At 65.3% G+C, this 113,740-nt stretch carries 101 protein-coding genes and 2 pseudogenes (1 of these 103 cut by a window edge); 39 read left to right on the top strand and 64 right to left on the bottom strand.

The annotated features are described in order from the left end of the window. Together ACP96_RS02455 and ACP96_RS02450 are read right to left on the bottom strand one after the other, a co-directional pair. Positions 1-871 carry the 5' portion of a glycosyltransferase family 4 protein gene (locus ACP96_RS02455; protein ID WP_050032001.1) on the bottom strand. The gene continues 296 nt to the left of window position 1, outside the view, so only the first 871 of its 1,167 coding nucleotides appear in the window; it begins with the start codon at positions 869-871; its stop codon lies beyond the left edge, outside the window. Further along, complete coding sequence (locus tag ACP96_RS02450; protein ID WP_050032000.1) at positions 868-2,049, bottom strand: glycosyltransferase family 4 protein; 1,182 nt, start codon at positions 2,047-2,049, stop codon at positions 868-870. The genes ACP96_RS02455 and ACP96_RS02450 overlap by 4 nt, the downstream gene beginning before the upstream one ends. A 216-nt stretch (positions 2,050-2,265) precedes the next feature. On the opposite strand from ACP96_RS02450, the gene ACP96_RS02445 reads away from it, so the two are divergent. Together ACP96_RS02445 and ACP96_RS02440 are read left to right on the top strand one after the other, a co-directional pair. Next, positions 2,266-2,847 carry a low molecular weight protein-tyrosine-phosphatase gene (locus ACP96_RS02445; RefSeq protein ID WP_050031999.1) on the top strand — a complete coding sequence of 194 codons (582 nt, stop codon included), beginning with the start codon at positions 2,266-2,268 and terminating at the stop codon, positions 2,845-2,847. Continuing rightward, positions 2,844-4,043: a carboxylate--amine ligase gene (locus ACP96_RS02440; RefSeq protein WP_050031998.1), complete on the top strand. Its 1,200-nt coding sequence runs from the start codon at positions 2,844-2,846 to the stop codon at positions 4,041-4,043. The genes ACP96_RS02445 and ACP96_RS02440 overlap by 4 nt, the downstream gene beginning before the upstream one ends. 35 nt (positions 4,044-4,078) lie before the next feature. On the opposite strand, the gene ACP96_RS02435 is transcribed toward ACP96_RS02440, so the two are convergent. The 8 genes from ACP96_RS02435 to ACP96_RS02400 all read right to left on the bottom strand — a co-directional run bounded on the left by ACP96_RS02435 (position 4,079) and on the right by ACP96_RS02400 (position 15,909). Further along, the gene (locus ACP96_RS02435; protein WP_050031997.1) at positions 4,079-5,158 is read right to left on the bottom strand and encodes a glucosamine inositolphosphorylceramide transferase family protein; all 1,080 of its coding nucleotides are present in this window, start codon (positions 5,156-5,158) and stop codon (positions 4,079-4,081) included. 48 nt (positions 5,159-5,206) lie between these two features. Continuing rightward, entirely contained in the window at positions 5,207-7,273 is a 2,067-nt protein-coding gene (locus ACP96_RS02430; RefSeq protein ID WP_050032035.1) for a prenyltransferase/squalene oxidase repeat-containing protein, read from the bottom strand. A gap of 118 nt (positions 7,274-7,391) precedes the next feature. Then, entirely contained in the window at positions 7,392-8,177 is a 786-nt protein-coding gene (locus ACP96_RS02425) for a hypothetical protein (protein WP_050031996.1), read from the bottom strand. A gap of 342 nt (positions 8,178-8,519) precedes the next feature. Further along, positions 8,520-9,458, bottom strand: coding sequence for a hypothetical protein (locus tag ACP96_RS02420; protein WP_050031995.1), 939 nt, complete (start codon positions 9,456-9,458; stop codon positions 8,520-8,522). Between the two features lie 166 nt (positions 9,459-9,624). Next, a complete protein-coding gene (locus ACP96_RS02415; protein WP_050031994.1) occupies positions 9,625-10,962 on the bottom strand; it encodes a glycosyl hydrolase family 28-related protein in 1,338 nt (445 codons plus the stop codon). A 95-nt stretch (positions 10,963-11,057) separates the two neighbouring features. Further along, the gene (locus ACP96_RS02410; RefSeq protein ID WP_050031992.1) at positions 11,058-13,523 is read right to left on the bottom strand and encodes a glycosyl hydrolase family 28-related protein; all 2,466 of its coding nucleotides are present in this window, start codon (positions 13,521-13,523) and stop codon (positions 11,058-11,060) included. Further along, positions 13,520-13,738, bottom strand: coding sequence for a hypothetical protein (locus ACP96_RS02405; protein WP_050023391.1), 219 nt, complete (start codon positions 13,736-13,738; stop codon positions 13,520-13,522). The genes ACP96_RS02410 and ACP96_RS02405 overlap by 4 nt, the downstream gene beginning before the upstream one ends. Positions 13,739-13,929: 191 nt before the next feature. Next, positions 13,930-15,909: a hypothetical protein gene (locus ACP96_RS02400; protein ID WP_082222437.1), complete on the bottom strand. Its 1,980-nt coding sequence runs from the start codon at positions 15,907-15,909 to the stop codon at positions 13,930-13,932. 328 nt (positions 15,910-16,237) lie between these two features. Here ACP96_RS02400 and ACP96_RS02395 point away from each other — a divergent pair, with 328 nt between their 5' ends. Continuing rightward, positions 16,238-16,498, top strand: a complete 261-nt coding sequence (locus ACP96_RS02395; RefSeq protein ID WP_050023395.1) for a hypothetical protein — start codon at positions 16,238-16,240, stop codon at positions 16,496-16,498. A 35-nt stretch (positions 16,499-16,533) separates the two neighbouring features. Here ACP96_RS02395 and ACP96_RS02390 read toward each other — a convergent pair whose 3' ends face one another. Together ACP96_RS02390 and ACP96_RS02385 are read right to left on the bottom strand one after the other, a co-directional pair. After that, positions 16,534-16,896, bottom strand: a complete 363-nt coding sequence (locus ACP96_RS02390) for a HalOD1 output domain-containing protein (protein ID WP_050031991.1) — start codon at positions 16,894-16,896, stop codon at positions 16,534-16,536. Positions 16,897-17,043: 147 nt separating this feature from the next. Next, positions 17,044-17,835, bottom strand: a complete 792-nt coding sequence (locus ACP96_RS02385) for a TrmB family transcriptional regulator (protein ID WP_050023397.1) — start codon at positions 17,833-17,835, stop codon at positions 17,044-17,046. 378 nt (positions 17,836-18,213) lie between these two features. Between ACP96_RS02385 and ACP96_RS02380 the strand changes: the two genes are divergently transcribed. The 3 genes from ACP96_RS02380 (at position 18,214) to ACP96_RS02370 (ending at position 21,441) form a co-directional block, all read left to right on the top strand. Further along, the gene (locus ACP96_RS02380) at positions 18,214-19,029 is read left to right on the top strand and encodes a TrmB family transcriptional regulator (RefSeq protein WP_202593900.1); all 816 of its coding nucleotides are present in this window, start codon (positions 18,214-18,216) and stop codon (positions 19,027-19,029) included. 129 nt (positions 19,030-19,158) lie between these two features. Then, positions 19,159-19,932: a UTP--glucose-1-phosphate uridylyltransferase AglF gene (gene aglF / locus ACP96_RS02375; RefSeq protein ID WP_050031989.1), complete on the top strand. Its 774-nt coding sequence runs from the start codon at positions 19,159-19,161 to the stop codon at positions 19,930-19,932. Positions 19,933-20,244: 312 nt separating this feature from the next. Further along, the gene (locus tag ACP96_RS02370) at positions 20,245-21,441 is read left to right on the top strand and encodes an orc1/cdc6 family replication initiation protein (RefSeq protein ID WP_050031988.1); all 1,197 of its coding nucleotides are present in this window, start codon (positions 20,245-20,247) and stop codon (positions 21,439-21,441) included. A 137-nt stretch (positions 21,442-21,578) separates the two neighbouring features. Here ACP96_RS02370 and ACP96_RS02365 read toward each other — a convergent pair whose 3' ends face one another. Continuing rightward, entirely contained in the window at positions 21,579-23,420 is a 1,842-nt protein-coding gene (locus tag ACP96_RS02365; RefSeq protein ID WP_050031987.1) for an SLC13 family permease, read from the bottom strand. Between the two features lie 102 nt (positions 23,421-23,522). Between ACP96_RS02365 and ACP96_RS02360 the strand changes: the two genes are divergently transcribed. Further along, positions 23,523-24,440, top strand: coding sequence for an NAD-dependent epimerase/dehydratase family protein (locus ACP96_RS02360; protein WP_050031986.1), 918 nt, complete (start codon positions 23,523-23,525; stop codon positions 24,438-24,440). A gap of 34 nt (positions 24,441-24,474) precedes the next feature. Here ACP96_RS02360 and ACP96_RS02355 read toward each other — a convergent pair whose 3' ends face one another. The 4 genes from ACP96_RS02355 to ACP96_RS02340 all read right to left on the bottom strand — a co-directional run bounded on the left by ACP96_RS02355 (position 24,475) and on the right by ACP96_RS02340 (position 26,698). Beyond that, the gene (locus tag ACP96_RS02355; protein WP_050023399.1) at positions 24,475-24,888 is read right to left on the bottom strand and encodes a type II toxin-antitoxin system VapC family toxin; all 414 of its coding nucleotides are present in this window, start codon (positions 24,886-24,888) and stop codon (positions 24,475-24,477) included. Next, positions 24,885-25,133: an antitoxin VapB family protein gene (locus ACP96_RS02350; protein WP_050031985.1), complete on the bottom strand. Its 249-nt coding sequence runs from the start codon at positions 25,131-25,133 to the stop codon at positions 24,885-24,887. Before ACP96_RS02350 ends, ACP96_RS02355 begins: the two co-directional genes overlap by 4 nt. A gap of 74 nt (positions 25,134-25,207) precedes the next feature. Next, positions 25,208-25,669 (bottom strand): IS1096 element passenger TnpR family protein, encoded by a 462-nt coding sequence (locus ACP96_RS02345; protein ID WP_050031984.1) that lies wholly within the window; start codon positions 25,667-25,669, stop codon positions 25,208-25,210. A 57-nt stretch (positions 25,670-25,726) separates the two neighbouring features. Beyond that, on the bottom strand, positions 25,727-26,698 hold the full coding sequence (locus ACP96_RS02340) for a phosphoadenosine phosphosulfate reductase family protein (RefSeq protein WP_050031983.1): 972 nt from the start codon (positions 26,696-26,698) through the stop codon (positions 25,727-25,729). Between the two features lie 182 nt (positions 26,699-26,880). On the opposite strand from ACP96_RS02340, the gene ACP96_RS02335 reads away from it, so the two are divergent. After that, positions 26,881-28,227 (top strand): alkaline phosphatase family protein, encoded by a 1,347-nt coding sequence (locus ACP96_RS02335; RefSeq protein ID WP_050031981.1) that lies wholly within the window; start codon positions 26,881-26,883, stop codon positions 28,225-28,227. Positions 28,228-28,404: 177 nt separating this feature from the next. Here ACP96_RS02335 and ACP96_RS02330 read toward each other — a convergent pair whose 3' ends face one another. Beyond that, positions 28,405-29,292, bottom strand: coding sequence for a DUF7847 domain-containing protein (locus ACP96_RS02330; RefSeq protein ID WP_050031980.1), 888 nt, complete (start codon positions 29,290-29,292; stop codon positions 28,405-28,407). A gap of 62 nt (positions 29,293-29,354) precedes the next feature. Then, positions 29,355-30,680 carry a UDP-glucose 6-dehydrogenase AglM gene (gene aglM / locus ACP96_RS02325; RefSeq protein ID WP_050031979.1) on the bottom strand — a complete coding sequence of 442 codons (1,326 nt, stop codon included), beginning with the start codon at positions 30,678-30,680 and terminating at the stop codon, positions 29,355-29,357. Between the two features lie 98 nt (positions 30,681-30,778). Between aglM and ACP96_RS02320 the strand changes: the two genes are divergently transcribed. The 3 genes from ACP96_RS02320 to ACP96_RS02310 all read left to right on the top strand — a co-directional run bounded on the left by ACP96_RS02320 (position 30,779) and on the right by ACP96_RS02310 (position 32,599). Next, positions 30,779-31,357: a TIGR04206 family protein gene (locus ACP96_RS02320; RefSeq protein WP_050031978.1), complete on the top strand. Its 579-nt coding sequence runs from the start codon at positions 30,779-30,781 to the stop codon at positions 31,355-31,357. A gap of 72 nt (positions 31,358-31,429) precedes the next feature. After that, the gene (locus ACP96_RS02315; protein ID WP_050031976.1) at positions 31,430-32,338 is read left to right on the top strand and encodes a ZIP family metal transporter; all 909 of its coding nucleotides are present in this window, start codon (positions 31,430-31,432) and stop codon (positions 32,336-32,338) included. A gap of 51 nt (positions 32,339-32,389) precedes the next feature. Next, positions 32,390-32,599, top strand: a complete 210-nt coding sequence (locus ACP96_RS02310) for a hypothetical protein (RefSeq protein ID WP_050031975.1) — start codon at positions 32,390-32,392, stop codon at positions 32,597-32,599. Between the two features lie 37 nt (positions 32,600-32,636). On the opposite strand, the gene ACP96_RS02305 is transcribed toward ACP96_RS02310, so the two are convergent. From ACP96_RS02305 to aroC, 3 genes are all read right to left on the bottom strand, one after another. Next, a complete protein-coding gene (locus tag ACP96_RS02305; protein ID WP_050023419.1) occupies positions 32,637-32,966 on the bottom strand; it encodes a hypothetical protein in 330 nt (109 codons plus the stop codon). Next, the gene (locus ACP96_RS02300) at positions 32,963-33,286 is read right to left on the bottom strand and encodes a MarR family transcriptional regulator (protein WP_050023420.1); all 324 of its coding nucleotides are present in this window, start codon (positions 33,284-33,286) and stop codon (positions 32,963-32,965) included. Before ACP96_RS02300 ends, ACP96_RS02305 begins: the two co-directional genes overlap by 4 nt. A gap of 109 nt (positions 33,287-33,395) precedes the next feature. Beyond that, positions 33,396-34,583, bottom strand: a complete 1,188-nt coding sequence (aroC, locus tag ACP96_RS02295; protein ID WP_050031974.1) for a chorismate synthase — start codon at positions 34,581-34,583, stop codon at positions 33,396-33,398. Between the two features lie 130 nt (positions 34,584-34,713). Here aroC and ACP96_RS02290 point away from each other — a divergent pair, with 130 nt between their 5' ends. The 3 genes from ACP96_RS02290 to hpt all read left to right on the top strand — a co-directional run bounded on the left by ACP96_RS02290 (position 34,714) and on the right by hpt (position 36,735). Beyond that, complete coding sequence (locus ACP96_RS02290; RefSeq protein ID WP_050031973.1) at positions 34,714-34,935, top strand: hypothetical protein; 222 nt, start codon at positions 34,714-34,716, stop codon at positions 34,933-34,935. Positions 34,936-34,995: 60 nt separating this feature from the next. Then, positions 34,996-35,775, top strand: coding sequence for an enoyl-CoA hydratase/isomerase family protein (locus tag ACP96_RS02285; protein WP_050031972.1), 780 nt, complete (start codon positions 34,996-34,998; stop codon positions 35,773-35,775). A gap of 390 nt (positions 35,776-36,165) precedes the next feature. After that, positions 36,166-36,735 (top strand): hypoxanthine/guanine phosphoribosyltransferase, encoded by a 570-nt coding sequence (gene hpt / locus ACP96_RS02280; RefSeq protein WP_050031971.1) that lies wholly within the window; start codon positions 36,166-36,168, stop codon positions 36,733-36,735. Between the two features lie 230 nt (positions 36,736-36,965). Here hpt and ACP96_RS02275 read toward each other — a convergent pair whose 3' ends face one another. From ACP96_RS02275 to glpA, 4 genes are all read right to left on the bottom strand, one after another. Further along, entirely contained in the window at positions 36,966-38,030 is a 1,065-nt protein-coding gene (locus tag ACP96_RS02275; RefSeq protein WP_050031970.1) for a hypothetical protein, read from the bottom strand. 103 nt (positions 38,031-38,133) lie between these two features. Beyond that, positions 38,134-39,687 (bottom strand): anaerobic glycerol-3-phosphate dehydrogenase subunit C, encoded by a 1,554-nt coding sequence (locus ACP96_RS02270; protein WP_050031969.1) that lies wholly within the window; start codon positions 39,685-39,687, stop codon positions 38,134-38,136. After that, positions 39,684-41,063 (bottom strand): glycerol-3-phosphate dehydrogenase subunit GlpB, encoded by a 1,380-nt coding sequence (gene glpB, locus ACP96_RS02265; RefSeq protein WP_050031968.1) that lies wholly within the window; start codon positions 41,061-41,063, stop codon positions 39,684-39,686. The genes ACP96_RS02270 and glpB overlap by 4 nt, the downstream gene beginning before the upstream one ends. Beyond that, positions 41,063-42,838: an anaerobic glycerol-3-phosphate dehydrogenase subunit GlpA gene (gene glpA, locus ACP96_RS02260; RefSeq protein WP_050031967.1), complete on the bottom strand. Its 1,776-nt coding sequence runs from the start codon at positions 42,836-42,838 to the stop codon at positions 41,063-41,065. The genes glpB and glpA overlap by 1 nt, the downstream gene beginning before the upstream one ends. A 391-nt stretch (positions 42,839-43,229) precedes the next feature. Between glpA and glpK the strand changes: the two genes are divergently transcribed. The 4 genes from glpK to ACP96_RS02240 all read left to right on the top strand — a co-directional run bounded on the left by glpK (position 43,230) and on the right by ACP96_RS02240 (position 48,699). Next, a complete protein-coding gene (gene glpK / locus ACP96_RS02255; RefSeq protein WP_050023433.1) occupies positions 43,230-44,768 on the top strand; it encodes a glycerol kinase GlpK in 1,539 nt (512 codons plus the stop codon). Next, positions 44,769-45,863 carry a hypothetical protein gene (locus ACP96_RS02250; protein ID WP_050031966.1) on the top strand — a complete coding sequence of 365 codons (1,095 nt, stop codon included), beginning with the start codon at positions 44,769-44,771 and terminating at the stop codon, positions 45,861-45,863. It begins immediately after the preceding gene. 241 nt (positions 45,864-46,104) lie between these two features. Next, positions 46,105-47,277 (top strand): Cdc6/Cdc18 family protein, encoded by a 1,173-nt coding sequence (locus ACP96_RS02245; protein WP_050031964.1) that lies wholly within the window; start codon positions 46,105-46,107, stop codon positions 47,275-47,277. A 735-nt stretch (positions 47,278-48,012) separates the two neighbouring features. Next, positions 48,013-48,699 carry a phosphoglycolate phosphatase gene (locus ACP96_RS02240; RefSeq protein WP_050031962.1) on the top strand — a complete coding sequence of 229 codons (687 nt, stop codon included), beginning with the start codon at positions 48,013-48,015 and terminating at the stop codon, positions 48,697-48,699. Between the two features lie 95 nt (positions 48,700-48,794). Here the strand turns inward: ACP96_RS02240 and ACP96_RS02235 are convergent, their stop codons facing one another. Continuing rightward, the gene (locus ACP96_RS02235; RefSeq protein ID WP_050031960.1) at positions 48,795-49,940 is read right to left on the bottom strand and encodes an acyl-CoA dehydrogenase family protein; all 1,146 of its coding nucleotides are present in this window, start codon (positions 49,938-49,940) and stop codon (positions 48,795-48,797) included. A 104-nt stretch (positions 49,941-50,044) separates the two neighbouring features. On the opposite strand from ACP96_RS02235, the gene ACP96_RS02230 reads away from it, so the two are divergent. Beyond that, on the top strand, positions 50,045-50,842 hold the full coding sequence (locus ACP96_RS02230; protein ID WP_050031959.1) for an RIO1 family regulatory kinase/ATPase domain-containing protein: 798 nt from the start codon (positions 50,045-50,047) through the stop codon (positions 50,840-50,842). Positions 50,843-50,875: 33 nt separating this feature from the next. On the opposite strand, the gene ACP96_RS02225 is transcribed toward ACP96_RS02230, so the two are convergent. From ACP96_RS02225 to ACP96_RS02200, 6 genes are read right to left on the bottom strand one after another with little or no spacing between them, the layout of a single operon-like run. After that, the gene (locus ACP96_RS02225; RefSeq protein ID WP_050031958.1) at positions 50,876-51,811 is read right to left on the bottom strand and encodes a DMT family transporter; all 936 of its coding nucleotides are present in this window, start codon (positions 51,809-51,811) and stop codon (positions 50,876-50,878) included. 43 nt (positions 51,812-51,854) lie between these two features. Then, positions 51,855-52,604, bottom strand: coding sequence for an ABC transporter ATP-binding protein (locus ACP96_RS02220; protein WP_050031957.1), 750 nt, complete (start codon positions 52,602-52,604; stop codon positions 51,855-51,857). After that, on the bottom strand, positions 52,601-53,389 hold the full coding sequence (locus tag ACP96_RS02215) for an ABC transporter ATP-binding protein (RefSeq protein ID WP_050023453.1): 789 nt from the start codon (positions 53,387-53,389) through the stop codon (positions 52,601-52,603). The genes ACP96_RS02220 and ACP96_RS02215 overlap by 4 nt, the downstream gene beginning before the upstream one ends. Then, positions 53,382-54,566: a branched-chain amino acid ABC transporter permease gene (locus tag ACP96_RS02210; protein WP_050023446.1), complete on the bottom strand. Its 1,185-nt coding sequence runs from the start codon at positions 54,564-54,566 to the stop codon at positions 53,382-53,384. Before ACP96_RS02210 ends, ACP96_RS02215 begins: the two co-directional genes overlap by 8 nt. Further along, positions 54,563-55,531, bottom strand: a complete 969-nt coding sequence (locus ACP96_RS02205) for a branched-chain amino acid ABC transporter permease (RefSeq protein ID WP_050031956.1) — start codon at positions 55,529-55,531, stop codon at positions 54,563-54,565. Before ACP96_RS02205 ends, ACP96_RS02210 begins: the two co-directional genes overlap by 4 nt. Positions 55,532-55,540: 9 nt before the next feature. Continuing rightward, on the bottom strand, positions 55,541-56,872 hold the full coding sequence (locus tag ACP96_RS02200) for an ABC transporter substrate-binding protein (protein WP_050031955.1): 1,332 nt from the start codon (positions 56,870-56,872) through the stop codon (positions 55,541-55,543). 182 nt (positions 56,873-57,054) lie between these two features. On the opposite strand from ACP96_RS02200, the gene ACP96_RS02195 reads away from it, so the two are divergent. Beyond that, entirely contained in the window at positions 57,055-57,927 is an 873-nt protein-coding gene (locus ACP96_RS02195; protein ID WP_050031954.1) for a proline dehydrogenase family protein, read from the top strand. A gap of 691 nt (positions 57,928-58,618) precedes the next feature. Here ACP96_RS02195 and ACP96_RS02190 read toward each other — a convergent pair. The 3 genes from ACP96_RS02190 to ACP96_RS02180 all read right to left on the bottom strand — a co-directional run bounded on the left by ACP96_RS02190 (position 58,619) and on the right by ACP96_RS02180 (position 63,005). Next, entirely contained in the window at positions 58,619-60,649 is a 2,031-nt protein-coding gene (locus ACP96_RS02190; protein WP_050031953.1) for an alginate lyase family protein, read from the bottom strand. After that, the gene (locus tag ACP96_RS02185; protein ID WP_050031952.1) at positions 60,646-61,860 is read right to left on the bottom strand and encodes a glycosyltransferase family 4 protein; all 1,215 of its coding nucleotides are present in this window, start codon (positions 61,858-61,860) and stop codon (positions 60,646-60,648) included. Before ACP96_RS02185 ends, ACP96_RS02190 begins: the two co-directional genes overlap by 4 nt. A 245-nt stretch (positions 61,861-62,105) precedes the next feature. After that, on the bottom strand, positions 62,106-63,005 hold the full coding sequence (locus ACP96_RS02180) for an NAD-dependent epimerase/dehydratase family protein (RefSeq protein ID WP_050031951.1): 900 nt from the start codon (positions 63,003-63,005) through the stop codon (positions 62,106-62,108). 514 nt (positions 63,006-63,519) lie between these two features. Between ACP96_RS02180 and ACP96_RS02175 the strand changes: the two genes are divergently transcribed. Continuing rightward, on the top strand, positions 63,520-64,461 hold the full coding sequence (locus ACP96_RS02175; protein WP_050031950.1) for a carbohydrate kinase family protein: 942 nt from the start codon (positions 63,520-63,522) through the stop codon (positions 64,459-64,461). A 65-nt stretch (positions 64,462-64,526) separates the two neighbouring features. On the opposite strand, the gene ACP96_RS02170 is transcribed toward ACP96_RS02175, so the two are convergent. Continuing rightward, positions 64,527-65,255: a DUF726 domain-containing protein gene (locus ACP96_RS02170; RefSeq protein ID WP_050031949.1), complete on the bottom strand. Its 729-nt coding sequence runs from the start codon at positions 65,253-65,255 to the stop codon at positions 64,527-64,529. Positions 65,256-65,621: 366 nt separating this feature from the next. Here ACP96_RS02170 and ACP96_RS02165 point away from each other — a divergent pair, with 366 nt between their 5' ends. After that, complete coding sequence (locus ACP96_RS02165; protein ID WP_050023352.1) at positions 65,622-66,068, top strand: FKBP-type peptidyl-prolyl cis-trans isomerase; 447 nt, start codon at positions 65,622-65,624, stop codon at positions 66,066-66,068. Positions 66,069-66,106: 38 nt separating this feature from the next. Here the strand turns inward: ACP96_RS02165 and ACP96_RS02160 are convergent, their stop codons facing one another. The 9 genes from ACP96_RS02160 to ACP96_RS02120 all read right to left on the bottom strand — a co-directional run bounded on the left by ACP96_RS02160 (position 66,107) and on the right by ACP96_RS02120 (position 76,986). Continuing rightward, positions 66,107-67,276, bottom strand: a complete 1,170-nt coding sequence (locus ACP96_RS02160) for an ABC transporter ATP-binding protein (RefSeq protein WP_050023239.1) — start codon at positions 67,274-67,276, stop codon at positions 66,107-66,109. Positions 67,277-67,278: 2 nt separating this feature from the next. Beyond that, positions 67,279-68,163: a carbohydrate ABC transporter permease gene (locus tag ACP96_RS02155; protein WP_050031948.1), complete on the bottom strand. Its 885-nt coding sequence runs from the start codon at positions 68,161-68,163 to the stop codon at positions 67,279-67,281. Position 68,164: 1 nt separating this feature from the next. Beyond that, the gene (locus ACP96_RS02150; protein ID WP_050023243.1) at positions 68,165-69,049 is read right to left on the bottom strand and encodes a carbohydrate ABC transporter permease; all 885 of its coding nucleotides are present in this window, start codon (positions 69,047-69,049) and stop codon (positions 68,165-68,167) included. Positions 69,050-69,065: 16 nt separating this feature from the next. Continuing rightward, positions 69,066-70,253 (bottom strand): ABC transporter substrate-binding protein, encoded by a 1,188-nt coding sequence (locus ACP96_RS02145; protein WP_050023354.1) that lies wholly within the window; start codon positions 70,251-70,253, stop codon positions 69,066-69,068. A 311-nt stretch (positions 70,254-70,564) separates the two neighbouring features. Continuing rightward, positions 70,565-71,542, bottom strand: coding sequence for a glycerophosphodiester phosphodiesterase (locus tag ACP96_RS17455; RefSeq protein ID WP_394296537.1), 978 nt, complete (start codon positions 71,540-71,542; stop codon positions 70,565-70,567). 265 nt (positions 71,543-71,807) lie between these two features. Then, on the bottom strand, positions 71,808-73,619 hold the full coding sequence (gene glmS, locus ACP96_RS02135) for a glutamine--fructose-6-phosphate transaminase (isomerizing) (protein ID WP_050031947.1): 1,812 nt from the start codon (positions 73,617-73,619) through the stop codon (positions 71,808-71,810). Beyond that, the gene (locus ACP96_RS02130) at positions 73,619-74,797 is read right to left on the bottom strand and encodes a sugar phosphate nucleotidyltransferase (protein WP_050031946.1); all 1,179 of its coding nucleotides are present in this window, start codon (positions 74,795-74,797) and stop codon (positions 73,619-73,621) included. Before ACP96_RS02130 ends, glmS begins: the two co-directional genes overlap by 1 nt. Positions 74,798-75,041: 244 nt before the next feature. Beyond that, the gene (locus tag ACP96_RS02125; RefSeq protein ID WP_050023249.1) at positions 75,042-75,269 is read right to left on the bottom strand and encodes a HalOD1 output domain-containing protein; all 228 of its coding nucleotides are present in this window, start codon (positions 75,267-75,269) and stop codon (positions 75,042-75,044) included. Between the two features lie 538 nt (positions 75,270-75,807). Next, complete coding sequence (locus ACP96_RS02120; RefSeq protein ID WP_050031945.1) at positions 75,808-76,986, bottom strand: alpha-D-ribose 1-methylphosphonate 5-triphosphate diphosphatase; 1,179 nt, start codon at positions 76,984-76,986, stop codon at positions 75,808-75,810. Positions 76,987-77,450: 464 nt separating this feature from the next. Between ACP96_RS02120 and ACP96_RS19985 the strand changes: the two genes are divergently transcribed. Then, positions 77,451-77,618: a DUF7344 domain-containing protein gene (locus ACP96_RS19985; RefSeq protein ID WP_449272133.1), complete on the top strand. Its 168-nt coding sequence runs from the start codon at positions 77,451-77,453 to the stop codon at positions 77,616-77,618. Positions 77,619-78,227: 609 nt separating this feature from the next. Here the strand turns inward: ACP96_RS19985 and ACP96_RS02115 are convergent. The 3 genes from ACP96_RS02115 to ACP96_RS02105 all read right to left on the bottom strand — a co-directional run bounded on the left by ACP96_RS02115 (position 78,228) and on the right by ACP96_RS02105 (position 81,588). Then, the gene (locus tag ACP96_RS02115; protein ID WP_050031944.1) at positions 78,228-79,262 is read right to left on the bottom strand and encodes a DUF1616 domain-containing protein; all 1,035 of its coding nucleotides are present in this window, start codon (positions 79,260-79,262) and stop codon (positions 78,228-78,230) included. Positions 79,263-79,355: 93 nt separating this feature from the next. Further along, a complete protein-coding gene (locus tag ACP96_RS02110; RefSeq protein ID WP_082222435.1) occupies positions 79,356-80,369 on the bottom strand; it encodes a glycosyltransferase family 2 protein in 1,014 nt (337 codons plus the stop codon). 1 nt (position 80,370) lies between these two features. Continuing rightward, a complete protein-coding gene (locus ACP96_RS02105) occupies positions 80,371-81,588 on the bottom strand; it encodes an FG-GAP repeat domain-containing protein (protein WP_050031943.1) in 1,218 nt (405 codons plus the stop codon). Positions 81,589-81,746: 158 nt separating this feature from the next. Between ACP96_RS02105 and glmM the strand changes: the two genes are divergently transcribed. Next, a complete protein-coding gene (glmM, locus tag ACP96_RS02100; RefSeq protein WP_050031942.1) occupies positions 81,747-83,093 on the top strand; it encodes a phosphoglucosamine mutase in 1,347 nt (448 codons plus the stop codon). 68 nt (positions 83,094-83,161) lie between these two features. Continuing rightward, positions 83,162-84,343, top strand: coding sequence for a bifunctional sugar-1-phosphate nucleotidylyltransferase/acetyltransferase (glmU, locus tag ACP96_RS02095; RefSeq protein WP_050031941.1), 1,182 nt, complete (start codon positions 83,162-83,164; stop codon positions 84,341-84,343). Positions 84,344-84,474: 131 nt separating this feature from the next. Here the strand turns inward: glmU and ACP96_RS02090 are convergent, their stop codons facing one another. Both ACP96_RS02090 and ACP96_RS02085 read right to left on the bottom strand, forming a co-directional pair. Then, a complete protein-coding gene (locus ACP96_RS02090; protein WP_050031940.1) occupies positions 84,475-85,464 on the bottom strand; it encodes a phosphoribosyltransferase family protein in 990 nt (329 codons plus the stop codon). Between the two features lie 109 nt (positions 85,465-85,573). Then, positions 85,574-87,076 (bottom strand): lipopolysaccharide biosynthesis protein, encoded by a 1,503-nt coding sequence (locus tag ACP96_RS02085; protein WP_050031939.1) that lies wholly within the window; start codon positions 87,074-87,076, stop codon positions 85,574-85,576. Positions 87,077-87,556: 480 nt separating this feature from the next. Here ACP96_RS02085 and ACP96_RS02080 point away from each other — a divergent pair, with 480 nt between their 5' ends. Beyond that, a complete protein-coding gene (locus ACP96_RS02080) occupies positions 87,557-88,708 on the top strand; it encodes a glycosyltransferase family 4 protein (protein ID WP_237561591.1) in 1,152 nt (383 codons plus the stop codon). Positions 88,709-88,977: 269 nt separating this feature from the next. Next, positions 88,978-89,874: a sugar phosphate isomerase/epimerase family protein gene (locus ACP96_RS02075; protein WP_050031937.1), complete on the top strand. Its 897-nt coding sequence runs from the start codon at positions 88,978-88,980 to the stop codon at positions 89,872-89,874. 3 nt (positions 89,875-89,877) lie between these two features. Here ACP96_RS02075 and ACP96_RS02070 read toward each other — a convergent pair whose 3' ends face one another. The 3 genes from ACP96_RS02070 to ACP96_RS02060 form a co-directional block, all read right to left on the bottom strand. Beyond that, complete coding sequence (locus ACP96_RS02070; protein ID WP_050023264.1) at positions 89,878-90,468, bottom strand: metal-dependent hydrolase; 591 nt, start codon at positions 90,466-90,468, stop codon at positions 89,878-89,880. 137 nt (positions 90,469-90,605) lie between these two features. Continuing rightward, positions 90,606-91,040 (bottom strand): hypothetical protein, encoded by a 435-nt coding sequence (locus ACP96_RS02065; RefSeq protein WP_050031935.1) that lies wholly within the window; start codon positions 91,038-91,040, stop codon positions 90,606-90,608. Between the two features lie 132 nt (positions 91,041-91,172). Further along, entirely contained in the window at positions 91,173-92,321 is a 1,149-nt protein-coding gene (locus tag ACP96_RS02060) for a Gfo/Idh/MocA family protein (RefSeq protein ID WP_050031934.1), read from the bottom strand. Between the two features lie 248 nt (positions 92,322-92,569). Here ACP96_RS02060 and ACP96_RS02055 point away from each other — a divergent pair, with 248 nt between their 5' ends. After that, entirely contained in the window at positions 92,570-93,187 is a 618-nt protein-coding gene (locus ACP96_RS02055; RefSeq protein WP_050031932.1) for a DUF7344 domain-containing protein, read from the top strand. 54 nt (positions 93,188-93,241) lie between these two features. On the opposite strand, the gene ACP96_RS02050 is transcribed toward ACP96_RS02055, so the two are convergent. Then, positions 93,242-93,763 (bottom strand): DUF7344 domain-containing protein, encoded by a 522-nt coding sequence (locus ACP96_RS02050; RefSeq protein ID WP_050031931.1) that lies wholly within the window; start codon positions 93,761-93,763, stop codon positions 93,242-93,244. Between the two features lie 206 nt (positions 93,764-93,969). On the opposite strand from ACP96_RS02050, the gene ACP96_RS02045 reads away from it, so the two are divergent. From ACP96_RS02045 to ACP96_RS02030, 4 genes are all read left to right on the top strand, one after another. After that, a complete protein-coding gene (locus ACP96_RS02045) occupies positions 93,970-94,254 on the top strand; it encodes a PadR family transcriptional regulator (protein ID WP_050023272.1) in 285 nt (94 codons plus the stop codon). Positions 94,255-94,477: 223 nt separating this feature from the next. Continuing rightward, on the top strand, positions 94,478-95,596 hold the full coding sequence (locus ACP96_RS02040) for a glycosyltransferase family 2 protein (RefSeq protein WP_050031930.1): 1,119 nt from the start codon (positions 94,478-94,480) through the stop codon (positions 95,594-95,596). After that, complete coding sequence (gene wecB / locus ACP96_RS02035; protein ID WP_050031929.1) at positions 95,593-96,693, top strand: non-hydrolyzing UDP-N-acetylglucosamine 2-epimerase; 1,101 nt, start codon at positions 95,593-95,595, stop codon at positions 96,691-96,693. Before ACP96_RS02040 ends, wecB begins: the two co-directional genes overlap by 4 nt. Further along, positions 96,690-97,979, top strand: a complete 1,290-nt coding sequence (locus ACP96_RS02030; RefSeq protein ID WP_050031927.1) for a nucleotide sugar dehydrogenase — start codon at positions 96,690-96,692, stop codon at positions 97,977-97,979. The genes wecB and ACP96_RS02030 overlap by 4 nt, the downstream gene beginning before the upstream one ends. Positions 97,980-98,580: 601 nt before the next feature. Here ACP96_RS02030 and ACP96_RS02025 read toward each other — a convergent pair. From ACP96_RS02025 to ACP96_RS18390, 3 genes are all read right to left on the bottom strand, one after another. Then, positions 98,581-99,504 (bottom strand): NAD-dependent epimerase/dehydratase family protein, encoded by a 924-nt coding sequence (locus ACP96_RS02025; protein WP_050031926.1) that lies wholly within the window; start codon positions 99,502-99,504, stop codon positions 98,581-98,583. A gap of 170 nt (positions 99,505-99,674) precedes the next feature. Next, on the bottom strand, positions 99,675-100,469 hold the full coding sequence (locus tag ACP96_RS02020) for an HpcH/HpaI aldolase family protein (protein WP_050031925.1): 795 nt from the start codon (positions 100,467-100,469) through the stop codon (positions 99,675-99,677). Then, positions 100,466-100,636, bottom strand: a complete 171-nt coding sequence (locus tag ACP96_RS18390; protein ID WP_154020378.1) for a hypothetical protein — start codon at positions 100,634-100,636, stop codon at positions 100,466-100,468. Before ACP96_RS18390 ends, ACP96_RS02020 begins: the two co-directional genes overlap by 4 nt. 432 nt (positions 100,637-101,068) lie before the next feature. Between ACP96_RS18390 and ACP96_RS02015 the strand changes: the two genes are divergently transcribed. Both ACP96_RS02015 and ACP96_RS02010 read left to right on the top strand, forming a co-directional pair. Beyond that, a complete protein-coding gene (locus ACP96_RS02015) occupies positions 101,069-101,329 on the top strand; it encodes a HalOD1 output domain-containing protein (RefSeq protein ID WP_050031924.1) in 261 nt (86 codons plus the stop codon). A gap of 214 nt (positions 101,330-101,543) precedes the next feature. Further along, positions 101,544-102,317, top strand: coding sequence for a YihY/virulence factor BrkB family protein (locus ACP96_RS02010; RefSeq protein WP_050031923.1), 774 nt, complete (start codon positions 101,544-101,546; stop codon positions 102,315-102,317). A 42-nt stretch (positions 102,318-102,359) separates the two neighbouring features. On the opposite strand, the gene ACP96_RS02005 is transcribed toward ACP96_RS02010, so the two are convergent. The 5 genes and pseudogenes from ACP96_RS02005 to galU form a co-directional block, all read right to left on the bottom strand. Beyond that, positions 102,360-102,536: a DUF7511 domain-containing protein gene (locus ACP96_RS02005; protein WP_235271311.1), complete on the bottom strand. Its 177-nt coding sequence runs from the start codon at positions 102,534-102,536 to the stop codon at positions 102,360-102,362. Positions 102,537-102,790: 254 nt separating this feature from the next. Next, positions 102,791-103,564: a UTP--glucose-1-phosphate uridylyltransferase AglF gene (gene aglF / locus ACP96_RS02000; RefSeq protein WP_050031920.1), complete on the bottom strand. Its 774-nt coding sequence runs from the start codon at positions 103,562-103,564 to the stop codon at positions 102,791-102,793. A 186-nt stretch (positions 103,565-103,750) separates the two neighbouring features. Then, positions 103,751-104,017, bottom strand: a pseudogene (locus ACP96_RS19460) (NAD-dependent epimerase/dehydratase family protein); the annotation flags it as partial. 498 nt (positions 104,018-104,515) lie between these two features. Next, positions 104,516-105,448 (bottom strand): UDP-glucuronic acid decarboxylase family protein, encoded by a 933-nt coding sequence (locus ACP96_RS01990; protein ID WP_050031917.1) that lies wholly within the window; start codon positions 105,446-105,448, stop codon positions 104,516-104,518. After that, positions 105,445-106,311 carry a UTP--glucose-1-phosphate uridylyltransferase GalU gene (gene galU, locus ACP96_RS01985; RefSeq protein WP_050031916.1) on the bottom strand — a complete coding sequence of 289 codons (867 nt, stop codon included), beginning with the start codon at positions 106,309-106,311 and terminating at the stop codon, positions 105,445-105,447. The genes ACP96_RS01990 and galU overlap by 4 nt, the downstream gene beginning before the upstream one ends. Before the next feature lie 220 nt (positions 106,312-106,531). On the opposite strand from galU, the gene ACP96_RS17445 reads away from it, so the two are divergent. From ACP96_RS17445 to ACP96_RS18380, 5 genes and pseudogenes are all read left to right on the top strand, one after another. Then, positions 106,532-107,947 carry an oligosaccharide flippase family protein gene (locus tag ACP96_RS17445; RefSeq protein WP_082222434.1) on the top strand — a complete coding sequence of 472 codons (1,416 nt, stop codon included), beginning with the start codon at positions 106,532-106,534 and terminating at the stop codon, positions 107,945-107,947. Between the two features lie 135 nt (positions 107,948-108,082). Beyond that, positions 108,083-108,955: pseudogene (locus tag ACP96_RS01975) on the top strand (IS1595 family transposase). A gap of 309 nt (positions 108,956-109,264) precedes the next feature. Further along, positions 109,265-110,476 carry a glycosyltransferase family 4 protein gene (locus ACP96_RS17440; protein WP_082222433.1) on the top strand — a complete coding sequence of 404 codons (1,212 nt, stop codon included), beginning with the start codon at positions 109,265-109,267 and terminating at the stop codon, positions 110,474-110,476. Next, the gene (locus ACP96_RS17435) at positions 110,469-111,641 is read left to right on the top strand and encodes a glycosyltransferase (RefSeq protein WP_082222432.1); all 1,173 of its coding nucleotides are present in this window, start codon (positions 110,469-110,471) and stop codon (positions 111,639-111,641) included. The genes ACP96_RS17440 and ACP96_RS17435 overlap by 8 nt, the downstream gene beginning before the upstream one ends. A 52-nt stretch (positions 111,642-111,693) precedes the next feature. Then, entirely contained in the window at positions 111,694-112,683 is a 990-nt protein-coding gene (locus tag ACP96_RS18380; RefSeq protein ID WP_154020376.1) for a hypothetical protein, read from the top strand. On the opposite strand, the gene ACP96_RS17430 is transcribed toward ACP96_RS18380, so the two are convergent. Further along, entirely contained in the window at positions 112,674-113,501 is an 828-nt protein-coding gene (locus ACP96_RS17430) for a methyltransferase domain-containing protein (RefSeq protein ID WP_082222431.1), read from the bottom strand. The two genes, ACP96_RS18380 and ACP96_RS17430, sit on opposite strands and share 10 nt — an antisense overlap. Positions 113,502-113,740: the final 239 nt, after the last annotated feature.

Here is a 113,740-nt window from a genome sequence, read left to right as displayed (position 1 = left end):
ACGAGACGTAGACGAAGATGTCCGCCAGCGCGTAGAGGTCGGCCACGCCGTCGACGAACCCCAGCGCGTGGATCCGCCGCCGAACGTCCGGGTCGTCGACGCGCTCGTCGAGGGTCGCCCGGAGCTCCGCGGCGTACTCGCCGCCGCCGGCGACGACGTACGCGAGGTCCGGGTCGGCTTCGAGCAGGGGGAGGAGTTCCTCCAGCGCCGTCTCGACCCCGCGGAGCTTCGCCCGGTACTTCAGGTTCGTCACCGTCAGCAGGACGCGGTCCGCGTCGACGCCGAAGCGGTCGCCGCCGTCCGAGGGCGACGCTTCTCTCCCGCTCGGCGCCGGCACGGGTACCGTCCCGATACGCTCTGGAGGGCACCCGGTCCGCCGGTGGACGACCTCCCCGAGCTGGTCAGAGACGACCACGAACCCGCTCGCGCGCGAGAAGACGAACTCGTCGACCGCGAGGATCGCGCGGTACCCTGCGGCGCGCCCCCACTCGCCGTCGATCTTCGCCTCCCGGATCCCGTTCTCGAACCGCAGCCACGTGTCGCCCACGAGCCGGTCGACGACGGGGACACCGCGGCGGTCCGCCAGCAGCGTGACTAGCGCGCCCATCGCCTCGTAGCAGTCGAGCAGGACCGCGTCGGGGTCGTGCGCCGCGAGCGCGCGCCGCGTCCGCCGGACCGTGGTCACGGCCCGCGAGGGGAGCGATCCGCCGCCGTCGACGCTCACGACGGTCGCGTCGAGGTCCGTTTCGCGGAGGGGTTCGACGACCTCCTCGGGTCGGTGGGAGGTGAAGACGAGGACGGAGAGAGCGGTCGGTTCGCGGTCCGAGCCGATCGGGCCGCCCGACGCACGCCCGTCTCCCGAGTCAGTCATTCGATCGCCTCCCGATGGAGTCGCTGGACTCGCTTCGCGTGGGCCTCCCACGTCCATCCCTGATCGAGGAGCCTGTCGCGGCCAGCGCGCCCCATCGCTCGAGTTCGGGCCCGGTCCGCGAGCAGCGACCGGAGCCCGGCCTCCAGCCCGTCGACGTCGGTCGGCTCGACCAGCAGGCCGGTCTCGCCGTCGACCACCTGCTCCGGGACCCCGCCGACCGACGACGCCAACACAGCGGTCTCGCTCGCCATCGCCTCGTAGATGACGGTGGGCCGGCCCTCCGTGTGGCTCGGCAGCCACAGCGCGTCGGCGAGCGCGAACCACCGGCGGAGCGCGACCGGCGGGAGGCCGTCGAACACGAGCCGCGGCGACCGTCCCGTCTCCGCGAGCGCATCGCGCACCTCGTCGCCGAGGTCGCCGCCGTGGCCGACGAAGACGAAGGTCACATCCGGATCGTCGATCCGCCGGACGACCTCGATCGCCTCCTCGACGCCCTTCCGCTTCAGAAACTGCCCGACGAAGAGGACCACCGTCGCGTCGGGGTCGACGCCCAGCTCTCGGCGGAGCTCCTCGCGCCGGTCGACCGGGAACCGCTCCGGGTCGGCTCCGAGCGGCACCGTCGAGACCTTCGCCGGATCGGTCAGTTCGCGCGCCCGCTCGGCCAGCGCGTCGCTCACGCAGAGGACGCCGGTCGCCTCGTCGAGGGTCTCGCAGACGCGTTCGCGGACCCCGCGAGCGAGGTCGTCGTAGGAGTTGAGGATCGTCCCGTGGGCGACGACGAACAGCGGGAGGTCGTGCTCGCGGACGTACGGGAGGACCCCGTAGCCGTCGAGGTAGACGTGGCAGGCGTGGACCACGTCGGGCGTCTCGAACTCGCGGTCCGCGTACGGCGGGACCCGTCGAGCGAAGGAGTCGCCGGCCAGCCCGTAGAAGAACCGCTTGGGGAGCAGGTACCAGAACCGGGGGTGGTGCACGTCGTACGCCCCCCAGTCCTCGACGGTCGGGATCGACGCGTACTCGGCGTACGGGCCGACCGGCGGGGCGAACGGTCGGGGCGACACCACGCTCAGGTCGGTGCCGGCCTCCGCGAGCGAGCGGAGGATACGGTGGTTGAACAGGCCGTTGTAGCGCTCGATCGTGTCCGGGTGGTTGACGGCGCTCGCGAGGATGGAGTACATTCGGTACGGCTCAACCGCCCCTCCGCCCGGAGTCGGTAAAGGTATCCACCGGCTATCGGCGGGCGGATCGGCTCTTCGCCGATCGGCCCGACCCGTCGTCCGCGGATTAGCGTCTCGATAACGAAGCGTCTCGAGACGCTCTCCTTCGGTATCTACCGCCGCGCCCGACCGATCGCAGCCGGCAACACCCGCCTATCAGTCATCCGCTCGTACCCAATGATCCGCCCATACCTCTCGGCCGCACGGAACCACGCCGGTATCGAAACCCAACGTCTGCGCCTCGCGCTCGCTCGGGAGCCCACGGTCCTCGACGCCTCGCTGCCGGACGGCGCCGTGTCGGACGACCCGAACGTGTTGTTCCTCTGTTACGGGAACATCTGTCGAAGCCCCCTCGCGGAGCGATACCTCGAATCGGTCGCTGAAGACCGGGGGATCGACGGGCTCTCCGCCGACTCCGCCGGGCTGCGCACGACCGCCGGCCGCGCCAGCCCGGACGATGCGGTCCGAGTCGCCGACGATCTCGGCGTCGACCTCTCCGACCACCGCTCGAAGCCGGTGATGGCCGAGCACCTCGAACGGAGCGACCTCGTGGTGGTGATGGATCTGCTCAACTACTCCGACCTCCGTCGGGAGTTCGGCGACCGCGACGAGAAGACGCGGTTTCTCGGGGTTTTCTCCGGCGAGGGCTACGAGATCGACGACCCGTACGGTCAGGGGATCGACGGGTTCCAAGCGCTGTACGGTGACGTGGTCCGTGCGGTTGACGGGCTCGTCCGCGCGCTGGAGTCCGAGCGATGACCGCCGACCGGCCGGCGGCGGTCGTTCCGGCAATTAGCACGCAGAGCAGCGTCGTCGCGGTGCGGTCACTCGCCCGCGCGGGGGTTGCGCCCATCCTCGTGTCCGACGGTCAGCGGTCCCCGGCGCTCTCGTCGAAGCACCGCGCGGAAGTCGTCGATGTCCCCGACCCGACCGAGTCGATGCGCGGGTACGCGGACGCGCTGGTCGCGCTGGCCGCGCGCGACGAGGTGATAACCGTCCTCCCGCTTCGCGAGGCCGACGCGTACGCCCTCGCGTCGCGGCGCGAGGAGCTCTCGGAACACGTCGACCCCGTGTGGCCCGGCTTCGACGCGCTCCGGAGCGCGCAGGACCGCCGGACCCTCCTCTCGGTCGCCGAGGACCTCGACGTCCCGGTCCCGCGAACGCGGCTGCTCACCGACTGGCCCGACGACGACGGCTCGCTGGTCGTCAAGCCGCGGTACACCATCGTCGTGGACGAGGACGGGGAGGGCTCTCACGAGCCCGACGTTCGGCTCCTCGACCCCGGGGAGCGGCCGCCGGTCGACTCGGTCGTCGACGAGATGGGTCACGTGCCGGTCACGCAGGAGTTCGTCCCGAGCGACGGCGAGTACGGGTTCTTCGCGCTGATGGACCGCGGCGAGCCGGTCGCGACGTTCCAGCACAAGCGGATCCGGAGCTTCAGCTACTCCGGCGGTGCGAGCGTCTACCGGGAGGCGGTCGACGTCGAGGAGCTGCGCGAGCACGGTACCGCGCTCCTGTCGGCGCTGGACTGGCACGGCCCGGCGATGGTGGAGTTCCGACGCGACGCGCGCGACGGCTCCTTCAGGCTCATGGAGATCAACCCCCGATTTTGGGGGTCGCTGGCCCTGCCGGTTCACGCCGGCGTCGACTTCCCGGCCCGCTACGCCGCACTCGCCGCCGGGCAGCGTCCGAAGGGGGGTAGCCCCGACTACCGGGTCGGCGTCGGCTCGCACCTGCTCAGCGGGGAGTTCGCGTACCTCTACAACGTGCTTCGCGCCGACGGCCACGGCGACCCGCCGCCGCTCGGCCGCGAGGTCGTCGCGCTGGCGACCTCGCTGTACCGGAACCCGAACTTCGACCTGCTCTCGGCCGACGACCCGCTGCCGTTCGTCGCCGACGCGGCCGGTATGGCTGCGACGCTCGGGTCGCGGATCGCAGAGGCTGTTCGTCGGTGAGCGCCGCAGTCGGCCGCCGTCCCTGACCGCCGCCCTCAGTCGGCGCCGTACATCCCGAGCGCCCAGTGGCGACCGGTGAACACCGCGCTGTTGGCGACGTTGCCGTCGGCGACGCAGAGCCAGCGACCGTCGGCGTACCACGGGTCGACGTGGTGCATCCGGCCGGAGTTCCAGCCGACCCGGGCGCCCGTTCCTTCGAGAATCGGCGACTCCGTTCGCTCCTCGTCGGCATAGGTCTCCGGTCCCAGATCCGTGATCTCGAACGCGCGAACCGCCTCGCCGTACCGGTGCTCGCAGTCTTGGAAGAAGACGAGAACCCCGTTAGACCCGACGATCGGGCGTCCACCGGGGCGGAACGCGGCGGGGCGCCCGGTGACGACCGGGTTGTCAGCATGCGGTTCCCAGTCGTCGGCGACGAGCGAGTCGCTGTGGTAGGCCCGGAGCCCCGCGGCCTCGCCGTCACCGACGAGGAGCCACCAGCGGTCGCGCCACCTGAACAGGACCGTATCGTCGGTGCGGTGGTCCGCCGACACGAGCGTCGCGCGGGGCTCCCACTCGTGGGGGAAATCCGTCGCCCCGTAGAGCCGGATCGACCGCCCCGACGATCCGCCCTCCTCGGGCACCATGTACCGCCTCCCCTCCCACTCGAACACGTAGGGGAAGGAGAGGTGCTCGCCGGTGTTCAACACGGCGCGGTCGTACTCCCAGCGGAGCCCGTCGGGGCTGGTCGCGTGCCCGATCACGGCGTCCGGGTCGCGGGCGTAGTTGCACACCTCGAAGAAGAGGTGCCAGCGCTCCGGTCCGGGGAGCATGAAGGGGTCGGCGACGAAGTCGACCGACCCGAAGTCCGTCACGTCCTCCGCGGTGAACGCCGGGTTCCGCGCGGCCGCGATCTCCGCGGGAGTCAGCGGCAGATCCGCTTCGTCGCGCGCGCCCGGTCCGAGACAGGTCGCCGGGGCCGCGGCCGCGGGGTCGACCGCGGACCGGTCGAGCGCGTCGGGATCGGTGTCGGGACGCAGCAGGTCCGGAATCGTGTGGTTGACCAGCTTCCCCGCCGAGCGCGCGGCGGAGAGGACGAACGGGACCCGCCGCAGGGTCTCTACCCGGTCGCTCATCGTGACGCCTCCGGTCGGTCAATCATCGTGACGCCTCCGGTCGGTCAATCATCGGTAGCGCTTCTGCGCGTACGCTGCCAGTTCGCCCAGGTCCGGCGGGTGATACACCGGCCCGAGGTCGTCGACGAGCATCGGTTCCCGGTCCTCGTCTCGCACGGCCTCGATCGCCTCGGCCAGCTGGCCGGTCGACCCCTCGTACAGCGCGCGGCGGATCTCGGCGAGGGTGTCGCAGTCGCCGATGTCGACGTCGCGGTACGACCGGATCACCCCGGCGTCGAGGTCGTCGGTCAGCGACTGGACGATCGTGCCGGCGGTCTCCTCGCCGTGCATGTACTCCCAGAAGCCGGCGGGACCGCCCCGATAGGCCCGGGGGTCACCGTGGTGGTAGCTTAAGACGCCGTACTCGGTGGCCGAGAGCAGCGATCCGCGGACCAGGCCGAAGCCGCGACGGAACACCACGTCGGACCGCGCGCCGATCTCCGAGACCACCTCCTCGGGGAGTTCGTTCCAGAGCCCGGTGACGTTGGTCGGGTACGTCCGGAGCCACTCGGCGTCGTCGATTCCGGTGATCTCCGAGATGTGCACCGAGTCGTCGTACCGCTCCGACGCGGACCCCCGGGACCACAGCGCCGTGCCGATCCAGTAGGCCGCGTAGGCGGGGTACTTCAGCCCGCGTTTCACGTTCCCGCTCCCGAGCGGGCCGGCCTCCTCGTTGATCACGACGAGAGATATCTCGGCGTTCGTCTCCGCCAGCATCGTCTCGATCGCGTCCGCGACCCACCGCTCGGTGTGTTCGCCGTCGAACAGCAGACAGACTCGGAATGGATCGTGGTCGGCGGTCGCTGTGGTCTCGGCGGTCGCGGTCTCCCAAGCGGTCGCGGTCGTCTCGGCGGTCGCCTTCTCCCCGGTCGTCACGGTCGGTCCGGCAGTCTCGGTCCCCTCGTCTACCGCCTCGAGCGGCGGGACGTCCGCGAGCCCCGCGAGGAGGTCGGCGAAGAACTTCGTCGCCCAGTTCGGGTACCGCAGGTAAAGGTACCTCCCGACGTGCGGGTGAGACCCCGGGATCGCCCCGCGAACGGGGTCGGGGCCGTCGAGCGACTGGTGCCGCTTGAGGAACTCGGCGGCGGTCCGGGCCGCCATCGCGTACTCCGCCTCGCCCGTCAGTTCGTAGAGCCGGAGCCACACCAGCCCCATCTGGGCGTTGCCGGTGAGACAATGGTACCACGTCCCGTCCCAGTCGGCGTCGTAGGTCCCCGACAGGGGACCGGTCCGTCGCTGCAGCTCCAAGAGCACGTCAGCGGACCCCCTCGCGGCGTCGATCAGCTCCTCGTCGTCCAGCCCGACGCCGCCCTCCAGGAGCCCGCGAATCGTGTACGCGATCGTGTGGAGGTCCGGGTCGTCGCCGTCGACGAACGCCGCCTTCTCGAACCAGCCGTTCGACCGTCGGTTCTCCAGCGCCCAGTCGAGATTTCGCCTCGCCGCGTCGCGGTACGTCTCCGCTCGGTCGTCGAGTATCGACGCCCCCTCCAGCAGCGCCCACGCGATTCGGGTGGCGTACGCGTGTACCTCGCCCTCGTGGTCGTACCGCCGCCACGCGCCGTCGTCGGCCTGCACGACGACGAGCCAGTCGCAGGCGGCGCGGACCGCGTCGGCGTACGCCTCGTCGTCCGTCCGCCGGTAGGCTTCGACGAGCCCGAAGACGACCTGCCCGGTGTTGAACACGTTGGGGTCGCCAGTTTCGCCGGTTCCCTCGGGAAAGCCCCCGTCGGCGCGCTGGACCGACAGGAGCCACTCGGCCATCGCGGTCGCGCGGTCGGACGCGTCGCTCTCGGGATGGTCGTCGGCGTACGCGTAGAGGGTGGGGATGATGTACCCGGTCGTCTCCGGGTACGGCGCCTCCCACCCGAGCAGGAGGTTGTACGTGGCGGCCGACCCGCCGCCGCCGGTCGCGTCCTGACTTCGATACAGCCACTCGATCGCCGCGGACAGGTGCTCCTCGTCACTTCCGGTGTCCGCGAGCGCCGGGAGCTGTCGCCGCGCGGCGTGGGCGATAGATCGACCGCGTGAGACCCCAGCGGTGAGGCCGCGTGAAATTCTGGAGGTGCTGTCGAACATGCCGGTCACGCCGCCCGGTCGGCCCGCTCGTCGTTGTCGTTCGTCCGGGTTCGATCGCCGCGCCGTGGTGGTTCCATGTCTGTCCCCGTCGGAGCCTTCTGCTATGTATATACGTCCGCTAACCCAGCAGCGGCTCGATGTCGGGGTGTGAGCGATCGGTGTCGATGTCGGCCATTTCACCCGCGTACGCGCGCTCGCGGACCGCCTGCCACTCCGGGTGTCGGGCGAGCACCAGAACCGGAATCGCGTCAAGATCGAGGGCCTTGGCGATCATCAGCCGGTGGTAGCCGTCTCGGTGGTAGATCGTGCCGTCGGCCCCGATACAGACCAGGGGGTCGAAGTTGTGGTGGTAGCCGAGCCGGCGGATATCCATTCCCGGGAACTCGCTCATCCCGTTCTCGGACCGCACGTACCCGTCCTGGCGGATGCTTTCGTACAGATCGTCCACGTAACTACAGCGATGCTCGACGAACTCCGCTTCCGAGTCGTACCCCCAGATCGCTTCGCCCTTCGCGAAGTACTTTCGTCGCGGGTACTCGACGTACTCCGTCTCGTCCCAGTCGAGTTCGTCGACGAACCGCTGTTTCAGGCCCTGACACACCCACTTCTCGGAGAGCGGGAGCGAGTCCCGCTCCCAGTCGCCGCCCCGGACCGCACCGAGTCCGAGGGTCTTGGAGACACCCCACGTGAATCGCGTGATCTCCGACGGAGAGACGAAGAGCGGCTCGTACACGTTCGGCGGGGCGTCGTACCGCAGTCGGTGTCTGATCGCCCGCCCGCGGTTAAACAGCGGCCACAGCACCGGAGACCCGCGCCACGCGAGGTAGTTCACGCCCCGCTGGGCCATCGTCAGCGCGCCCTCCGAGCGTCTGACCTCCTCGGCCTTTCCGAGTAATCCGATCATATCCCTTCCTGACGTGTTCCAGACGAAATGTCTCGCTCCGTTTCGGACGTGTGCGTGACCGCCGCGGAAGGCTTACGCTCCGGGTAATCGGCCGATCGACACGAGTGGCCCGCCGCCGTCCGTTCTCCCATATCGGCTGTACCACCTCTACCTACATATATATAGAATCCGTAGAGAGGGGTAGTCCGCTATATGAATTCGGAGATTCGTTGAAATTATTAATCGATGAACGGGATTGGTTGCCGAATACAGAGTGCCTATTAGTCATCGACTCGGCGGATGAAGCGATCGGTTTATGATGCCGTTAGAGACACTTAACGAAGGGATTAACCGGTCGACTCGCTACGGAACGTACCCGAGTGCACGGAGGGTGTCCTCCACTGTCTCCTCGTCCACGTCGGGCATCTGCTCGGGCGGGTCGGCGCTGATCTCTCGTCTCGGACCCTCTTTCACGACCTGCCACGGCACATCGACGAGCTCCGGGACGTAGACGCCTTCCTTGTGACCGTACCACCGCACGGGGATCGGACGGAGGCGTTCACCGAGCAGCTCTCCGTGGTCGGCCGTGATCACCGTGCGCCCATCGAGGGAGTCCAGCGCCGACTCCACATGATCGAGAGTGATCTCTAGGGTATCTCGGTAGGCCTGACGGAGCGTGTCGATGTCGACGTCACCGCTGGCGGCCATCGTCGATCGAAGTCCGCCATCGTACGTGAACAGATCGCTGTTCGGCCCCAGATACGGCTTGTGGGGTTGCATGAGGTGGATGATGAGGCGTTTGTCGGGAAACTCTTCGGCCGCTTCGATCGCCGACTCTAACACCGTCTCCGGGTACGGAACGTATCCCACGTCGCTCTTGGAATCATCGAGGCGATCGACACGAAAATCACGCTCGACGTCCCGATACGCGTGGACTTCAGCGTTGAGAAACTCTCGGAGCTCCAAGAACCACCGGTTTCCTGAGACGTACACGACATCGTGAAGCGCACGATTCGCGAAGTTCCCAGTAATAAACTCCCGACTGGTGGATCCCCGCGACACCCGACGTTCGACGGGGCTGTCAAAGTCGGTCGACTCGGCGAAGTAGTCGAATCGACAGGCGTCGAGGATGATGAGGTTGTCCCACTCCTCCTCGAACACGTCGATCCCATTTCGGTTGTACTCCGGACCGGATCGCTTCGTGTGATAGAGACGATTCAGTTCGGCGAAGGCTGCCGGAACGTCTCGGATCCCTTTCAGCAAGAGACGCGGGTTCCGACGGATCCGGGTAGTGAGTCCCATATGGCAAACTGTTCGAGGGGTATATTTGTTATATCATCATTATGACTCCCCATAATATTGACACAAATCGCTCGATCGCCGTGCGGACGGAACCGGCTCGTTCGGCGGCGGCGACATCGCTCGTCGAGCTCGCTTCGCTCCGTAGCGATCCGGCCGTTTCTCCGCGTCAGTCGCCCGTTCCGGCGCCGACTTCGTCGGCGTTCGGCACCGGGCCGGTCGCGATCGAGTCGACGATGTCGTTCGGCACGTCGACGTCGATGGCCTGCACGACGAGCTTCTCGATCTCCCCGTGGAACGGACCGTCTCGGTTCCCGAAGTTCACGTACCGCGAGATCGTGGACGACTCGGTGCTCCAGTAGTGGATGCCGGCGCCGACCTCGGCGTTGAACGAGCGGACCTCGTCGGCGGTTACGGTCGCGTTATCCATGATCGAGATGTTTCCACTTCCGTCCCCAGTGGCGTTATTCCCGAGCGCGGTGATGGTCCCGATTATGAACTCGGTGTCGCGCCCGAGGCGGAATCCCTGACCGCTGTTCGAGTGGCACACCACGTGGTCGAGCTGCACCCGCGCGGTCTCACCGGTTTCCGTCGGCGTGTCGTTCCGCATATATCCGACCTTATCGTTGTTCGCCAGCCGAACCCGGCGGAACGTGGCCTCGAACACCTGGCCGGTCGTCTTCGTTCCCCAGCCGTTGTTCTCGAGCACGCAGTCCTCGACGAGCGTCGTCCCCCCGGAGCAGTCGATCCCGTAGATGTCGCAGTCATACGCGTGGGAGTTCCGGACGACGACCGGGGGCAGGACCGGGCCGACGTTGTCGTACGTGTCGATCCCGAACCCGTGTTTCCCGGCGCCGCTGGCGGTGCATCGATCCGCGACGCAGCCGCCCTGAAGGAAGGTGAAACACTCGGTGTTGGCGTCGACGCTCCACACGTCGCGGAACGTGATGTCGACGGTCGCGTCGTCGTTGCCGGCCTCGCTCACGCCGAGGTTCAGGCCGTTATCGCTGTTCTCGGGGTCGGCGGGCTGCTCGTGTCGGTTGCCGTCGACCGTGAGGTCGCGGACGACGTGTCCGGAAATTCCGTCCTCTGGCTTCCAGGAGAACAGCCCGTGGTTATCCTCGTGGCCGCCGGCGAGCTTGACCACGGACTCCTCGCCGTCGCCGCGGAAGGTCACGTCGTCCGGGAAGTCGTTGCCGCGAACCTCGATCGCCTTCGCCCCTTCCGCCGTCTTGTCATCTGCGGACACGAGCGTCGTCCCCGGTGGGAAGTAGACGGTGCCGCCCGTTTCGACAGCGTCGATCGCGTCTCGGACAGCCTGTGTGTCGTCAGTGGTCCCGTCGACGGCGGCCCCGAAGTCGCGGACGTCCAAGACGGTGTCGTCGGACGCGTCGGGGCCATCCGCGTCCGGATCGTCGTCATCCGGATCGTCGTCTATCTCGTTACAGCCCGCGAGCGCCGCGGCTGAGAGAGAGAAGAGGGCGAGTGCACGGCGGCGAGATACCATTAATCCCCCTTTGGGCCGCCGAGGCATAGTTAGCAGGAGCCAAACGCCCGTACTGCGGGTTCAACGCCGCGGAGCGCTGAACGCTGACCGCCGGTTCAGATCTCGTACTCTCGCGTCGCCGTCGCGTTCGACGTGTCGTTCACGCAGAGGCGGACGGTGTCGACCTTCCCGCGAACGCGGAGCAGGTGGGTGTAGCTCGCCCCGTCGCCCGACACGGTCGTGCTGTCCGCGGCGACCGTTCGGCCGTTGCGCTCCAGCGTCGAGACGACCGCGTCGAGGTCGCCGTCGCCGTCGGCCACTTTCCAGTTGACGTCGAACCGGTTCCACTTGTTGGTGCTCCGGTCGGTGACCTCGAACTGTTCGATCGTCGGCGCGGCGTTCTCGTCCGCGTCGTCGAGCGTCGCGAACGAGACGATCTCCCCGGCAACGGTCGCATCGGTTCCGTCGGCGACGGCGCGGAACTCGTACGCGGCGGCCGCGTCGAGCCCCGAGACGATGTGCGTGAACTCCGACGGCGAGCCCAGCGTCTCGCCGCCCACGGCGGTCCAGGCGTCCGTGGCCGCGGTGCGCAGTTCGAAGCGCACGCGGACCTCGTCTGCCCCACCGAGGTCTCGGAGGTCGCCGGCGAGCGTCGCGGCGTCCGCCGTCAGATTCCGGGCCTCGAGCGAGACGACCTCGGGGTCGGCGACCGGCTCCGGCTCGTCGGGGGCCGGCTCGTCGGTGCCCGACTCGTCGTCGGCTTCGAGTTGGACGGTTCCGCCGTCGGTCGCGACGCCGAGCACGTCGGTCTGGAACGCGCCCGGGTCGAAGGAGCCGAGCCCGACCCACCCGTCGGCGTGGTCCGCGTCGGTGACGTCGGCGTCCCAGGTATCGGGCTCGGATTCGGTCGCTTTCCACACCTTGACCCGCAGACGTTCCCCCTCGGCACGGAACCGGCGGTAGAAGAACACACCCTCGGCGGGCGCCCCGAACCGAGCCAGCGTCTCCATCCCGTCGACGGAGTACTTCGCCAGCCTGAACGCGTCTTCGGCGTCCTCCAGCTCGATCCAGTAGCCGGTCTCGTCTCCGCCGGCGTACGACGACCGGAGGTGCACTCGCGCGTGGTACCCGCGGTCACCGTCGGTCTCGAACGACGGGACTCGAACCCTGTCGAGTACCTCGACGTCCGAGGGGGTACCGGCGGCGTCCCAGGAGATCGCCCGCCGGGCCGCGTCCGTGCCGTCGTGGTCGTACCGGAGCGCGTGCCCGCCCTCGTACTCGTCGCCCGCGACGACCCCCCAGTCGCTCGCGCTGGCGTCCCATCGCGGGGTCCACGCGTCGAACGGCGAGTCGTCGGTCGTCCCCTCGCCCGTCGACCCGTCGTCGCTGCCGGTGTCGATTTCGGCGTCGGTCCACGCGCCGACCTGGTCGGCGGTCGGGACGCCGTCGAGGTCGGCCTTCAGATCGCTCGCTATCGTTCCGAACGAGATGTTCTGATCGTTCGAGATCGCCCCGTCCTCGTTGTTCGCGTGGTAGTAGGTCCCGACGCGACTGCCGGCTCCGTCGGAACTGGCGCGCAGGCCCGCACCGCCGGTCTGTCCGCTGATCCACAGCGTCGCGTCGCCGGCCTCTAACACCGAGTCGTCGGTGAGATAGAGCGCGCCGCGGACGTCCGGCCCGTTGTCGGCGAACACCAGTTCGGAGCCCGCGGGGACCCGGTAGGTGCCGTCCTCCGTCAGCCGCATGGTGTACGCGTTACCCTCGGCGACGATCTGGTCGAAAACGACCGTCGCGCCCTGTCCGCTGGTGTTCTGGAAGCTGACGCCCTCGTTGTTCGCCAGTCGGCAGCGGCGGTACACCATCCGGTCGGCTCCGTCTGAGCACTTGGTCGCGCCCGCGCCCTCGTTGTCGTGGAGCACGCAGTCCTCGGCCACGCCCTTCCCGGCCGACAGGTCCATGCCGTAGTACCCGCCGCCGAAGCCGTTCCCGTGGGCGAGACAGCGCTCGAACCGGACCGGCGGATCTTGGAACGGATCGCCGCTGGTGTGCATCCCGAACCCGTGTTGTCGGTTGTTATCGGCCGTGCAGTTCGTGACGGTCGTCCCCGCGGAACGAACGTCGATACCGTTCCCGTAGCAGTTGGTCGCCCGCACGTCCCGGATCGAGATGTCCACGCTTCCCTCGTCCCCCGCGTGGGGGCTCCGGACCTGGATCCCCGCGGCGACGTTCGGATCGCCTTCGACGCTCCCGAGCCCGCCGTCGAGCGTTAGATTCTCCAGCACGAAGCCGTCGATACCGTCGTCGCCGGGGTCGACGCTGACCATGAACACGTTCCGTCCGCCGTTGCCGCCGCCGTACTCGATCCGACTCCCCTCGCCGTCGCCGTAGAGCCGGACGCCGTCGTGTGACGGGTTAACGTCGACCACCGCGTTATGGCCCGTTACGAGGTAGGAGCTCCCGGTCGCGGGAACGTACACCTCGTCGCCGTTGTTCGCGGCGTCGAGTGCGTCTTGGATCGCGGCGGTGTCGTCGGTCGAGCCGTCGCCGACCGCGCCGAAATCTCGGACGTTCAGAACCGTCACAGCGATCCCTCGCTGAAGTCGGTCCAAAAGAGCTCGCCGGTGTCCGTCGTCGCGCCCGTCGAGCCGCCGACCGACGCGCCGCCGATCAGAAGGCTCGCCGCGGTCGCAGTGCCGAGCTTGACGTACTGCCGCCGGGTGAGAGCCCCTTTCCGGTCGCCGTCAGATGTCGCCGTAGAGCGGTCGCTACCGCGATTGTGTGCCAGCTTGTGTGCCATTGCAAGTGGTAATCAGATGCTAACTGCAATAAGTGTATCGTTAATTATATGTTCACAATCTGATGACTGTTCAGCTAGCCAACCGGACCGGCAGACGACGATTCCGGCTCGAAGAAGGCGGTTGGGCGGGTGAACGCTCACTCCCGCGGGGCCGTTATGACTGTCTTAAGGCTTCGTTAACCCGACATTATTCAGTATTTCGCTCGGATCCGGGTGGGTATCTCGCCGCCGGCTCCGTCTGTCTCGTTGGTTCCGTCTGTCTCGTTGATCCCGCCAACACCACCGACACCGTCCGCTCCGCCAGCACCGTCCGCTCCGCCGACACCGTCCGCTTCGCCGACACCGTCCGCTTCGCCGACACCGTCTCCCCCGTCGTCGGCCTCATCGGACGTCTGTTCGGGGTCGACCAGATACACGTTCACCTCCCCGTTGTCGTACACGCGATTGACCGACGGGTCGGCTTCGAGGCGCTCGAAGTCCTCGGGGAAGAACGCCCACTGCTCGCGGTAGTCTGGGAACCGCTCCGGATACGTGATCCGTCCCGCCTTCGGTAACAGCAGGTACCTGTCGTCGTCGTAGCTCTGTCCGAGCCGCTCGTTGACGGTGTAGTTGTAGTGGTCAGGCGGCGACGAGCCGCCCCACCGGATCGTCTCGTCCGGCTGGTCCGTCCCGTAGTAGCGGTGGTAAAAGCGGTAGTGGTAGATCCCCTGCTCGTCGATGAGATGCTCCGGGTCCCGGTTCTCAAACAGCCACTCGGTCCCGTCGAGCTCCATCTCCGTGACCTGGTGGTTCTTATCGAACACGAGCGGGGACGAGAACATCCCGAACACGGACAGCAGAACCGTCACCAGCAACAGCCCGGCGAACGCGACGCTGACGACGGTCTGTCCCTCGATCGACTCTGACTGCTTCCAGAGGAGGTGGAACAGCGCTCCGACGAACGCCGCGGCGAACAGCTTCCCGAAGAAGAGGGGTCGGCCGAACCCGGCGATGAGGTCGTTCGTCAGGAACAGCGCCGCCATGAACCCGAACAGAAGCGTCGTGCTCCCGTACGCGAGCGTGAAGACGGCGGGTCGCTCGTCCCGGTAGTACCACAGCGCGACCGCGATGGCGAGGAACACCGACGCCAGTCCGAAGGCCAGTACGTCGGTACCGCGCTGAAGGAGTATGATCTGAAGGAGGTCGATCAGGTCGGGCGACGTGCGATCGACGGTCTCAGTGGTGGACTGTAGAGGGGAGGGGCCGCCGGCGGGACCCAGGAAGTCGTCGACGATGGTTCGGAACCGGACGATGATCCCGGTGTATTTCAGGTACCAGGCGACGAACAACACGGTCGTCAGCGAAGTGAGGTTCGGGAGCCCGCTCCACTGTGCTCGTATCGCCGGGAGCCTGTTGAAGACGCTGTAGGTGGCGAGCGTGATCAGCGTGAAGACGGCCGTCAGCGGGTGGTACACCACGACGCCGACGAGCGCGATCAACATCAGCGCACGGACGGGGACCGCATGCGACCCGTGCTCCTTGACCATGAGGTAGAGCAAGAAGGGGACGAGAAGGACGCTCAGGATGAACGGGACGGCATTCACATGGGCCGAACCACCGATCGGGACCAGTACGAAGGGCAGACAGAACGCCCGTCGTCGGGCGTCGTCGAACAGGTGATCGACCAGCAGCGCCATCGAGCCGAGGAAGACGGCCAAGAACACGACCGGGAGGAGGTTGATCGTGCCGATCTCCGGCAGTCCGGTCGCGGCTGCCAGCGTCTGCGTGAAGATGTGGGTCGGCGGATAGATGTTCAGGGTGATCCCGAGCTCCGGGAGGTCCTGTAAGAGCCCGATATGTGTCAACACGTCGGCCCGACCGTACACCGGGTATCCGCGGACGTACGGAAGCAGCACCAGAATGAATCCGGGCACGACGACGAGCGCCACCCCCGGGAGCACGTCCGCGGCCCCGCGCCCGTCGGCGATCCCGGCCAGTAGCACGACGAGCTGTCCGGCGAACATCGTCGCTATCAGGAGTACCCAGAACAGCGTCGGGTACGCGCGGTAGATCGAGATCTCGTAGCCGGTCGCCGGCGGGACCCGGTAGAGGATCCAGACCGCTCCCAACAGACACGCGGTCCCGACCGCTGCCAGCCACTTCGTCCACATCGTTCCGGTGTCGTCGTACATGTCGTATCGAAATCCGGCGGCCCGCGGGGCACAGACGATTGCGCCCGCGGACGGTACCTGTCCCGACACAGTGACCTAGTCCGTGTAGTAATTCCCGCGATAACGAGCGGTCTCTCGGCGCCGGCCGACTACCGGATCCATGCCGTCGACCACTTTGACCCCGAAAAACCGGTTCTGACGGCGATGGACGCGATCTCCGGCCCGGTCGATTAGTCGCTGGCGCTATCGGCGCGATCGCTGGCGCGGTTACCGCGAACTCTCGACCGGCCGTCACGGCCCGCCGGTTAGCACTGATATAACAACCCGTATCGAGGCGGTACCCCGCTCAATGACCTCCGAACTCCGCGGTCGGTTCCTCGTGACGTTGCTCGCGTGGCTGCTCGCGTCCCTCGGCGTGTTGGTCGCGGTCGACGAGTTCACTCCGCAGAACTTCTTCGTCGTCTCCTTCATCGGCCTGCTGTCGGTCATGCAGCTGTACGCGCCGACGGAGAGCGGCGATCGTTGGTGGCTCCCGCTTCGGGCGCTCGTCGTCGTCTGTTTTGCGGTGTTCGGCTACGTCGTCTACGTCCGGGTCACGGCCGTTTTTTGAGGACGGGACCTACCGGAACTCGCTTCCACTTCGACTCATTCGGGGCTCGTCGCGTCCGGATCGACTTCGCTCGTCGCGTCCGGACCGACTTCGATCGCGCCGCCGCTGTCGACCCAGACGAACGTCCCGTCGTACGTGAAGGAGACGGAGATGTTCCCCTGCGCGTCGGTCCGATCAGAGGTCAAGAGCCCGTCCAGCGCATCGACGTCGAGGGTGTCGTACAGGCAGGGCATCTCCAACGGGTCCCGCCCGTTTGCGGTCGCGACTGCCTCGACGACGGCCGTGCTCGGAGGCCCCGAGTCGTCCCACGCGGCCCGGACGGTCCGCGGCGATTCTCCCGTCTCCGACGACTCGCCGGTCTGCACGTCCTTCGTCGAGTTCGCGTTGTCGAACGTCATGATCTCCCCGTTCGCTGAGACGAGTCGACGTCTCGTCCGACTTCTCTCCGAGTGAGGTCAGTGTTGGTCATTATAGCATACACTACAGCTCCGACGTTCAAGAACGTTTGTGAGGATTCGGGTAACAGACCGGTCAGACCGGTTTCGTCATTCGCCGTCGCCGTTGAGCCACGTGAACATCGCTCTCAGCACGACCACGAGGCTGTTGTTCTCGCCGGCGCCCCAGATCGCGGTCTCGTCGCGCGGGGCCGGCGGATGCTCGCCGTTCCCGTCCACCAGCACGCTCGCGAGCGTCCGGCGGCCGTCCACCATCAGGAGCCGGCCGGCGGGGACTCCGCTCCACGTTCGGGGGGACTCGAACCCGCACCCGTCTGGGAGGCGGTCGTCGCTCCCGTCTGTCGCCGAGAAGTCCATCCCGGACACCCGGACGGCGACGCCGCGGTCGGCCGCGCTTCGGAGGGCGTCCACGACGGCGTCGGTCAGGAGGACGTCGAGCGTCACGAGGACGATCTCCTCGCTCGCGTCGTCGACGAACTCCACGACCCGGTCTGACACCATCTCCCGTCCCGTGACCGTCCAGACGCCGCGCTGTTCCCCGGTCGGTGACACCGGTTCGATCTCGTCGAGCGCCGCCGTCAGCGCGTCCGCCCGTCTCGTGTACTGTCGGTGGAACCGTCGACCGGTGGTCTCGGCCGACACCGCGGTGAATCGCTTTGGCGTGGACTGCTGGACATCAACGAGGCCGTGCTCTCGGAGTTCGGCGGTCGCGTCGTAAACGCGCGTGCGAGGGACCTCCGCCAGCGCGCTCACGTCCTTGGCCGTCCCCTCACCGAGACCGGTCAGCGCGACGAACGTCCTGGCCGCGTAGGTACTCAGGCCGAACGCTTCGAGCTGGTCGACGGCGATCGACTCCGGATCGTCCGAATCGTTGGAAATCATCTGAGGGGGTCAAAAACTACCCGAGGGGTAGTTCGGCACGCGGGCACAGAGTGGTTGGGACCCTACTGATCCCGCGTACCATCGATCGCTTCGTGACCCCGGGATATATTCTTATTGTGATTATGTGAGTGAAGGTGGGTGGCGGCGGAAACCCCACGAGCTTACCGAGCCGATCGCGGGGTGCCGAGCAGGCGCCGGATCGCGCCTTCGCTGGGACGCCGTTTCGGAGCGTGAAGCTCCGCGCGATAGGCGTCGATCTGGTGGCCACCGCGCGCACAGACCGGTGTCGACGGGGGTCCAGAAGGGGAAGTGATTTTCACCTTGGGGGTCAAACTCGCAGTAGCTACCGAATTGTCAGTAGCGAAATGGTTGGGACCCATGAATGATCTATCGAATCACGAACAAGCGATCGAGTTGCTTCAGGAGCTCGGGCTCAAAGAGTACGAGGCAAAGGCGTTCGTCGCGCTCACCCGGCTCCCGCAGGGAACCGCGAAGGAGATCAGCGATATCTCCGAAGTCCCCCGTACCCGGGTCTACGACGCCGTGCGAGTCCTCGAAACGAAGGGGTTAGTCGAGATTCAGCACGCGAACCCGCAGCGGTTCCGCGCCGTCTCTATCGACGAGGCGGCCGAGACGCTCAGGCGCGAGTACGAGGACCGAGTCGATTCGCTCCGGACGAGCCTCCGGGAGATCGAGCCCGCGGTACCGGCCGAGAACACGGAAGTCACCCACGAGGTGTGGGCGCTGTCCGGGGGCTCGGCGATAACCAGTCGGACCCAACAGCTGGTCGACGAGTCCGACGACGAGGTCATCCTCGTGATCGGCGACGAGTCGGCGTACACCCCGGAGCTGCAGGAACGCCTGCAGGCCGCCGGGGATCGAGACGTCAGCGTCGTGATCGGGATCACGGAGGAGTCGCTGCGGGAGCGCGTCCAACGCGAACTCCCGAACGCGAAGGTGTTCGCCTCCGGGCTGGAGTGGTTGAACAGCTCGGCCGAGACCGGCGACGAGACCGTGATCCGCCGGCTCCTCCTCGTCGATCGTAACACGATCCTCGTGAGTTCGTTCCACGAGGACTTGGGTGAGGGCCACGAGCACGAGCAGGCCGTGTTCGGGCGCGGGTTCGACAACGGACTGGTCGCGATCGTCCGTCGGCTGATGTATACCGGGCTCCTCTCGAACGTGGAGGCGTGAGCCGCGAACGCGGACCCGTGAGCCGCGAACGCGGACCTGTGACCGAACCCTCGTCGATGTCGGCTCGCGATCGGCCCGACACGCGTTAGGCGGCGTATATCCTTACCCCGCCCATCCGACCGGAGACCCATGCAAGCAGTGGTACTCGCGGCGGGGAAGGGGACGCGACTCCGACCGCTGACGGACGACAAGCCGAAGGTGCTCGTCGAGGTGAACGGGACGCCGCTGATCGAGGACGTGTTCGACAACCTGATCGACGCCGGGGCGACCGAGCTCGTCGTCGTCGTCGGCTACAAGGCCGAGCAGATCATCGACCGCTACGGTGACGAGTACCGCGACGTGCCGATCACGTACACGCACCAGCGCGAGCAGTTAGGCCTCGCACACGCCATCCTCCAAGCCGAACCGCACGTCGACGGCGACTTCATGCTGATGCTCGGCGACAACGTGTTCCGCGGCAACCTCGGAGACGTGGCCAGCCGCCAGCGAGAGACCCGTGCGGACGCGGCGTTCTTGGTCGAGGAGGTGCCCTACGAGGAGGCGTCTCGCTACGGCGTGCTCGACACCAACGAGTACGGCGAGGTCGTCGAGGTCGTCGAGAAGCCCGACGACCCGCCGAGTAACCTCGTCATGACCGGCTTCTACACGTTCACGCCCGCCATCTTCCACGCGTGTCACCTCGTCCAACCCTCCGACCGCGGCGAGTACGAACTCCCCGACGCGATCGACCTGCTCATTCAGTCCGGCCGCACCATCGACGCGATCCGGCTCGACGGCTGGCGGATCGACGTGGGCTACCCCGAAGACCGCGACCGCGCCGAGGACTGGTTGGACGAACTGGCCGAGGAGGACGACGATATCGAAGGGCAGGAAGACGGAGACGAAGCCGTCGTCGATAGTTGACTGCTGGACTGCTGAAGCGGGACGGACCCCTCGTTTCGTCTGTTGTCCGGAGGGTACCGGCGGGAGGGGTATATCGATCTCGCACCCCTCGTTTCGTCTGTTTTTTCGGGAAGACGATGGAGTACACTACGATCAGCGATCAGACACACCCCTCATTTCGTCTGTTCTGTAGCAGATATTCGGGTGTGGAAGTTCGATGAGCCCCGACGCTAGATCAGACATAACAGACGAAACAGAGTAAACATACAAAACAGAGTAAACAAACGAACCACATATTTAAGTTACTGAATACAGTTCCTCAGAGTATCCACGATGTCTGAAGACCTTTTTACGGAGATGACTGAAACCCTCTTCGAGGACAAGTCCATCCTCTCCGAGGAGTATCGTCCGGACGTCATCGTTGAGCGGGACGACGAAATTGACGCGTATCGATCCGCGCTAAAGGACGTTCTCTTCGGCCGAAACCCCGCGAACGTGTTTATCTATGGAAAAACGGGCGTCGGAAAGACGGCTGTCACGGAGTATATGATGAACGCCCTCCAAGCGGAAGTCAAACGGCGAGACGAAGCCGAGGAACTCCACGTTCACTTCCGCAACTGCAACGACGACAGTGTCTACAGAACGGTTCGATCGCTAATAAATAGTATCCGCGGAGATGAGGGAGAGTCGTTTCCGGAAACCGGCCTGTCGACGTCGCACGCTCTCGAAACGCTGTATGGGGAAATGGAGGCACTCGGTGGCACATTTCTGTTCATCCTCGACGAGATTGATCACCTCTCTGACCCCGATTCGTTACTGTATGAACTCCCTCGGGCACGAGCGAACGGTCACCTCGACGCGGCGCGGGTCGGCGTGATCGGAATCAGTAACAACTACACGTTTCGCTCGTCGCTGAGCCCGAAAGTCAAAGACACGCTGATGGAGAAGGAGCTGGCCTTTTCGCCGTACGATGCAGACGAACTTCAGTCGATCCTCACTGCCAGAGCCGAGAAGGCGCTCGTTGACGGTGCCTGTAAGGACTCCGCTATCAGGCTCGCAGCCGCGAAGGCCGCGAAAGACACCGGAAGCGCACGGCAGGCGATAGACCTCCTCCGCGAGGGCGGTGACGTCGCTGAAGAACAGGGAGCGACAGCGATCACCGACGATCACATCGAAGTGGCTGCTGCACGCGTGCAGCGAGGTCGTGTCCGAGACAAGTTGCGCGATCAGACGATGCACGGGCAGCTCATCTTAGAATCCCTCGCACGGATCGAAGGTGACGGGAACGTTCCCGCACGGTCAAAAGAGATTCAGGCGGTGTACGAACGCGTCGCGCGAAACTGGAGCCACGATCCACTAACCACGTTGAAAAGTATCCAGAATCATCTCGCCGATCTCACGATGCTCGGGTTTCTCGAACGCACCGAACAGAATGAGGGACGTGCAGGCGGCGTTCACTACCGGTACGAACTCGCGTTGGACCCCGAAATCATCTTAGAGACGCGCGAATCGATCGAGACCCAGCCGTAGTCGTCTTGACCGGAGAACAGACGAAATGAGGGGTGTGGTTCGAGTGAGACGAGTCCACCCCAAACTGCAGAGGCGAGAACAGACGAAACGAGGGGTGTCCGAGGGCACCCGTATCGAGCGGTCCGGACGGTGTGCGGTCAAACGCCCCAGATGACGGCGATCCCCGCCGTCGCGACGACGGCGAGGAGCAGCTGAAGCGGGCCGCCGACCCGCAGGAAGTCCGTGAACTCGTAGCCGCCGGGACCGTACACCATGAGGTTCGTCTGGTAGCCCACCGGCGTCATGAACGACGTGGCGGACGCGAACATCACCGCCAGCAGGAACGCGAACTCGTTGGCGCCGAGCTGCGCGGCCGCGTTGACACCGACCGGGATCATCAACACCGCCGTCGCCACCGGGGTGATGACGCTCGCCAGCACGCCGGCGACGACGTACAGGACGAACATGACGCCCACGGCAGGGAGGTACTCGTCGGTCGCGACGAGGAACTCCGAGACGAGGGCCGCGCCGCCCGTGGATTCTAACGCGATCCCGAGCGGGATGACTCCCGCCAGCAGAAAGATCACGTTCCACGAGACGGCGTCGTAGGCGTCGGCGGTCGTCAGACAGCCGGTGACAACCATCACGACGACGCCGGCCAGCGCCGCGATCACGATCGGGAGCACGTCGAGGGCGGCGAGCGCGACGACGCCGACGAGAACCCCGACGGCGATCGGCGTCTTCGGTGACAGCGGCGCGAGTTCGTCGATGTCCGCGTCGGCCAACTGATCGAGCGCGCGCTCGTCGGCGACGACGAGGTCACCGGTGTCCGTGAAGTACCGGACGGACGCCGGCGTCGTCCGGACCAACAGCAGGTCGCCCGCCTCCAGCGCGTGCTCGGCGAGGTCGGTGCGGAACAGGTCGCCGCCGCGGCGCACGGCGAGCACGCTCGTCTCGTGGAACTCGTGGAGTTCGGTCTCAGCCACGGTCTCGCCGACGAACGGCGAGTCCTCCGGGACGACCGCCTTCGCGAGCATGCCGTCGGTGTCGGACGACTCGAACGTCTCCTCGGTCACCGCCTCCCGAGCCCGCCTCCCGAGTTTCGCCGCTTCGCGGAATCGGGAGACCGCCTGTAGCGAGCCGTGGACGATCACGTCGTCGCCGGTCTCGATGACCCGGTCGGAGTGCGGGCCGGCGTACGCCTCGCCGTCCCGGCGGACCTGCAGGATCCGAATCTCTGGGTGCGCGCTGTCGAACGCCTCGACGGACAGGCCGACCGCGGCCGATCCCGGCCGGACGTACAGGTGTGTGAGGTAGTCGTCGAGGTCGAACTCCTCGACGGGGTCGCTGTCCACGGGGACGCGAGCCGGGGTAAGCCGCCAGCCGACGGTCAGTAGGTACGCGAGTCCGACCGCGAGCAGGACGGCGCCGAGCCCCGTGAACTCGAACATCCCGATCCCGTCGCGGCCGTCGATGAGGAGGCGTGCGAAGTCGCTGGCGAGGATGTTCGTCGACGTGCCGATGAGGGTGAGGGTGCCGCCGAGGATAGCGGCGTACGACAGCGGGAGGAGGAGCTTCGAGGGGCTCATCTTCGCGTTTTCGGCGAGTCCGGTGACCATCGGGATGAACACGGCGACGACCGGCGTGTTGTTCACGAATCCCGCGATGGGGCCGGTCGTACAGACGGTGGCGACGAGCGCGCGGAACTCCCGGCCCGCGGTGAAATCCGCGAGATAGACGCCCAGCCGTTCGACGACCCCCGTGTTCTGGACGCCCGCGCTGAGCATGTACATCGCGATGATGGTCACCGTCGCCGGGTTCGCGAACCCCGAGATCGCCGCCCGTGTGCCGACGCCGGTCCACGGTTCGAGGACGACGAGCGCGGCGACGACGCTGATCGCGGTGACGTCGTTGGGGACGACCTCGGTGACGAACGCCACCAACACGACGAGGATAAGCAGGAAGACGACGGCGGCGCCCGACACCTCGAAAATCGCCATACTCGGACGACTCGCGTCGGCGACTTTACTGTTCCCCTAGGGCCGCCCTTGGTCAGTAACCGAAACCGAAGCGATAATTCCCTCCCCCGACGACACACGCCCATGCAGAACAAGCGCGTTTTAGTCACGGGCGGCGCGGGCTTCATCGGCTCGACCCTCGCGAACCGACTCGCGGCCGACAACGACGTGATCGCCGTCGACGACACGTACCTCGGCACGCCCGAGAATCTCGATCCCGAGGTCGAGTTCGTCGAGGCCGACGTCCTCGACGACGAATACCCCGCCGACGTCGACGTCCTGTTCCACCTCGCCGCGCTCTCCTCGCGGAACATGCACGAGGAGAACCCCCAGCGCGGCTGTCGCGTCAACGTCGAGGGGTTCGTCAACGCGGTCGAGCGCGCCCGCCGAGAAGGATGCGAGACCGCCGTCTACGCCTCCACCTCGTCGATCTACGGCAGCCGCACCGAGCCCTCGCCCGTCGAGATGGACGTGGAGGCGCACACCGCCTACGAGGCCTCGAAGCTCGCCCGCGAGCGCTACGCCGAGTACTACGCCAACCACCACGACATGGCGATGGCCGGACTCCGCTTCTTCTCCGTCTATCAGGGATTCGGCGGCAACGAGGAACACAAAGGCGAGTACGCGAACACGGTCGCGCAGTTCGCGGACGCCATCGCCAACGGCGAGGCGCCCGAGCTGTTCGGCGACGGCACCCAAACCCGCGACTTCACGCACGTCTCGGACGTCGCTCGCGCCTGCGAGCTCGCCGCCGACCACGAGCTCACGGGAGTCTACAACGTCGGTACCCAAGAGGCCTACTCGTTCAACGAGATGGTCGCCATGATCAACGACGCGCTCGGCACCGACATCGACCCCGAGTACATCGAGTGCCCCTTCGACGGCTACGTCCACGACACCATGGCCGACTACTCGACGTTCCACGAGGCCACCGGTTGGGAGCCCGAAATCCGCTTCGAAGAGGGTGTCGAGATGGTGTGTGAGCCGTACCTCGACGAGTGATTCACTGGAACGCCGAGGGATATTCGGCCGCCGTTCAGAACTGCTCCCAGTCGACGACCGAGACGTTCTCGATGCGCTCGAAGTGATCGACGTTCGCCGTTAACACCGGCAACTGCTGTACACGCGCAGTCGCGCCGATGTACACGTCGTGGAGGTCGTCGAGCCGCTGTCCGCCGCCTCGAAGATCCGCGATTATCTCGGCGGCCGCCGTCGCTATCGGCCGCGAGATCGGGAACACGTCGAAGCGGGCGAGAAGTCGATCGAGGTCGTCCATCGCCTGTCGGTACGCGTCGGTCCCGCGATCGTACTGCAGTTCGACGCCGAGTCGGAGTTCCGTCACCGTCACCATGCTGATCGCGTGACGACCCTGCTCGTCAAGCGACTCCACTTTCTCATCAACCCCGCCGCGGTCGATGTCGACGACGACCGACGTGTCGAGCAGCTTCATCGGTCGGTCGGCTCCTCGTCATCCGCCCGCTCCGTCAGTCGCTTCAGCGTCCCGTCGCTCAGCCGCTTGATCTCGGCGTCGACCTCGGAGTCCGTCTCCGGATCGAGCACTTGCTGTCCGGTCACGTCCGCGAGCTTGCCCCCCTCGTCAAGCGTGTCGGCGATGAGATCGCTGAAACTCCGGTCACCCTTCTCGCGTTTGAGCCGACGGTACACGTCGTCGCTGATCGAGATGTTCCGGCTCATACTTTGCGTATGGGTACCCATACATAAATACGCTTGCGGGATCGCGAACGACGACGGCCTCAGCGATCGCGCTGTTACCGGTCGGACCCGTACTGATCGATCGGATCGCCGCGCTCGTCGACGACGTGAGGTTCCTCGTCCGTTGCCCCGTCCTCGACGATTTCCTTAAGAATCGCGTAGAAGCGCCACTCGTCGCCGTAGTCGTACACGTAGCAGATACGGTCACGCTCGTCGAGACCGAGTCGATCGGCCATCTCGTCGACTGTGGTCTCACCGGCGTCGTACGTCGTCTCGTCTGCCCGGACGAACGTCGGTTCAGCCGACTCGTCGAACTCCTGCGGTGACTGAAACTTGTTGTCGCTCTGCCAGTAGGCCTCATCCTCGCCGATGAACCAGAGGTGGCCCCGATCGAGCCCCATCGCGTCGTTGATCGTCGCCTGAAACTCGTCGAGCGTGCGGTTCCCTCCGACGGCGATGTCTCGCCAGCGGTCGGTCGGCTCCGGATCGTACTTGACGCGGAATCGATACGTGGTCATAGTCGATCCGACTCGCGCGAACGCAAAAGAAACGCCGGTCTCAGTCTCAGCCGAGCGTTACATGTAGCCGAGGTCGCGCAGGCGCTCCATCAGGTCCTCCTTGTCCTGGGCGCGGCCGGCGCGCTCGGTGGTGTCCTCGAGGTTCTGAAGCCACGCGGGCTCCTCGGTCGTCTTCTCCGTGCTGACCTCGCTGCCGAGCGAGCGGAACCCGGCGAAGTACTTCGGCGAGATCGGCACGTCCTCCTGCGTGACGCCCTCGGGCAGGTCGTCGTCGGCCTGCGGGATGTACCCCTCGTCGGGGAACGCCTCGACGGTGTCGGGGACGACGTAGTTCCAGAAGGCGTCCCACACGTCGGCCTCGGCGAACTGCAGGATGGGCTGGATGCGGTCGTGCGGCGGGAAGAGATCGGGGTCATGGCGCGGCGAGAAGAACGTCTCGTCGGCCCGTGCCTCCTGCTCGTCCCAGCGAACTCCCGAAATCACGCCGTCGATGTCGTACTCCTCTAAGGCGTTGTTGAGCGCGACCGTCTTCAGCAGATGGTTCCCGACGTAGGTGTCGAGCAGGAACGGGAACGTGTCCTCCTCGAACTCCAGGATGTCGCGGATGTGGTGCTGGTTCTGCTCGTTCAGCTCAGAGACCGGAATGTCGTCTCCGGGTTCGAGGCCGTGTTCGTCGACGTACGCGCCCACGTCCTCGTTGCGGGCGTACACGAGGTCGATCTCCCACTCGTCGGCCCAGTGCTCGACGAAGTCGGTGATGTCGTCGAAGTGCTGGAAGTGGTCGATGAACACCGCGGTCGGCTTCTCGTAGCCGAACTCCTCGGCGACCTGGTTGATGAAGTACAGCGTCAGCGTGGAGTCCTTCCCACCCGTCCACATCACGGCCGGGTTGTCGTACTGCTCTAACCCCTGGCGCGTGACCTCGATCGCCTTCTCGATTTTGTGCTGTAGCGACGGGTAGTCCGCCGGATCCTCGCCCTCGCCGTCGGCGTAGTCGACGTCGACGCTCGCCGGGAAGTCGTCGGTCATACGCCGGATATGTCTCCGCCGAGGGGAATAGGCCTTCTGCATCGGCTCGGCTTGCCAGCGCGCGCAGATCGCGGCGCCATTCGCCGCGAACGCGGATGGCGGCACCATTCGCCGCGACCGGCGGATCGCGGCGTCATTCGCCAGAACACAAGGGATTTGTCGACTCGAAGTCATCCTCGTCCATGGGACTGTTCGATCGGCTGCGCGGCGACGACGACGAGCGCGTGGTCTTTCTCGGCATCGACGGCGTACCGTACGACCTCGTGCAGGATCACCCCGACGTCTTCGAGAACTTGACCGACATCGCCGAATCGGGCTCGGCGGGGCGGCTGGAGAGCATCGTGCCGCCCGAGTCGAGCGCGTGCTGGCCGAGCCTCACGACGGGGGTAAATCCCGGCGAGACCGGGGTCTACGGCTTCCAAGACCGTAAGACCGACTCCTACGAGACGTACGTTCCGATGGGGAAACACGTGTCCGCGACGCGGCTGTGGGACCGCGTCACCGACGACGGCCGCGACGCGACCGTGCTCAACGTCCCCGTCACGTTCCCGCCGTCGAGCCGGATCCAGCGACAGGTCTCCGGATTCCTCTCGCCATCGCTCGACGCGGCCGCGAGCGACGACGCGGTCCGGCAAGTCCTCGAGGACTACGACTACCAGATCGACGTGAACGCGAAGCTCGGACACGACGACGACAAGACCGAGTTCATCGAGAACGCGCACGCGACCCTCGACGCCCGATACGACGTGTTCACGCACTACCTCGATCAGGACGACTGGGACCTCTTCTTCGGCGTCTTCATGAGCACTGACCGGGTCAACCACTTCCTGTTCGGCGACTACGAGAACGACGGGGAGAACAAGGACTCCTTCCTCGAGTTCTACCGGACCCTCGACGAGTACATCGGCGAGATCCGCGATCGGCTCGACGACGACACGACCCTGATCGTCGCCTCCGACCACGGGTTCACCGAGCTGGAGTGGGAGGTGAACTGCAACCAGTTCCTCGCCGACGAGGGATGGCTCTCGTACGACGGCGACGACCACGACTCCCTTACCGACATCGACGACGAGGCCCGGGCGTACTCGCTCATCCCCGGCCGCTTTTACCTCAATCTGGAAGGCCGCGAACCCGAGGGCGTCGTCTCCGAGTCGGAGTACGAGGCGGTCCGCGAGGAACTCATCGACGACCTCGAATCGCTCACCGGCCCCGACGGCCGGCAGGTGTGCAAGCGGATCGTGAAAGGCGAGACCGTCTTCGACGGCGACAACGACGAGATCGCGCCCGACCTCGTCGTCATCCCCGCGGACGGCTTCGACCTGAAGTCCGGCTTCGGCGGCAAGGAGGCCGTCTTCACCGAAGGCCCGCGCAACGGGATGCACAAGTTCGAGAACTCGCTGCTGTACTCGACCGACCCCGACCTCGACGTCGAGGGGTCGAACCTCTTCGACGTGACCCCGACGATCCTCGATCTGATGGACGTCGAGCACGACGGCGACTTCGACGGCGACAGCCTCCTCGACGCGTGAACCGATATCGGCGGAACTCTCCCGGCCGCGAGGGGTCGGGCCCGTGGAGGTCCTCCCACCTAATCGTGATATCGCTGTTCGCTGCCTACATGCGGTCTGCTTAATCGTCGCGGCCGCGCCTCGAACGGGGCATCGTCGCGAGCGTCTGTGGAGAATCGCTCTCGGCGTCGTCGTGGATTAGGGGTGGCGGTCAGGGGCGCCAGACGGGGTTGTCTCCGGGCGAATCGCCTCGTAGAACGCGACCGAGTACGTCGTGTAGAAGGCACCGGACAGGGCGGTCAGGAGAACGTACCCGATCGCACCGACGACGGCGACGCCGGTCGAGTAGCCGAACGGAATTAGCTCGGCGATCGGACTTCCCGGCGGCTGCGGAGCGAGGACGAACGACGCCGCGGCGGCGAGCGCTCCCACGAGCACACCGCCGATCAGAAGCAGGACTGAGTAGCCGAGCACGCTGAGGAGGTTCGAGCGAACGAGCCCGACGCTTCGACGGAACCCGTCGACCAGCTCGCGGTCGTCCAAGACGATGGCGTGCGCGTAAAACTGGATGAGGAACGTGATCAGGAGATAGACGAGTACGAGCCCGACGGCGACGATTCCGACCACGGCCAGCAGGGTCAGACCGCCCGGGACGCCGCCGGCACCGGCCGCCGGGTCGCCGAGCCCATCGGGACCGGAAACCTCGCTGAACGACGTGCCGAGGACGGCGATGAAGAGTCCGAAGAACGCGATGAAGCCGAATACGAGGTTGATCGCAAACAGCACGAAGTACGCGAGCAGCAGCGAGATGTAGTTGGCTTTCCCCTCGGCGACGAGCGTCGAGAGTCTCGTCTTCCCGCGGATCGCCTCGCTCCCCATGGCGAGCATACCGCCCTGAAAGAAGGGAAGCACCAGGAGTAACAGGCCCGTCATGACGAGCGAAATCACTGACGCGAGCAACGGCTGCGTCGGTTGAATGAGTAGGTTCGGAAGCTGTACGAGGCCGTACAGCGCCGTGATGGCGATCAGGATCGGATTGCGAGCAACGCCGCCGGCTGCGGGTCGAAGGGCTTGGAGGGCTGCCATACGTCCAAATTTATTCCAGATTACATAAATGGTACGGTGCGTCTCGCGACGGACGGCACCGGCTACCAGGTGAGCCCCTCGTAGGTGAGCCCCTCCCGCCGCTCGATCACCCGGCGGCCGTCGATCACGACCGGAGCCCCCATCGCGTCGAACGCGTCGTCGAGCGCCGCGAACTCGTCCCAGTCGGTGACGACGAGCGCTGCGCTCGCGCCGTCGAGCGCAGCCGCGGCCGAGTCCGCGTACTCGATATCGGGGAACCGCTCGCGGGTGTTCTCGGTCGCGACGGGGTCGTACCCAACGACTTCGGCGCCCCGCGCTTGCAGTCCCTCGATGACGGGAATAGCGCGGGAGTTCCGGACGTCGTCGGTACCGGGCTTAAAAGCGAGCCCGAGCACCGCGACGCGCTCCCCCGCCACGTCGGCGTGGGCGTCGAGCAGTTCCAGCATGCGCTCCGGCTGGCCGTCGTTCACCGCGACCGCGGCGTCGAGGAGCGCTGGCTCGTAGCCGGCCTCGCGGGCCGCCGCCCTAATCGCATCGACATCTTTGGGAAAACAGCTCCCGCCCCAGCCGACCCCCGAGCGCAGGAACTTCGCCCCGATCCGGTCGTCGAGCCCGACCGCGTCCATCACCTCGTAGGCGTCGATCCCGAACCGCTTGCAGATGTTTCCGAGGTCGTTCGCCAGCGAGATCTTCGACGCGAGAAAGGCGTTGTTGGCGTACTTGATCATCACGGCCGTCTCGGGATCGGTCCGGATAACCGGCACGTCGCCGTCGGTCGCGGCGACGAGCGGCTCGTACAGCGCTTCCAGTCGCTCCGTCGCCCACTCGGACTCGGTCCCGAAGACGAGCTTGTCCGGGTGCTGAAAGTCGTCGACCGCGGTGCCCTCGCGGAGGAACTCCGGGTTGGTCGCGAGCTCGACGTTGTCGGCCGCGTCGCCGGCGCCCTCGAACAGAGCCTCGCGGACCTCCCCGACGCCCGGCGGCGTGATCGTGCTCTTGACGACGACGAGGTGGCGGTCGTCGGGATCCGCGGTCGAGGAGCCGTCGCCCTCCCGGCTCTCCACCAGCGCTTCTCCGGTCATCTCCGCGGCCGCGGTGAGCGCTCCGAGGTCGATGCTCCCGTCCTCGTTCGACGGGGTGCCGATCGCCAGGAACGTCACGTCGGCGTCGGGAACGCTTTCGTACTCGGTGGTCGCGTGGAGTCGGTCGCCCGCGTGCTCGGCCAGCAGGTCGTCGAGGCCGGGCTCGTGGATAGCCGCGTGCCCGTCGTTGATCGCCGCGACCACGTCCGGATCGATATCGATCGCGGTCACGTCGTGGCCCGCGTCCGCGAGGCAGGCCGCGAGGGTCGTTCCGACGTAGCCGCTTCCGACGACGGTGACTTGCATACCGGACCAAGCGACCCCCGACTCAAAGAACGTTGTGCGTCCTCGGACGCGAGACCGCGTCCAGATGATACTTATCCGCGGCCCGCCGAGACGACCACATGGTAGTGGGGTCGGGATCGGAGACAACGAGATCGCGGCGACCAGAGTCAGACGACCGCGCCGACCGCGCCGACCGCGCCGACCGCAGCGACCGCAGCGACCGAACCTCTCGCCGGAACGCTTGGCTCCTCGTCGTTGCCCTCCTCGCGGTTCCGATGGCGGTGGCCCCCGGCGACGATCTCACGGTCGTGAGCCTGTGGGGGTTCCTCAACACGGCCGGTTCGGGAGCCGCCGCCGGTGGCTATCCCGTGTGGGCGTACTTCCTCGACCAGCCGCGCCCGTTCGGGTCGCTCCCGGCGTCGATCCGGGCGTGGCCGCTCGCGATCGGCTTTCACGTTCTCGCGGCGGCCAGCGCGACGGCGGGGGTCGCGCTCGGACGGGAGGACCGGCGCGTCACCGGCGGGCTCCTCGTCCTCGCCGCGGCCGCGAGCCTGTGGGTCTCCGTCGGCGTCGCGACCCGGTTCGGCGTCGGGACCACGTCTGGGTGGCTCGCCGTGATCCCGGTCGGCGCGCTCGCGGCACTGGCGGTCGCCGTCGGCGTCTACGGGCGCGACCTCCGGAACGCGTTCGAGCGCTGACCGCGGCGTCGACCGACCCGAACGACGCCGCTGTCGGCCGCATTTATGTGCCCGTGGAGGGAACCGCACCCCATGACGACGCTTTCGACCGTCGTAGCCGTCAGCGGCGTGACGGGGCTCGCGACGGGCCTCGGAGCGCTCCCGGTGTTCTTCCGGGCCCGTGTCACGCACCGCGTCTACGACGCCGCGCTGGGGCTCGCGGCCGGGCTGATGGTCGCGGCCAGCGTCTTCGGGCTGATCATCCCCGGAATGGAGGAGGGGACGCTCACGGCGGTGATGGCCGGGCTCCTCCTCGGCGGCGTCGGCCTGCTCGCCGGGAACTACGCCATTCCCCACCTCCACGCGCAGTACCGCGAGTGGCTCCCCGAGGGCGGTGCGACCGGCGACGACGCGGCCGCGATGCCGATCTCCGACGAGAGCAAACGGCCGGACCGTGAGCTTTCGGAGTTCACCGGCCCCGCTGGCTCCGCCGGCGCCACGGCGTCCGCCGACTCAAGCGAGTCCGCCGCCGCGGCCGCAGAACGGCAGGTCACCCTCCGGAAGGCCCTGCTCATCGGCAGCGCTATCACTCTCCACAACGCCCCGGAGGGGCTGGCGATCGGCGTCGCGTTCGCGTCGGGGTTGGAAGAGATCGCACTGGTGCTCGCGGTCGTGATCGGGCTCCAGAACGTGCCCGACGGGTTCGCGTTCGCGGTCCCGATGGCGGAGACCGGGATGTCGAACCTGCGGGTGATCTGGTACACCACGCTCTCGGGAGTCGTCCCCCAGGTCGTCGCCTCCGTGTTCGGATTCCTGCTCGTCGGGTTCGCGGCCGGGCTGTTCCCCGTCGCCTCCGGGTTCGCCGCGGGCGCGATGCTCGCGGTCGTCTTCCGCGAGCTGATCCCCTCCTCGCACGGTCACGGCCACGCCGACGCCGCCACCGGGGCGTTCCTCGTCGGCTTCGTGCTGCTCGTCGTCGTCGACGCGGTCGTCGTGGTGTGAGTCGCACAGCCGCGCGACGCCTTTTCAACGCGGCACGCCCTGTGTCCGGCTATGTCCACGAGCGTCTCCGTGCCCGACGCCGACCAGCCCTGCGCCTACTGCGGCTCGCGGATCTTCGAGCACGACCCGATCTGCGTGCGCGACTGCGACGACGGCTGCGGCTCGCCCGCCTACTTCTGTCACTACGCGTGCCTCTCTGCGCACGTCGACGAGAACGACCTCACGGCGGGCGACGCCTGCGAGTGGTCGCCGGGGGAGTGAGAGCGGATATCGATCGCGACCGGGCGGTCGCTAACAGTCACAGAACGCCGAGATATCCTGCCGTCGCTCTCGCAATCGTCTCCGTCGTCTCGTCTGTCAGTCGCCCCTCTTCCCCGTGGATATCCGCGTGTCGTATCGTCACGACGGTCCACGGATTGACGTACGTCTCTCGCGGAAGTCCGCCGGCGACGAAGTCGGCCTCCGTGAGCGGAATCGCGGCCGACCGTCGGGTCGTCGTCGCGGCGACGTAGACGGCCTCCTCGTCCGCAAACGGGTGGGTGTCGTCGTTGATCCGGACGTACGGCCGAAAGTCGTTGTCCGCGAACAGATCCGGTCCCTTGACCACCGTCCCGCGTTCGCCGGTCACGCTTCGTCCTCGCCGTAGTAGTCGTCCATCGTCGACGCCGAGCTGGCCGCCTGCTGTGCGGCGAACGACGCGAGCCGATCGTCATCGGCAATCGCCCAGTACCGGCCGCGGTGGCGCACGAGTCCGCGGTCCTCCAGTCTGGAGAGCACGGTGCCGACACTCCCGCGTTTGATACCCGTTCGCTCGTGGATCTCGGTCTGCGTGAACGCTTGATCGTCGTGTTCAGCGAGGAACGCGAGGATGCGGTACGGTTGAGTCCCGGCCGCCACGTCGAGAGCCGCCTCCGGCTCCTCGTCGAACGCGTCGATACCGATCGGCATACGAAATAGTTTGTAATACTCTGTAATAAGCGTGATGGCGAGGACTCCAGTCGAGTCCCCATGAACATCGAGAAAAGCGAACGGTGTCGTCGAAGGACTCGGTCGTTCGCTACTCGTTATCGGGACTGCTCGGGTGGTAATCGGTATCGTACTGGCCCGGGTTGCCGTCGACGCGGTCGGGATTGATCCGGCCGGCGAGCAGCATGAAGTCGAGGACGGTGCAGTACAGCATCGCCTCGACGACGGGGACGGCCCGCGGCGGGAGCACGGGGTCGTGGCGGCCGACGACCTGCACGTCCTTCTCCTCGCTCGTCTCCCAGTCGGCCGAGCGCTGCTTCTTCGGGATCGAGGTGGGCGCGTGCCACGTCGCCTCGCCGTAGACCGGCTCGCCCGTAGTGATCCCGCCCTGGAGCCCGCCGTGGTCGTTGCCGACGGGGACCGGGTCGCCCTCCTCGCTCTCGACGTGGTCGAAGGACTCGCCGTCGTCGAAGGTCCAGTCCTCGTTGCGCTCGCTGCCGGAGACGTTCACGGCCGCTTTCCCGAGCCCGAACTCGACGCCCGTGGTCGCCGGGATCGAGAACATCGCCTGTCCGAGCCGGGAGGGGAAGCCGTCGAATCGGGGCGCGCCGAGCCCGCGGGGGACGCCGCGGCACTCGAAGTAGATGGAGCCGCCGATGGAGTCGCCCGCCTCTTGATACCGTTCGATCAGCTCCTGCATCTCGGCGGCCGCCTCTGGGTCGGCACAGCGCACGTCGTTCTCCTCCGAGTGTTCGAGGATCTGCTCGAAGCTCACGTCGTCGGCCTCGACGTCGCCGATCCGGTTCACGTGCGCTTTGATCTCCACGTCGTGGTCGGAGGCGTCGAGCACCTGCTCGGCGACCGCGCCGGCAGCGACCCAGTTCACCGTCTCGCGCGCGGAGGAGCGCCCGCCGCCGCCCCAGTTGCGCGTGCCGAACTTCGCGGAGTAGGTGTAGTCGCCGTGGGAGGGGCGCGGCGCCGTGACGTACGGCTCGTACTTCCCCGAGCGCGCGTCCTTGTTCTGGATCACCATCCCGATCGGCGTGCCGGTGGTGTAGCCGTCCTGCACGCCGGAGTTGACGACGACCTCGTCGGGCTCGCCCCGCGAGGTCGTGATCATCGACTGGCCCGGCTTGCGCCGGTCGAGCTGCGCCTGAATGGCCTCCTCGTCGAGCTCGACGCCGGCGGGCACGCCCGAGACCGTCACGCCCATCGCGTCGCCGTGGCTCTCGCCGTACGTCGTCACCTGGAAGAGCCGACCGAACCGGTTCCCGTTCATACGCGACCGTATGGCCGAGGGCATATAGGGGTTGCAATCCGCGCAACCGACCGAACCTGCAATCCGCGCAACCGATCGGCGCCTCGCCGCGACCGGTGGTGGTTTATCAGCGGGTCGCGTTGTCGTGAGCGTGCGCGATCGACTCACCTCTGACCTCGGTGTGTACGCCTTCTCGGGGCTGTTCTCGCTCGTCGTGTTCGCTGTGGCGCTGGGGATCCTCGCGCGGACGCTGCCGGACGGGCTCGGCTCCCGCCAGCTCGTCGGACTCGTGTTCGGCTACCTGCTGTTCATCGGCGCATACACCACGGCGTGGTACATCTACAGCGAGATCGACAGCCGCGAGGAGATCTAGCGCGTTCACTCGAGATTCCGCCTGCCGAACGACTATGGCGCCGGCGAGCGACGTGCCGGTATGACGTGGGACACGATCACGCTCGACGTCGACGACGACAGCGACGTAGCGACGCTCACCGTCGACCGCCCGGAGCAGCTCAACGCGCTCACCGTCGACACGCTGGAAGCGATCGAGGACGCGCTCGGCGAGGCCGAGACGGCCGGCGCCCGCGCGCTCGTGCTCGCCGGCGCGGGCGACGAGGCGTTCGTCGCCGGCGCGGACATCTCCTACATGGTCGAGCTGTCGACGCCGGAGGCGCAGGCGTACGCGGAGCTGGGCCACCGCGTCGCCGACGCGATCGAGTCGTTCCCGGCGCCGACGGTCGCGGCGATCGACGGGTACGCGTTCGGCGGCGGCTCGGAGCTCGCGTTGGCCTGTGACCTCCGCGTCGCCGCCCAGAGCGCCGTGATCGGGCAGACCGAGATCGACCTCGGGATCATCCCCGGTTGGGGCGGAACCCAGCGGCTCTCGCGGCTGGTCGGCGACGAGACCGCGAAGCGACTCGTCTTCTTAGGCAAGCGGGTCGACGCGAGCGAGGCGGCCGAGCTCGGACTCGTCGGCGAGGTCGTTCCGGACGAGGCGTTCGACGACCGGATCGACGAGCTGGCGGGGGATCTGGCCGCGAAACCGGCGTTCGCGACCCGCGCGGCGAAGGAGGCGCTCAACGCCGCCCGCGACGGGTCGGGGGCGAGCGGGCTCGCCCTGGAACGTCGGGCGTGGGCCAGCCTGTTCGGCACCCACGACCAGCGCGAGGGGATGGCCGCGTTCTTGGAGAAGCGGGAGCCGGAGTTCGAGTAGGCGAAGTCGGGGACCGGAACCAGAGTGATGCGGTGGCGCGTGCCGACGAACGCCCGGAGGGCGTGAGTCGCACGCGCGAGGGAGTCGGCTCGGCGTTTATAAACGCCGAGCCGACGAGGCTGGGGAGGCGTGAGGTGCGGGGCTGTGCGGTCGGGTGGGACTCAAAGGGGCAGTCGCCGGCGGCTTCGCCGCCGGCTGGGGCTTTGGAAGAGTTCCCAACCGATCCCTACTCACTCACTTATAAGCGGGCGGCTGGGGTTTCTGTGACGTTCGCGGATTGCGTCAGTTCCGGGACGGGATCCACGACCAAGGCGCGACTGCTGCGTGCCACCGGCCCGCACCGAGCAACGCAACCGCCACGCTTTATTAATCCGCCCGAGTACCGGCGACATGGACCAGTTGCGGCAGTCGCTCCTCGACGCGCCGATCATCGAGAAAGGCGAGTACCAGTACTTCGTCCACCCGATCAGCGACGGCGTTCCCATGCTCAAACCGGAGCTCCTCCGGGAGATCGTCATCCGGATCATCCGGAAGGCGGAGCTGGAGAACGTCGACAAGATCGTCACCCCCGCGGCGATGGGGATCCACATCTCCACCGCGCTCTCGCTGATGACCGACATCCCGCTGGTCGTCATCCGCAAGCGCCAGTACGGCCTCGACGGCGAGGTCCCGCTGTTCCAGGAGACCGGCTACTCCGAGTCGGAGATGTACATCAACGACGTGGAGGAGGGCGACCGCGTGCTCGTCCTCGACGACGTGCTCTCGACCGGTGGCACGATGAAGGCCATCCTCGACGCGCTGACGAACGAGGTCGGCGCCGAGGTCGTCGACGTCGTCGCCGTGATCAAGAAGGCGGGCGAAAACGAGCTCGATCAGACCGATTACAACGTGAAGACCCTCATCAACGTCACCGTCGAGGACGGCGAGGTCGTGATCGTCGACGCGAAGGGCGACGACTGATCGGAAGCCGGGCGGTCCGATCTCTGGCGCTTGTTGTACCCTGTGGAACCCGTCTGCCTCAGAGATATCTCCGTCCGAAACGCTTGGTGACTGAAGACTGCTGCTTAATCGGGGAGCGGGAGTGGGCGACGTACTCACTCTCCGTGTCACTCGCCCCTGCTCCGGTACGACCCGCGCGTTTCGCACACCGCTACCTACGAATCGCCGGCGGAGCGCGGTCGGGTCCTCACCTACAGATTCCGCTCGATATACCGGTTCATCGACTGCACCCGATCGGGCTCGAACGTCCACAGTCCGCGCCACGTCCGCGGCTCGACTTCGACCGCGAGCAGTCCCACGCCGCCTTCGATCCCGCGTGTGAGATCGCTTCCGGAGTCGACATCGACCGACTGAGGCCCGCCCGGCGGGCGGTATACCACGAACCAGCTGTCGGTGAAGTCCCGGGTATCGCCGGCGTGGATCACCGCCTCGAGGTCGCGCGGGAGGTCGTCCGGGATCCCGTAGAGGTGCGTGTCGACGCCCGCTTCGGAGACGCGCTCGTACACCTTCCGGGTCCCGACCTCGTCGTCGATCCGCGAGAGTCGCTGGAACGACGACCGGAGCGTCCCGTCACCGGCCATCCACGCGGCGCGCTCGATGAACCGCGAGATGGTGACTAAGAGGAGCTTCTGCCGATTTGACTCGGGGTAGCCGCGCAGCGAGAACGTCGTGTCGGCGAGCCCGCCGATCACCGAGGGGAGGTCGATGTCGTCGAGGCTCCGGGTTCCGGTGACGTACAGGTCAGAGTTCACGAACAGCACCGCGTCGCCGAGCTTGTCGAGCGTCGACCCCGCGACCACCTCGCCGTCCTCGACGAGCAGCGCGAGGTTCTCCAGCTCCTCGGGATCGTCGCCGTCGAAGGGGACGTCGTCGTGCCGTCGAAGGGTCTCGACGTCGATCACCGGGCTGGAATCGCCGGGCTCGGGTGTCCCGCGGTCGGCGACGCCCGCGCCGTCACCGCGTTCGGAACCGTCGCCCGGCCCGATCCCCTCGCCGTTCCGGTCGACGATCCGGTCCGTCGTGAACTCCCGCGTGGTGAGCCCGCCGCGGGAGTCGCGGCGGTTCGCCTCGCCGCCGCGGTCCCGATCGGCCCGGGGTCGTTCGCTCGTCCGTGTCGTTCCGTCGACCACGTTCACCGCGTCCTCCCCGAACGTGTCCACGAGCATGTTCAACACCGGATCCGGGTCGGTGCGGTTGACGACGACGATGGACCGATCGGCGCCGTCGAATCGGTCGAGAAACTGTGCGAGCGTCACGTCCGCAGAGTCGCCGCGTTGCGTTGATAAACGTTCGCTCGCGGTTATCCGGTCTGAAAAACGGGGCGAAGAACTCCGTCCTTCCCCCCGCAGTCGCCGAATTCTACGCGCCGACCGCGTCCTCAAGGAGCTGGAGCGGGTGTTCGACCTCGTAGCCCGTGCCGTGTTCCATCTGCATCGCGCAGGTCGGGCACTCGGTCATCCCCACGTCGCCCTCGGCGTCCTCCATGTGCTCGAACATCTCCGCGCCGATCTCCATCGACTTCTCGTACTTCTCCGCCTTCCAGCCGTAGGTGCCCGAGATGCCGGAACAGGAGTCGCCCACGTCCTCCATCTCCACGCCGTCCACGTCGCGGAACGTCTCGACGGCCTGCCGAGAGAGCCCCTGATTGCGGGCGTGACACGGGGCGTGGTAGGCGAACGCCTGCTCGTCGGCGAGTTCGGTCCCCGCCAGCTCGCCCTCCAAGTCCTCGTTGATCCGGAGATATTCGAGCGCCTCGTAGGTGTGCTCGGAGACGTCCTCGATCCCGTGGATGTCGAACAGCTCGGGGTACTCCTGTCGGAGCGACAGCGAACAGGAGGTACAGGAGGCGATCACGTCGGCGCCCTCGCCGATGGCCTCGACGAGGTTCTCGACGTTCGTCTCCGCGTGCCGGCGCGCGTCCTTCAGCATCCCGTTCGCGAACATCGGCGTGCCCGAGCACTTCTGCGGGGGCACCATCACCTCGTAGCCGAAGTGCTCGTACACCCGCACCATCGCCTTGCCGACCTCCGGCGTGTTGTAGTTGGAGTAACAGCCGTGGAAGTAAGCGACCCGCTTGCCCGGGTTCTGGACCTGCGCGCCGCCGCGGGCCTTCCACCACTCGCGGAATGTCTCGGTGGCGAAGTCCGGGAACTCGCGGTCGCCCGCGATCCCGAGCACCTTCTCGCCGAGTTTCATCGCGCCCGGGATCTTCGTCGCGGCGTTCGCCAGCCGCGGCACCTTGCTCGCGATGGAGGCGAAGAAGCGGTAGTTCGAGAGGATTCGGTTCCGAATGTACTCTCGCGAGAGCTTCTCCATCTGCTCCTCGACGAACTGCCCGCGCGCCTCGTTGTGCATCTGCGAGAGCGGCACGGAAGAGGGACAGGCGTCGTCACAGCGCATGCAGTTCGAACAGGAGGTGATCGACTCGTCAATGTCGTGGTCGTCCTTGCGCTTGAGCCGCCACTGCTCCGGCCCCTGGAACTTCGGTCCCGGGAACTCCTCGTCGACCTCGGCGACCGGACAGGAGGTGTCACAGCTCGTGCACTTGTAACAGGAGTCGGCGCCCTCCCGCAAGTCGAGGTCGCCGCCCGGGAACACGTCCACCGGGTCGTAGGCGTCCGGGTCGAGTTCGGTCGAATCGCTCCCGCCGGTCGCGCTCTCGACGCCCCCGTCGGTGGCGGCGCGATCTGCGGCACGGTCGGCGACGCCGTCGCCGGTGGCGGGTCCCGCGCCAAGGCCGTCGTCCGACCCTGCCTCGGGCACCTCCCCGTCGTCGGGGACGAAGATCGACGGCTGCTCGTCGCGTCCCGCCTCCGGGACGCCGGGGCTTGCCGGGGGCTCAGTCCCGTCGTCGCGCTCCCCGTCGGTTCCGTTCCCCTCCTCCGCGTCGCCGTCGTCCGTGTGTCGTGTCATTGAGTTGCCTCCGTCGCCGCCCGCCGTCCCGCCGCGATCCCGGTCGCGAGCGACACTCCGCTCGCGGACTTCTCCCGGGCTGCGTCCGCGCCGCCGACGACCCCGCCGGCCGCGAAGACGTTGTCGTACTCCGGTTCCCCGTCCGCGTCCAGCGCGCGCGCTCCCTCGCCGATCCGGACGCCGAAGCGCGCGTACGGCTGGTCGCCGAACGCGTCGTCGACGAACCACTCGTAGCGGTCCGCCGGCTGCTCGACGTGGAGGTCGAAAATCGGCTCGCGGACGCTCTCGCGGTCCGAGTCGAGCCCCTTCCCGACGAGCCCCCCGGTCGCGAGCACGAAGGCGTCGGCGCCGTAGGGGGTCTCACGGCCCTTCCGGTCGACCGCGACCGTCTCGATCCGCCCGTCCGACTCGGTCTCGATCCCGACGACCGGGTTCCCGGTCTCGAACCGGACGCCCTCGGCGTCGAGCGCGTCGTACAGTCGGTCCTCCAGCCTGAGTCCCGGGAGGCTCGGCGGCCCCATCGGGATCTCGAACACGTCCGCGCCGAGCCGGTCGGCCAGTTCTGCGCGGACCTCGTCGCCGCGGTCGTCGCCGAGGAACGCCGGGAATCCGACGCGCTCGACGCGGTCCACGCCGCCCGCCTCGTCGACCACGTCGTGGAGGTGCGGACCGACGGCCTTCGCCAGCGCCTCGCGGGCAGGGGCCCCGCCGATCTCCTCGTCGTGGTCGAGCGCCTTCGCGAGCCGGGTGACCTTCGTGTCCGCGCGGAACGCCTCGGCGAACTCCACCTCCGCGCCGGCGACGTCGAACGGGACCCCCGCGGCCTCCAGCCGCCCGGCGAAGGCGCGCGCGTCGTACTCGGTGAGCGACCGGAACCCGACGATGAGCGCGGGTCGGTCGTCGCTCGCGAGCCCGGCCTCGGCGGCGGCCGGGTAGCGTGCGGTCGGCTTCACGCTCCCGCCGAACGTGGGGAGAAGGGCGTTGCTGTCGGTGTGCCCTCCGCGGTACGCGTCGCCCGCGAGGTCGTCGAACAGGGCCAGTCCCTCCCGGAGCGCGTCGGCGCCGAGGACACGGTAGGGGTGCGTCTCGGGGAGCCGGTCGATCGCCTCGAAGGGGTCGGCGAGCGGCCCTTCCGGGTCGGGCCACTCGTCGCGGTCGAGCTCGCGCCCGGCCGTAGGAGGTCCTTCGCGCAGGGGCTTCGCGGGCTCGGTCGCCGGCACGTACCCGAGCGCGTCGATCAGCCCGGAGGCCTGCCGGAGCGTGCTCGCCTTGTGAGAGACGAGGCGCACGTCGGCGCCCTCCCGGGCCGCCGCGATCGCCGAGGTGATCGCCGCCAGCCCGCCGCCGACGACCAGCACGTCGCTATCGATCGCCATCAGATCCCCCCATCGGTGGTCGCGTCGTCCGCTGCGCGACCGCCATCGGTCGCTGCGGTCCCGGCGTCGCCGCCCTCGCCGGCATCGGACCCGGCCGTCCCGCTCCCCGCGCCCGCGTCGAACGCCCCGAAGTCGACCTCGCGGTCGAGGTTCGCCGGGTCGCCGTCGCGGTTCATTGTGGTCGCGTGCAGCATGTGGTTCAGCATCGCCTGCGAGAGCTGACGCCCCCACAGCGCGTGGCGCTGGCCCTTCCAGCGCTCCTGGTACAGCTCGTCCTCCGCGTCGCGGACGACGGGCTCCGGGTACTCCTGCGCGAGCTCGGCGGCGATCCGGTGCGAACAGAACCCGCCCTGACAGTTCCCCATCGAGGCGCGGGTCCGCAGGCGGACCGCGTTGAGATCGCTGCCAGCATCGCCGATCGCGTCCTGCACCTCGGCGCGCGTGACGCCCTCGCACTCGCAGACGACGGGGTTCGGGTCGTACTGGTCGAGCACGCCGTCGGCGCGCGATCCGAGCCGCTGGCCCGACCGGCGGGCCACCGGGGATCGGAGCCCGAACTCGTCCATCAGCTCGTCCATGCGCGCCGGGTCCTCCGACCCCGGCAGCGGCGCGTCGGCGGTGTCGCAGGTCGCGTCGTGGCCGAGCGCGTCGCAGACGTGGTCGGAGATGGACTCGGCCATCATGCGGTAGGTGGTGAGCTTCCCGCCGACGATGGTGGTCATCCCCGGCAGGTCGTCGCGGTCGCCGTGGTCCAGGAGGAAGTAGTCGCGGGTGATATCGGTCGGGTCCTCGGTGCCGGTGCCGGGGGGTTCATAGAGGGGACGGACGCCCCAGAACGACCGGAGCGTCCGGGCGTCTTTCAGCGCCGGAACCAGCTCCGAGAGCGTCTCGATCATCAGGTCGACCTCCCACTCCTCCTCGGGGTAGTCCTCGGGGTCGTCGACCTCCTCGTCGGTCGTGCCGAGGATGCAGGCGGTCTCGTGGGGGACGATGATGTCGGCGTCGCCCTTCGGCCGACAGCGGTTGATCACGGTGTCGACCTGCCGGGTGTTCATCACCGTCATCACGCCCTTCGAGGGGCGCACCTCCACGTCGACGCCGGCCATCTCGCCGACGTTGCCCGCCCACGCGCCGGTCGCGTTGACGACGTGGCGCGCGCGGATCTGCTCGGTGGTTCCGGGCTCGCGGTGGACGCGCTTGCCGGGCCCGGTCTCGTGTTCGATCTCCACGCCGACGACCTCGCCGTCCTCGACGAGCACGTCGGTCACCGGGGCGTGGGTCTCGATCCGCGCGCCGTGCTCGCGGGCGTCGGCCGCGTTGGCGACGCAGAGCCGGAAGGGGTCGACCGCGCCGTCGGGTAACGCGATCGCCTTCTCCACGTCGCGCGCGAGGTACGGCTCGCGACGCCGCGCCTCCTCGCCGTCGATCACCTCGACGGGGATGTCGCACGCCTTACACCCCTCCAGCTTCTCTTGGAAGTACTCCTCGGAGTCCTCCGGGCGCTTGACGAACAGCCCGCCGGTCTCCTCGACGCAGTGGGCCGCGATGTCGCGGAGCACCAGGTTCTCCTCGATGCACTCGCGCGCGCTCTTCTGGTCGGAGACCGCGTACCGCCCCCCGCTGTGTAAGAGCCCGTGCATCCGCCCCGTCGTGCCGTGTGTCAGGTTCCCCTTCTCGACGAGCACCGCGTCGAGCCCCCGCCGCGCGAGGTCCCTGACGACGCCGCACCCCGTCGATCCCCCGCCGACGACGACGACGTCCACCTGTTGGTCCATATCGATCCGGTCGGACCCCGCCCACTTTACTTTACCTCCTACGGGGAGTCACCCATAACGATCAGGGACGTTCAAGTAGTACATTTGTTGTTGGATCCAGTTTATTTATATATTCACTTTTTCGACCGGTGCGAAATACAGATTTTAACAGGAAGATTATTATGGTAGTACATTATGTTCACGAGTGGCGTGGTAGCTTCCGTGAAGATATGTCGCGGCGGCGGCGACACCGGCTCGCCGGTCGAGACGCGGACGGTGGCTCGACCGGAGACGGGCCGGATGCGGCGTCGTGGTCGGTGGCTTGGGGGCGAACTGCTCTCCGGACCAAGGCCCGCCGTGCGGTCGGCGCCGACCCCGTAAGCGGACCAGCGCCACAGGAGGGATCCAACACATGACACAGTATGTCGGTGCGATAGACCAGGGGACGACCGGTACCCGGTTCATGGTCTTCGACCATGCGGGCCAGGTCGTCGCGAACGCGTACGAACAGCACGAACAGATCTACCCCAACCCGGGATGGGTCGAGCACGACCCCATCGAGATCTGGGAGAACACCAAACAGGTCGTCCTCGACGGCCTCGCCGACGCGGGGCTGGAGGCGGACCAGCTCGACGCGATCGGGATCACGAACCAGCGCGAGACGACGATCGTCTGGGACAAAGACTCCGGGAAACCGGTCCACAACGCCCTCGTGTGGCAGGACCGACGGACCACTGACCGCGTCGAGGAGCTGCAGGAGGCGGACAAGGTCGAGGAGATCCGCGAGAAGACCGGCCTCGAGGCCGACGCGTACTTCTCCGCGACCAAGACCGAGTGGATCCTCGACAACGCCGAGCCGCTCAAGATGCAGAGCTCCCGGGGCGGCGACCTCCGCGACCGAGCTCGCGACGGCGAGCTCGTGATGGGCACCATCGACTCGTGGCTCATCTACAACCTGACGGGCAACCACATCACGGACGTCACCAACGCCTCCCGGACGATGCTGTACAACATCCGGGACTTGGAGTGGGACGACGAACTCCTCGACGAGTTCGACGTACCGAAGGAGATGGTGCCCGAGGTACGACCCTCCTCCGACGAGGACTACTACGGCCACACGGACGCCGACGGCTTCCTCGGCGAGGAGGTCCCGGTCGCCGGCGCCTTGGGCGACCAGCAGGCGGCGCTGTTCGGCCAGACCTGCTTCGACGAGGGCGACGCGAAGAACACCTACGGCACCGGTTCGTTCTACCTGATGAACACGGGGAACGACGCCGTCGAGTCCGACCACGGACTGCTGACGACGATCGGGTTCCAGATGTCCGGCGAGCCCGTCCAGTACGCGCTCGAAGGGTCCATCTTCATCACCGGCGCCGCGATCGAGTGGCTCGAGGACGTCGACCTGATCAACAACGCGGCCCAGACCGCGGAGCTGGCGCGTTCGGTCGACTCGACCGACGGCGTCTATATGGTCCCCGCCTTCACGGGGCTCGGCGCCCCGCACTGGGACGGCCGCGCCCGCGGCACCATCGTCGGGATGACCCGCGGAACGAGCAAGGAGCACATCGTCCGGGCGACGCTCGAATCGATCGCCTACCAGACCCGCGACATCGCCGAGGCCATGGAGGCCGACTCCGGCGTGGAGACCACGACGCTCCGCGTCGACGGCGGCGCGGTCAAGAACAACTTCCTCTGTCAGCTCCAGTCGGACATCATCCAGACGGACATCGCGCGACCGGAGGTCGACGAGACCACCGCGCTCGGCTCGGCGTACGCCGCCGGGCTGGCGGTCGGCTACTGGGACAACGTCGACGAGCTCCGCGACAACTGGCAGGTCGACCGCGAGTTCAACCCCGAGAAGTCCCAGGGTGAGGTCGACAAGCTGTACAGCCGCTGGGACGACGCGGTCGAGCGCTCGAAGAACTGGGCGGTCGACGAGGAGGACGAGTAGATGAACGAGCTACTCCTTCAGATCCCGGTCATCGGGATGGAGGTGGAGCCGTTCCTGCTGCTCCTCATCACCGCCCTCGCCGGCGGGGCGTTCGGCGCCGCCATCGGCGCGCTGCCCGCGTTCATCTTCACCGGGTTCGTCGTCTTCCTCGGTGAGGGGATCGGTATCCTCCAGCGAGAGCTCGCTTCGGGGGTCCCGGCGATCGAACCGGGACAGCTCGCCGCCGGAATCACCGGCGTCATCGGCTTCGGGGCGATCACCGGCCCGCACATCGCGTTCGCGGGCGGCGTGGCCGCCTCGGCGTACGCCGGCAAGAAGTACCCCGAGATGAACCCCGCAGACGGCGGGTACCACTTCGGGAAAGACATCACGTACGCGTTCGGGACGAAGCCCGACATCCTCGCCGTCGGAGCGATCTTCGGCGTGATCGGGATGCTGTTCACGCAGGTCGCGAACGGCGTCTTCATCAACGTGCTTGAGATGACGCCGCCGACCGACTTCATCGCGGTGTCGGTGTTCGCGACCGCGTTCCTCGCGCGCCCCGTCTTCGGCTACCCGATCGTCGGGAAGCCGGCGGGCGACGGCTACCTCGACATGTCGCCGTTCGAGCGCGGCGAGGACCACCCGCAGGCCGACGGCGGACCGGAAGAACACGCCGGCCGCCCGGCGACCGAGCCGTGGCTCCCGCACCAGTACAAGTGGTCGGGCGTCACCGCCATCGGTCTCGTCGGCGGCATCCTCGGCGGCTACATCTGGCTCCAGACGGGGAGCATCTTCCTCGGCTACGGCATCTCCGCGATGAGCCTGCTGTTCCTGAACCTCGGGGTCGAGAAGATCCCGGTGACTCACCATATCACGCTTCTCGGCGCGGTGGGTGCAGTCGTCATCGACCCCGTCGCGGGCAGCGTGGTCGCGCTGCTGGCGGCCGGCGTTCTCGGGGCCCTCAGCGGCCTCGTGGGCGAGGTCACCCAGCGGCTGTTCTACTCGCACTCCGGAACCCACGTCGACCCGCCGGCGATGGCCATCGCGATCATGATGCTGGTCGTCGGTCTCCTCGCGATCCTCGGCGTGCTACCGAACGCCGGATACCTCTAACGCCGCTTGCGGGAATCGTCTCGGAGCGATTCCGCAGCGGCCTCGGACCGGGTCCGTGGCATCCCGAACCGGCCCGACCGCAGGACGCCCGTCGTGCGGTCGCAACGTCTGCTGTACGCGCACATGACCGAATCGCTGGACCCATCATGACACGTCACGCGAGACGCGGCCAAAATCCGGATCAGAGCGGTAGCGACCGCGCTTCGCTTCGGTTTTATCGGAGTATCGAGGAGGGTCGTCCGTGAACATCGACGACCGGATCGAGCGGCGGCTCGGCTACGACGTCGGAGCCGGGGTTCTCGTGGACATCGACGCCGTCTCCCCGGTGTCACACTCCGGTTCTCCGGTCGGTCGTGGACCGGCGATCGAGCGGCTCCTCGACGTGTTCGAGCCGGCCTTTGCCGGGTCGCTCCCGCCGAGCGCCTACGTTCACGGACCGAAGGGAAGCGGGAAGTCGGCTATCGTCTCCGAGCTGTTCGAGCGGCTCGCGTCTCACAGCGGCCCGCGACGAGCGATACAGACGTCGACGCGCGCGGTCGAGCCGACGCTTCCGGGCTTCGTCTACGTAGACGCGCGGCGGGCGTCGACTCGGTTCCGGATCTGTCACGCCACGCTGGACGCGATCAGCGACGACGCCGTCCCCGAACACGGGGTCGGCACGGACGAGGTGGCCGAATCCCTGCGGGACGCCATCGCGACCGGCCCCGACCTGGTCGTCGCGGTCGATCACGTGGACGAGCCGGAGACGCCGAGCCCGACGACCGTCGTCGAGTGGCTCACGGCCGTCAGCGACCGGGTCGTTCCGGTGTGTCTCGGCCGTGAGGACCCGGCGGTGATCGACTGGGACCCGGACGAGGCGGTGGCGTTCGAGCCGTACCGCCGCCACGTGCTCGTCGAGCTGCTGACGAGCCGGTGTTCCACCGGGCTCGGGCGGGACGCGCTCACCCACGACCAGATCCGCGAGATCAGCGAGTGGGCCGACGGCGACGCCCACGACGCGCTCGCCGCGATCGTCGGCGCGGCCATCACCGCGGAGCGCGCCGGCGCGTCGACGGTGCGACCGGAGGACCTCGACGCGGGGATCGAGGCGGTCCCGCGTCCCGGCGTCGCGCTCGGGCGGGTGCTCGCGCTCTCGGAGAGCCGGCGTCGACTCCTCTACGAGCTCGTGAGTCTGCCGGAGGCCGATCGGGCCTCGGTAAGCGCCGCGACCGAGACGATCGCCTCGCGCGAGGCGGTCGACCTGTCGCCCTCGACGGTGCGGCGCGTCCTCTACGAACTCGCGGACGCGGGCCTGCTCGACCGGGTGACGGCCCGCCAGAGCGACGGGAAGGGACGACCGCCGAGCCGGCTCGTCCCGCGGTTTCCGACGCTCGTGTTCCGCGAGCTGTTCGATCGATCCTCGTGGTCGGTTTGAGTAGCGTCGGCTCCGTTGAAACTATTCTTTAGACGCATTCCGTCTGAGTCAGCCAGTCGATACAGAGCGCTTTTTGATCGATAGCGGGAGTGGGTATTGCAGATCGTCGGTGGCAGGAGCGTATTTAAAAGGACATGAGCGACAGTGACGATCGCTTATAAAGAACGATGCGGTGGCGCGCCCCGGTGAGCGGCCCAGCGGGCCGCTCACCGACGGTGCGAGGGAGTCGCTGGCGCCGTCGGCGCCAGCGACGAGGCTGGGGAGGTGTGAGGCTGCGGTGCGGTTGCGGGTGGGTGGGATTCAAAGGGGCAGCCGTGAGGACGAAGCACGGCGACGGAAGCACCGCAGGGAAGGAGCGAAGCGATTGACCGAGGAGCGCATCGAGCCGCGCGAGTCCCGCGAGCGGAGCGAGCGGGACCACGAACGTCGCAGCCCGCGCAGCGAAGCGAGCAGGAACGACGTTCGGAGGTCCTCACGGCTGGGGCTTTGAAAGCCGTCACCACAGCACCACCAATCACGTATAAACAGCCGACAGCAACATCACTCGATCACTTATAAACGACACCACTCGCGGCGTACCATACCCACTCCCGCTATCACTCACCGCTGTTCCTTTACTGAGCGATTGAAACTGTAACATACCAACTTCTCAATGTTTCAACAGAACCGTATTATTAGCACTATTTTGTCGCCTACGAACGGAAGATAGTTGCGCGTCGTCGCCGCACGTCCGGTATGGTTCCGCCCCTCGTGCTGGACATCGACGGGACGCTGACGACGGCGAGCGGCCGGATCGACGCGCGCGCTTTCGAGTTGCTACCGGACTGGGACGCTCCCGTGGTGCTCGCGACTGGGAAGGCGTTCCCGTACCCGGTCGCGCTGTCGCACTTCCTCGGGCGCGCGGAAACCGTCATCGCCGAGAACGGCGGCGTCGTGCACGTCGACGGCGAGACGACGGTGCTCGGCGATTCCGAGGCCCCGCGGGCCGTCGTCGAGGCGTTCCGCGAGCGCGGCGGCGACCCCGGTTGGGGCGCCCGAGACACGGTGAACCGCTGGCGCGAGACGGAGGTGGCGCTGTCGCTCGACGCCGACGAGCCGCTGCTGCGCGAGGTCGCCGCGGCCGCCGGCGGCGACGTGGAAGTCGTCGACACCGGCTACGCGTACCACGTCAAGGCGACGGGCGTGAGCAAGGGGATCGGGCTCGAACGCGTCGGCGACGCGCTCGGGATCGACCCCGACGAGTTCGTCGCGGTCGGCGACAGCGAGAACGACGCGTCCACCTTCGCGGTCGCCGGCGAGTCGTACGCGGTCGCCAACGCTGACGGCGCCGCCCGGAACGCGGCCGATGTCGTGCTGGAAGACTCGTACATGGACGGTACTGCCGGCGTGCTCGCCGAACTGCGAGCGCGGGACGGAGAATAGGGAAACGGGGACCGTCAGACCTCGATCGCTCAGTACAGGCGTAGCGGCGAGGGATAACGGGAGTTGGTGTCGCAGTTCGGGGCAGTGAACGGTACTTAGAGCCCGATTTCGCGGCCCAACACCACGTGTTGGATCTCGCTCGTTCCCTCGCCGATCTCCATCAGCTTCGCGTCGCGGTAGAAGCGCTGCGGCGCGAAGTCGGTGGTGTACCCGTAGCCGCCGAGCGTCTGGACCGCCTCCTCGGCCACCTCACGGGCGGCCTCGCTGGCGTCGAGCTTCGCCAGCGCGGACTCCCGCGTCACCTCGTCGCCGGCGTCGTACGTCGTCGCCGCCTTGTGCGTGAGCAAGCGGGCGCGCTCGGTCTGCCGGTGCATGTGGACCACCTTGTCGCGGATCGCGTCGAACTTCGCGATCGGCTTGCCGAACTGCTCGCGCTCGCCGGCGTACTCCTTGGCGGCCTCGTAGGCGCCCTGCGCGAGCCCCACCGAGAGCGCGGCGATGGAGATTCGTCCTCCGTCGAGCGTCTTCATCGTCTGCGTCCACCCCTCGCCCTCCTCGCCGAGCAGGCGGTCCTCCGGGATCCGCACGTCGTCCAGCGAGATCTCGCAGGTGGGCGAGCAGTTGAGGCCCATCTTGTCCCAGACCGTGGTCACCTCGAACCCGTCGTCGTCGGGATCGACGATGAACGTCGAGATCCCGTCGTAGCCGGCGTCCGGATCGGTGACGGCCTTTACCAGCACGCTGTTGGCGACGTTCGCGTTCGTGATGAACTGCTTCGTCCCGTTCAGCACGTACTCGCCGGCGTCGGCGTCGTGCTCGGCGGTCGTGTCCATGTCCGAGGCGTCGGAGCCGCTGCCGGGCTCCGTGAGCGCCCACGCGCCGAGCTCGCCGCCCTCGGCGAGCGGTCGGAGCCACTCCTCCTTCTGTGCCGGCGTCCCGAACAACTCGATCGGCTTCGCGCCGAGCGAGGTGTGGGCGGCGTACGAGAGCCCGATCCCGCCGGAGACGCGGCCGAGCTCCTCGGTGACCAGCGCGTACATGAGCTGGTCGCCGCCGAGCCCGCCGTACTCTTCCGAGATCGGGACGCCCATCATATCTAGGTCGTTGAGATCGGCGAACACCTCGTCGGGGAACCGGTGTTCGTCCTCGATCTCCTGGGCGATCGGCCGGATCTCCTCCTCGCAAAACTCCCGCACGGTGTCGCGGATCATCCGGTGTTCCGCGGGCAGCTCGAAGTCCATGCGCAAGAATTGCGACGCGACGGCATAAACAGTACGAACGACCGTGATCGATTCTGGTGAGTCTGACGTGACCATTTATCAGTCGCGGTCGCCTCGGTCGGTCCATGGAGCTTCGTCGGATCGTACGCGGTCGCGTGGATTGGCCCGACATCGAGCGGGTCGTCCGCGAGCTGGCAGACCGGTACGACCGCGACGAGATGCGGGTGCGGTTCCTCGACGCCGACAACTGGTTGTCGACGCCGATGGTGATCGACGACGACCTGTTCGTGAAGGTGATCACCCGCCAGAACACGCTCGTCCACGCGCTGTTCACCACCGGACGCAACCTCGGCGCCTTCTCCGCGGGCACCGAGGGCTTCTTCGAGCGCTACGAGACCCCCTACGAGATGGCGCGCCACGAGCTGGAGGCGACCCGGAAGGTCCGCGAGATCGGCGTCAACGCCCCGGAACCGATCGAGGCCCTGGAGGTCGGCGACCTCGGCGTCGTCGTGCTGGAGTACCTCCCCGAGTTCCGGACGCTCGACGAGCTCGACACCGGAGACGTGGCCGCGCTCGCCCCGGCGCTGTTCGGGACCCTCCGAACCATTCACGACGCCGGGCTCGCCCACGGCGACCTCCGCGCGGAGAACGTCCTCGTTCGCGACGGCGACCTCTACGTCATCGACGCGACGAGCGTGAGCGAGGAGGGCCGCGAGTCGGCGCGGTCGTACGACCTCGCGAGCGCCCTCGCCGCGCTGGAGCCCCTGATCGGCGCGGCCGACGCCGTCGACGCCGCGCTCGACAGCTACTCGACCGACGAGATTCTGGCCGCCCGGCGGTTCCTCGACTTCGTCGCGATCCGGCCCGACCACGAGTTCGACGCCGCCGGGCTCACGGGCGAACTGGAGAAGCGGGCGACGTAGGGGGGGGATGGTCGCCGTGCGGTCGCCCGCGGATCACTCCGCGGCCACGTCCGGCGTCTCTTCCGTGGTTCCCGCGCGCTCCCGGCTCACGGCCCAGATCCCGGCGGTCATCAGCGCGCCGCCGACGAGGTATCCCGGTCCGAGCGCCTCGCCGAGCAGCGCCGCGCCGAGCGCCGCCCCGACGGCGGGCTGTGCGAAGAAGAAGACGGCGACCGTCCCCGCGGGCACGTACTCTAAGCCCTTGTACCAGAGGAACCACGCCGCCGCCGTCGACGCCAGCCCGAGGTACAGGACGGCGGCGGTCGACTCCGCGGTCACCGGGATGTCGGTCGGGGAGAGGCCGAGGTACCACAGCTCGCCGACTGCGAGGACGCCGAGTATCGGGAGGCTCGCCAGCGAGGAGTACGTCGCCGCGCGCAGCGCGCCGTGGCGCCTCACCACGGGCAGCCCCCAGACGGTGTAGCCGGCCCACGTCGCGCTGGCGACCAGGAGCAGCGCCACGCCGGCGGCGTTGCCGGCGGCCATCGATCCGAGGTCGTACTGGCCGGCGATCACGACTCCGGTCCCGACCCCGGCGACGGTCATCCCGCCCGCCTTCGCCGTCGTGACGCGCTCGCCGAGCACCGCCGCGCCGAGCAGAACGGTAAAGACGGGTGTGAGAACCGTCAGCAGCGAGCCCTGACTGGCGTTGGTCAGTTCCGTGCCGACGAACTGGGTGACAATCGTCAGGGTCACCCACCCGCCCAGCGCGACGAACGTCGGCCACTCGTCGCGGGACGGCGTGGAACCGCCCCGGCCGGCGACGACGATCCAGAGCGCGCCGCCGCCGACCGCGACCCGGAGGAAGCCGAGCGTCACCGGCGGGATCAGCTCGAACCCCCACTTGCTGACGACGTACATTCCGCCCCACAGCGCCGCCGCTAGGAGGGGAGCGAGCGCGAACGCGTATCGACCGATACCGGATGACATGCTATTTTGATCGGGGTTCGGGTGACAGAGAGACGGCGGGGACTCAGCCGCCGAGGTACAGCTGAGAAACCTCCTCGTCGTTGAGCAGTTCCTCCGGCGTGCCCTCGAACCGGACGGTCCCCTGATCGAGGACGTACCCCCGGTCGGAGATGCCGAGCCCCTTCGTCACGTTCTGTTCGACCATCAGGATCGCGGTGTCCATGTCGTTGACCTCTTGGACATCCTCGAACACGTCGTCGGCGGTGTTCGGCGCGAGCCCCGCCGACGGCTCGTCGATGAGCAGCACGTCGGGCTCCATCACGAGCGCGCGGGCGAACGCCAACACCTGGCGCTGGCCGCCCGAGAGCGTCTTCGCCTTGGCGGTCCGCTTCCGGTCGATGATCGGGAATCGGTCGTACAGCGTCTCTATCACGTCTTCGAGCCCGCCGTCGCGGGCGACGCCGCCCATCCGGAGGTTCTCGTCGATCGTTAACGAGCCGAACACGTTGTCGGTCTGGGGGACGTAGCCGATACCCTCGCGGACGATCTCCTCGGGCGCCATCCCCCCGATGTCGCGGCCGTGGTACTCGACCGTCCCCGTCCACGGCGTCAACATCCCGAACGCCGTCTTGAGGACCGTCGACTTCCCGGCCCCGTTCGGGCCGACGAGACAGACGATCTCGCCCGGGTCGAGCCGGACCGAGCAGTCGTCGAGCACCTGCACCTCGCCGTACCCGCTGTCGACGTTCGACAACGAGAGCACGGGATCGGCTCCGTCGGTGGCCCCTGCGGGCCGGGTGGTGTCGTCGATCATGTGCCGCCTCCGAGGTACGCGTCGATGACGCGGTCGTCGTTCCGGACCTCCTCCGGCGTCCCCTCGGTCAGGACGTGTCCCTGGTCTAAGACGACGATCGGGTCCGCCAAGTCCATCACGAACTCCATGTCGTGCTCGATGAGCAGGAACGTCGTCCCCTGCTCATTGAGCCGCCGGACCTGTTCTTTGAGCTTCTTCGCCAGCGTCGGGTTCACCCCCGCGACCGGCTCGTCGAGCAGCAGCACCTCCGGCTCGGCGAGCATCGCCCGCGCGAGCTCGACGAGCTTCATCTGCCCGCCGGAGATGTCGGTCGCCGGCTGGGTCGCGAGGTGGTCGATCTCGAACTCCTCCAGTATCCGCTCCGCCTCGGCGAGGTTCGCGGACTCGCTCTCCGCAACCGTTCCGGGCCGAGCGAACAGGTTGACGAAGGACTCGCCGGGCTGGTTCCGGGGACCGATTAACATCGCCTCCCGGACGGTCATCCCCTCCAGCTTGCGGGGGGTCTGGAACGTCCGGATGAGCCCGTGCTCGGCCACCTCGTACGGCTCCATCCCCGTCACGTCGGTCCCGTTCACCTCGACGGTCCCACCGTCCGGCTCGTAGAAGCCGGAGATGAGGTTGAACAGCGTCGACTTCCCGGCGCCGTTCGGGCCGATGAGCCCGGTGATCGTGCCGCGCTCGACCGCGAACGTGGCGTGGTCAGTGGCGGCGAGGCCGCCGAACGACTTCTGGAGGTCGTCGACGCGGAGGACCGCGTCCTCCTTCGGGAGCGCGCCCTCACTCATCGCCACCACCTCCCTTCTGCTCGCGGACGCCGCTCTCCGGCGTGTCTGGCGTCCCGCCCCCGTCTACGGCGCTCGGCCAGATCAGCTCCCGCTGCGGCGGGAGGACCCCCTGCGGCCGGTAGCGCATGACCGCGACGATCACGACCCCGATCAACAGCAGCCGCAGCGGCGCGGGGTCGATCGGCAGCGCAGCCGCGTCGTTGAGGAAGCGCGTCCCCTCGCGGATGGTGACGATGACGATACCGCCGAACAGCGCTCCGCGGTTGGAGCCGCTGCCGCCCAATATCACCGCGACCCACGCGTAGAACGTCGTGATCGGGTCCAGATCGCCCGGCCCGACGTAGAGGTTCAGGTGGGTGTAGAACACGCCCGCCAGCGCCATGATCAGGCTGCCGAGGATGAACGACTGCATCTTAAAGGAGTAGGTGTTCTTCCCGAGCGCTCGCGCGAGGTCCTCGTCCGAGCGGATCGTCCGCAACACCCGCCCCCACGGCGACTGGTGCGCGCGGTGCAAGACGAAGTACACCGCCCCCGCGAACATGAGCACCAACAGGACGTTCAGCGACGCCTGCCAGAACGCCGTCTCTAGAAGGACCGGAGATCCGGGGATCACCTCGAGGCGGAGCCCGGGCATCGCCTCCGGGAACGTCGAGAGGACCGGCCATCCTTGGAAGAATCCCGGGATTCCTCGCACCCCTCCGCTCCCGTTCGTCAGCCAGCGCTCGTTGAGAACGATCAGCCGGACGACCTCCGCCAGCCCGAGCGACGCGATCGCGAGGTAGTCGGCCCGGAGCCGGAGCGTCGGGATACCGATCAACAGCGCCAGCACGAACGCGACGACGAGCGCGACGGCGAGCCCGACGAGCGGGTTGAACCCGCCCGCGATCGGCGAGCTACTCGCGGTCATCAGCGCGGAACCGTACGCGCCGATCCCGAAGAATGCGGCGACGCTGAAGTTGATCAGTCCGGTGAACCCCCACTGGGCGTTCAGCCCGAAGGACAACAGCGCGTACATCCCGGCGAGCCCGACCAGGAACAGGAAGTAACTCGGGCCGAGCGCGCCGGTGAGCAGCGAGACGAACAGGAACAGCGCGAACGCGGCGCTGACGCCGAGCACCCACGCCTCGGGGCGTGTCAGATCCGCCAGCGCTCCTCTCGGATCGTCGACGAGGCTCATGTCGCTCCCTCCCCGGCGATTCCGTTTGGCCGGACCAACAGCACCACGACCATGATCACGAACGCAATCGCGTTCGCGTACTCGATGCTGATCAAGTTCTCAAGCAGGGTCGCAAGCCATCCCGGCCATATCGGTAGCGCCTCGATCACGTTGGAGAACACCGGTGTTAACTGGGTGATCATGCCGATGAGTAAGCCGCCTGCCATCGCGCCGTAGACGGAGCCGATTCCCCCGAGGATCACCGCTGCGAAGATGACCAACAGGAGGTTGAATCCCATCCGCGGCGAGAGCTGGTTGAACAGCCCGAGGAACACTCCGCCCGCGCCGGCGAGCCCGGCGCCGATGACCCACGTCCACAGCTTGACCCGCTTCGTCCGGATACCGCTGACCCGAGCGAGATCGGGGTTGTCCGCCATCGCCCGCATCTTCCGACCGAGGTCGGTGTACTGGAGCAGAACGTGGAGTCCGACGACGAGCACCGCCGCCGAGCCGACGATCGCCACGTCGTGGAGCGTCACCCGGACGCCGTACGGCACCAGCGCCTCGATCGGCCGTAACGCCGGGATGTCGAATCGGGTGACATCTGATCCGAACCGGATCTGGACCGCTGCGCGGTAGATGAACGCGATCCCGATCGACGTGATCAGCAGGCCGATCGAGTCGACGTCGAGCGGTTCGTAGATGAGCTTCTCGGTGCCGATCGCGACGACCGCCGCGACCGCGATCCCGACGACTAAGGCCGGGAAGAAACCGTACGGGAGCCCCAACACCGTGCCGCCGAGGCCGCCGACGGCGCTGATGGCGGAAAGCGTCACGAACGCCGAGTACGCGCCGATGGTCATCGTGTCGCCGTGCGCGAAGTTCGCGAAGTCGGCGATGCTGTACACCAGCGACAGCCCGATGCTGCCGAGGACGATGATGCTACTGTAGACCAGCCCGTTAGCCAGATATCCGAGGACGGTCATCGATCGGGATTAGCCTTCGATGAAGTCGATTCCCTCGTACGCGTGGTCTTGAACCTCTAAGACCTGAAGGAAACCGACTGGGTCTCCGTTCTCATCGAAGTCGATGGGGCCGCTGACCCCTTGGTAATCGACGTCGTCGGGACCACCGCCGTCCGCGAGGATCTGGCTGGCGGCCTCGAAGGAGGTCGCCTCTTCCCCCTCTGGGCCCGAGACGCGCCGGACGGTCTCCTGTAGCGCTGCGCCGGTGAACTCGTCGGCGGCCTGGATCGAGAGTGCCGCGTTGATCACGCAGTCGTACGCGTACGCCGCCCACGAGGTCGGCTGCTGGCCGTACTCCGACTCGAAGTCGGCGGCGAACGTCTGGTAGTTCTCCTCCTCGACGGGCGCGGAGGGGACCACGACTTTCATGCCCTCGATGCTCCCTTCGGGAACGTTCTCGAGAACGCCGTCGCCCTGGACGGAGTCGGCGCCGTAAAACTGCGCCTCGTAGCCCGACGAGAACACCTCGTTGACCATCGTCGTGAACTCCGCCTGGTAGGTGATGAACAGCCACGCGTCCGCGCCGGAGCTGTTCATCTCGGAGATGACCCCCGAGTAGGACTGCTGCTCTTGGTCGTGCGGATTGTTGTACGCGATGTCGCCGTCCCACGCCTCCACGAACGCGTCGGTGAGGCTCTGTCCGTAGTCGTTGTTGACGTAGGTGATCGCCACCTCGTCGTAGCCGTCGTCGGCGATGAGGTTCGAGAGCGCGAGCGACTGACTGCGGCCCGACGGCGACATCCGGAGCAGCCCGGGGAAGTCCGTGAGGTTGAGCCCCGTGGAGTTCTGGCTCAGTTGGACCACGTCGGTGTCCTCGACGACGCTCTCGTAGATCGCGAGCGAGACGCCGGAGCCGACCGCGCCGATGAGGAACGGGACTCCGTCTTGGTTGACAAGCTTCTGGGCGGCCGCGATGCCGCCCTGGTTCTCGCTCTCGGAGTCCTCGACGATCAGGTCGAGTTCGCGCCCGTCGATTCCGACCTCGTTGACCCGCTGTAAGGCGAGATCGACGCCACGCTGGTTGCGCTCCCCGAACGCCGACAGCGACCCGGTCAGCGAGTCGACCATCCCGATCTCGTACGCGTCGGTGTCCCCGCCGTCGCTTCCGTCGTCGGTATCGCTGCCGTTCTCGCCGTCGCTTCCGTCGCTGCCGTCCGCGCCGTCGTCGCCATCGCTGCCGTCGGATCCGTCTCCCCCGTCGTCGGTCGTACTGAGACAGCCCGCGAGGCCGACGAGACCCGCTCCGCCCGTCAGTTTCAGTAGCGTTCTCCGGTCAGTCTGGTCCATGATATCTCGTGACATATGTTACCTGTAGGGTCCGTGGACGTACGGGTATCTGAAACCCTACCCGCCCATGGTCGGTGCAGACGGATATCACCCTTTACGTGGCACAATATTTGCTGTAACGGGTTTTCATCCGCGAATATATCAAGAAATAATTGGTCGGGTGCCCTTATATCCCCGTCGGGAACTCCGGTGATCGTATGATACCGCCCATCGCGAGCAATTTCGTCGCCGGGGAGACGCCGGAGGCGGCGCTCGCGCACGTCGAATCCCTCAACGAGCGCGGCGTGGCCGGCATCCTGAACCTCCTCGGCGAACACTACGAGGAGCGGTCCGCCGCCGCCGCCGACGCCGACGCGTACATCGACCTCGTCGAGGCGATCGCCGACCGGAACCTCGACGCCTGCGTCTCCGTGAAGTCGAGCCAGATCGGCCTCGACATCGGCGACGACGCCTTCCGGGAGAACCTCGCGCGGATCGTCGAGGCGGCCAACGGCTCCCCTGCAGCCGGCTCGGACGACACCGGGACCTTCGTCTGGATCGACATGGAGGACCACGAGACCACGGACGTGACGCTCGACGCGTTCGAGCGCCACGCGACCGCGACCGACGGGAACGTCGGCGTCTGCGTGCAGGCGAACCTGAAGCGCACGCGCGAGGACCTCGAACGGCTCGCGGACCTCCCCGGGAAGGTCCGGCTCGTGAAGGGCGCGTACGACGAGCCCGCCGAGATATCCTACAAGAAGAAGGCCCGCGTCGACGAGTCGTACCGCGACTGCCTCGCGTACATGTTCGAGGCGTTCGACGACGGGGTCGCCGTCGGGAGCCACGACCCCGCGATGATCGAGTACGCGAAGGAGCTCCACGCGGAACACGGGACCCCCTACGAGGTCCAGATGCTGATGGGCGTCCGCGAGACGGAGCAGTTCGACCTCGCTGCCGACCCCGACGTCGACGCCGACGTGTACCAGTACATCCCGTACGGCTCCAAGTGGTTCTCGTACTTCTACCGGCGGATCAGAGAGCGGAAGTCGAACGCGCTGTTCGCGCTGCGGGCGGTCGTCGGACGCTGAGCGGTTGGTCGGGGACCAGCGATTAGGGGTCGGGGATCAGCGGCTGTCGAAATCCGATTCTTCGGAGATGTTCGATTCCGGATCGGCCATTCGCTGAAGAGCGCCTCTTGATCGATAGCGGGAGTGAGTATAGCGAGTTGGGTGAGTGGTGGTTTATAAGTGATCGAGTGGTGTTGCTGTCGGCTGTTTATAAGCGATCGATAGTGCTGCGGTGAACACTGCCAAAGCCCCAGTCGCTGAGGACGGTGCACGCTCGCTGCGCTCCTCACTCAGTCGCTACCGCTCCTTCGCTGCGGTGCTTACGTCGCCTGCACCGTCCTCGCGGCAGCGAGGCGCTTCGCGCCTCTGGCAGCCGGCGGCGAAGCCGCCGGCGACTGCCCCTTTGAGTCCCGCCCCGCACCGCACAGCACCTCACACCTCCCCAGCCTCGTCGCTGGCGCCGTCGGCGCCAGCGACTCCCTCGCACCGTCGGTGAGCGGCCCGCTGGGCCGCTCACCGGGGCGCGCCACCGCATCGTTCTTTATAAGCTATCTCACGATCGCTCATGTCTTTTTAAATACGCTCTTGCCACCACCGATCTGCAACACTCACTCCCGGAATCGACCGTCGATGTATCGTCACCGATCGCAATTAGTTCGAGTTAACCGCCCGCTAAGGGGTTTAACGGGACCTCTCCCTCCTTAGTGCCCGCCTACCCGGCCTCCGAGTCGACCGTCAGGAGGGTCCGTACCTCCTCGCCCGTCGGCTTCGTGACCGCGATCATCGGCCGGAGTCGCTCTTGGCCATACTCCGGGAAGTAGGGCGATTCCGTGAGTCGCACGCGCTCCGTTCCGGGGAACCGGAGCGACGCGATCCGGTCGCCGTCGGCGCGGATCGCGAACCCCTCAGTCCCCGACCGGAGTTCGCTCTCTGGATCGGGGTCGGCGTCCGGCGCCGCATCGTGAGGCGCCACGGGCGCTCCGTGCACATCGACGCTCGGGTGAAAGTGGTAGCGGACGGTGTACGTCGCGTCCGGGTCTCCGGTGACTCGGTCGATGATCCGCCAACCCGGGGCCGTCTCCGCTCCCGGGGCCGAGTCCGACGCCGACTTCGGCGCCGCTCCCGATTCCTCCCCCCTCGTCGCCACCGATCGACGGTGTTCGTACGAGGGGCCGGCGAACGAGTCCCGGGCGTGGCTAGCGGCGATCCGGTCGTGTTCGTCGGCCTCGACCGCGACGTTCGTGCGCTTGCCCAGCATGTAGCTGCCGGCGGTCGGAATCGGCTCGATCCCGTCGTACTGCGCGGTGTTGTGGGCCGCCACGCTGCGGGCGTACTGCCGGCGCGCGTTCGCCCCGTAGTCGTACACGCCCGTGTCCGCGAGCACCTGTCGGCCGTCGACCCACAGCAGGACGCCGAGTTGGTCGTTGTGCGAGTGTGCCGGGAGGTGCGGCGGCCCCACGTCGCCCACGTCGAAGAGGAGGGTCCCGTCGCCCGTCGAGAGCGTCCGGTAGCCGGAGCCCGCCGGGTGGTGCCGCGAGCGTATCGCCGGCGTCAGCGAGCACGCCCGACAGTACGCCAGACAGGTGGCCGCGCGGATCGCCTCCCCGTGGACCGAGTCGTTCAACAGGGGGATCTCTCCCGAGGGCTCGACGAGCGACGAGAGGAATCCCATCGCGTGCTCGGCGACGGTTCCGACCGCGGTCGTCGGGCGCCCGACCGCCGACAGGAGGTCGGTCGCGGTCGCGTACCGCCGGAGGACTGTGGCGTGATACATCGGGCTGCGTTCGAAGTGCCCGCCGTCGGCGAGGAACTGCCGGTTTCCGGCGCGCTTGAGCAGCTTCCGGCCCGCTCGCACCCATCCGGTGTCGTGGTCGCGGAAGAGCACGCCCGCCGCGCTCAGCGCCGCGGCGTTCTCGATCAGGTGGTTGCCGCCGATCTCGTGTTCGACGTGGTTCGCGAGGAACAGCGCGTTCCGGTAGATCATCCGGATCAGACGGTCGGGGACCTCGATCTCCTCGTCGCCGGCACACCAGGCGACGTAGCGCGACCAGGCGAGTATCCGGAGCGACACCGAGTGCGGAGTCCACGAGCGTCGGAGGTACGCCGCCTCGCCGATCGGATTCGAGGCGTCGAAGTCGAACGCCTGCGCTTCGAGCCGCGACCGGCGGTCGTCGAGCCCGGACGGCGACCCGTGACCGAGGGCGAGCCACTCGAACCCCTCGAACGAGGCGAGTTTGAGCCGCCAGAAGATCGGCCGCTCGTCGATCGCCTCGCGGTCCCAGTCGATGCGGTCGCCGAAGTCGATCGTGTGATCAAGGAACGTGTACCGGCCGTCGGCCGCCTCGTCGGCCGCCGCGCGGTAGTCCGCGCGCTCGGTCTCCGAGAGGCTCTCCCGGAGCCGATCGAGGTTGGCGCGGATCGGGCCGGGCGTGATCGAGAGGTCGTCGGGGACCCGTCGGTCGTACCGCTCGTCGAAGTCGATCGGGAGCCGCGGAACGACGGCGTGCCGGAGCCGACGCTCGACGATCCCGGCGAGTTGGACCGGCTTCATGTTGTAAATCGTGTGGGACGCGATCGACCAATCTTCGGGGCGTCGGAGCAGGCCCCGGCCGTCGTCCGAGCCGCCGTGATCTCGGCTCGAACCGCCGCGTCCCCACTTCGGTGTAGCCGGTACGTCCCCTCCGACCGGCGCGTCAGCGCCGTTTTCGCGCCGCTCTGCCGGGGTTCGGAACGAGTCGCTCATCGCCCGGCCACCTCGTCGAGGATCCGGCCGAGTTCCTGAGCGACGACCCCGCGATCGTACCGCTCGGCCATGTGTGCCCGGCCGCTGGCGCCGAACTTGTCTCGGCGCTCGGCGTCTGACAGCAGATCGTCGAAGGCGGCCGCGAGCCTCTCCGCGTCGTTGTCGACGAACAGGCCGCCGCCGGACTCGTCGATCAGCGCCTCGATCTCCCCCACGCCGGTGGCGACGACCGGGAGTTCGCAGGCCATATACTCGTACGCCTTCGTCGGCACCGCGTACTCCAGCGTGTCGTCGCGTTTCAGGGGGGCGACGCCGATCATCGCGCCGTCGAGGATCCCCGGGATCGTCTCACGCGGCACGAGCCCGGTGAATTCGACGCGGTCGCCCAGTTCTTCCTCGGCGACCAGTCGCTCCAGCCGGTCCCTCGTGTCCCCGTCGCCGATAATCCGGAGGGTCGCGTCGTCGGACTCGACCGACGACATAGCGCGGATACAGGCGGCCAGGTCCTGGGCGTGGCCGACGTTCCCCGTGTAGACGATCGTCGGCTCGCGGTCCGCGTCCGCGGGTCGGAACGCCTCGGTGTCGACTCCGTTCGGCAGGTGTCGGACGGTCTCCTCGTCGAGGCCGTACCGGTCGACGAGGTCCTCGCCGAGCACCCGCGTCGTGACGGTGACGCGGTCGGCGGTCCGCAGGACGAGCCCCTCGTACCACCGGCTCGCGCGTTCGATCGCGCCTCCTTCGTCGATGAACCCGAGACCGACGGCGGCGTCGATCCAGAGGTCGCGGACGTCGACGATCCACGGCGTATTCGTCAGCAGGCCGAACGGGAGTCCCGCCAGCCCGGTGAAGATCGGCGGGGAGGAGGTGACGATCGCGTCGTACTCGCGGCGATGGATCAGCAGCCAGAGGAACGCGTGCAGCGGGAACAGGACGTAGTAGGCCATCCGCGCGAGGAATCCGGGATCTTCCGACGTCGGCTGCCACGCCCAGAGCCGGTGAGCGGTGACGCCGTCGACCGTCTCCGTCGTCTTGCGCTTCCAGGAGCGATCGAACTGTCCGTGGGGAAACGCCGGCGGCGGGGCGAGCACCGTGGCGTCCCAGTCGCCCTCGGCGAGGTGCGAACAGGTGTCGCTCACTCGGGAAGCGTTGCCGGATCGGTCGGGCGGGTAGTGCTGGGAGACGACGACGACGCGTGGGGAATCGTCCGCCATCCGTTATCGCGTCGGCGGAGCCGGTCGGGTCGGTGAGGGCCGCCGGGTCGGGTGTCGTTCGGTGGGCTGTCCTCGACCGATCGACTGATCGGTCGGCTGATCGGTCGACCGTCTGCTGAGCGAAGCGAGCTGTGAGTTCATGGTCGGAGCGATGGCGCGTCCCGATCGGACGCGCCGTGTCACTGTCCCGGCGTACCGCTCTCGGGGCTATTGTTACGGAGTCGCTAAGCCGCTGAGGGGTCCTTTTACTCCCCGCGGACGAGCGTGTCGAGCCCCGTCGCGAGGTCGACGGTCGGCTCGTATCCGAGTCGCTCTCTCGCGCGAGAAATGTCGGCTTTGCTGTGTCGAACGTCCCCCTCGCGGGCGTCGGTGTGGACGATCGCCGAGTCGCTTCCGACGGCTTCCCGCACGCGCTCGGCGAGCTCGGTGATCGTCACCGACTCGCCCGTCCCGACGTTGTACCCGACTCCCACCGCGTCGGTCTCGGCCGCGAGGCGGTTCGCCCGGACCACGTCGTCGACGTGGACGAAGTCGCGGGTCTGTTGGCCGTCTCCGTGGACCGTCATGGGGTCGCCGCTTCGCGCCTGTTCGAGGAACGCCTCGATGACGCCGGCGTAGTCGCCGCCGGTCTGGCCGGGGCCGTACACGTTGAAGTACCTGAGCGCGACCGTCTCCACGTCGTACAGCTCGTGGTACAGCCGGGCGTAGTGGTCGGACGCGAGCTTCTGGAGCCCGTACGGCGAGCCGGGCGCGAGCGTCGCTGTCTCCGAGACGGGGACACCGTCGGGGTCGCCGTAGATCGCGGCGCTCGACGCCAAGACGACGCGCGCGTCGTGGGTCCGGGCGGCTTCGAGCACGCGCAGCGTGCCGGTCGCGTTGACGGAGTGGCTCTCCACGGGGCGCTCCACCGAGTCGGCGACGCTCACGAGGGCGGCTTGGTGGAACACCACGTCGACCCCGGCGACCGCCTCGTCGAGGATCTCTCGGTCCCGGATGTCGCCTTCGATCGCTCGAACGTCGTCCGGCAAATCGGTTCCCGGATCCACGTCGAGGACGCGGACCTCGACGTCACCGCGGAGCGAGTCGACGAGCGCGCCGCCGATGAATCCGCCGCCTCCCGTAACGAGCACACGCTGTGCGTCCATGATGGCTCCCGGTTGGCCCGGTGCCGGGTTTAGTAGGCGGTGCCTTTCGGGGGTTCAGTAGGGTGATCGCCGGGACCCGCGGCGAGATCGTCGGCCGCGGCGAGTCGCGTGGCGGTCGCTCAGTGTTCAAAAGGGGGACCCGGACGTTGCAAAACACAGGTGCTGGCACACAAGCTGGTTTGCGACCGGTGTCCCAATCCATCTTCGCAGTCTAGCGGTATTAAGCTGCTGGAAATTCGTGAGGGGTATTCTCGTGACACACACTACGGCTGTAGTCAGTGGCTTTCGTCCGGCGATTCTCCGAGGCACCGACAGTTATGAATCTCTTTTGAGCGCTTTAGCAGTGATTCCGGTGTTGCGGCTCTGTCGAAGAGGAAGACACAGGTGCGTGTCGTGGATATCTCTCAGACGACATGGGTGAAGCGGGTCAGTTTGAGCCGATGATCGGCACGAAGGGCTCGAAGGGTAACGCTCGTCCGGCACGCGAACCCGACAAACGAACGGGACCGAGGCGATGAGCAACGGCAAACGGGGCGTGTTGGTCGTCGGCGACGCGACGATCGATCTCTACCCGACGGACGCGACGTCGATCGCACCCGGGAGCAGCTTCGAGTGGCACGTCGGCGGGACGGCGACGAACGTCGCGCGATGGGCGGCCTCGCTGGGCAGTGAGACCGGCCTCGTCACGAATATTGGGACCGACGTGATGGGCGAGATGGCCGCCCAACACCTCACAGATGGGCCAGTCGACACGACACACGTGACGCGGGTCGACGCGACATCACCGCTCACGCTGTTCGTCGCGACGGAAGACGACGAGGGCTGGACCGCCTGGATAGCCGGGAGCTGCTACGGCTTCACCCCGCCCGCCGATCCGGCGGCGCTCGTGGCGCCCTACCAGTGGGTCCACTTGGAGGGTGTGACACTCCCGGCCGAAGTGAACCAGACGGCGGTTCGACGGCTCGCGGAGGCGGCCGCGGAGAACGGCACCCGTGTCTCCTTCGATTTAAATGGGCGCACGAACCAGTGGTCCGCTCCCGACGCCTATCAACAGGCGCTCCGAGACGTGCTGCAGCACTGTGACCTGATCTTCGCCGGGGCGGACGACCTCGCGGTGGCAGGCCTCGATCCCACGCCTGCGGGACTGCTCGAACTGCTTCCGTCGGATCACTCGGCGACGGCGTTCATCACCGACGGCGCGGCGGAGACGACCGCGATAACCGTGGACGACGGTGCGATCACTGCGCACGCGACTGCGACGCCGCCGGCGGCCACAGTCGCGACCGCGGCCGGCGCCGGCGACGCGTTCACCGGTGCGGTCCTCGCCGCGCGGCACGACGGTGTCTCGGATCTCGAAGCGTTGGCGGCGATCGGGAACGCGGCCGGCGCGGCCGCGGTTTCGACGGTCGGCCCGTTCGACGCCGACGCCGCCGGCGAGACGAATCGTTCGTTTTGATCGCGCGGTGTGAGAACAGGGTCCAGCGTGAGAGAGAGGCGCCCGAAGGTCGGCTCGCGGCCGACTCACTCGATCCCGATCCGGTCGATCGCCCGTGGAAGACACCCCTCCTCCGGCTGGAAGTACGAGTAGTGGTCTCCTACCGAGTCCGTGACGTCGATGTCCTCGTACCCGGCCGGCGGGCTCGCCGACGCCGGGAGCCCGCCGTGACCGACCGCGCGGGTCCGATCCGAGGCGCGGTACACCCAGCCGAGGACGCGGTCGTTCCGGCTGTGGAAGTTGAAGACAGGGGCGTCGACCGCCGCGACGGCCGACCCGTATCGTCCCTCGACTGCGACGCTGTCATTCGGAATCGCCCCGCCGAACAGCGAGACCGAGGCGAGGGCGTCGGTCCGCCCGCGATCGGCGAGTTCCCGGAGGGTCGCCCCCGTCACCCGAGCGCCGAGCGAGTGGGCGAACAGGTGGACCGGCCGCCCGTCGTCGTCCGCCCACGCCGTCAGCCAGTCGGCGAGCGGGGCGGCGTTGGCGTCCGCGGTCCGCTTCGCCGGCCCCCAGTCGACGTTCGACGCCCACGAGTAGCCGACCACCGGCGGGGCGTCGGGGTCCGGCTCCGCCGCGTCGCCCGTCGCCGCCGCGAGCCCCAGTCGGGCGGTGTACGCCTGATCGCGGGCCGACTCGGCGTCCGCGCCGAGCCCGTGGACGAACAGGACCACCGCGTCGGCCTCGTCGAAGTCCCACGAGCCCGATCGCTCTGTGGGGTCCGCCGCGTCGAGGCGCCCTCGGGTCGTCACCATCGGCTGCGTCTCCGGCGCCTCGTACCCGCCGAAGTCGCCGTCCAGCGACCGCGCGACGTAGAGCCCGCCGCCCCCGAGGAGGCCGATCCCGCCCGCAACTCCGAGGAGGAGCTGCCGGCGGGTAACGAGCGCGGGGGCGTCGCTCGGGCGGTCCGCGTCGCTCCCTCCCGCGGAGTCGTCCGGCCTATCCGGGTCGTCCGGTCTACCCGAGTCGTCCGATCCGTCCGCAGCGGTGTCCGGTGAGATATCGGATCGTCGACCCGAACGATCAAATATCTGACGCGGCGGCGACGGCCACCGCTCGATGCAATGGACTTTCCGTGTGGCTCCGCTCGTGTTCGTATGACGATAGAAACCGGCGACTCTGTGACGCTGGAGTACACTGGGCGACTTGACGACGAGACCGTGTTCGACACCTCCCGGAAATCCGTCGCCGAGGAGACGGGCCTCGCCGAGGCCCAGCCCGAACGAGAGTACGCGCCGCTGACGGTCGAAATCGGCGACGAACAGGTCATCGAGGGGATGGAAGAAGGCCTGATCGGGCTGGAGGCCGGAGCGACCGAAACGCTGACGATCCCGCCGGAGAAGGCCTACGGCGAGCCCACCGACGAGAACATTCAGGAGTTCGAGACCGAGGAGCTCCGAGAGATGCTCGGCGGCCAGACCCCCGAAGAGGGCTCCTACCTCGAGGCCCAGAACGGCAGTCAAGGCGAGGTCATTCACGTCGACGACGAGACCGTTCGAGTGGACTTCAACCCCCGCCTCGCCGGCGAAACGCTGACGTTCGACGTCGAGATCGTCGACGTCAACTGATCCCCCTCTCGCGGGAGATGATGCTCCCGCGTTGAGCGCTATTTTGAAGCCCGAGACAGCACCTGCTCGTCCGTTGAGTGATGCGATTCGGAGTGGTAGAACGCGTCTCCGGTCTCGGCGTCGAACAGGTGGAGGCGCGCGGGATCGTACGTGACCGACACCGTCTCGCCGGCGCGAACTGCCGTTCGAGGCGCCGCCTGAATGTTACACGACGTGGCCCCGATCGAACAGTGCAAGAGCAGGCTGTCTCCGAGCGGCTCCCGCACGTTCACCTCGGCGTCGATCCTCGGCAACCCGTCGTCCGACCGTGCGTCCGGGAGATGGAAATCCTCCGGCCGAATCCCGAGGACCGCACGCTGAGTGTCGCCAAGTGGCGCGTCTCCCGCACCGTTTCGGTCGGTCGAAGCCGGCTCGTCCACGGACGGAAGCGGAAGCGTAAACGCGTCGTGAACGGCGCGGCCGTCCTCGATATCGACGGGGATCATGTTCATCGCCGGGTCGCCGATGAACTCCGCGACGAACCGGTTCGCCGGGAAGTCGTACAACGCCTGCGGCTCGTCGACCTGCATGATCTGCCCGTCGTTCATGACGACGACCCGCTCGCCGAGCGTCATCGCTTCCGTCTGATCGTGCGTGACGTAGACGGTCGTCGTCTCGAGCGCGGAGTGAAGGCGGGCCAGCTCCGCGCGCATCTGGATCCGGAGCTTCGCGTCGAGGTTACTCAGCGGCTCGTCCATCAGGAAGGCGTCCGGGTCGCGGACGATGGCGCGGCCGAGCGCGACGCGCTGGCGTTCGCCGCCGGACATCGCCTCGGGTTTCCGATCGAGGAGATCGACGATGTCGAGCGTCTCGGCGGCGTCTTCCACCCGACGCTCGATCTCCTCGTCGGTGAAATCGCCGCTCGATTTCATCCCGAAGGTGATGTTTCGCCGCCCGGTCATGTGCGGGTACAGCGCGTAGTTCTGGAACACCATCGCGACGTTCCGGTCCTTGGGCTCGACGCCGGTGACATCCCGTTCGTCCATCTCGATCCGACCGCCGGTCGTCGCTTCGAGGCCGGCGAGCAGCCGCAGCGTCGTACTTTTGCCGCAGCCGCTCGGGCCGACGATGACGAGGAACTCCCCGTCCTCGATTTCGAGATCGATTCCCTTGACGGCGACGACGTCGCCGAACTCCTTCCGCAGGTTCTGTAGTGTTACGGTTGTCATTGTCACTTCTGTTGGATGCTGAACGTCTCTAACAGCGGTTTGCGGAACACGATCATCAACAGCAGCGGCGGCAACAGGGTCAGCGTCGATCCGGCCATCACGAGCGACCACGAGAGCTGTCCGCCTTGGACATCGCCTTGGAGCAGCTGGAGGCCGACCTGTGCGACCTGATTGGCCTCGGAATCGATGATGATCAGCGGCCAGAGGTACTGGTTCCACGCGTAGACGAACATGATGATCGAGACGCCGACGAGGACGCCCTTGGACATCGGCAACAGCACGAACAGCATGAATCGGAGCGGGCCGACGCCGTCGATTTTCGCGGTCTCGACGATCGAGGTCGGAATCGACAGAAAGTGCTGGCGCAGAATGAACACGGTCGTGGCGCTCGCGATGTATGGAACGGTGATCGCGAGGATGGTGTTGCTCCATCCGAGGTCGTTCATCAGCTGGAACAGGGGGATGAACCGAACGGGGACGGGCAACAACAGCGTAAACAGGATGAACAGGAACACGAGGTCCTTGTACGGGACCCGGTAGTAGACGATCGCCATCGCCGCGAACACGGAGACGATGAGCTTGCCGACGACGATCACGAGCGACATCGCCAGCGAGTTCCACATGAATCGACCGAACCGGTAGTCGACCAACGCCTCGCGATAGTTCTCGACGGCGTAACTGCCGGGTACTAGATCGCCGAGACTGGTCACCACGCCCGTCTCTTTGGTGCTGACGATCAGCGCGACGGCGATCGGGAACACCACCGCGAACACGAGCAGCCACAGCTGGAGATGCGTCCCCGCGCTTGCGCCGTGGGTGGTTTCGGTCGCGTGATCCCCTCGGAGCGCCCCCGCCCGTCGCTTCGCGTATTGGAGTAGTTCGACCATTTCAGGCACCGTAGTAGGAGTATTCGTCCGTTACCCGGAACTGCACGAACATCAGCACGCCGACGACGAGGAACAGGACGACCGACTTCGCCGAGGCGACGCCGAAATTGAAGAAGGAGAATCCCTCCTGATACAGGTCGAAGATCAGGATGTTCGTCGCGTTCGACGGCCCCCCGCTCGTGAGGAGGTCCACGAACGCGAACGTGCTGAAGAACGCGTAGATGGTGTTGATGATGACGAGGAAAAACAGCGTCGGCGTCATGATCGGCACGTACACCGACACGAGCCGCCTGATACCGCCCACGCCGTCGAGTTCCGCCGTCTCGGTGAGGGTGTCGGGGATGTTGTTCATCGCGGCGATCATGAAGATCACGTTGTAGCCGATCTGTTTCCAGATCGCCGCGAGCGCGACGACGACGAACGCCTGCGGGCCGTCGTTGAACCAGTCGACGTCGACGCCGAGCGCCTCGATCGGGCCGGTCAACACGCCCAGCGTCGGATGCGCGATGAACAGGAACACGAGCGCTCCGACCGCGGGCGGGAGGGCGTACGGCCAGATCACGGAGATCAGGTACACCCCCTGTCCGGTGTCGACCTCGTGGATGAGAAAGGTGAGGTACAGCGAGACGGCGATGACGCCGACCACGACGACGAGGGCGAACACCACGGAGAGGAGGAGGCTCGAATGATAGCCCGAGTCGGTCAGCAGCGTGACGTAGTTTTTCAGGCCCACGAACTCGTCCGCCTGCCCGAAACTCGAGTCGAAGAAGCTGGTTCGCACGGCGAGCGCCGTCGGGTAGTACAGGAAGACGACCGAGACGAGCAGCGTCGGCAACAACAGCAGCCCGGACTCGATCCGGCTGTCGAAAATCTCGCGTGTGGACATGCGTGTGGCTTTGCGGTCAGTTGTAGTACTCGGTCAGCACGTCGTCGACTTCCGTCTTGAGCGCCTCAATCTCGGCGTCGATATCGTCGGCATTCAGGATGTCGACCGACTTGTTCTGGATGACCGTCTGGACGTTCCGCGCCGGACCGAGGAGCGCCCGCTTCGTCGCCGGGTCGCTCGCGTCGCCGTTCTGGAGCTGATCGAGCGCTACCCCGTACATCGGGTTGTCTTCGAACCACCCCTCCTCGCGGAGCGCGTCGACCGACGGCTGCGTGATCGGGTAGTAGCCCGACCCCTTGTGCCACTCCGTCTGGACCTCCGGCTGGGACATGTACTCGAGCAGCTGTCCGATCTCCTCGTACCGCTCCTCGGGCAGCCCGTCCGGGACGTAGAAGGAGGCGCCGCCGATCACCGGGCCGACGCGGGTCTCGCTGATGCTCGGATACGGCGCGGCGTCGACGGTGAAGTCCTCGGAGTCGGCGATGAGACCGGCGACCGAGGCGGTGCTGGTGAGCACCATCGCGGCCTCCTGCTCGATGAACAGCGAGGTCGCCTCGCCCCACGCCTCGATCCCCGGATTCGTGTAGAGGCCGTCGTCGGCCATCCCCTTCCACCACTCGTAGAGGTCGTACGTCGCGTCCGGCGTCCGGAACTCGGATGGCTCGCCGGCGTGGCCGTTTTCGGCGTCCGTCAGCAGTTCGCCCTCGAAGCCGTACCACGTCTCGACGAACCACACGTGGTTCGGCCAGGTGATCCCGTACTGCGTCACGTCCTGCTCGACGAGCTGCTCCGACGCGCTGCGGACTTCTGCTAGCGTCTGCGGCGGGTCGTCGGGGTCGAGTCCCGCCTCCTCGAACGCGTCCCGATTGATGTACATGATCGCGTTCGAGTTGTTGAAGGGGAGCGAGGCGAGTTCCCCGTCGACGGTGAAGAACTCCGCGACGTTGTCGAGGAAGACGTCGGCGTCGAAGTCGTCGGGGAGGATCTCCTCGACCGGGCGCACCTGATCCGTGTCGAGCACTTGTTGAGCGAACAGGGAGTCGACCTGCAGCATGTCCGAGACGTTCCCGGAGTCGAACGCCGAGAGGGTGTTCGTCAGGACGTTCTCGTAGGAGTCTTGGAACTCCATGTTCACGCCGGTCCCGGACTGCTCTTCGAAGTCCGTCGCGATCTGGTTGAGGGTCTCGCCGTTCGTCCCCCCCATCGCGTGCCACACGGTGAGTTCCTCGCTGATCGGTGAAAACTGCGCGCTGCCGTCGCCGCTGTTACCGCCCAGACATCCTGCGAGGCCAGTCGCCGCCGCGAGCGCGGCGCCGGTTGTCGTGAGTGTGTTTCGACGTGAGATTCCAGTCGGCTCCTCGGCATCTGGTGCCATACGTGTCTGGCTATCCAAACATCGGATATAACCGCTGCTAATAGTGGTATGTGTCGGCATAGACCGCTCAATGAGCCTATATAGCGATACGTGTGACCCAATGGCAACTACGGGCGGTCGGCCGCGGCGTCGGCCAACAGTTACTCGCGAATGACGGTGGAGTAGTCCGCGATAAGCCCGTCGACGCCGGCGTCGAGGAGCCGATCCGCTTGGTACCACGAGTCCACGGTCCAGACGTTGACGTCCCACCCGTGCGTCTGTGCCGTTCGGACCAGATCGCTCTCGCCGAAGCGCGCGTCGTCGAAAAACGGAGTCCCGCGGATCATCTCCGCGGGCGGATGGACCGCGTCGGCGTCGTACGCCTCGGCGATCGCGATCCCCGCATCGATCGACTCCCCCAGAATCGGCGCGACGGACGCCGTCGACCGTTCGGAGACGACGGCGAGCGCCGCCTCGTAAAACGACGAGAAGAGGATCTCGTGGTCGTGTCCGTCCACGATATTGACGACGCGATCGACGAACGGACGCCAGACCGCTTTCTGCGTGCCGAGCGCCTCACCGGTCAGCTTCTCGCCGAACCGGAGCGAGGTGCTCCCGGGGTTCTTCAGTTCGATATTGACGCCGACATCCGGTGGGATCGACGCGAGCAGCTCTCCGAGTAACGGGACCGTCTCTCCGCTCCGTAGCACCTCCGCGCTCGTGACGGTCTCCGTCTCCGTCTCCCAGACGAGCCCCGCCGTGTCGGTGAGCCCCGTTCCCTCTCCGCCGCGACCCGCGAGGTCGTCGTCGTGAAACACCGCGACATCGCCGTCGGCCGTCGGGACGACGTCTATCTCGATGCAGTCGGCCCGCCGACCGGGACCGTTCTCGCGGGTCGCCGCTCGCGCGGCTGCACGCGTGTTTTCAGGGTTTTCGCCCGCAAACCCTCGATGGGCGATCAGCGTCGGGTCGGTCGTGGGTTCGGGAGCGCCCCGGTCGCTCGGTGCGTCGGTCCCGCCGTCTGTTCGAGGGGGTGAGACGGATCCGATCCCGACGGCTCCCGCGGCTGCGGTCGCAGTCCCCAGCAAGACGGCGCGCCGCCGAGAGCCAAGGGCCGCGCGGAGTTGCCCCGTCGAGATTCGCCCGACCGAGAGGGGCGAAGTACCGGTCACGACGGCCCCGGATATTCGGGTGTCGCCGGATGGTGCGGGAACCCGAACTGACATCGATGACCCGTCTACCGAACGCGTGTGAGGATGGCCGTTGATCACGGCTCAGTCAAGACGCGCCACATAGATAGCCGCTGGTATGAGCGCTATTGAGTAGTACGGACGTCGGCGTCGATTCTGAACACGGGGCGCCTCGATGTTCGGTCCGCGTCCGGACGCCGCGGTCCGGGCGGCGTCACTCGACGGTGACGCTCTTCGCGAGGTTCCGCGGCTTGTCGATCGGCCGGGAGAGCTCGTCTGCGGCGAGGTACGAGACGAGCTGGAGCTGGACGTTCGCGAGGACGCCCGCCACGTCGGGATGGGTGTCCGGGATCTCGAGGACGTGGTCGGCGTACTCCTCGATCCGGTCGGTCCCCTCGGCGGCCACCGCGACCACGGGCGCGCCGCGGGCGCGGATCTCCTTGACGTTGTGGAGCGTCTTGGTGTCGTCCCGCCCGGTGAACACGGCGAACACCGGCGTGTTCTCGGTGACGAGCGCGAGGGGTCCGTGTTTGAGTTCCGCCGCCGAGAACCCCTCCGCGTGGTCGTAAGTGATCTCCTTGAACTTCAGTGCTCCCTCCAGCGACACCGGGTGCCCGACCCCCCGGCCGATGAAGAAGTACGAGTCGCTGTCGTGGTACTCGGCGGCGACGTCCGCCGCCGTCGACTCGTCGAGGATGCGCTGGACGTCGTCCGGCAGCACCGAGAGCGCCTCCAGAATCTCCGTGGTCGCCCGCGGGGTCCCGCCGGTGATGTCGTGGCTCAGCCGCTCGCTCAACAGGGTCAGCGTCGCCACCTGCGAGGAGAACGACTTGGTCGCCGCCACGCCGATCTCCGGACCGGCGCGGATGTACACGGTGTCTTCACACTCGCGGGTGATCGTCGAGCCGACGACGTTCGTCACCGCCAGCGTCTGCGCGCCCGTCCCCTGGATGCTCCGGACGGCAGACAGCGTGTCGGCGGTCTCCCCGCTCTGGGTCACCGCGATCACGAGCGTCCGGTCGTCGGTCGGCGGCGGGCTCGACCCGTACTCGCCCGACAGGAACGCCTGCGCCGGGATTCCCCGGTCGGCGAGCAGGGTGCTCGCGTACAGCGCCGCGTGGTACGAGGTGCCCATCGCGACGAGGTGGACCGACTCGATCCCGTCGAACGCGCCCTCCGGGAGTTCCTCTAAGTCTGCGCGCCCTTCGAGCGGGTTGCTCCGGCCCCGGATCGACTGCCGGAGCGCGGTCGGCTGCTCGTAGATCTCCTTGAGCATGTAGTGGTCGTAGCCGCCCTTCCCCGCGTCGGCGGGGTCCCAGTCGACCGTCTCCACCTCGCGCTCGACGGCGACGCCGTCGGTGTCGGTAACCTCGTAGCCGTCCGCGTCCATGATGACCACGTCGCCGTCTTGGAGGTAGACCACCTCGTCGGTGTACTCCAGGAAGGCCGGCACGTCGCTCGCGAGGTAACAGCAGTCGTCGGAGCGACCGAGGACCAGCGGGGAGCCGGACCGGGTCCCGTACACGGCGTCGCTCCCCTCGAAGACCGCGGCGATCGCGTAGCTCCCGGAGATCCTGTCGACCGCGCGCCGGAACGCCTGCTCGGGCGAGTAGCCGGCCGAGAGCAGCTCCTCGATCAGGTGCGGCACGACCTCGGTGTCCGTCTCGCTCGTGAACTCGTGGGTCGAGAGCTCGTCTCTGAGCTCGGTGTAGTTGTCGATGATCCCGTTGTGGACGACCGCGACCTTCCCCAGACAGTCGGTGTGGGGATGGGCGTTCGCGTCGGTCGGCGGGCCGTGGGTCGACCAGCGGGTGTGACCGACTCCAGTCGCGCCGCGCACCGGGCTCGCCTCGACGGCCTCGCACAGCTCGTCGATCTCGCCGGAGCGCTTGATCACGTCGAGCCCGTCCGCCGTGACCGTGGCGATGCCGGCGGAGTCGTAGCCGCGGTACTCGAGGTTGCGGAGCCCCGCGAGGAGCTCGTCGACCGCGTCGCCCGTCCCGACGCGGGCGGTGATCCCGCACATCAGCCCATCACCTCCGCGCCCTCCGGAACGTCTTGCCTGAGCGCGACCCCGGAGCCGACCGTCGCGCGCGGCCCGACCCGACAGCCGGGCGTGACCGTGACGTTCGACCCGACCGCCGCGCGGTCCGCGACGATGCCGCCGAGCCGGCGGTCGGTGTACTCGACGCCGTCCAACACGAGCGTCGCGGAGCGACCGGGCGAGACCGTCCCGTCGCCGATCGCCGCGCCGCCGCCGACGATCGTGTCTCGCAGGACCGCGCCTGCGCCGATCCGGGCGTCCGGCCCGACGATGGAGCCCTCCAAGACGGCGTTCTCGCCGACCGTCGTGCTCGCGTGGAGGCACGTCCCGCTCCGAATAACGGCGCCGGCCGAGACCTTGCAGTCGGGACCGACGAGGACGCCGTCGCCGATCACCGCCGACTCGTGGACCCGCGCGGAGTCGTCCACGGGCCGGTCCGCGGCGACGAGCTCCGGGTGCGAGTACAGCAGCGTCTCGTTGGTCTCCAGCAGGTCCCACGGGTACGAGGAGTCGAACCAGACGCCGTTCGGGGCGGCGGCGACCACAGGCCCCTCCAGCTCGGCGATCGCCCCGGTGAGGGGCCGCTCGCCGTTCTCGAACCCGGTCCGGTCGAGCGCGCCGAAGATCGACTCGTCGAACGCGTACACGCCTGTGTTGACCCGCCCGGACTCGTTGGTACCGCCCTCGTCGATCCGGTGGACGAGCCCGTCGCGGACGTCGACCGTGCCGTACTCCGTCGCGTCGGTCGCCGAGGTCACGGCCAGCGCGGCGGTCGCGCCTGTCTCCGCGAACCGCTCCGCGGTCCCGCGCACCATCGCCTCGTCGATGACGTTGTCCCCGTTCACGACGAGGAAGTCGCCGCCGACGCGACCCGAAGCGACCTGCAGGGCGTGGCCGCTCCCCAGCTGACTCTGTTGGGTGAGATACGTGATATCGAGGCCGCGATAGTCGTCGCCGAAGTGGTTCTGAATCCGCGTCTTCGCGTGGCCGACGACCATCGCGATCTCCTCGACGCCGAACGCCGCGAGGGCGTCGAGCGGGTACTCCAGTATCGGCCGGCCCGCGACGCGGAGCATCGGCTTCGGTTGGTACCGGGTCAAGGGGCGGATGCGGCTTCCCTCGCCCGCCGCGAGGACGACCGCCTGCTCGAACGAGCTCATTGGCGCGACGCGATCCCCCGGATCGTCCGCGAGCGATCGGCGGCTGCGATGCGAACGGCTACCCGGCTACGGTGACGGGCTCCGAAATAAGGTCGGACCATACCCTGCGTGTGCCGCCGGTACTGATTGTAATGCGGAACCTTTCGGTCAACGCGCACCGGCACGAGTTCATCTGAGATCCGACCGGATCTGTTAAGATCGTCCTACCGATCGGGTGTCGAGTGACGGACGAATCGCAGGTCCGTCACCGAACGTCTAGCGTGACCGCGTCGTCGGTGACCGTGACGACGTAGCCGCAGTAGTCGAACGAGAAGCAGACGCCGGACCGACCAGCGCGGTCGTCGTCGAATATGGCGTCGAACGCCTCGGGGTCGATCACGTCGCTCAACAGGGGGAGATCGCCAGGAGACGCGTCCTCTGCTTCGGCAACAGCTCGCACAACCGCGACGGTCGCAGAGGTTTCGTCCTCCATCGGAATTTGAGCAACCGGCGACCCGGCGGTCGCGGGCGACGTGCGCTGGCATGTTGTATTGGAAGAAGTCATGAAACGTGTGCCTTACCAGAACCAGTGGCTCGTTTATATAAACAGTATCGATCTGCTCCGTTGAACGAATAGTATATCACCGATTCGAGCCCTCTAACCGTTGAATTTCGAATATATTAGTGTCTGTGAATGTGGGCGCGATCGAGTCGCCCCGCGACGAGTCAGGTCGGGTGATCATCACCCGCTGTGTGATAAGTATACCATATTGGTTTTAGATGTTATATAGCAAAGTCACCCCGACGCCAAGTAGAAGCCGTACCACAATCGGACGTGAACGTCCTATGACCCCGGACGACCCGCCTCCGCTGTGGTACCGGTCCTCGCGTTTTGGTGCTTCTGCTTCTACTTCTGTTTCGGTTTCCGACTCGACGCCCGGTTTCCTCGCTTCAGTTCCCTGATCGCGAGCGTCCGCGCCGGTGACCACGTCGGCCGTTACTGGACCGATCGCATCGCCACGATCGAGCGCTCACGACCCGGCCGGCGGCGTTCGGCGCTCGGCGGTCGCGGTGCGGTCGGTCCGGATGGCTTCTGTCCCAGCGACGAACACGCGGTCGACCGTCGGCGCCCCGTTCGGGTCGACCACGATCAGGTCCGCGCGTGCGCCGGCCTCGATCCGACCCCTGTCGTCGAGTCCGGCGGCTTCCGCGGGGTTGCGCGTGACGCGGTTCACGCGCGTCGACAGCGACTCGCCGGTGTCGACGAACGGGGCCGCGAGCAGCGACGGCGGGTGGTAGTCGGCGCACAGCACGTCGACGAGCCCGTCGTCGATCGCGTCGCGCGCGCCGAGGTTGTCCCAGAGGCTCCCGCCGCGGACCAGGTTCGGGGCGCCCATCACGACGGCGAGACCGAGGTCGGTCGCGCGCCGCGCGGCCTCGCGAGTGAGCGGGTACTCGCTGATGTCGGTGCCGTGGTCGGCCATCCGCTCCACGTCGCGCGCGGACTCGTCGTCGTGAGACGCCAGCGGCACGCCGGCGCGGCGGGCGAGGTCGGCGATCCGCCGGATGCGGTCGGCCCGGTCGGCGTCGTCCAGCGACCGCCGCGTTTCCATCGCGTCGTCGACGGACGCCGCCGGCCAGTTCCGGTCCTCGACGTAGTGGCGCTCGAACTCCTCGTCGTCGTACTGTCCGTCGCCGGGGGCGTGGTGCATCACCGAGAGGAGGTCGACGCCGAACCGATCGACGACGCCCTCGACCGCCTCGGCGCTCGCGTCGGCCAGCTCGCACCGAGCGTGCAGTCGGTTGTCGCCGAGGGTGTACTCCTCGCGGCGTATCTCGGCGGCGATCGTCTCGGCGGTCCGGAGCGTTCGGCCGTCGTCCGGCGATTCCTCGAACGCGACCGCGTGGTACTTGGTCGTGACCCCGTTGAGCAGGTTCGCTCGATCGGCCGCCGTGAGCGCCGTTCGAGCGTCGACGCTGGCGCCCGCTCGCGGGGAGCGGTGGTGCTCGATGTCGTCGCCGTGGAGATCGATTATCCCGGGCATCACGACCCGACCGTCGGCGTCGACGGTCGTCGGCCCGGACGAGCCGTTCGCCGATGCCCGGTCGACGCGAGCGATCCGGTCGCCGGAGACCACGACGCGCCCGCCCTCTACGACTCCCGAGGGAGTGACGACTCGGCCGTTTCGAACCTCCGTGATGCCGGTCATCGCCGAGTCACCGCGTTGGCCACCGCGTAAGCCTCAGTCGACCTGGGTGGCGCGTTCGGCGGACCCGTCGTCGCGGCCGCGTCGGTGGAAGGGCAGTGCATGGTGCCACCGTTAGCGGAGCCGAATCTTTGTTAAGCGGTGACAATCGAACGCCGTCGGCGACGGGCGAACCGAGTAGGCGCGGCCTATCGTCGCTGAACGAAGAGTGTGAGTATCGGAGTGAACGTCTCACTTTATGCATCTGACAAGTGACTTATTTCATATCCATGTTCCTTCGAGCGACTGTCCCGTCCGAACATGGTGGGACAACTAATGTATTCAGAAACCCAAGCCGTCTCGACCGAAACACAGCTTCGAATCGCCGCCGACCCCGCACGTCGGGCGATACTCCGCCACCTGATCGCGACCGATAGCCGCAGAGTCGATGTCGACGACATCGCCACGACGCTCGACTCGCCCGAGCGATCGACTCCGAGGCCCCACAGATCGCCATCGAACTGCGTCACACACACCTACCGATGCTGGCGGACGCGAACGCGATAACGTACGACCGTGGGAGCGAGGTCGTCGCCTACCACGGTGACGACGAGATCGAAGCACTTCTCGAGTTCGTCGCCGACCGGTTGGAGTGAGGCGTCGATCCCTCTTTGTCGGTTTCACCTCCTTCGTCCGGATCTGTTGAACTCCTCAGTGAGAGAGATATTCTGTCCCGTGTGCGGTCGGTGTAGGGACAGCGACGATCGATAGCGGGAGTGGGTATCGTACTTTGTCAGTGAGGTTGTTTATCAGTGATCGAGGGTGTTGCTGTCGGCTGTGTATCCGTGATCGATAGCTCTGCGGCGAACACTTCCAAAGCCCCAGCCGCGAGGACGACGCACGCTCGTTGCGCTCCTCGTCACTCGCATCGCTCGTTCCTGCGGTGCTTCCGTCGCCTGCGTCGTCCTCGCGGCTGCCCCTTTGAGTCCCACCCGCCCCGCACAGCAACCGCACCTCTCACCTCCCCAGCCTCGTCGGTCGCCCGTCGCTTCGCTCCGGCCGACCGACTCCAGCGAGGGACCGAAGGTCCCTCTGGCAGCCGGCGCACAGCGCCGGCGACCTCGCACCGTCGGTGAGCGGCCCGCTGGGCCGCTCACCGGGGCGCGCCACCGCACCGTATTTATAAGCAGACCTCGCCGTCGCTCACGGTTATTTAAATATTGTATCGACGCCACCGATCTGATTCATTCACTCTCGCCCGTCATTCACGCGCTCGGTCCCGTCGCGCTCGATCCGCCCACGTCGACCCAGACGTGTACCGATCGGTACGCGTTCTCGGTCGTCGGGGACGTCGGCGGTTCGTCGACGTACAACAGGTAGGCGATACGGAGTTCGTCGCCCTCCATCGCCGGCTCGATCGTCCGCGTCCGCTCCGCCGACTCGCCCGGTCCCAACCGCGCGTCGAACCGGTCAAGCTCCGACCGCTCGACGACGCGGTCTCCCCCGCCGCCGTCGTCCAACCGCTGTAGCTGCGCCACCGCGGTGTACGTCTGTTCGCCCGCCTCCTGGTTCTCGATCCCGATGCGAACCGTCGCCTCCTCGCCGGGAGCGAGCGCTTGCGGGTACTCGTCCGCGACCGCCGCCCCGGTGTCCGGATCGGTGCCGAGAACCGACAGCTCCGTGTACTGCTCGCCGTTCGTCGACGTCGCCGCGGCGATCCCGATACCGGCGACGGCGACGACGAGTCCGATGACGAGGAAGACGTTGAGCGCGGTGATGACGGGGCGGTCCGGCTCACGCACCCAGTCGTTCAGTCGTCGCACCGGCGCGAGCGAGGCGACCGCGAACCGCTCGTCGGGCGGAAGCCGAAACCGTCGAACCGCCGCGAGCACGGAGAGTCCGACCGTCGCGGCGGCGATACCGGGAACCATCGTCTCCGGGCGGATTCCCCGCTCGGTGTAGTGCAGGATGAACCCCACGAAGGGGACGAGAACGACGCTGACCCCGATCGACGACACGACCCGTTCGAGTTCGGAGAGGGCGACCGGCTCGTCGCGGTTGAACCCGAGCGTGGAGAGCCGCTCGGGAATCCGCGAGGTCTGCTGCGGCAACAGCGCGGAGACCAGCGCGTATCCCGGACAGAAGGCCACGAACGCGACGCCGAGCGCCATCCGAGCGACTCCGCCTCCGTCTCCCGCGGCGGCGAGCGCGGCGACCCCGACCGAGACGAGCGAGACGACCAGAAGGTCCAGGGGAAGCCGGCCGGCGAGCGGCGTGGTCCCCCGGTCATCGAACGACATGCGAGCCCCTTTCGCGCAGGGAGCCAAAGGTAGGCGTCGGCTAACGCCCGAAGCGCCGATCGGCGCTCGGGGACCGAGACGAGCCGCGGCCGGTCACCCGAGCGACCGCGAGAGTCCGCGCGCGAGGAGATGCGTGTACCGGCCCCCGAGCGACGCGAGCAGGTACGCGAGGAACCGCGGCTCCAACGGGTATCGTGCGACCGCGGTGAACAGGAGCCGACGGGCCTCGCCGTAGTTGCCGGTGTACAGGGCCGACGATCCGGCTCGGAACGCGGCCCACGCCCGCATCTTCCGGCGGAAGAGGTGGCCGTACGAGGCCGCGACGCCGTCGAACCGGTTGAGGAAGCTGTCGTAGCCGCGGCGCTTCTTCTCGAAGTCGTCGCTCAGCCGACCGTGCGAGGTGTACTCGTAGACGACGAGCGCCTCGGGGAGCCGGACGAACGCGGCCCGCTGGGAGACCCGGACGAACCACTCCAGATCGGCCCACGCCTCGAACTCCTCGTCGAACTGGACCTCCCGCGCCACGTCGGCCCGGACCATCACGACGGACATCGACCCGACCACGTTCCGGCACAGCAGCGCCTTCGTCAGGTCGCCGTCGATCCGCGGCGGGAGCTCCTCACGGGCGCCGTCCTCGTGGATCGCCTTCATCCCCGAGTACACGACGCCGACGTCCTCGTCCGCCGCCTCGAACGCCTCAACGTGTCGCTCGACCTTCTCCGGCACCCATCGGTCATCGTCGTCGAGGAAGGCGACGTACCTCCCGGTTCCGGCCTCGACGCCCGTGTTCCGCGCGGCGTTGACGCCCCGGTTCGTCTGATGTCGGACGCACCGATACCCGGCCAGCGAGTCGGTGTCGATGTCCGCCAGCGTCTCGCTCGCGGGGGTGTCGGAGCAGTCGTCGACGACGACGAGCTCGATCGGCCCGTACGTCTGTGCGAGCACGCTCTCGACGCAGTCGCGCAGGTACGAGGGCCGGTTGTACGTCGTGATGACCACGGTGACGAGCGGTTCTGTGTCGCTGCCGGTGTCTTCCGCTGTTCCAGCGTCGGTCGACCCGCCCAAGAAGCCCGGCAGTCGGTCGCGGAGAGTCGTGTGTCCGAGCATGTTACGGGTGATTGTACCAGGCGTCGACGTGCGCGTGCGGTTCGTACGACTTCCCGAGGAGATCGGGCCGACCGTTCCCGTCGACGTCGACGGTCTTCCCCTCGTGAGTCGGCACCCCGCTCTCGACGACGGTCTCTCTGAACTCCCCGTCGCCCTGATTCCGGAACAGAATGTGCTGGGCGGTGTCGTTGTTCTCTCCGGCCCCCATCTCCGCGACGTAGACGTCGAGCGAGCCGTTTCCGTCGAAGTCGGCGAGCTGGACCGTGTGCGGGCAGTACAGGTCCTCGCGGAAGATATGCGCCTCCCAGTCCGGCGGATCGAACCACCCGACGCGTCCCATGTGTTCGCCGAGTAGCGGCGAGTCGCCCTCCGCGAACACCAGCTCCGCCTCGCCGTCGTCGTCCACGTCGCCGACGGCGACCCGGGTCCAGTCCCAGCCGGTGACGACGTGCTCCCGCGTCCACTCGGCCGACACGTCGGAGGCGTCCCCGAGGGTCGCGCCCCCACCGGCTGCGCCGCTATCGGGGGGATCGCCGTCGACCTGCCGATAGATAGCCGTCCCCGCGACGAGCTCGTTGTCGCCGTCGCCGTCGAGGTCGGCGACCGCGAGCCCCTCGACGTTGGTGTTCCGGCTGATCACCGTGAGACAGTCGCTCGGCCACGGTGAGCGCGTCGGGTCGTCCGGAACGTCGTAGTAGAAGACCGTCTCGCTCTCCTGTGACGCGCCGACGACCTCGGGCTCCCCGTCGTTGTCCACGTCGCCGAACGCGAGGTCGTGGTACTTGGAGAAGTCGTCCGCAATCAGGTGTTTCGGCCACTTCTCTCGGGGATCGTCCGGCTGTTCGAACCAGTATATGTCGCTCCCGCCGAACCCCTGACCGACGAGGAGGTCGAGCCGGCCGTTCCCGTTCACGTCGCCGAGCGTCGCGCCCAGCGCGTGGAGATCCGACGCCGACGAGAGCGTGTGGCGGGTCCACGAGTCGTCGCCGTCGTGGTTCCCGTGTCCGGGATTCTCGTACCAGAAGAGGTCGTTTTCGAGCCGCCGAAACAGCCGCCCCACGAGCGGGACCGTCCGGTCTCCCAACACCGGGAGGTCCTCGGAGCCCATCCCGCCGACGATGAGGTCGGGGAGGCCGTCGCCGACGAGGTCGACGGGCTCACAGACGAAGAGGCGCCCGCACGGCGGAGAATCGTCGATCGTTTGATGGTCGAATTGCATCTCGTCGGAGAGACCGGCCCGCGACGCCTTACTATACGGAGACTAACAGGTCCCGTCAGGACGCTCGATCGGCGATCGCCGCGTTACTCCCGGGCTATCGGCCGGAAACCGGCGAAAACGGTCGATGGCTACATATTCGTTCGGACGGTTGTCACTCCATGTTCGGAACGAGCGGGATCAGGGGTCGAGTCGGGGAGTCCATCACCGCGTCAGTCGCGCTGGACGTCGGACGGGCCGTCGGGACCGACGCCGACAGTGTCCTCGTCGGACGGGACGCGCGCGATTCCGGACGGACCCTCCGAGACGCGCTCGTCGCCGGGTTACAGGAAACGGGGACCGATGTCGTCGATGTCGGGCTGGCGGCGACGCCGACGGTCGCCCGCGGGATCGCCCCCCGAGAGGCGGACGCCGGCGTCGTCGTGACCGCCTCGCACAACCCCCCGGAAGACAACGGGCTCAAGCTCTGGACGCCCTCGGGACAGGCGTTCTCGACGGCACAGCAGGACGAGGTCACCGAACGGATACGCGAGGCCGACTTCGACCTCGCGGAGTGGGACGAGCAGGGGACACACCGGAGCTGGGACGACGCGACCGCTCGCCACCGCGAGGCGCTCGTCGAGACGGGGCGACGTGACGCGGCAGCGAGCGACGCCGACCTCTCGTCGCTGTCGGTCGTCGTCGACGTGGGGAACGGCATGGGCGGCGTCACGGCCGACGCGCTGTACGAACTCGGCGTCGACGTGGAGACGCTCAACGCCCAGCCGGACGGCAGATTCCCCGCCCGTCCGAGCGAGCCGACGGCCGAGACGTGTACGACGCTCGCGGCGACCGTCCCCGCCGTTGGCGCCGACCTCGGGATCGCCCACGACGGCGACGCGGACCGGATGATGGCGGTGACGGACGACGGGGAGTTCGTTCCGGGCGACCTGCTGCTCGCGCTCTTCGGGCGCGAGGAGGCCGGATCCGGGGACCGGGTCGCCGCCCCGGTCAACACGAGCCTCGCGGTCGCCGACGCGCTGGCGACCGTCGGGGCGGAGGTCGTTCACACGCGCGTCGGCGACGTGTCCGTGGCCGAGCGGGCCCGCGACCCCGCCGTCGCGTTCGGCGGAGAGCCCTCCGGCGCCTGGATATTTCCCGACGAGACGCTCTGTCCCGACGGACCGCTCGCCGCCGTGAAGCTCGCCGTCCTCGCCGCGGCAGAGCCGATTTCGGACCAACTCGCGCGGATCGATCGGTACCCCATCCGTCGCGCGACGGTCGAGACGGACGCCAAAGACGCCGCGATGGAGACGGTCGACGGAGTCGTCCGCGAGCGGTACGACGACGTCACCGCGCTCGACGGCGTTCGGGTCGAGACCGCGGACGGGTGGTTCCTGATCCGGCCGTCGGGGACGCAGCCGCTGATCCGACTGACCGCCGAAGCTCGCGACCCGGAGGCCGCGGCGGAGCTGCTGTCGACGGCGAGGTCGATCGTCGAAACGGCGGTCGAGTCGGCGTCGGCGTGAGGCCGTCCCCCCGCGATCGAGGGGTATAGTCGGAGAATACCTTTGTCTCTCTCGGGAGTGGTCCGGCTGTGCAAACCGTCGTACTCGCGGCCGGCGAGGGGACTCGGATGCGCCCGCTGACGGACAGGCTCCCGAAACCGATGCTCCCCGTCGCCGGGGAGCCGCTCGTCGGGCACTGCATCGAGGGGGCGATAGCCGCCGGCGCTTCGCGTGTCGTCGTCGTCGTCGGGTACGAAGCCGAGACGGTCCGTGAGGCGCTCTCGGAGCGGGAGTGGCCCGTGCCCGTCGAGTTCGCAGAGCAGCCCGAACAGCGCGGGACCGCCGACGCCGTCCGCGCGGCCACGGACGCGTTGCGGGACGGACCGTTCGCGGTGCTGAACGGCGACGTGCTCTACGACGACTCGCTGCGAGAGCTGTTCGAGTCGGGGCCGGCGGTCGGCTCCTTCCGCGTGGACGACCCCACCGCGTACGGCGTGTTGGATATCGAGGGCGACCGCGTGCACGGCGTCGTCGAGAAGCCCGACGACCCGCCGTCTGAGCTCGTGAACGCCGGCGCCTACGTCTTCCCGGAGGCCGCCCTCCCGTGGCTCGACGTCGAGGAGAGCGACCGCGGAGAGCTGGAACTGACGGACGTGCTTCAGCGGACCTGCGAGTCGTTCGACGTGACCGCGGTCCCGTTCGACCGCTGGCTCGACGTGGGCCGTCCGTGGGAGCTGCTCGCGGCGAACGAGTGGAAGCTCCCGGAGGCGGACGGGAGACTCGCCGGCGACGTCTCGCCCGACGCCGATCTCCGCGGGCACGTCACCGTCGAGCAGGGAGCGACCATCGAACCGGGAGCCGTGATCGAAGGGCCCGTCTACGTGAGTTCCGGGGCTCACGTCGGGCCGAACGCGTACGTTCGCGGGGCGACGTACCTCGGGCCGGACGCGAAGGTCGGACACGCCGTCGAGGTGAAAAACAGCGTCGTGATGGCCGACTCGCACGTCCCCCACCTCACCTACCTCGGGGACAGCGTCCTCGGCCGCGGCGTCAACCTCGGCGCTGGGACGACCGTCGCGAACCTCCGACACGACGGCGAACCGGTCCGACTGACCGTCAAGGGGAATCGCGTGAGCACCGAGCGCCGCAAGTTCGGTATCGTCTGCGGCGACGACGTGAAGACGGGGATCAACAGCACCCTCAACGCCGGCGTGACGCTGTCGACCGGGGCGACCGTCGATCCGGGCGAGACCGTGCTGCGAGACCGGTGACGACCGGAGATCGATCACCGTCGAGGGCGTCCGCGTTCCCGGTGTCTGCCGGAGTCTGTGTGTGCACCGTTCGACTACGGAGACGGTTGCAGAGGACAGGAAAGACGCACTAACGATGTTAATCCGTTTTCTCACTCGTTATATTTCCACGATCGCAGAATCCGGTGGTAACATCGGGAGGAGAGCTGATAGACCGTTCTCGCCGGGAACAGTACCGGTTCCCGTTTCAGTTTGGACACGCCCTCGGTGACGCTTCGGCGTGACCGTCCGACCATCGACGGGTTCAGCATCTCGTTCGTCTCGTAGCAGAACACCGGTCGGTTCGTCCTCCGGCGGATCTCCGCAGCCTGCTTCGGACTGCTTTCGATGAAGAGATCGGCGTCGGCCGAGTCGTACACCGACGCTTTGTACTGGCCGTAATTCCCCCGTTCCTGCCGAGTCTCCATGTCCGGCAGGTCCATCATCACGAGCCTGTCGTAGGTGATCCCCTTATCGGCCAACCACTCCTCGGTCTCGGGGCGGTACTTCTCCAGTCTCGACGTCACGAGCCAGCCGATACGCTGTTTCGGGACGACGTTCGGTTCGACGGTTCTGAGAAACTCGCGGTAGCTGTCCCCGTCGTCGTTCTCTTCCGGCGTCGGATCGCGACAGAGGACCCCGTCGATGTCCACGCAGAAGTCCTCCAGTCTCGTGTGGTGGAGAATGTTCCACTCGAATATGCGCGGTGAGCGGACGACCTCGCTCCAGTAGTCGACGTACCGGTGCCCCGGTGAAGAGATATACACGGCGCCGAACGAGACGTCAAACGGGAACTCGTGCGTCGCGAGTCGTTCCCGGGTTTCCGTCATCTGCCCGCCGGTTAACACTGAATCGTCGACGACGAGCACCGAATCGAAGTCGTCGAAGGAGTCGCGGTTTTCGAACCTGGACCCGGTGTCGAACAGCCGTCCTTCGCAGAGCCCATCGACGTCAGTCATCGGGACATCGAGGTGGAGACACAGGAGATTCGCGGCCAAGAGACCGCTTCTGGGGATTCCAACGACCAGATCGATATCCTGTGGGAGGCGCTTCGCGAGCCGATGCGCGTCCGCGTTCATGTCCGCCACGGTCTTGTAATTCATTTGAACTAATTACCACTGGATAAGTCATTAGTATACGGATGATAATCGAAGTGAGACCGTTCCCGTACTGCGGTTGAGGTAGCTGTCGAGGTGGCCATCGAGCGCGTCGTCACCCCCTGATCCCGTCGCTGATCATCCGCAGGTTGCGCTCGATCCCCCAGTCGAACTGCCGTTCGAGCAGGAAGGCGACTGCGAAGTACACGACCGCACCCGACGGGACCAACACGAGGAACTCGACGAGCGGGGTCAGGGTCGTCGCGGACGCCACGTACCACAGGGTGCCGAGCATGACCGAGGCGGCGACGAACGGGTAGAGGTACTCGGCGTACAGCCGTCTCTGTCGGGCCTCGACCATCCGCGCCGAGAGGTAGACGTCCAGCGGAAGCATCGGGAAGACGTACACCCCGACGACGACCAGCGCGGTCCCCTCGATCCCCCACCTCGCCGTCGCCGGCCAGATGAGCGCGGCGATACACGCCACGCGGATCAGTCCGGTCTTGACGATGAAGTCCGGGCGGTCAAGCGCCTTCCAGACGGCGCCGAAGTTCCGTGTGATCGCGTGTAAGAGGCCGTACATCGCGAGGATCTGCATCGCCGTGATCATCGGGCGCCACTCGTCGCCGAGGATCGCGGGGACGAAGCTCGGCGCCACGGCGGCGATGCCGAACGAGAGCGGGAACGCGATGAACGCGGTCAGGCGGGTCGTCTGGAGCAGCGCGCCGCGGAGCTCGTCGAGGTCGCCCTGCAGCCGGGAGTACGCCGGGAACGTGATCTCCGAGATGATTCCGGCGGCCTCGGACGCGGGCATGTCCGCGATCCGGTACGCGTACTGGTAGAACCCGAGCGACGTCGCGGTGAGGAACCACCCGACGAACGCGTCGTCGCCCTCGCTGTAGATGAACCCGATGATCGACGCGCCGGTGATCCACTTGCCGTAATCGATGAGCCGTCGCGCGGCGGCGACCTCGAAGGTCGGCCACGGGCGGTAGTCGTGGAGGACGTACGAGAGGAAGAGCTTGAAAAAGGACTTGCTGACGGTCGCGAACACGAGCGCCCAGACGGTCGGAGAGTACAGCGCGTAGCCGACGCCCACGACGAACTGCACGACCGACCCGCTCGACTTGAAGACGAAGTCCTTGTGGAAGGAGAGGTCTTTTTGGAAGTAGACGACAGCGGGGTTCCGCAGCCCGTACAGCAGCGGGCTCAGGGCGAGCACGCGGATCAGCGGTGTCGCGCTCGGTTCGTCGAAGACCCCGGCGATGAACGGCGCCGCGACGGCGAGCACGCCGAAGATGAGGAAGCCCCGCGCGGCCTCGAGACACCACGTCGTGTTGAGGTACTCGTCGACGTTCTCCTGTTCGTCCTGAATGAGGGCCGCGTTGATCCCGATGTTGGTGAACCGCCTGATCGCGGAGAGGACGAGCAGGGCGATCCCCATCAGCCCGAAGGCGCGCGGATCGAGCAGCCGGGCGAGAACGATCAGCATCAGGATCTGCGACAGCCGGACCGCCATCTTCGTCGCCGTCACCCAGATCCCGCTTTTGACGGTTCGCTGGATGACCGAGCCTGACGGAACGGCGCGCTCGACGAGTTCTCGGAGGCGGTCCTTCATGGACTGCCGTGCCCGGTCGTCCCGAGGCGCACGGCGGCTTTGCTGGAACGGTTCATACGCGAGTTCTGGGTGACAAGGGCATTGTTATGCCGTATCTACTACCCGGGTGCGAACGGATCGAGACGTTCTCCCTCGGGTCGCGAGTCGATCTCGCATGAAGGCGGGAATCGGAAGAGTCGAATGCGACTCACCCGATCTTCCGCTTCGTTACGCGATCGGGGTGTCGTCGGCCGCTTCCAACGGCCACTGTTCGCCGCCGCTAACGACACAGCGAGCAGTCAGTAGCTTAGAAAAGATGGTTGAATTGGAATACTAGTCATTTTTAACTAGGTTAATTGAATCATATCTAGTAAAGCAAATTATACTTATTGGGATCGGTGGCTTGCATCGATACATCGTGACACACCTCCGAATCGATTCGCGCGCGGTGCAGTTCACTCCCGACGGGCCGCCGGTCGGAGAGCCACTCGACCGGTCCCGATGCCGATGACCGACGGCGACGACATCGCGCTGCTGTTGATGAGCGGGAGCTGGTACCCGGAGAACGCGTACATGACGCTGCTCGGGGACGCGCTCCGCGAGACCGGCGTCGACGTCCGAACGCCGCCGCTCCCCCTGTTCTTCCCGCTCACGCGCGCGGTCCTCGCGAATCCCGACGCCGACGCGATGCAGCTCGACTGGATCTACGACTACTACGTGACGACCGGGACGGGGTTCGGTCCCGCGAACGCGCTGATCTCGGTTCTGCGAGCGGCGGCGTTCCTCGTCGACGTGGCGCTCGTCTCGCTGCTCGGCGTCCGTATCGTCCGGACGGTTCACAACGAGCGCCACCACGAGGGGTTGTACCCCCGCACGGAACGGCTCGTCAACGAGTGCGTGTTCGCCGTCGCCGACGCGGTCACGGTCAAGTGCGGCGCCGCGGCCGACGCGATCGCCGCGACGTACCGCGTCCCGACGGCCGACGGGATGGCGGTGGTCCCGGACGGGAACTTCGTCGTGGCCTACGAGAACGACGTGTCCCGCGAGGCGGCCAGACGCGACCTGGGGATCGACGACGACGCCTTCGTGCTCCTCTTTTTCGGACTGATACGCGAGTACAAGGGCGTCCCTGACCTCGTTGAGGCGTTCGCCGACCTCGACGCGCCGGACGCGGAGCTGTGGCTGGTCGGGAACCCGCACGACGACCGGACCGAGGCGCAAGTCGCGGCGCTCGCCCGGAGCGATCCGCGGATCGAGACCCGCCTCGAGTTCGTCCCGGACGAGCGGATCCAGTACTTCATGAACGCCGCCGACGCCCTCGCCTTACCGTACCGGAGGATACTCAACTCGGGGACGGCGCACCTCGGGCTCTCGTACGGGCGCCCGGTGATCTCACCAGCGATCGGTTGCCTCCCGGAGACGGTGCCGCCGGAAAACGAGTTCCTCTACGACCCAAGCGACGACGACGGGCTCGCGGAGGCCCTGCGGCGGGCGTACCACCATCCGGACCTCGAGTCGATCGGGAGTGCGAACCACCGGCACGCGAGATCGCAGAGCTGGGAGCACGCCGCAGAGACGCTGACCGGCCTCTATCGAGAGCCGACCGGCGGTCGCCGGCGACTCGGACGTTTGAGACGCGCGAGCGACTCGTAGACGACCTTGGAGAGGCGCCTCCGACCGGCCACGACCGCTGGCGTTTCTGGGAGCTTCGTTGGTCGGACGGCCCGGTGGGCCGGCACGGTCGTCAACCACGGGGCTCCGAGGCTGATTTCACGAACGACCACTGGTCGATCGGCGTGCTGACCGTTGATCCGGACAGGGGGACGATCGAGTCCGGATCGGCCGGGAGTTAGGGTCGGGATTGTCCCCGGAGCGGGGCTTCGCGGTCAATTACTTTCTGTCGACGGGCCGGCGATCAGACGATGAGCCGGTCACAACCAGCCGAACGGGCGACGGAGTCGCGCCCGCGCTCGGCGATACAGTTGCACACGCTCCGAGACATCGACGAGCCCTTGCCTGAAACGATCCGGCGAGTGGCCAACGCCGGCTTCGAGGGGGTCGAGTTCGCCGGCAGGTTCCTGGAAGCGGACCCCTACGCGGTCCGGGAGGCCCTCGACGAGACCGGCGTTGAGCCCGTGGCCGTCCACGCCGACCTGCGCGAGATGGAGGGAGACCTGGAGTCGCTCGCCGACCGCTGTCACCGCGTCGGCTGTGATCACCTCGTCATCCCGCACCTCGGTGCCGGCTACTTCCGGACGACGACGCACGCCGACGCCCTCGCGAGGCGGCTCGACGGCCTCGCGAACCGGCTCGACAGCCACGGGCTCCGGCTCTCGTATCACATCTCTAAGGGGCCGCTTCTCCCGCTTCTCGACCGATTCGGGCTCGGCGTTCCCGCGAACCTCCCGTCACCGGGCTTCGTCTGGGAGCGGGTGGCCGAAGCGATCGACCTGACGGTACGGGGGACGGACCGGACCGTCCGGACGACGGGGCTCGGTCGGCTCGTGTCCCGCACCGACGACCTCACCTTCGAGGTCGACGTGGGATGGGTCACCGCGGGGGGGTATGACCCGGTCGACGTGTTCGACCTGCTCGGTGATCGCCTGTCGCTGATCCACATCGCCGACGTCGCGCGAACGCGTCGCTTCCCGCCGGCGTTCCGGTCGGTCACGCCCGGCGAGGGAATCTTAGACCTCGAACGGGTCCTCCGGGCCTCGCGGGAGACAGGCGTCGACTGGCTCGTGTTCGAAGACGACCACCCGTCGGATCCCGAGGCGGCGATCTATCGCGGTCGGGCGACGCTCGATCGGCTCGACTGAGCTTCAGGCTCGAATCCGCTTCATCGCCCGCCGAAACGCCCCGGTAACCAGCGAGAGGCCGGGGCGTCCGTCGGCCAGCCACAGCGTGACGCCGAACGCGACCGAGCCGAGCTGGAGCGCGATGACCGGAGTGAGATCGAAGGTGAGGAGCCGCGCGACGTACTCGGTCAACAGCCCGTAGACGCCGTCGACGAAGGAGCCGCGATCGGGCGGCGACACGCGCCCGGCGATCGGCCACAGAACCGGAGAGAGGTCGACTCGCCCCCGCGACAGCGACGCCGGGAGCACGTCGCCGACGAGGTGGAGCAGGTACCCGATCAGGAAGGCGCCGCCGACCGCTCCCGCGCGCCGGCGCTCGGCGAGCGCGTACACGGCGAGCGCCGCCGGGACGCCCAGAAACAGCGAGTGGGCCGCCGCGTACCCCGTCGAGAACACGTTGAACTCCCACGCGAGCGGCTTGTCGATCAGGTCCGGGAGCACGGCGCCGAACGCGAGCGCGACCGCGGGGGCGTCTCGGGGTCGCGACCGATACCTGCCGTGAACGTACGTCGAGTAACACACGTATGCGAACAGCGCGTGCTCCCAGGGCCACATGTGATGACGGACCCGTCGGTCGTGGGTAGTTATAGATGGAGTATCGAGGGATCCGCCCCCGCCGGCGCGCCGGCGGGGGCGACATCGGTGTCGGGACCCGACCGCCGAACCCGACTACGGGTCGACCGCCGAACCGGCTACGGTTCGACCGCCTTTCCGTCGAGTGAGACCTCGGCGTCGCCGTCGACGGTGACATCGTGGAGCTCGCCGCGGAACCGGTAGCTCCGGTCGCCGCTCGTGATCGCGCCCTCCGCGGTGGAGCCGGAGACGTGGCCGGCGGTTCGACCCGTCGCCGCGTCCGCGACGAGCGCTCCGCCGACCGTCACCTCGTACGTGGACGGAGCGCCCGACCCGCGGATTCGGATCCGGTGTTCGAAACCCCTCGCGTCGTCCGCCGACGCCGCGGCGACCGCGGCCGTCTTCCCGGTGAGCGCCGTGAGCGCCGCGAGCGCCGCCCCGCCGAGCCGAACGTATCCCCGACGCGTGACGCCGCCGGACGCGGACTCGTCGCGACCGTCGTCGGGAGGTTCGTCTCCCATCGATTGTAACTTGTGTGCCAGCTTGTGTGCCATTGCAGCCGTTAATCTCCCGTTACCCGCAATAAGTGTTTGGTTTATTATATGTTCGATCCGCGATGAACGTTCGAATAAGTGATGGATTCCAAACCGGGAACCAAGCGATCCGAACCGGAAGACTGCGTCCGGTTACGCGTCGTCGGGCCAGTCGTCCATTCCGCCGAGCTGTCCGGCGTCATACATCTCTTCGAGGGGATTCCCTTCCACGTCCAACGGGAGGTGGACGCGACCGCGGCGCCGCGCGGACTCCCAGCTCGCGAACACCAGTTCGGTGCCGCGGAGGGCGCACCGGCCAGAGAAGGCGGGCTCCGCGTCGGTCGCCAGCGCGTCGACGAGGTGTTCGATCGCCTTCTCGTAGTGGGTCGGCGGGTCCGCGGGCCACGTCACGCCCGGCAGGAACCCGGTGGCCTTGCTGACGGCCGCGTGGGCGATTCCGGGCGTCGGCCCGTACACGTTCTCGCCGGTGTCGACGGTCCGCCACTTCCCGTCGGTCCGAACCCGGAGCGCCGTCCCGTCGTCGGTTTGGATCTCGATGACGCCGTCCTCGCCGACGAGTCGGAGGTAGGGGTCGACGCTCGTCACGCCGTCTTCCGCCGTCGACGCGACCCCGATAGTGCCGTCCGCGTACCGCCACTGGGCGATCGACCGAGTCTCGTTGAGGGCGCCGAACCACCGGTTCTCGTGCGAGCAGTCGATCGCCGCGAGCGCCCACTCCGCGCGCGCGCCGTCCACGAAGAGGTCGCAGAGGTCGAAGAGGTGAGAGCCGGCGTCGAAGAGGTTCACCTCGGACCACTCCACGCGTTTCAGCTCGCCGATCTCTCCCTCGTCGAGCAGCTCTTTCGCCCGCAGGACCGGCTCGGCCAGTCGCCGCTGGTGGTCGATCGTCAGCTGGACGCCCTCGCGGTCGCAGACGTCCACCATGCGCTTGCAGTCCTCCCACGCCGTCGCCATGGGCTTCTCGCAGTGGACCGCGTCGACCGACGGCGCGGACGCGCTGTCGACGACGAGACCGGCGTGGATCGCCGGGGGCACGCAGACGCTCACGATGTCGGGTTCGGCCTCCTCCAGCATGACCTCGTGGTCCTCGTAGACGGCGTCGAGCCCGTGGTGTTCGGCGAACGCCTCCGCGTTCTCCGGGACGATGTCCGCGCAGGCGACGAGCGAACACGAGTCGAGGCGCTGATACCCGGACGCGTGGCGGTACGCCATCGCGAACCCGTCTCTATCACGCGTTTCGGGGTCCTCTCCGGTCCCGATTATAGCGACACGGTATGTCATTATAAGCTTCACACGAGAGCGAGGGAATAGTATGCGTCTGCTAACAGATCCGTCGGTCGGCGACACGGCGAAAACCCCGAGTCGACTCCCCGGCGCCCGGAGCGAACGCGTCGGAAAACGGAGGTATCGACGCCGATCGAGCCGCCGGTTTTCCACGACGCTTCCATCCGTTGATTCGAGGCGTTCCCGAATTGTTAGAATTAGTTACCTTCAGTATATCTAAGGAAGTGTACCGTCTGGGTGGTTCCATGAGTGCGGGAAATTCGGGGTCACTTAGCGGGGATCAGCTCGGGTCGGATCCCGAGACGTCGACCGACGACGTATCGAACCTGGAGGAGATCGGGAAGGAGTCCCGATCGAACGGATCGACGCTCGAAAAGGGCGAGATCTTCGATCTCCTGAAGAACAGCCGCCGGCGCAGCATCATTCAGTACCTCCGCGCCCACGACGGCTACGCGGAACTCAACGAGGTCGCCGAACACATCGCGGCGGACGAGAACGACATCACGGTCCGAGAGCTCTCGTCGGACCAGCGGAAGCGGGTGTACATCGGCCTCTACCAGTGTCACCTCCCGAAGATGGACAACATCGGAGTCGTCGAGTACGACAAGAATCGCGGGACGATCGAACTGCAGGATTCGGTGTCACAGCTGTTGGTTTACATGGACCCTATCGACGAGAACGAGAACGACGAGACGGGCTCCGAACGAACCTGGCTCGTCCCCGCGATCGCCACGTCCGTCGTCGCCGTCGTCGGACTCGGGACGCTTGGAATCGGAGCGCCCTCGGCCGTGCCGGCGGTCGGCTGGACGCTGCTGTGCGTCATCGGAATCGCCGCAATCCTCGGGGTCCAGTACCTCGACTGACCGGGGGCCCCGCCTCGTCGCTTTGCTGTCCGCTTTCTCTCGTCGGCCGACCGGTTACTCCGTCACCAACTGTTCGAGAAACGTGTACTCGGCGCGTTTGATCGCCGTCTCGTAGTACTGGAACGCCGCCAGCGACATGACGGACACGGCGAACGCGAGGCTCGGAAGCGCCGAGACCGCGCTCAGGAGCTGGGCGATCCCGATCGCGACGCCGACCACCGCGAGCGCGCCGTAGTAGACGGCCCACTGGCGGTCAGGCTCGACGTCCTCGTTCAGGACGTGGGCGACGTCCGCGACTCGGTCGGTGAGCGTGACCGTCTTCTCGTCGCCGTCGTACTCCACCAGCCCGACCTGTTCTAGCTTCGGGACGTGCGTCTGGTACAGCGAGATGTAGAACCGTTTCACGACGTCGTTGTCGACCGGTTCGTCCGTCTCGTCTGTCGCCGTGTCGCGGGCCAGAGATCGGAGGTCTGCGCGCCCGCCGCGTCGGTGCAGGTGGTACAGGATCTGCCGGCGTCGTGAACTGCTCAATACCTCGAACACTTCGTCTTTCGTGAGTTCCTCCGTCGAGTTCATGGGGTAGTCTCGTGATCGGTCGGCGGCTTTCGCCCCCTCTCTCGACGGGGACGGGCGGATGACAGACACGTCACGCCTCATTCAATTTGTTATCACGTCCATATCGGGGACTCCGCGAACCGCTAGTCGAAGCGAAATGGAGTGATATTCTCGATACTCTCGTTTCCCCGTACATAACGAAACTCCCGGGGACCCATCGTCCCGTCATGACTGACCCGCTTTTCGAACTGACCAGCTTTCAGCGAGACCTCCTCTACGTGATCGTGTCGGAGTCGGACCCGTCAGGTCAGGAGATCAAAACCGAACTCGAGACGGTGATGGGCGAGATTACCCACGGGCGGCTGTATCCGAACCTCGACACGCTGGTGAAGAAGGGCTACGTCGAGAAGGGGGAGATCAACCGTCGAACCAACTTCTATCAGGTGACCGAGACGGGGTTCGAGGCGCTTCAGGCGCGGCGGAACTGGGAGGACCGATTGGTGGACCTGTGACCGCTCGGTCCACCGGGCGATCTGGTGATGCGGTGTATAACGAAGCCCGCTTCCGACGGGTGTTCAGTCAGCCACCCCGCGTCGCGTCGGGCCCCGCACGCGGGGGTGCCTACACCAAACCCATGATCGCATCCAACGTCAGAGCCGCGGACGGACGCCGACGACAGCTCCGAACCCGACAGGCCGGGACGGCCGCGACCCGACGCGGGGGGAGGATCTGACGATGTACGACGGACGGAGCGTCGGCGTCGTCGTCCCCGCGTACAACGAGGCGGGCCGCGTCGACGAGGTGATCGAGACGATGCCCGGATACGTCGACCGGATATACGCGGTCGACGACGCGTCGACCGACGAGACGTGGGCAGATCTCCGCGACTGCGCTCAGCGAGTCAACGGTCGGGCCGCCGAGTCGTCGCCCGAACGCGGCGCCGGCCCGCCGCGCGTCATCACGATCCAACACGAGCGGAACCGCGGCGCCGGGGCGGCAGTCAAGACCGGGTACTCGCGCGCGCTCGACGACGGGGTCGACGTCATCGCCGTGATGGACGGCGACGGGCAGATGGACCCGGCCCACCTCGAACGGATCGTCGCTCCCGTCGCCGCGGGGGAAGTGACGTACGCGAAGGGGAACCGGCTCAGCTCCCGGCGAGACTACGAGCGGATGTCGCGCTGGCGGCTGTTCGGGAACGTCGTTTTGACCCTTTTAACTCGCGTCTCTAGCGGTTACTGGGAGGTCTCCGACCCGCAGAACGGCTTCACCGCGATCTCGAACGAGGGGCTACGGCGGGTCCGGTTCGAGCGGCTCTACGACGAGTACGGCTTCCTCAACCACCTCCTGTTCGCCCTCAATCTCGGTCGGGAAGAGATCGCCGACGTCTCGCACCCGTCGGTGTACGGCGACGAGACGAGCACCATTCGGTACTCGACGTTCATTCCCCGGCTCTCGGCGCTCTTGGCGCGGAACTTCGTCGAGCGCATCGGCCGATCGTACGTCCTCCGGCAGTTCCACCCGCTGGTCGTCTGTTACGCGCTGGGGGCGGCGGTGACGCTCACCGGGATCTTCGGGGGCGCCTACACCCTCGCGTCGGCGAGCGTCGACGCGTTCCTCGGCGGCATGCTGTCGGTCACCGTCGGCGCGATCGGCGGGCTGCTGTTGACCCTCGGCATGTGGTTCGACGTGTCGGAGAACGACGACCTCGTTCGGTCCGTCCCCGAGCCCCGGGAGCCGGTAAGGCCGGAACCGGGGGTAGACGCCGACCCCGAGATCGGGAGGGATCAGCGGTTTCCGGTGTTCCAGGACGGCGGTGAAGTGACCCGGCCCACGGAGGGCGAGTCCGAATGACCGAGATCGCCTTCGTCCTCGGAACGCGGCCCGAGATCATCAAGCTCGCTCCCCTCGTTCAGGCGTGCGAGCGGCAGGACATCGAGTACGTGATCGTCCACACGGGACAGCACTACTCGGACAACCTCGACTCGGTGTTCTTCGACCAGCTCGACCTCCCGGACCCGGACTACGACCTAGCCGTCGGCTCCGGGCCTCACGGGGAGCAGACCGCGGAGATGCTCGTCGGGATCGAGCGCGCGCTCGACGAGACCGAGCCCGAAGTCGTGCTGGTCCAGGGAGACACCAACAGCGTGCTCGCCGGCGCGCTCGCCGCCAGCAAGATGGACACGGAACTGGGTCACGTCGAGGCGGGGCTCCGGAGCTTCGACCGGGAGATGCCCGAGGAGACGAACCGGGTGCTCGCCGACCACGCCGCGGACTACCACTTCCCGCCGACCGATCGCAGCAAGGGGTACCTCCTCCGCGAGGGGGTCTCGTCGTTCCGGATCACGGTCACGGGCAACACCGTGGTCGACGCGATACACCGGAACCTCGACATCGCCCGCGAGAAGAGCACGGTCCTCGAAGATCTGGGCCTCGACGGCTCACGGTACTTCCTGCTGACGGCTCACAGGGCGGAGAACGTCGACGACGAGGAGCGGTTCAGGGGCCTCCTCGCGGGTGCCCACCGGGCCGCCGAGGCCCACGACGCCGACGTGATCTACCCGATGCACCCCCGGTCTCAGAGCCGCGTCGAGGAGTTCGATATCGACTTCCCGCCGCGCGTCAGGGCGGTCGAACCGCTGGAGTACCTCGACTTCCTGCGGGCGGCGTCGTCGGCCGCCCTCATCCTGACCGACTCCGGCGGCGTCCAAGAGGAGGCCTGTATCCTCGGCGTCCCCTGCGTGACGATGCGGGACAACACCGAGCGCCCGGAGACCGTCGACGTGGGAGCGAACCGGCTCAGCTCCTGTGACCCGGCGCGGATCGAGCGGAGCGTCAGGGAGATGCTCGGCGCGAGCGACTGGGAGAACCCGTTCGGCGACGGCGACGCCGCCGAGCGCATCCTGCGGGCGCTCCCGGTCGAGACCCGGTCGAAGGAGGTGCCGCAATGAGCACCGTCTGCGTTCACGGGCTGGGGTACATCGGGCTGCCGACCGCCGCGATGCTCGCCAACTCGGGCCACGACGTGCGCGGCTTCGACGTCGACGACGACCTCGTCGCGGCCCTCCGGGAGGGCGAGGTCGGCCTGAACGAACCGGGCCTCTCCGAGTTCGTCGGGCGAGCGCTCGACAACGGCGACCTGCGGATCGTCGACGAGGTGCGGCCCGCGGAGTACCACCTCGTCTGCGTCCCGACGCCGTTCGACGAGGAAGACCGACGGGCGGATCTGGAGTACATCCGGGCCGCGTCGAGGGCCGTCCTCCCCGTCCTCCGCGAGGGAGACACGGTCATCCTCGAATCGACGGTCCCGCCGGGGACGACCGCCTCGCAGATGCGACCGATCCTGGAAGAATCGGGACTGAGCGCGGCGGAGGACTTCGGACTGGCCCACTGCCCGGAGACGGTCCTCCCCGGCAACATCATCGCGGAGCTCCGGGCGAACGACCGGATCGTCGGCGGGCTGACGCCCGAGGCCACGGCGGCGTCGGTGGCGCTGTACGAGTCGTTCGTCGACGGGGCGATCCGCACGACCGACGGGCCGACGACCGCCGAGTTCGTCAAGCTCATCCAGAACACGGCCCGGGACGTGAACATCGGGCTGGCGAACGAGATCGCCCGGCTCGCCCACGACTACGGGATCGACTCACGAGAGGCGATCGAGATGGCGAACGGCCACCCGCGGGTGAACCTCCTCCGGCCCGGGCCGGGCGTCGGGGGCCACTGCCTCCCGATCGACCCGTGGTTCCTCGGCGAGGGATCCGACGAGCTCGATCTGATCGAGGCCGCGAGGCGGGTGAACGACGGGATGGTCGGGTTCGTCGTCGAGCTCCTCCGCGAGCTCGTGCCCGATCTGGCCGGGACGCGGATCGCGGTCCTCGGCGCGGCGTATAAGGGGAACGTCGACGACACCCGGATGAGCCCGGGGCTCGCACTCGCGCGGGAGCTCCAGCACGGAACAGAGGCGGTGGCGCCCGCCACCGACGGCGGCGTGGCCGACGCGACGAGCGTCGCCGTTCACGACCCGCACGTCGCGGACGCGACCCTCGACCTGCGGTCCCTCGACGACGCGACGCGGGACGCCGACGCGATCGTCGTCGCCACCGACCACGACGAGTTCGCCGATCTCGACCCCGTCGAGTTGGCCGAACGGATGGCGGAGCCGAACGTGGTGGACGCGACGGGCATGCTGGACCTGGACCGGTGGCGTGACGCCGGCTTCTCGGTCCGGCGCGTGTGAGCGGGGTTCGGCGTTCGCCGTTCCGGCTCTGGGAACTCGTTTTTTGCAACGGAGTTTCACAGATGACAGTCGTTCACCGGAGCCCACCCTCGATCGACAGCGAGAGTGGGTGTTGCGGTTCGGTGACGGCGATGAGATATTTAAACGCGTTTGAGCGAGGGTGACAATCGCTTATAAATAAACGAGGCGGTGGCGCGTGCCCGTGAGCGGCCGCTAGGCCGCGAGCGGCACGCGCGAGGGACGCGGCGAGTGATGCGGGCGACCGAAGGGAGCCCCGAACGAGCCGCGAGGCTGGGGAGGCGTGAGGCGGTGCGGTTGCGGTCGGGTGGGACTCAAAGGGGCAGCCGGGAGGCGGGCGCAGGGGACGCAAGGACCACAGGGAGTGAGCGAAGCGAACGACCGAGGACCGCAGCGAGCGTGCGCCCGCCTCCCGGCTGGGGCTTTGAAGGTGTTCACCGCAGCGTCGTCAGTCGCTTATAAACAGCTGACAGCAACACGTCGATCCGGTTTATAAATAACGCCCAAGTCGGTCTACATCACGTACTCCCGAAATCGCTCGCCGGCGTTCTTCCACGACGGCGATCGCTCAGCCGACGTGCGTTTAGGCGACCAGATACGGCTCGCACACCCGTTCGATCCCCGTCTCGAAGTCGATGTCGGCCTCCCAGCCCGTCGCCTCGTGCAGCTTGGAGGCGTCGGCGCAGGTGTCCGAGACGTAGACGCTCTCCGGAATCGGGTTCTCCACGTACGCCGGGTCCACGTCGGCGTCGAGCGCGCGGTTCAACAGGTCGACGACGGTGTTGAAGGAGTGCGCCTCCCCGGTCCCGACGTTGTAGACGCCGTCGAGTTCGTGGTCGGCCGCCGCGACCATCGCGTCGACGATGTCGTCGACGTGCGTGAAGTCCCGGGTCTGGGTGCCGTCGCCGTACAGCTTCGGACTGCGCCCGTCGGCCACGTCGTCGGCGAACTGCGCGATGACGTTGGCGTACTCGCCCTTGTGCTCCTCGGCGCCGCCGTACCCCTGATACACCGAGAAGAACCGCATGCCGGCCATCGCCATGTCGTGGTGGTTCGAGAAGTACTCCGCGTAGCGCTCCCGCGAGAGCTTGGAGGCCTCGTACCCCGTGTTCACCTCGACCGGCATGTCTTCCGGGCATGGCTCCGTCTGGCTCCCGTAGATCGAGGAGGTGGAGGCGTAGACGACGGTGTCACAGCCCCCCTTGCGCGCCTGTTCGACCGCGTTCACGAACCCGTCGACGTTGACCCGGGCGCCCTCCACCGGGTTCTCCTCGTGCATCGCGTAGGAGGAGCGCGCGGCGAGGTGGAACACCACGTCGACGTCGGTCGGGAGGTCCTCCTCCAAGACGTCGCGCTGGAGACAGCGAACCCCGGAGTCGACGTTCTCCTCGGTGCCGAGGTAGCCGTTGTCGATCGCCGTCACCTCGTTGTCCGCCGCGAGCCGGTTCGCGAGGTTCGAGCCGATAAATCCGGTGCCGCCCGTGACGAGCACGCGTTTGTTCTGCACGGATCGCCGTTCTCCGGACGGCCACTATGCTATACGGCGCTTAACAGAGCGCCTCCGAACTCCGGAACCCACCCCGGTCGGCGAGAACGCACGAAACATTTCTCCCCTGACAGGTGTGCGATATATGCGCACCCGGAAGGCGACGCGACCGGATACGCGGCGGAGGCGATTCAGTCGTCGCGCCCTTCGTAGGCGTCGAGCCAGCCGGTGACGGCCCCTTTGAGCGCCCCGGTCGTGCTCCCGAGGTTCAGCATCTGGTAGCCGTTCCCCGCCTTCTCGTTCACGTCGTCCATCCCGAACCCGAGACCTGCGACGGGGACGTTCGCGTCGACGGCCTTCGATCGAACCGTCTCGACGGCCTCCTGTACCTCCGGGTGGTCGACCTCACCGGGATGGCCGAGCGCCACTGAGAGGTCGAACGGACCGATGAAGACGAATCCGAGCTCCGGGACGGCCAGAATGTCGTCGAGGTTCTCGACGGACGCCTCGGTCTCGATGGTCACGCCGACGAGCGTCTCTCGGTCCTCGGTGGCGACGTAGTCCTCGGCGAGCCCCCAGCGACGAGCGCGCGGCGACGCCAGTCCCCGATCGCCGGGGCCACCGTCGTAGCGGAACCGCGCGGATCGAACCGCCGCTCGGACCTCCTCGGCGGTCTCCACGCGGGGAAGGAACACGTTTCTCGCGCCGAGGTCCAGCGCTTTCCGGACGAGCGTCGGATCCGTGTCGGGGAGCCGGACGAGTAGCTCCACGTCCGTCCGTTCGCCCGCGCGGAGCAGGTCTTCCAACTGGCCCCCGTCCCACGGGTCCGGGCCGCCGTGTTCGAAGTCCAACCAGACGAAATCGACGCCGAGTTCGCCGTAGAACTCCACGAGCGTCGGACTGTACGTGTTGTCGAGGACGCCGAGCGCGACCGCTCCGTCGTCGAGCGCCGCGGCGAGGTCGTTGGTGGGTTGCGAAGCAGTCATGAGCTGTCGGACGGCGCGGCGTTCGTCTGTTCGTTTCCGGAGCGTCTCGGTCCGAGTCCGAGATCGCCGCTCGCCTCCCAGACGTCCCGCCGGGTTTCACAGCCCACTGGGTTCGATTCTTCGATCTGTACTTCGGCCGTCTCGTCGATCGTTTCGGATGCGTTCATTATGTCTCAGCGGTCTCGCACGGCGTCGGCTCTGCATCTGCGCTTCCACCTCGATACCGCCGGCGGCTGGCAGTGAGCACTCGAGTCGAACATCGTCGTCGGATCTCTCCGCGCTCTCTATCCAGATCTCCGGACGGGGCCAGAGCGAATTGTTATGCAGATCGTATCCGTGTGTACGGTCCGTAAGCCCCCGTTACCGGGTTCAGAGCCCTACAGGATCCGGGGTCGCCGAAACCGCTCTTCGTCCGGCGATTCGCTGAGAAACCGGTTGCTTCTCGAAGCCGGCGAAACCGATATGAAGAGCGTCCCTGCTGAATGTTCCTTCGAGAAGATTCCAACAGAGCTATTCTTTCTCACACTCAACGGTAATCACTGTGGGACGGTACACGAGCGAGTCAGGAGACCCGCCGACTGGATCGAACGGCTGTCAACATGACTGACGACTACCTCGTCGACAGACGATACGACTGGAACGACGTTTCTCCGGTAGTTGGGGTCGTCGAGGCGCTGAGCGACGCCGACGACAGCGAGCCGGACGCGATTCCGGCCCTCGCCGAGACGGTCGATCCGGAGTCGCTCAACGACCTCTGTGCGAGCGCGCCGACACAGGATCCGGTCACGGTGTCGTTCGTCCACGCGGGCTACGACGTGATCGTTCGCAGCGACGGGTTCGTCGGCGTCGGCACCGCTTGACATCCTTCTGAACACGCGAGCGCGTCGACGCAGCAGGGAGCACCCGCCGATCCGGGAATCGGACGACAGACGGGGAACGCGGGACGAGACGCGCGTCCGACCGGTTTCCCCGCCAGACTCGGTATCGACCGTCCCTCTCGTTATCCGGGGGCGGGAGCCGCGTCCGTTCGACTACGCCCCGTCTAACGATACCCGTCGCACGCCTCCGGCGACTGTGCGACGCGACGCGACACGCGCCGTCGAGACCGTTCGGTCGATCTACGTGCTCGGTCGAGAGAGCGAGCTGTCGTTTCTGGCCGGGAGCATCGCCTTCTTCGCGTTCTTCTCCGTCGTGCCCGCCCTCGTGTTAGCGGTCGCCGTCGGGGGCGAGCGGTTCGCGGCGGGCGTGCTGGCGCTGTTCGAATCCTACCTCTCCGCGGAGGGTACGGCGGTCGTCAGCGCGGCGCTCACCGACCAGTCGGGCATCGCGGGCGCCACCGCGGTCGGGACGCTCGCGCTCGCCTGGAGCGCCCTCAGGGTGTTCCGGGCGATCGATCTCGCCTTCGACCGGATATACGGCTCGGAGACGGTGACGCCGCTGGGCAGACAGCTCCTCAACGCGACGGCAGTGATGACGACCATCGGAGTCGGGCTCGCCCTGCTCGTCGGCGCGCAGTTGGTCCTCGGACTCCCGGCCGTCGAACGGGTCGTTCCGTCGAGACCGGTCGGCGTCGCGGTGCTTTTCGTCGGGCTGCTGATCGCGTTGCTGCCGGTGTACTACGTCTTACCGCCCCGCCGCGTGTCGCTTCGCGAGGTCCTGCCCGGAACCGTCGCGGCCGTCGTCGGGCTGGTCGTTCTGGAGACTCTGTTCCACCTGTACTCGACGGTCGCCGGACAGTACCGGGCGTACGGCTTCCTCGGGATCGTGTTACTGTTCCTGCTGTGGCTCTACTTCGGCGCGCTCGCGGTCCTGTTCGGTGCCGTCGTCAACGTCGTCGCAGAACGATGATCGGCGCCGCGTCACCCGCTGACCGAGAGGCGCCCGCCGCCATCAGCGACAGGACGCGATCGCGAAGTAGTACCCGGATTCGGCCGTGATCCACTCCGTCATCCGCCTGTCGTCGTCGGGGTCCTCCGGGTGGAGGGTGCACTCGTCGGGGTCATCGTCGTACCGAACGATCGTCGCCCGGATCGGCGGTTCGTGGTGGTCGGGTTCCCCAGTCGGCATCATCTGTGTCCGGAGTTGGCACTCGGATAGGCATCGTAATGCCATTGATAACCCGGGAAGACGGTAGCTATCGAACGGCTTCCAACGGCGAGAGGCGCCCCGGCGGACAGTCCTACGCGTACGAACTCGGCGTCGACCTTGATCTGGTGTTCGCAGCGGTCGGCGAGTCCGAGACGCTCGTACTCCCGCGGCCCGTCGCTCGTTCGATCCGTGCCCGGACTCAGTGAAAAGGCTCGGCGCGGTGGGTTCGCTCGCTATTCGTCGACGACGACTTCGTCAGCATTGTCGGCCTCGCCGGCGTCGTCGTCCTCGTCGGCCAGTTCGTCCAACCAGTCCTCGGCGCGGTCGCGGTCTTCGGGGTAGCCCACGTCGATCCGCCAGCCGTCGAGTCGGATCGCGTCGATGGTGCGGCCGGACTGGATGAGGAGATCGATCGCGTCGGGGAGCTCGTACTCGCCGCGGTCGGAGGGTTGGACGAGGTGACACGCGTGGAAGATTGCGGGGGTAAACGTGTAGAAGCCGGTCATCACCAGATTCGACGGCGGGTCGTCGGGCTTCTCGACGACCTCGACGACCTCGCCGTACTCGTTGGTGTCGAGCACGCCGTAGCGAGACGCCTCCTCGTAGGGCACCTCCTCGACGAGGAACGCGGCATCGGCGCGGTCCTCCCGCTGGCGGTTAGTGACATCGCCGAGGTTGCCGCGAAAGACGTTGTCGCCGAGCATCAGCATGAAGTCGCCGTCGACGTGGGGTTCGGCCTGGAGGATGGCGTGTGCGAGGCCTAACTGCTCGCGCTGGTGCGTGTACGTGATCGGCACGTCGCGGTACTCGTCGCCGTACCGATCGATGATCTGCTCGGCCTTGTACCCGACCACCACGACGAGTTCGGTCGCCCCGGCGTCGATCAGGTTGTCGAACACGTCCTCGATCAGCGGCGTCCCGTTCACCTCGACGAGCACCTTCGGCTTGTCGTCTGTTAGGGGCCGGAGTCGCGTGCCCTTGCCCGCCGCGAGTACCACTGCTTGCATGAATCACACTCTTCTGTGCCGTTGTAAATACTTTGTCAGTCTCTATACCGAATCAAATCCTAGTAATGATGATTTATTATTATCGTGACAAAGTGTATTTACCCTCATACGGCCCACACACCAACTCGACGCCTTTCTTCGAAGCCGATCTCGGGCTCCCACCCGGTGGCGGCGCGGAACGCCGAGGCGTCGTCCATCGTGTATGAATCCCTCGACGTTGACGCGGCAGTCGCACTGGGGATCGCTCTCGTGCATGTTCTGCGAGAAGAGCGTGGCGAGATGGAACACGATGTCGACGGAGAAATCTTCGTCGACGGTATCCGCTTTGACGAACTCAATTTCGGGAACGAGGTTCTTGGGCGTCCCGAGATAGGTGTCATCGAGAGCGATCACGTCATTGTCGGCCGCGAGGCGGTTCGCGAGGTTCGAGCCGATGAAGCCCGCGCCGTCCATGACGAGGACGCGTTTGCCCTGCTAGGTGCGAATCCTCACAGAGAACACATTACGGCTTTGGTTTACTCCAGAGTATGTGAATATCTGTGCTAATATATCATTATAGATATTGTTCTGGAGAGAAGATCTCGTTCTCCCAGTCTGTATTCTTGAGAAGCAGGTTGTTGGTCGCAATAGCAAAGCTGGCTCTGAGCCAAAAGAACCTCTCGTTTAGCCGTGAAACCGTAATCCAAATCCAGCTATATCTGTTCCTCAGTAGTCTAGTCTGTTGAATCCACTGACAGTGACGGAACAGACAAGTTTTACTTGGTGAGTTATCAGGTACGAGTGATGGTTCTACAGGGAGGGAAGCTAGTTAGAATGAATCCTTTTTGATCGATACAGAAATGTGTTGAGATCTCGGTTGAGTGAATCCATACACAGCTAATCAGAGACTTGGCATGCACTTCTTCTGTGGGTTCAACAAACAAAAGAGACTACGATTCTGTGATTACTAACTCAGATCTGTTGTACAAAATACTCGATTGACATTTCAAGTCCTTCACGGAGTGTGACCTCAGGCGTCCAATTGAGTTCAGACCGCGCTTTAGAGATATCTGGCCGCCGTACCTGTGGGTCTTGAGGCGGGAGTTCCTCGTGCGTAATCCCGCTGTCACTCTCAGTCACATCCAAAATAAAGTCTGCGAGTTCATTGATCGTTCGCTCGTCGGGATTCCCAATATTGACTGGGTCTTGGACGCTAGATTCTAATAGCGCTACCAGTCCGTCGATCATATCCTCTACATAACAGAAGCTTCGAGTCTGTTCGCCGTCTCCATACACCGTCAAATCTCTCCCGGTGAGAGCTTGCTTCATGAAGTTAGGGATCACCCGACCGTCGTCAAGACGCATTCGTGGCCCATATGTGTTGAAGATTCGCGCGACCCGGACATCTAGGTCGTGTTTGTCCCGGTAGGCCCGCACCAGCGACTCGCCGTAGCGCTTCGACTCGTCGTAACACGACCGCGGCCCATATGGGTCTACGTTACCGCGGTATGACTCGGGTTGTGGATTTACTTCCGGGTCGCCGTATACTTCGCTTGTCGAGGTGAACAGATACGTCGCGTCTTTCTCTTTCGCGAGTCCGAGCGTCTTATGTGTCCCGAGAGCTCCAACCTTCAGAGTTTTGATCGGATGATCTCGGTAGAAGACGGGAGACGCGAGACTCGCCAAATGGAGAACCGCATCAAGCTCTCCAGCAACGTGAATGAACTCCGTGACATCGTGATCATAAAACGAAAACTGATCCTGATAGAAGGCGTCATCGAGATTCTTGATCTGCCCGCTCACGCGATTATCCATTCCGATCACTTCATAGCCATCAGAAAGCAACCGATCACAGAGGAACGAGCCGAGAAATCCGGCGGCTCCCGTTACGAGAATCCGGCTCATAAGGACTGTTCGTCGAGGAGCGCTTCGACAGCTTCATTGATTTCACCATCGTCATAATGGAGTGCCATCTCGATATTCGCTCGTAGCCAGCTCGGGATATTACCGATGTCGTAGCGGTCGCCGTCAAGTTCGATCCCACGCACATTGTCTAACTTCCGGATGGCGTCGGTTAACTGGAGTTCTCCACCTTTTCCTTTCTTCGTGGCCTCAAGCAGATCGAAGATCTCAGCGGTGAGCACATAACGTCCAGTGATCGCGAGGTTGGAAGGTGCCTCATCCTGTGGTGGCTTTTCAACGAAGTCATCAACAGGAAAACTCCCAGCACTCGGGTCTACGTCACCGGTGTCAGCAACGCCATAAGTAGACACCTGTTCCCAAGGGACACGCTCTAAGGAGAGTATCGACGATCCGTGGTTCTTCGCCTCATTGATAAGTGTCTCAATACACGGTGTGTCGTTTTTGATGATCGTGTCACCGAGGAGCAACGCAAATGGTTCATCACCGACGTGTTTTCGCGCGTATAGAACTGCATCACCCAACCCGTCTCGCTCTTTCTGTCGGACATAATGAATGTCAGCCAAATCTGCAATCTCTTGAACACGATCGAGCCGATCGAGTTTTCCGTCGGCTTCGAGTTCCTCCTCCAGTTCGTATGATTTATCGAAATGTCGCTCAATAGCTTGCTTGCCACGGCCGGTAATGATCAAAATATCGTCAATCCCCGCGGATACCGCCTCCTCAACGACGTACTGTATTGTCGGCTTGTCCAGGACGGGCATCATTTCTTTCGGTTGGGCTTTCGTCACCGGAAGAAAGCGAGTACCAAACCCTGCAGCCGGGATAACTGCTTTCGTCACATCCATACGTCACCATGACTGCTACCCCACTAATAGGTACCTTTTGATCGACGCATTTCTCAAATAATAACTTAGAGACAGGTATCAACTTCAACAAAGTAAATGCTCCCCCCTTCGCTACCGCTTTAACGAAACCATTCCTTCGTACTATGATTAGTTACTACCTGATAACCACGATATTGATACGTTGGCAATTAGAATATCCATTGGACCTGCGAGTTCCCTTATGAAATACGGCCAGACATCGATTGTGAATTTTTTATCCCGTCTAATAATGTCTCTCTCAGGGTTCGTTGCTACAATCATTCTCACTCGGACCCTCGGACAGGATCAATACGGCACCTATGTAGTGATTCTCTCTGTACTTGCGTGGGCAGGGATGATTGGACAACTTGGACTACTACAAGCTGTGAAGAAGCGTGTAAGTGAGTCTAACGATGGAAACTACGTAGTTTCTGGAGCTACCATTCAATTCGTACTGTATCTCCTTCTTGCAATTATCCTCTGGATCAGTAGATCTACTCTAAACGAGTTTATCGGTATTGATGTAACTCTCATTATTATCCTTATGCTTGCTATTCGGTTGGGGCTGATGTTTACTCAAACAGTCCTGGAAGGACAGCATCTCGTCCATGTCTCAAGTATTCTTACACCGGTTGAATGGGTGAGTAGAAGTCTCATTCAGATAGTACTTGTTGTCTCTGGCTTCGGCATTGTCGGAGCACTTGCAGGATACGTCGTCGGCGCTTTCGTAGCCGCAGTTATTGGTATTCATTTCATCACCGTTCCATCGAAACCACCATCTAAGGAAGATTTTGTACAATTAAAATCATACGCACAGTTCTCGTGGCTCAATTCAATCAAAGGAAGAGTATTCCAGTCTATGGACACGCTTATCCTTGCTATTTTCATTCCACACGGTCTCATTGCAGTTTATGAGATAGCGTGGAACCTCGCATCTCTGTTTGCCATATTTGGAGCGTCGATCTCTCGGACTCTCTTCCCTGAAATGAGTAAAATTCACTCAGAAGAGCAGTCTAATGCCGAAATAGCTAGCTTACTGCGTGTCAGTCTCGTTTACTCTGGACTGTTCATCATTCCTGGATTTGTAGGTGCCGCATTGGTTGGCGATGTCGTGTTGACAATTTATGGCTCAGAATTTCAGATGGGTTACTATATTTTATTGTTTCTCACATTTGCTCGGCTTTTATATGGATATGGTCGTCAATTTGTGAACACAATTGATGCGATAGATCGGCCAGATTTAACATTCTATATAAATGCCGTATTCGTTGGTGTAAATTTGAGTTTAAACGTTCTACTCACATGGCAATTTGGATGGTATGGCGCAGCAGTAGCAACCACATTCTCATGTGGTATCGTGCTAATTCTTGGATATTATTATGCTGACAAAGTGGTTGATATTAATATTCCCTTTCGTGAAATTGGAAGACAAATTATTTCAAGTGGGGTTATGGCTGTTGTCGTTCTTATTGGGCGATCTCTTCTTGGTGAATCCTTGTCTGTTATTATTTTACTTATTGGACTGGGTGCGTCAGTGTACTTTTCGGTTCTTCTTTATATGTCCGAAGAATTCCGTTCAACAGTAAGTGATAATATTCCATTTAAAACCAATCAATAAAATGACATATCTCTGATCAGTAGAAACCCTGAGAAATCCCAGATACGCTCTTCTGTAGGAGATTGTTGATACTGGTGAGCTGTCGCTGCGGAGTCGAAGAGGACAATGGCACCGCGTCAGCGGTACCCGACACGGATGATTCCGCTAGATGTGTTTGGGTTGGAATCGGTCACAGCGGACCTACTCCAACAAATTCGCTGGCGTGACGGTGTGACTTGTCCCCGCTGCCGTTCTGACCGAACAGTCAGAAACGGCAGCTATGGGCAGTTTCAGCGGTATCTCTGTAAGGATTGCGGCCGCACATTCAACGATAAGACTGGTACGATCTTCGCTCATTCGAAGATCGCGCTCCGCAAGTGGCTGTTTTCGATCTACGCCTTTCGCCGGTTTAACACGAGCCTCAGGCAGCTACAATGCAAATGGATGTTACCTACAAAACGATCCACAGGCGTGTCAAGCGCTTCAGCGAAGCGCTCGACGCGCCGCCACTCGATCTCGTCGAGCCAGTCGAAATTGACGAACTGTACATCTCTACCGGCCTGAAAGGCCGCGAGCGCGACCGCTGGTCGAGCTCCCGCGGCCTCTCCAGACGCGGGCGCGGGACATATGAACAGGACAAACCGCCTGTTTTCGTTCTCGTAGATCGCGGCACCGAACAACGATACATCGTGCCAGCAAAATCCGCAGATGAATCGACGATTCGGCTCCTGCTGGCTGACCGCTAGCAGGAGCCTCTCACCGTCTATTCCGCCGAATTTTGCGTGTACAATCCTTGAGGAAGATGAGAGATTCAACCGCGAATACGTCGTCCACGGAGACGGTGAGTACGCCGACGATAGGGTCCACGTGAACACGTGCGAGAGCCACGCGTCGCTGGCGCGACGGTGGCTCTCGCCTCACCGGGGTATCTCAAAAGATCGCCTCACACCGTATTTCCGAGCGTTCCAATTCAGACGAGAGCTCTACCGCAAACCCGGACGAGAAGCGCTCAAACACGCCACTCTTTGAGATCAACAGATGTGCTACACAAGAGCGTCCCATATATTACTCTTCAGTACACAGAAAATAGTCAGATAGACGATCCGAATTTTAACCTTAGCGACGCACTATAGTATCATGTCTCCTCACCGCCACAGGCATCGATTCCAACACGTCTATATTATTATCGGAATAGCATAGAACGCGCCTTTCATGTGAAACAATGTAACGAATTATGTAGTTTCGAGCTGTTCCACTCATGTTGAGGCAGATGCCGTCAGAAATCAGCCTCAAACCCTCTCCTTCGCATGGAATCTGGCTTATCTGGACACTATCAGGATGGAGGAAGGACTAAAAGAGCAGGAAAACAATCTGAAGCTAATTGGTATGCCCCCTGAAAACCGAGACCCCCCGAAAAATAGTAAATTGGACATCACATTTGTCTCTCCAAGATTGTATTACTATCTCAAGCCCGGTGGAGATCAAGGCGCGGGTGGAGCTGAGCGACAGCAGTTCCTTCTCTCACAAGAATTAGTTGATCGGGGTCATAATGTATCTGCGATCACCCGAATCTTTGATTCGATAGAAAAAAGCAACTCACGAGATGTTACTATGTATCAATTGATACCAGATACAAATAGTATTCTTCTATTTCCATTTAAATTTCTCTGGCTCGCCATGGTATTCACTTGGATTAACTCTGATGTGTATTACGTTCGTGGCCATCCCAATCTTTGCTTTGTCGTGGGATTATTCTGTAGGATCCGTGGAGCAGGTTTTGTATATGTAGTAGCAAATGATCGTGATATAGAGCCAGATAAGATTGGTAGTCATGGGAAGATATTCAAGTATCTGTATATTTGGTCAATACGAGGTGCTGATCAAGTTGTTACGTTAACCGACTATCAGAAAGAAATTCTCAGGAAAGAATATGGAATTGATGCTAATACCATCCCCTGTGGATATGATCTACCTCCTGAAAAAAATATACTTAGCCACAGAGAACGCGAATACTTCCTCTGGGTTGGAAGATTCGATCCTGACCAGAAAAATCCGGCAAAGTTCGTTGATGCGGCAGAGAAATTACCGAACATTAATTTTGTGATGGTTGGACCTCCGATAGAAGGTGAAGAAGAATTTTATCAGGAAATTAAGGATCGTGCTTTAAGCGTGCCTAACATTTCATTTGAGGGGTTTATCGAACCAGATCAGATTGATTCGTACTACCGATCCGCAAAAGCGTTGGTTAATACATCAGACAGCGAAGGATTTGGTAACGTATTTTTGGAGGCTTGGAGATATGAAACTCCCGTGATATCACTGGAATACTCCCTACACGGGACGATCAGTGAGGAGGACATCGGTATTTATGCGGGGGATTTCGACACGCTGCTCAAATCGATCCAGCAGCTTGACTCCGATGTAGAGCATCGACAACGGTTGGGGGCAGAGGGCCGAAAGTTTTTGTTAGAAAATTATTCGCTTGAAGTGGTAGCTGACCAGACTGAACAAATACTTAGGGAAGCACAGTGGGACAGAAAGTATGAATAACGTTGATAATATTGCTATCTTACATAAAGGAGAGGACATCGAAGGCGGGGCCGAACGTGTTGCTTGGGAAATACAGCGGACAGTTAACGCCCCTCTTTATGTGGGATTTCGAAATGAAAATGTAGAACCCTCGGATATAACTGATGTAACAGAACTTTTTAGTGGCCCATTAAGCCAATTTTCGATTAAAAAAGGAGGTCCGTTGAGAGAATTGGCTTATCTATATAATTGGATGACAAGTTTTTCACCCATCAAGGATATACGAAAATACGATATCGTAATTGGATCCGGATTAGAAACCCTCCTTTACTGTGGGCCAGATTCACAGTCACAAATCCAGTATGTCCACCACACCGGTCGACGATATACGGATTTACTGTACAAGTGGCCAGACAATTTTCGAGGTAGGGCGGGGCGTATGTACAGCGTATTGCTTCGGTTGTTAACAAATGAGGCTGTGAACCGACCAGATATATTTGTATGCAACTCTGAGATTATTGCCCATCGGGTGAAAAAATATTGGAATATTGACCGAGATAAAATACGAGTTGTATACCCGCCAGTGCCTACGCATGAATTTTCACGACACACAGAAAGCACCGGCGAATTTTATCTCACTATCTCAAGACTAGAGCCCCATAAGCGAATTGGAGAAATCATTGATGTTTTTAATCAACTACCAAATAAGTCTCTTAAAATAGCAGGTGATGGCCCAGAAGATCACTCACTACAAGCGAAATCGAGTTCTAACATTGATTTTTTGGGATTCGTTTCTGAATCAGAAAAACAATCACTCCTAGCCAAAGCAAAAGGGTTCGTATACAATGCTGAGAACGAAGATTTTGGGATTGCACCCGTTGAAGCCTTAGCATCTGGAACCCCAGTATTAGGCGTAAAAGAAGGTATGACACAATTCCAAATAGTAGACGGTAAGAATGGGTATCGATTCGAACGAGAGGGAAAACCATCATTATTCGATGCTGTTCAGAATTTTGAAAAGAAGGGAATCAAATGGTCTGAATCGGAGATCGAGCAGTTTGCTGAGCGCTTCTCGGTGGATGAATTCCGGTCGGGAATACGTGCGGTCATTAGTGAGGTACAGGATAAGCCGAATATCCGACCGGACTGGTATCCTACTAAAAAAGATATTGACGGTGGGGACTGATCTTCGTCCAATGACGAAATCTTAATGCCAAGGACTAACCTCCAAGGTCAACATGGGTCTTATTGACTGGGCGAAACAGTTTCACCGACGAACTCAAACCCGTCCATTTACTTCTGCGGTCTATCAATCTGGCTGGGAATTAGTGAACGGAATCCTTCATCGAACTATCGCAGATAGGATTGGAACCTCCGTTTGGTCGAAAGATTGGGATATTCTTGTGGTACTCGACGCGACCCGTGTTGATACATTCCGTGAAGTGAGTCAAGAATTTGACTGGATCGATACAGAAGCTATTACGTCCTATTGGTCTGTAGGTTCGTATTCAGGTTCGTGGGTAGCTAATACGTTTGATGTTACCGATCACCCAGAGGCAAAATCAACGGCGTATATCTCGGGTAATGACTGGGCCCAGCGAGAGGTTTCGTGGGAACCTAATCTCCCTATCGATGATTCGCAGTTACCGCTCTTTGTTCCCGCAGCTGACTTCTGTTGGGAGGAAGTAGGTGGTGTTGAAACGGTTAATCCACATCTATTAACTGATCTCGCTATTACTGCTTGGAGAAATAGAACACAGTACGGATTTGATAAGATGATTGTTCACTACATGCAGCCCCATCAGCCATTCATTGGCCATCCAGACCTCATACACCAGATGGATATCGAAGGAGAAGATGATTATGAAGGTCGAGAGAACTTCGGTGTGTGGGATAGCGCATACAAGGGGACAGTAACACGGCAGGAGATTCTTGAAGCATATCAGAATAATCTACGATATGCACTAGGGTGTATAGATACGTTAAGAACAAATGTGGACGCTAATATAGCGATAACCGCTGACCACGGAAATGCGTTAGGAGAACTGAGACAATGGGGTCACCCTGCAGGATCTTTATTATCTAGTGTAAGAAAGGTTCCATGGACGGTGATCGAAGGAGAGGATCGTATGTCGAGAGAGGTAGATATTGATGTTTCTAATTTATCTAGTGATAAAAATACAGACACTAATGTTAAAAGTCGGTTACAGCAGCTAGGTTACTTATAATTTTTGTTGCTTGGTATACAAATATACAACTTTTCATATTGCCAGTCTTGACCTGATTCTAAGCTGGTGTGGCCAGGGCTATGAAGGCGTAGTCCATGCCGTTTGATTTTAGTCTGGTTTAGCCAATCTGGTACAGTCATCGTAGAAACTGAAAATCCATTATCGGAAAGTCTCTGATAGAAGTCTTTGCCATATTGCCGTACATGGTTAGGAGCTCCAAAGGCTTGAGACCGATTTTTTGGAGTGGTAATGCCTATATCTTCGTGTGTTTTATTTAAAACATCACTTTGTGGTACCATAACTAGCGCATACCCATCTTTTTTTAGCACTCGGCTCATCTCTGCGATAGCTCTCTTATCGTTTTGAACATGCTCAAGAACGTGAGAGCAAATTATTAAGTCAAACGTATCGTCTCTGAAAGAGAGACTGGTTATATCTGAATATACATCCACACTTTTATCAGATAATCCATTACTAATTACATCTAAATTAATATCGCTAGTTATCATGTTCACATTTGAATTTTCTCGTAACTTCCCCTCAAGTGGCCACGCTGGGCTTGTATAAAGTATGTCAGTACAACTAGAAAAAGCATCGAACTTTTCTTTTATATATAACCATAGTAGGCGATGGCGCTCTCTGGAACCACAGACTGGGCATTGACATTGGATTCTTGGGGGAGATCCTGCGGGCATAAACTTACGAATGTTTGACTCACAGAGAGGACAATAGTAATTTGCCCCTATTGAATATATTTTCTGGCGAACAAAATTGATTCCCTTACGTGCTAGAAACTTTCCTGTATTGTGTAGTTCCATGAGATGGACACAGATTGATAAATGAAAAAGGATTCCGCTCTTGGGTGGAGAGGCTGTGTTGAATCGCCATACAGCAGCGAGGTAGGCCGCTAAATCAAAGGAGTTGAAGCGGGAGAATGCGGTTGTCTATGACGCAAATCTCCCGCTTCATCGGGGAGGTTGTACCGGTTGCTCAAAGAGTTACTGGCGATGGAGGCGAATCCGCCGCCCCGGTAGGACGACGTTGTTGGGCAGGAGTG

Origin of the sequence: Halorubrum halophilum (assembly GCF_000739595.1) — an archaeon.
GTDB lineage: Archaea > Halobacteriota > Halobacteria > Halobacteriales > Haloferacaceae > Halorubrum > Halorubrum halophilum.
The sequence above is the reverse complement of the archived record's forward strand: the minus strand, read 5'-3'. Positions and strand labels throughout refer to the sequence as shown.

Coding starts and splice junctions, on each gene's coding strand:
- aglF (WP_050031989.1), top strand. CDS start 19,159: ATGCAAGCAGTGGTACTCGCGGCGGGGAAGGGGACGCGACTCCGACCG.
- ACP96_RS02015 (WP_050031924.1), top strand. CDS start 101,069: ATGACTGACGACTACCTCGTCGACAGACGATACGACTGGAACGACGTT.
- ACP96_RS02070 (WP_050023264.1), bottom strand. CDS start 90,468: ATGTGGCCCTGGGAGCACGCGCTGTTCGCATACGTGTGTTACTCGACG.
- ACP96_RS02435 (WP_050031997.1), bottom strand. CDS start 5,158: ATGAGCGACCGGGTAGAGACCCTGCGGCGGGTCCCGTTCGTCCTCTCC.
- ACP96_RS02105 (WP_050031943.1), bottom strand. CDS start 81,588: ATGCAATTCGACCATCAAACGATCGACGATTCTCCGCCGTGCGGGCGC.
- ACP96_RS02315 (WP_050031976.1), top strand. CDS start 31,430: ATGACGACGCTTTCGACCGTCGTAGCCGTCAGCGGCGTGACGGGGCTC.
- ACP96_RS02205 (WP_050031956.1), bottom strand. CDS start 55,531: ATGACCGTCCTCGGATATCTGGCTAACGGGCTGGTCTACAGTAGCATC.
- ACP96_RS02220 (WP_050031957.1), bottom strand. CDS start 52,604: ATGATCGACGACACCACCCGGCCCGCAGGGGCCACCGACGGAGCCGAT.
- ACP96_RS02185 (WP_050031952.1), bottom strand. CDS start 61,860: ATGGCGGACGATTCCCCACGCGTCGTCGTCGTCTCCCAGCACTACCCG.
- ACP96_RS02335 (WP_050031981.1), top strand. CDS start 26,881: ATGGGACTGTTCGATCGGCTGCGCGGCGACGACGACGAGCGCGTGGTC.
- ACP96_RS02030 (WP_050031927.1), top strand. CDS start 96,690: ATGAGCACCGTCTGCGTTCACGGGCTGGGGTACATCGGGCTGCCGACC.
- ACP96_RS02390 (WP_050031991.1), bottom strand. CDS start 16,896: ATGACGTTCGACAACGCGAACTCGACGAAGGACGTGCAGACCGGCGAG.
- ACP96_RS02130 (WP_050031946.1), bottom strand. CDS start 74,797: ATGAGCTCGTTCGAGCAGGCGGTCGTCCTCGCGGCGGGCGAGGGAAGC.
- ACP96_RS02340 (WP_050031983.1), bottom strand. CDS start 26,698: ATGACCGACGACTTCCCGGCGAGCGTCGACGTCGACTACGCCGACGGC.
- ACP96_RS02330 (WP_050031980.1), bottom strand. CDS start 29,292: ATGGCAGCCCTCCAAGCCCTTCGACCCGCAGCCGGCGGCGTTGCTCGC.
- ACP96_RS02310 (WP_050031975.1), top strand. CDS start 32,390: ATGTCCACGAGCGTCTCCGTGCCCGACGCCGACCAGCCCTGCGCCTAC.
- ACP96_RS02445 (WP_050031999.1), top strand. CDS start 2,266: ATGATCCGCCCATACCTCTCGGCCGCACGGAACCACGCCGGTATCGAA.
- ACP96_RS02110 (WP_082222435.1), bottom strand. CDS start 80,369: ATGCTCGGACACACGACTCTCCGCGACCGACTGCCGGGCTTCTTGGGC.
- ACP96_RS02355 (WP_050023399.1), bottom strand. CDS start 24,888: ATGAAGCTGCTCGACACGTCGGTCGTCGTCGACATCGACCGCGGCGGG.
- ACP96_RS02060 (WP_050031934.1), bottom strand. CDS start 92,321: ATGACATACCGTGTCGCTATAATCGGGACCGGAGAGGACCCCGAAACG.
- aglM (WP_050031979.1), bottom strand. CDS start 30,680: ATGCAAGTCACCGTCGTCGGAAGCGGCTACGTCGGAACGACCCTCGCG.
- ACP96_RS02360 (WP_050031986.1), top strand. CDS start 23,523: ATGCAGAACAAGCGCGTTTTAGTCACGGGCGGCGCGGGCTTCATCGGC.
- aglF (WP_050031920.1), bottom strand. CDS start 103,564: ATGCAAGCAGTGGTACTCGCGGCGGGCAAGGGCACGCGACTCCGGCCC.
- ACP96_RS02215 (WP_050023453.1), bottom strand. CDS start 53,389: ATGAGTGAGGGCGCGCTCCCGAAGGAGGACGCGGTCCTCCGCGTCGAC.
- ACP96_RS02380 (WP_202593900.1), top strand. CDS start 18,214: ATGAATGATCTATCGAATCACGAACAAGCGATCGAGTTGCTTCAGGAG.
- ACP96_RS02230 (WP_050031959.1), top strand. CDS start 50,045: ATGGAGCTTCGTCGGATCGTACGCGGTCGCGTGGATTGGCCCGACATC.
- ACP96_RS02250 (WP_050031966.1), top strand. CDS start 44,769: ATGAACGAGCTACTCCTTCAGATCCCGGTCATCGGGATGGAGGTGGAG.
- ACP96_RS02400 (WP_082222437.1), bottom strand. CDS start 15,909: ATGTACGACGACACCGGAACGATGTGGACGAAGTGGCTGGCAGCGGTC.
- ACP96_RS02425 (WP_050031996.1), bottom strand. CDS start 8,177: ATGATCGGATTACTCGGAAAGGCCGAGGAGGTCAGACGCTCGGAGGGC.
- ACP96_RS02420 (WP_050031995.1), bottom strand. CDS start 9,458: ATGGGACTCACTACCCGGATCCGTCGGAACCCGCGTCTCTTGCTGAAA.
- ACP96_RS02300 (WP_050023420.1), bottom strand. CDS start 33,286: ATGCCGATCGGTATCGACGCGTTCGACGAGGAGCCGGAGGCGGCTCTC.
- ACP96_RS02365 (WP_050031987.1), bottom strand. CDS start 23,420: ATGGCGATTTTCGAGGTGTCGGGCGCCGCCGTCGTCTTCCTGCTTATC.
- ACP96_RS02210 (WP_050023446.1), bottom strand. CDS start 54,566: ATGAGCCTCGTCGACGATCCGAGAGGAGCGCTGGCGGATCTGACACGC.
- glmM (WP_050031942.1), top strand. CDS start 81,747: ATGTTCGGAACGAGCGGGATCAGGGGTCGAGTCGGGGAGTCCATCACC.
- ACP96_RS18380 (WP_154020376.1), top strand. CDS start 111,694: ATGGGTCTTATTGACTGGGCGAAACAGTTTCACCGACGAACTCAAACC.
- ACP96_RS02155 (WP_050031948.1), bottom strand. CDS start 68,163: ATGGTCGAACTACTCCAATACGCGAAGCGACGGGCGGGGGCGCTCCGA.
- ACP96_RS02395 (WP_050023395.1), top strand. CDS start 16,238: ATGACCTCCGAACTCCGCGGTCGGTTCCTCGTGACGTTGCTCGCGTGG.
- glmS (WP_050031947.1), bottom strand. CDS start 73,619: ATGTGCGGGATCACCGCCCGCGTCGGGACGGGCGACGCGGTCGACGAG.
- ACP96_RS02345 (WP_050031984.1), bottom strand. CDS start 25,669: ATGACCACGTATCGATTCCGCGTCAAGTACGATCCGGAGCCGACCGAC.
- ACP96_RS02235 (WP_050031960.1), bottom strand. CDS start 49,940: ATGGACTTCGAGCTGCCCGCGGAACACCGGATGATCCGCGACACCGTG.
- galU (WP_050031916.1), bottom strand. CDS start 106,311: ATGGATGTGACGAAAGCAGTTATCCCGGCTGCAGGGTTTGGTACTCGC.
- ACP96_RS02065 (WP_050031935.1), bottom strand. CDS start 91,040: ATGGCACACAAGCTGGCACACAAGTTACAATCGATGGGAGACGAACCT.
- ACP96_RS02045 (WP_050023272.1), top strand. CDS start 93,970: ATGACTGACCCGCTTTTCGAACTGACCAGCTTTCAGCGAGACCTCCTC.
- wecB (WP_050031929.1), top strand. CDS start 95,593: ATGACCGAGATCGCCTTCGTCCTCGGAACGCGGCCCGAGATCATCAAG.
- ACP96_RS02020 (WP_050031925.1), bottom strand. CDS start 100,469: ATGACTGCTTCGCAACCCACCAACGACCTCGCCGCGGCGCTCGACGAC.
- ACP96_RS02415 (WP_050031994.1), bottom strand. CDS start 10,962: ATGGTATCTCGCCGCCGTGCACTCGCCCTCTTCTCTCTCTCAGCCGCG.
- glpB (WP_050031968.1), bottom strand. CDS start 41,063: ATGGCGATCGATAGCGACGTGCTGGTCGTCGGCGGCGGGCTGGCGGCG.
- aroC (WP_050031974.1), bottom strand. CDS start 34,583: ATGAACGGGAACCGGTTCGGTCGGCTCTTCCAGGTGACGACGTACGGC.
- ACP96_RS02120 (WP_050031945.1), bottom strand. CDS start 76,986: ATGACCGGCATCACGGAGGTTCGAAACGGCCGAGTCGTCACTCCCTCG.
- ACP96_RS02440 (WP_050031998.1), top strand. CDS start 2,844: ATGACCGCCGACCGGCCGGCGGCGGTCGTTCCGGCAATTAGCACGCAG.
- ACP96_RS02170 (WP_050031949.1), bottom strand. CDS start 65,255: ATGGTGACGACCCGAGGGCGCCTCGACGCGGCGGACCCCACAGAGCGA.
- ACP96_RS02160 (WP_050023239.1), bottom strand. CDS start 67,276: ATGACAACCGTAACACTACAGAACCTGCGGAAGGAGTTCGGCGACGTC.
- ACP96_RS02125 (WP_050023249.1), bottom strand. CDS start 75,269: ATGGAGGACGAAACCTCTGCGACCGTCGCGGTTGTGCGAGCTGTTGCC.
- ACP96_RS17440 (WP_082222433.1), top strand. CDS start 109,265: ATGGAGGAAGGACTAAAAGAGCAGGAAAACAATCTGAAGCTAATTGGT.
- ACP96_RS02320 (WP_050031978.1), top strand. CDS start 30,779: ATGGTAGTGGGGTCGGGATCGGAGACAACGAGATCGCGGCGACCAGAG.
- ACP96_RS02240 (WP_050031962.1), top strand. CDS start 48,013: ATGGTTCCGCCCCTCGTGCTGGACATCGACGGGACGCTGACGACGGCG.
- ACP96_RS02115 (WP_050031944.1), bottom strand. CDS start 79,262: ATGTCGTTCGATGACCGGGGGACCACGCCGCTCGCCGGCCGGCTTCCC.
- ACP96_RS02080 (WP_237561591.1), top strand. CDS start 87,557: ATGCCGATGACCGACGGCGACGACATCGCGCTGCTGTTGATGAGCGGG.
- ACP96_RS02450 (WP_050032000.1), bottom strand. CDS start 2,049: ATGTACTCCATCCTCGCGAGCGCCGTCAACCACCCGGACACGATCGAG.
- ACP96_RS02405 (WP_050023391.1), bottom strand. CDS start 13,738: ATGGCACACAAGCTGGCACACAATCGCGGTAGCGACCGCTCTACGGCG.
- ACP96_RS02225 (WP_050031958.1), bottom strand. CDS start 51,811: ATGTCATCCGGTATCGGTCGATACGCGTTCGCGCTCGCTCCCCTCCTA.
- ACP96_RS17435 (WP_082222432.1), top strand. CDS start 110,469: ATGAATAACGTTGATAATATTGCTATCTTACATAAAGGAGAGGACATC.
- ACP96_RS02370 (WP_050031988.1), top strand. CDS start 20,245: ATGTCTGAAGACCTTTTTACGGAGATGACTGAAACCCTCTTCGAGGAC.
- ACP96_RS02180 (WP_050031951.1), bottom strand. CDS start 63,005: ATGGACGCACAGCGTGTGCTCGTTACGGGAGGCGGCGGATTCATCGGC.
- ACP96_RS02195 (WP_050031954.1), top strand. CDS start 57,055: ATGATACCGCCCATCGCGAGCAATTTCGTCGCCGGGGAGACGCCGGAG.
- ACP96_RS02050 (WP_050031931.1), bottom strand. CDS start 93,763: ATGAACTCGACGGAGGAACTCACGAAAGACGAAGTGTTCGAGGTATTG.
- ACP96_RS02190 (WP_050031953.1), bottom strand. CDS start 60,649: ATGAGCGACTCGTTCCGAACCCCGGCAGAGCGGCGCGAAAACGGCGCT.
- ACP96_RS02430 (WP_050032035.1), bottom strand. CDS start 7,273: ATGTTCGACAGCACCTCCAGAATTTCACGCGGCCTCACCGCTGGGGTC.
- ACP96_RS02270 (WP_050031969.1), bottom strand. CDS start 39,687: ATGACACGACACACGGACGACGGCGACGCGGAGGAGGGGAACGGAACC.
- ACP96_RS02055 (WP_050031932.1), top strand. CDS start 92,570: ATGAGTGCGGGAAATTCGGGGTCACTTAGCGGGGATCAGCTCGGGTCG.
- ACP96_RS02200 (WP_050031955.1), bottom strand. CDS start 56,872: ATGTCACGAGATATCATGGACCAGACTGACCGGAGAACGCTACTGAAA.
- ACP96_RS17445 (WP_082222434.1), top strand. CDS start 106,532: ATGAAATACGGCCAGACATCGATTGTGAATTTTTTATCCCGTCTAATA.
- ACP96_RS02040 (WP_050031930.1), top strand. CDS start 94,478: ATGTACGACGGACGGAGCGTCGGCGTCGTCGTCCCCGCGTACAACGAG.
- ACP96_RS02385 (WP_050023397.1), bottom strand. CDS start 17,835: ATGATTTCCAACGATTCGGACGATCCGGAGTCGATCGCCGTCGACCAG.
- ACP96_RS02175 (WP_050031950.1), top strand. CDS start 63,520: ATGAGCAACGGCAAACGGGGCGTGTTGGTCGTCGGCGACGCGACGATC.
- ACP96_RS02285 (WP_050031972.1), top strand. CDS start 34,996: ATGACGTGGGACACGATCACGCTCGACGTCGACGACGACAGCGACGTA.
- ACP96_RS02090 (WP_050031940.1), bottom strand. CDS start 85,464: ATGAATTACAAGACCGTGGCGGACATGAACGCGGACGCGCATCGGCTC.
- ACP96_RS17430 (WP_082222431.1), bottom strand. CDS start 113,501: ATGGAACTACACAATACAGGAAAGTTTCTAGCACGTAAGGGAATCAAT.
- ACP96_RS01990 (WP_050031917.1), bottom strand. CDS start 105,448: ATGAGCCGGATTCTCGTAACGGGAGCCGCCGGATTTCTCGGCTCGTTC.
- glpA (WP_050031967.1), bottom strand. CDS start 42,838: ATGGACCAACAGGTGGACGTCGTCGTCGTCGGCGGGGGATCGACGGGG.
- ACP96_RS02005 (WP_235271311.1), bottom strand. CDS start 102,536: ATGCCGACTGGGGAACCCGACCACCACGAACCGCCGATCCGGGCGACG.
- glpK (WP_050023433.1), top strand. CDS start 43,230: ATGACACAGTATGTCGGTGCGATAGACCAGGGGACGACCGGTACCCGG.
- ACP96_RS02150 (WP_050023243.1), bottom strand. CDS start 69,049: ATGTCCACACGCGAGATTTTCGACAGCCGGATCGAGTCCGGGCTGCTG.
- ACP96_RS02350 (WP_050031985.1), bottom strand. CDS start 25,133: ATGAGCCGGAACATCTCGATCAGCGACGACGTGTACCGTCGGCTCAAA.
- ACP96_RS02085 (WP_050031939.1), bottom strand. CDS start 87,076: ATGAAGGACCGCCTCCGAGAACTCGTCGAGCGCGCCGTTCCGTCAGGC.
- ACP96_RS18390 (WP_154020378.1), bottom strand. CDS start 100,636: ATGAACGCATCCGAAACGATCGACGAGACGGCCGAAGTACAGATCGAA.
- ACP96_RS02145 (WP_050023354.1), bottom strand. CDS start 70,253: ATGGGGGGGACGAACGGCGAGACCCTCAACCAGATCGCGACGGACTTC.
- ACP96_RS02075 (WP_050031937.1), top strand. CDS start 88,978: ATGAGCCGGTCACAACCAGCCGAACGGGCGACGGAGTCGCGCCCGCGC.
- hpt (WP_050031971.1), top strand. CDS start 36,166: ATGGACCAGTTGCGGCAGTCGCTCCTCGACGCGCCGATCATCGAGAAA.